This is a genomic window from Actinomycetota bacterium (genome assembly GCA_018333515.1).
Taxonomy (GTDB): domain Bacteria; phylum Actinomycetota; class Aquicultoria; order Aquicultorales; family Aquicultoraceae; genus Aquicultor.
Map to the genome: position 1 here is coordinate 2501 of JAGXSZ010000030.1, position 115343 is coordinate 117843.

Genomic DNA, 115343 nt, shown 5'->3' on the forward strand with positions numbered 1-115343 from the left:
GACCGGTGGACTGCAGACAAGAGAGAATGCTGGAATGAGTAGCGAGAGTCAGGCGAGAAACCTGACCGCCGTAAACCCAAGGTTTCCAGGGTAAAGCTAATCTGCCCTGGGTTAGTCGGGACCTAAGGCGAGGCCGAAAGGCGTAGTCGATGGAGAACAGGTAGATATTCCTGTACCACCAAAGTTGCGTTATCAGCGATGGGGTGACGGAGAAAGGTAGCTCAGCACGGCGATGGTCGTCCGTGTTTAAGCCCGTAGGGTGTCTTCTAGGAAAATCCGGAAGGCGTATAGCCTGAGAGGTGATGACGAGTCGATTGAGACGAAGTGAGTGATCCTATGCTTCCAAGAAAAACCTCTAGTGAGCGGCTTAGGTGCCCGTACCCCAAACCGACACAGGTGGGTGAGTAGAGAATACTAAGGCGATCGAGAGAACTCTGGTTAAGGAACTCGGCAAAATTGCCCCGTAACTTCGGGAGAAGGGGCGCCACATTAGCGTGTAAGGTTTTCCCCCAAGCGTGAAGTGGCTGCAATAAAATGGCCCAGGCGACTGTTTACTAAAAACACAGGTCTCTGCTAAGTCGTAAGACGATGTATAGGGGCTGACGCCTGCCCGGTGCCGGAAGGTTACGAGGAGGGGTTAGCAAAGTTTTCGGACGATGCGAAGCTCTGAATCTAAGCCCCGGTAAACGGCGGCCGTAACTATAACGGTCCTAAGGTAGATTTGCTGCCCCCCGCATTGGCAACAATGCGGTGTGCATCTGGCTATATGCTGGGAAAGCTGTCCCCTAAAAGGGGTGTAGAATCCCACACTACCTTTCCAATAACGAACACATGTTCTATAATATAGGGCAAGTGCTATGCGGAGGGGTGACAATGTGATGGGTGCAGAGAATCAGCAGGAAAGGCTTATTGGGCTTGGATGGGTTATTGGTTTTGTAGACGGAGAAGGGTGCTTCTCAATAGGATTCATAAGGCAGCAAGACCGGATGAATCGAAAAGGCTACAAAACCGGCTATCAGGTGAGTCATGAGTTTGCGGTAACGCAAGGTGCGAAGAGCATAGAAGTGTTACATGAACTCAAGAAATTCTTTAAGGTTGGCCAGGTCGTCATAAATAGACGGCATGATAATCACAAAGAACACCTGCATCGCTACGTTGTGCGTAGTAGAAAAGATTTGCTGGAGGTAATAATTCCGTTTTTTGAAAGAAACAGAATGAGAACCTCGAAGCAGCAAGACTTTGAAAAATTTGCGCAGTGCGTAGGAATGGTTAATAAGGGATATCATCTGTCCTATGAAGGATTGATAAGTATCGCTAAAATTACCGAAACGATGAATCGCCAAAAGCCTAGACATGAACTAATAAGAATCCTCAGAGACCATACGCCGGATATCCCAGACATGGGATAATGATATGGTCCCGTCTGCATGGCGACATGCAGGGATAACCTTGGAAAAGTTATCCACTCAGTATAAAACTGAGCAAGATTCAAGCGAAATTCCTTGTCGGGTAAGTTCCGACCCGCACGAAAGGCGTAACGATCTGGGCGCTGTCTCAACCAGAGACTCGGCGAAATTGTATTACCGGTAAAGATGCCGGTTTCCTGCAGCAAGACGGAAAGACCCCGTGAACCTTTACTGCAGCTTGACATTGGATTCTGGTCCACCATGTACAGGATAGGTGGGAGGCTTTGAAGCTGGGGCGCAAGCCCTGGTGGAGCCAATCTTGGGATACCACCCTTGATGTACTGGGGTTCTAACGACAGACCGTGATCCGGCTGTCGGACAGTGTCAGGTGGGCAGTTTGACTGGGGCGGTCGCCTCCTAAAATGTAACGGAGGCGCTCGAAGGTTCCCTCAGATTGGTTGGCAATCAATCGCAGAGTGTAAGGGCACAAGGGAGCTTGACTGCGAGACGTACATGTCGAGCAGGTACGAAAGTAGGACCTAGTGATCCGGCGGTTCCGAGTGGAAGGGCCGTCGCTCAACGGATAAAAGGTACTCCGGGGATAACAGGCTGATCCCGCCCAAGAGTCCATATCGACGGCGGGGTTTGGCACCTCGATGTCGGCTCATCGCATCCTGGGGCTGAAGCAGGTCCCAAGGGTTCGTCTGTTCGCCGATTAAAGCGGTACGCGAGCTGGGTTTAGAACGTCGTGAGACAGTTCGGTCCCTATCTGCTGTAGGCGTAGGAAATTTGAGGGGAGTCGTCCCTAGTACGAGAGGACCGGGATGAACAGACCTCTAGTGTACCAGTTGTTCTGCCAAGAGCATCGCTGGGTAGCTATGTCTGGACTGGATAACCGCTGAAAGCATCTAAGCGGGAAGCCAACCCCGAGATGAGATTTCCCACTCTTATGAGTTAAGACCCCAGGTAGACTACCTGGTTGATAGGCCGCAGGTGGAAGGGCAGCAATGTTCGGAGCCGAGCGGTACTAATTGGTCGAGGACTTGGTCGTCACTTAACGGAAGCTGTGTAGTTCTTAAAGATTGAAGGCGAGCATGCCCGGTGCATCGGGCATGCCGTGCTGGAGACTTCTGGGTTCATGGATCCCTGGCTTATACTGGTTCGGTGAAGAAGTAGCCGAATCATAAGCCACGAACCATGAGTCTCGATAATCTGCTATACTGACGTTACCGATTTATCGGTCCGGTATGGCTCAGGGCGTAAGCCCTGGTTTGAAAAGTTTACATTTTCGGTGGCTATAGCGAGGGAGTAACACCCGTTCCCATTCCGAACACGGAAGTAAAGCCCCTCAGCGCCAATGGTACTGCTCTGGTAACGGGGTGGGAGAGTAGGACGCCGCCGATTCTATAAGGCCTCTGTGAGAAATCGCAGAGGCCTTTCCTGTTTTTAGATGGCCTTTGAGCTAATGCTTGGGATCCTTTTTTTTACGGGTAATGCGTGAGCACGGGCGCAAAACAAACGATGCCTCAAGGTTGTAGTTCAGGTATAATCAGGGCTATGAGAGCGGAAAACGAACATGGAATAAAAAAGGAAAAACCGATAGAGAACCTTAAAAGGGTTTTGGGGCCGATATTGGCTGGATATCCGGTTGTCAGCGCCTATCTTTTTGGGTCGTATGCCGGAGGAGTTGTGCGCCCGGAGAGCGATATAGACATCGCGGTAAATCTCAGGCCCGGTTCAAGGCTCCCCGTTAACGAGGAATTAAGCTTGGGTCGGACGATAGAAAACCTGAGCGGCCTTAAACCGGTCGACCTGAGAGTAATAAACGACATGGCGCTCACGGTGCAAGGAGAAATTCTGACGAAGGGAATTCTGCTTTACAGCGCGGATGATAAAGCGCGGGTAGCTTTTGAAACAAGAACGCTGGCGCTCTATCTCGATTACCTTCCGCATCTCGAGCGTTTTCGCGAAGATTTTCTGGAATCCGTGAAGAAGCAGGGGATACTGTAATGGTGGATAAGGCCGCAATTGACAGGATGCTCGAAAACCTGAAAACATACGTCGCTCAGCTGGATAGATTGTCGGGGTTTGGACAAGATGAGTTTCTGTCGGACCCGGACAAACTTGGCAGCGCCAAGTATTATCTTATAATCGCAATCGAGAGCTGCCTCGATATTTCGAACCACATCATCAGTTCAGAAAATCTGCGCAGGCCAACGGACTTCGCCGATACGTTTGCCGTGCTTCACGAAAATGGCCTAATAGGCAAAGCATTGGAAGAGCGCCTGCAGAACATGGCCCGTTTTCGCAATTTGCTGGTTCACCCCTATGGAAAAGTCGACGATAAGCGGGTTCACGAGTTTCTCAAAACCAACCTCAGTGACTTCGATGAGTTTGCGAAGCGGATCGCTAATGCTATTGATAAATCTGAGCACTAAGCATGTTTTCGGTGGCCATAGCGAGGGAGTAACACCCGTTCCCATTCCGAACACGGAAGTAAAGCCCCTCAGCGCCGACGGCACCGTTATGGCGGCGGGCGGGAGAGCAGGATGTCACTTTTGATGTTCGAATCCTACCCGGGGAGCCCGCCCACAACAAACGAAATCTACCCCATCTGCGAGAGTTCTGCGACCCGCAGCGACCCGTCCTTTATCTCGTAGCACTGAGGCGCTCTTCGTGCGAGTTCCGATTTGTGGGTCACCAGCAGCAGGGTCAGACCTTCTTTGTTCAGGTCGAACAGGATGTCGCCGATTTGTTCGGCGCGCGGCGGGTCGAGGTCGTTGGTCGGCTCGTCGGCGAGGAGGATGGCGGGCTCGTTTATTAGCGCCCGCGCGATGGCGACGCGCCGTCTTTGGCCCAGGCTTAACTCGTGCGGCAGGTGTTTCAAGCGCTCGACAAGACCGAATCGCTCGGCGAACTCATGCGCCCGCGCCCGCTTATCGCGGCCGCCGCGTCGCTTGTTCAACCACGCCGGCAGCAATATGTTTTCCAGGACGGTCAGCGTTGGGATAAGGTGCGAGCCCTGGAAGATGAAGCCGATTCTCTCGTTGCGAAGGAGCGCGAGTTCTTTCTCGCCCATCGAAGGGATGAACGCGCCGTCGATAAAGACGTCGCCTCCGGTCGGCCTTAGCAGGCACCCGATGATGTTGAGCAAGGTCGTCTTGCCGCCCCCGGAGGAGCCGATAATAGATACCGCATCGCCTCCACCGATGCTAAGGTTTACGCCGGCCAATACCGGAAGGTCCCCGCCGCCGGGGCGCCGGTATGAGTGTCTGACATCGCGTAATTCGATCATCGCGTCTCCTGTGAAAGAAATCTACACCAATTTACATTTTTATGTCGATCTCACGGCGAAATTCGGGAAGTCCTCAAAGACCCACCCGTTCTCCTTTGTCTTGCTTGATCACTCCAACTCTCCCTGGGCGATGGCGCGTGCCGGGTCGAGGGATGCCGAGCGGTATGCCGGAATGAGCGCCGAGAGCGTCACCGTTGCGACTGCGGCCGCCAGGCATAATGCGTAGAGTCCCGCCGACTCCGTAAAAGATAGCGACAGGAACGGGAAGAGCGTGCCCTCCGTCGCCCACTCGCCCGCGCGCTGCGACACGAACCAGCCAAGGCCGATGCCGAACAACCCGCCGGCGACCGCCAAAAAGCCGCCCTCCCACAGGATGAGCCGGGCTACGCGCCCACGCATCGCCCCGAGCGCGCGCATGATACCTATCTCGGTCTTTCGTTCGTTGACCAGGCTCGCAAACCGCCCCAGCAGCGCGACGAGCGCGACGAGCCACAGTACCGCCGTCAAAGCGTAGAGTAAGGTCGTTATTTTGCCCATCTGCTGCCGCGTGTCTCTCATGACATCGGCCGATACGATGGCGCGCACGCCGGGCAGTTCGTTTACGGCTTTTGCTACCAAGAAAGAACGCTTCGGGTCTTCAACGCGAATCAACACCGCCGAGAGCAGTTGCTCGGGGTTTCTGCCGACCCAGAGCGCCTTCAGGTCGGGGCTCTCAGCCGCCAGACTGCGCGCGGTGGCGAGCGGTATGAACGAAGAGTCATCCAGGCCGGTGCCGGTCGGCGCGAGTTGGCCGACCACACGGAACATGCGCGCTCGAATTAAAAGCGTATCCCCGGTTTTGGCGCTGATTTTCGAGCCGACGATTATCTCTTGCTTGGCGAGCGGCCGCCCCAAGGAATTACGCAGCCACGGGGTGACGGTAAAATCGGTTTCAGAATCTATGCCGATGACCCGCCCGGCCATCTTGAGACCGCATCACGGCGCGTCGGCGGTTCTGGTAAAGAATTGCGGGGTGGCTTGTTTTACGCCCCGTATCTTTCGTATGTCGGAGTAGGTCTTCTCACCCATGTACACATTTAAAGGCATTCCGGTAAAGAGCATCTGCTCCGCCTTTAGCTCGATTTCTTCAGAGACCACAACGATGTCGGCGCCGAGCCGCTCTATTCCGACCCGCAGGCCGCGCTCCAGTCCCCGGCTCAACCAGAGGGAGGTAAGTAGGGCCGCTACCGCTATCGCCACCGTAAAAATAGTGAGCACTGTATGAAAAGGACGGCGCTGAATGTTGCGTAAGACGACTAAGAACATATTTCTCACCTTCTTCTTTGCCTATTTGATAAGCGGTTATTGACAAGGATTAAGAGAGCTTGATACAATTGTTACAATAAACCCTAGTATACCTGTATGATAAGAGGAATACAAGTATGCCAGACCCTAGTATAACCATAGGCACACTGGGAATACCGACAGATTAGCTTTTTGAAAAGGAGTACAGCCGGATATTTGCGGTTGGCCTAACCCAAGAACCATCGCAACGGTAAACATAGCTGAAGAGCGGTCTGGAAGTTTTAGACACGTGTTACGGATAAGACCGTCAACCTCAAATAACTTAGAGAGGAGGGTTGTGTCGATGCAAAGCTTACTACTTATTCTCAAGTCTTCTATGGAACAGGAGCAACACGCGCAATTTGTGTGGAATCTTGCTCAAGCGGCCGGAGCGAAGGGCCATCCCGTGGTCGTGCACATATTCGGCGACGGCATCTATAATTTGGTGCCCAACCTGAACGGCGTCGGGCCGGTCGGCGCGGTGGAGTCGGTCGGGGACGGAAACGTCCGCTTTATGTATTGCAACTTCAATGTTATTCAGCGAGGGCTCGAGGGTCAACTCGCGGCCGGGGCGAAGGCCTCCAACACGTCAGACGCGTCAATGGAAGTTCTAAGAAACGACCGGGTCCTTATGTTTTCGTAACCCGGCAGAGATTTTTCAAGGTGGGTGAATGTCTTGTCAGAACCGATGAAATTTTGCGCGGTAGTGCGCCAACCCCCAGTCGGCTCCAGGGAATCGCTAGAGATGCTCCGCTTTTCTTTTGGTATGGTCCTCCTCGGAGACGTTGCGCAGATTCACGTTGTCTTAGAGGGCGACGGTGTCTTTAATGCGCTAAGCGGTGCGCCGCTTAAGGCTATGGAGCGAGAGACGGCCCGATATTATGTGGATGATTGTATAGACTTCGATGTTCTCATGTATGCCGTTAAGGAAGACCTCGACGCGCGTGGCCTGAAACAGGAAGACCTCGTCGACGGCGTCCAGACGATAGATATAAGCCGGGTAGCGGAGTTGGTCGGAGGCGCCGACGTAGTGCATTTTCTGTAATTCGAGCAACGAGAGGAGGAATGACCAAATGGCAACATTATGCATCAGCGCCCTGTCGCCGGGCGCCGTCCAGCGCCACGACCGTCTGCTTGAGATAACGCGCGGGCTTGCCGAAAACGGCGAGAAAGTCGATTTTGTCTTTTACGGCAGCGGCCTCTACAGCCTCGTGGAAGGCAGCAAATCGGCGGAGGCTTTGGCTTCGTCGGGTGCATCGATTTATGCGGTCGCCGATGACGTCGAAAATCGGGGGCTTGCGGGTCGGTTGATAGCGCAGGCGGACTTGGTCGGCTACGACAAGATCGTCGACATGATAATGGAGGCTGACCGGACGATTACCGGCATTTAATCGGCAAAATAGCCGGGGGCCGCCGGCGCCAAACGGACAATCGGCACCAGCGCCAGGCGCGCGTCCGGTGGGTTTTAATAGAGTTAACAGCATGCACAATGTCGGGGAGGAGGGTCGTTAACCTAGTTGGACAAGGTGTGGAAGGCAAGGATTCGGGGACAGTATTAACTCAACGCCGGCCGAAAACAATAAATCAATCAAGCAAGGCTTGGCGTGTGATGACATCTAAAGGAGTGGATGATGTGCTAAAACGAAGAGAACTCAGTGTGGTGCTACTGGTATTGCTGGTTGCGCTCGCGCTGGTCGCGGCGGGATGCGGGGGTTCGCAAACGGCTGTCGACAAGAAAGACGCGGCCGCCCCGGCGGCAGAGCCGGAAAGCAAAGCCGTCGCGGCGGGCACCGCGTACGTCGCCGGCATGGGCGGCCATCTCGCCAAGGTCGATTTCGAAATAGACCCGACCGACACCGACGAGCCGATTAAAGTTTTGGAGCTGGACAAGCTCCGCCTCGGAAAAGCCGAAAGCTACGGGACCCATGATGCCAGAATCGACCACGAACGGGGCGTTCTTTATTCGGCCGCTTTTGTTCGCAATCCCGACGGCAAGGTCAACGTAGTAAGCGTTGATTTAGGCACCGGCAAGGTAAAGAAAGACGTCGCGCTCGATATCAGTGCCAGATATATCGACGGTCCGCTCTACTGCGCCTCGGGCCAGAGCAAAGACGCGTTTATTCCGGTACTCATGGGATACGAGGGCTACATCGATGTAATCGATAAGGATTCGCTCGAGTTGAAACACAGGGTATACCTCGACCACCCGGAGCTTCCCAAGGAGTATATGTGGGGACACGGAGTCAACACTCCCGATATGAAAAGCTTTCTCTTGACCATCAACAGCACGACACCGGAGCGTGCAGGCAAGGGTCTGCCGAGAGGCAACGAGGATGTCCTTTTCTACTTGCTCGACATGGAACAACTGCTCCAGGGCAAGCTGCAAATCACCAAGAAAAGCGCTATCAAGGGCGACCCGGGCAAGACCGCGTCGCTCAGGCAGCACTATACGCATGACGGCAAATACCTCATCCAAACCGTACGCGACAGAATGTGGATAATCGATGCCGAGACGTTGCAACTTGTCCATGAAGAAAAATTCCCGGTCGACGAGGCGATAGAAATCACCGACAAAGACGCGGCCACCGGAGCGCCGATAGTCAAGAAGGCGCAGCTCGAGGTACATGACGCAATCGCTACCAAGGATGACAAGTACGCGATATTGACGATGCGCGTCCCGTTTAAGGGTGGCGAGAAAGAGGCGGCCATGGATGGAAGCTTGTTACTCTTCGACCTCGAAAACAAGAAGGTCATAGGCAAGCCGGTCTCGGTGTGTCGAAGCTGCCACGCCGATGAGCCCGATTTGAAAGACGCAACATCCAAACTTTGCGGTCTCGACGTAGTGTGGAAGAAGTAGGCTTGCGAATATAACGGGCAAGCATGGATTCGGCCTCCTTCAAGGCGCCCTCCCTGGGTCACAACGACCCAGGGAGGGCTTATATAAAAAATGTGCGAACGAGGTTTTGAGCGAATGCAAAACGTAGGCGTTTCATGGACCACTCCAAGCAGGCATATAGGTTTTGTCACGGTCACACTGCTGGCGGTAGGAGTTTTTCTATTGCTCGCGGCACACAGGGGGCTGGATAATAACTCGCTGGTATCATGGCGCTGGGTCTTTGCGCTGGTAAGCCCGGGCAGTCTGCTGCTACCTATTTGTTTGCTAATCGCCGGTGCTTATTGGTATGTGAAGCGCTTTGATTATGAGCGGTATGAGGCATCCCTGCTCTTCGTTGTCTCGTTTGCGGCGGGCGCGCTCTTTTGGCGGACACCCGAGGTCATAGTCGACGCTTCGAGGTATTTCACTCAGGCGAAGCATCTCGAACTCTACGGTGTCGGGTATTTCCTCAGGGAGTGGGGCTTAAATATTTTCGCATGGACCGATTTACCGCTCATCCCGTTTGTCTACGGCGTGATCTTTAAGGTCTTCGGCGAGTCGAGGCTGTACATCCAGGCCTTTACGACCATACTTTATGCTTTGACGGTCGTTCTGACATACCGGGTCGGGAAGATGCTCTGGGATAAGAGCACCGGTTTTTTGGGTGGGCTGCTATTGCTCGGTATGCCGTATTTGTTTACGCAGGTGCCGTTGATGCTCGTCGATATTCCGGCGATGTTCTTTCTGATGCTCGCCGTCTTCTTGTTTATCAAGGCATTGACGCAGGGCGGCACGGCCCTTATCGTTCTCTCGGCTGCGGCTATCTGGGCGGCGGTTCTGACGAAGTATTCAAACGTTTTGATGTTGTCGGTTCTACCCGTTGCGCTCGCCGTCTTTCTCGCCGTCAAGCGAAGCGGAGGCGAGGTGTTGCCGGGTTGGTCGAGGAGCACGGCGCCCGGTTGGCGCGAGATGCTCTTTCGGGGTATGGCCGTGGCGTTGGTCGCGTCCGCGCTTATAGGGGTCGCCGTTGCTTGGAAATACGATATCTTCGCGGCTCAGGTCGGTTTGCTCATGGACTACCAGCGCCCTGGGCTTAAGCGGTGGGGCGAAAGCCATCTGTCGACGTTTCTCTTTCAAGTACATCCGTTTATCACCGGCGCGGCGCTTTTATCGGTGTACGCCGCCGTTAGAAAGAGGGATTTAAAGTTTGTGGTCGTCGGCTGGCTGGTTTTGTTGGTGTTGCTCCTGCAAATCGAGAGAATTCGCTACATGATAAGCGTTTTTCCGATGCTCGCGCTTATGGCCGCGTACGGGCTGCGGGAGATTAAGAGCGCGGAGTTAAGGCGCTATGTCGCGTTTTGCGCGGTGGCGTCGTCGCTGGCAATCGGGCTGTTTGCGTATTTGCCGTTCATGGAGCGGATAAGCGCCGTAAACCTCAAAGACGCCGGAGAATATCTAAATTCTTCCGGCGCGAGGAATATCAGGGTCGTGACGACGTCGGCGGGCGATGCGCCCGAGGTCAATCCGGCGGTGGCGGTGCCCCTTCTCGACCTCTTTGCGGACGGGGCCATCGTATACGATTCGAGCCCCGCGCGGTCATTGCCGGAATCGATTTCGACATCATCGTTGCGGTTTACCTGGGAGCACAAGAGCCCGGAGTATTACTCGGGGGGGCAAAGCGGCGGTGATCAAGTGGTCGTGGTCATCTCCGAAGAAAAAGGTCGGTCCCTAACTGATGCCGCGGGCCGCGGGCTCGAAGGGTATCGTCGCACTAAGACATTTGATGATGGAGTAGGGTTTTTCCGCTACCAAACCGTCGTTACGGTTTATGAACCGTTAAGCATGGCGAGCGACGCGAGACCGGCGGCGTTTGCGAAATAAAGAAGTGCGGTTGTAGGTTACTAGTTTTGAAGGAGGGATATTAGGGCGTGGAAACGACGAGCAAAAGTAATTTGTATTGGGCATATTTTATCTTGGGGCTGCTGGCGCTAGTGAGCATAGTCTTCACTCAGGCGCATGTGTACTATGTCTACCTGGTAGCATATATTTGGTTTGGGGTTGCCTACGGAATGCTCCTCCAGTACGGCAGGTTCTGCATCGCATCGGCCTCGCGGGATTTGTTTGCTACGGGTGTGCCGAGGATGGCCGTGGTCGTCTTAGTCACACTCGTTTTTCTCAGCGTAGTGCAGGCGGCGTTAGCGGCCGCCGGTATGACCAGCCCGTTTTTCCAGGCGACACCGGTCGGGTTTCACCTGGTAGTCGCGGGCCTCATCTTCGGTTTCGGTATGGTTATCGCCGGCGGTTGCGCTACCGGCTCTGTGTATAAGATAGGAGAAGGTCACGGCACGTCTATTCTGGCGGTAGTGGCGCTCGTCTTCGGGCAAGCGGTCTTTGTCACCACCGGCGGGTTTTTCAATCGATTTCTGCCTCAATCTTGGGTCGACTCGGCGGCTACGAAAACATGGGTGCCTAGCGACAAACTGACATCATGGTACGACACCTATCTCGTCGGCTATGTCTTCGATAAACCGAGCATCCAGCTCTCTCAGACAAGCTTTGTTTCAGAGAATTTTCCTGGAGTTGCGCGCTTTTTTGTCGGCGATGCGCTTATTAACACCATGATTCCCGCCGCGCTGCTTCTCGTTGTCATCTATGTCTTCTTTGGCAGAAAAGGCTTTATTAAGAAGCGCAAAAAAGCTCAAGGAACGGTCGGGTTCAAAGACGAACTCGCCGGCATGTGGAACATGCTTACGGCGTCGAAGCGGACCATGAAAGTCGGCATGTTGATAGCGCTGACGATAGGTCTGCAGGTCATAGTCGCAAAGGGTCTGCATGTCAAATTCGGTGTCAACAACTTCGGCGAACTCCTTGCCAAGATGGGACATACGGCCGACTTGACCCCCGCCGGCAAGATCTTCGACCCCGGTTACTGGTTTATGACCACCCAGCAGTCGCAACTCGGTGCTTGGGTGCTCGGCAAAGTCGGCTTAAATATGCAGGATAACGTCTTTTTGGGTGTCCTAAGCGGTCTGCCGGCACCTTGGCGCAACCCGGCGCTTTGGATGACCGGGGGGATTATCTTAGGGGCGATGGTTACGGCGCTGATAAACAGGGAGTTCAAATTCAACCTGCCAAAAGGTGAACTCATTGTATGGGGACTTGTCGGCGGCTTGCTTCTTGGAATCGGCGCGAGGCTCGGCCTCGGCTGCGCGGGCGCGTTCTTCGTCCGTATCGCGGGCGGAGATTTTGGCGCCTGGATGTTTTTCCTGAGTATGGTCGGAGGCGCCTACATCGGGGTTCTGTTCTTCAATTGGTGGACCGACCGGAAAATGGCAAAAGAGATGGGCTAGCCCGGGTTTTAGCGGATATCGCGGTTGGCCGCGGTGGCTTGGGGGGGGTGAAGCCCTCGACGCATACGGCTCAACCGATATGCGGCGTACCGATAGATGGGAAATTTTTAGACTACGAAGGAGGAAGAAGAAATGGCGATGAAGTTTGACAAAACAGGTGATGGTGTATACACGCTCGATGTTTGCGGCTATGTCTGCCCGCATCCGCAGATATACACGAAAAAGTCGCTGGAGAAGATAGCCGAAGGAGAGGTTTTGGAGGTAGTCTTCGACAACGCGTCCTCGGCCGAGACGATAGTGCAAATGTGCGACCAGGACGGGCACGAGGTAATCGAGAACGCGCAAGGCGACGGCAAGTTTGTAATCAAAATCGAAAAAGGTTAAGCGAAGGGGTGGTGTGCTGTGTCTGCTGAGTCGAAACGTAACGCGCCGCTTATGTTTGCAACCACCTTTGTGGCCTTGATTCTCGTTTCCCTGCTGGGCTACAGTTTTTCCGGGATGCATGCGGCAGATGTCGCCGCGTCCGGTATGTCGCCGGCCGGTGCTAAAAAGCCCGCCGCCGACGGAAAAGCGGTCTCTTCTCAAGCCGACCCGGACGAGGCGTCAAATATCTGCAGTATGTGTGGCATGGAGGACTGCAAGATGGGCTGTGAAGCGAAAGCTGCAGCAGCCGCTGACGGGGACAAAGACGAGCCTCGCGAAGAGTGCCTGTGCGAAGATGCCGACGCCAAGTCGGGCTCGACATCGAGTGATGATGCACCAAAACCGGCACCAAAGCCCGAAGAACCGGCGAAAGCTTCCGGGTCGGGCGCCGCTGCGCCGGGGTACGGAAATTAATGGGTTTCTGATTAAAGCGACGGTGAAAGAGGCGGCGGTTTGGCGATGAGTGATGAGCGATGAGAATCGATAAAACGGGTGGTCCCCTATGAAATGCGCCCTTCTGATCCCGCCGTGGACGCCGACCGATATATTTCCCGCTAAGACGGCCGGGTCGCAGGTAAATTATTGGCAGCCGTTGGGCACGCTCTATGTCGCCGCCGGCCTGCGGCTGGCCGGCCATGAGGTCAAGCTCTTTGACGGCGCGTTCCTGGCCCGCGACGAGATGCTGGCCGAGGTGGAGTCGTTCGCGCCGCGTTTCGCGGGCATCTATTCGACGGCCTTTAGCTGGGTCGGAGCGAAGAGGCTCGCCGCCGCGATCAAGGGGCTGGATGAGCGGATATTTACTTGTATCGGCGGCCCGTATCCGATTGCGGCGCGGGAAAAGTGCCTTGCCGATGATGTGGAGCATGTTGTCGACGCCGTCGTAACCGGGGAGGGTGAGATAACCGTCCCCGAGATGGTCCGCGCGCTCGAACTGGGAGCGGGCCTTACGGGCGTCGCCGGAGTCGTCTTCCGCGACGGGGACGGTGTTGTAGCCAACGACGCCCGCCCGCTCGTCGACAACCTCGATTCGCTGCCTTTTCCGGCAAGGGAAGTCCTGGGCGACGCGGGTCTCTATCTCCCGCCGCCGGCGACTTACCGGAGACAACCGGTCGCGGTTATGCTGACGTCACGCGGGTGCAACCGCCGCTGTATATACTGCTTTCAGTTGGATAAGGACAGGGACAGCGGTATACGCTATCGCGGCGTCGAAAACGTCCTGGCCGAAATCGAGCTGTGCCTGGAGCAGGGCTATAGGGAGATAAAATTTATCGACGACACCTTCGCCGCCGATTACGGGCGCGCGCTTCGTATTGCGCGGGAGATCAAGGCTAGGCGCCTCGATTTCACCTGGTTTGTGTCGGCCTGCGTCAACCAGGTCGACAAAGAGTTGCTCCAAGCCTTTAAGGACGCGGGGTGTTGGGCGATTTTGCTCGGAGCCGAAAGCGGTGTCCAGAAGAACCTCAATACCATAAAAAAAGGAATAACCCTCGATCAGACGCGGCAAGCGGTCGCGGCGGCGAAAGCGGTCGGGCTAAAGGTCATAACGCCGTTCATCTTCGGTATCCCCGGCGAGAGCTTCGAGGACGGCCTTAAGACGATAGAATTCGCCTGCGAACTCGACGCGGATGTCGCGAATTTTCACGCCATCACGCCGTTTCCGGGGACGGAATTATACGATAACGCCGCGAAATATGGAGCCGTCTCGGATGAGCTTACCGACTACACCTATCAGGGGGCGGCGTTCGTGCCGTACACCATGAGCAGGGATGAGATAGTCGAGCTTCGCGCGACGGCCTTTCGCACCTTCTATTCGAGGCCCAAATTTTTATTGCGGAGGGCGCTCGCGACCAGAAATATCCACGACCTCAAAGCCGCTTGTGCCGGCGCTAAGAGCCTATTTTGGCTCTGGGCCGATTCGCATGCGCTGGATAAGCGCGCATCAGCCGGGAAGCCTGCGACCGGCGGCAAGAGGGCTAGCACAAAGAAAGGTTGGTGTTAAATTGAGATCATTTCGACCGCGAAATCCAAAGACCTATATGATAGTCATCGGCAGTGCCGTGTTATGGCTCGGTATCTTCTCTTATGCCGGCCTCGAGCTGACCTCGTCGACGCGATTCTGTCAGAGTTGCCATATCATGGAGTACGCGTATCTCTCTTGGTCCGAGGCGAAACATAGCGAACATGTCGAGTCGTGCGCCGACTGCCATATCCCGGGCGACTTCGGCGAGAAGGTGATATACAAGGCCAAATCGGGTACGAACGATTTCTACAAAAACCTGGTCGGTTTCTCCGGCATGATAGAGATTAAAGACGAGAGCAAAGCGATAGTCTTCGAGAATTGCCGGGGCTGTCATGCGGAGTACTTAAAGAGCGGCGACCACGAGGGCGGCAAAAATCCCAAGGAGTGCATAAAATGCCACCGGAATACCGCCCATATCAAGGAGACGATAAAGAAGCATTAGCGCGCGGCGCGTGAGATAGCGAGGCGACATGGAGCGATTAATCTCGGTCATAATCCCAAATTATAACGGCGGCGCGACGATTCGAAAATGCCTGGAGGCGATCTTCGCCTCCGACTTCGAGCGCTTCGAGGTCGTCGTCGTCGACGATTGCTCGACGGACGCGTCGGTCGATATCATAGAGGAGTTCCCGTGCGAGCTGGTTCGCCTGGAGAGGCGAAGCGGGGCCGCGGCGGCTCGAAACGCGGGGGCAAGGCGCGCCAAAGGGGAGGCGCTCTTCTTTATCGACGCCGACTGCGTGGCGCATCGCGATACGCTTGCGCTGGTCGATATGACAATCTCAAAGCACCGGGGGGAGCGGGTAATCGCCGGCGGAACGTACGCGAGGATAGCCCATGACGACACCTTTTTCAGCACGTTCCAGTCGGTCTTCGTCAACTACTTCGAGACGAAGAGCGGCGGTGAAGCGGACTATATAGCGACGCACGCGCTCGCGATCGAGCGCCGCCTGTTCGAGGAGAATCACGGCTTCGACGAAGAGTTCCTGCCGATTTTGGAGGATGTGGAGTTTAGCCATCGCCTGCGCGCGAACGGCTGCCGGCTCGCGGTCAATCCGGATATCATCGTCGGGCACATCTTCGGTTTCTCCATGGCTAAATCGCTGAGAAACGCCTACCGTAAAACGATGTATTGGACCATGTATTCTATCGGGAACAAGGACCTGCCGGCCGATTCCGGAACGGCCTCGGTCGCGCTTAAGTTAAACGGCATCGCGTATCTCTTGGGTCTGCCGGCTATCGTTGCGGGCCTGACATTTGAGAACGCCATATTTTTGGCGCTCGGCTCGGTCTTTCTGTCGGCGGGCGTTTTTGTAAGCAGGGGACTGTTAAGGGCCTTTCGGCAAGCTAAGGGTTGGGGCTTCGCAACCGCCGCCGCGCTCTACTACCTGCTGCTCTATCCCGCGCCGATTTGGGGCGGCGCTTTCGTGGGCACGCTTAAGTACCTGTCGCGAAGAAGCTTCAGCCGGCGCCGGGAGCCCGATCTTATCTTGGCTCGAAGGGAGTATGGTTAGCCGTGTATTCCCCGCTTCGCTACGCCGGCCATATTTTCTGGAAGAGACGCCCCGTGCAGCTGACCTTTTTCGTCACCAGGCGATGCAACGCCGGCTGCCCGTTCTGTTTTTACCGGCGCAAGGGCGACGCGCAGCCGCTAAGCGAGCCGGAGTTAGCGCTGGATGAAGTAGAGAGGCTCGCGCCTTTTGTGGGGCGATTGCTGTGGCTGGCGTTCTCCGGCGGCGAGCCGTTTATGCGCGAGGACATCGTCGACATAAGCCGGATTTTTTATAGGCACGCCAAGCCGTCGATAATGTTGATTTCGACCAACGGCCTGATGCCGGAGGCCATAGCGGAGCGGACCGAGGAGATTTTGCGGGATTGCCCGCGAACCACGGTCGTCGTCAAGCTGTCGCTCGATGGAGTGGGTGAGGCGCACGATGTCTTACGCGGGTCGCCCGGCAGCTTCGACAAGGTGATGCGGACCTACGGTTTGCTCGGCGAGCTTACCGGCAAATATTCGAATTTTGAGCTTGGGATGAACACGGTCTTCTGTCCGGAGAACGAAAATGAGATGGAAGAGATATTCGATTTTACCAGGGGGCTTAAGCGGCTGCGAACCCACACGCTCTCACTTGTGCGGGGCGAGGTCCGCGATAGCGGACCGAAGGCGCTCGATTTAAATAAATACCGTGAGGCGGCCGGCAGGCTGGAGGCCGACATTAGGGGGCGCTCGCAAACCGGATATCGTTTCTTTGGGGCCGGGCTCAAATCGGCGCAGGACATACTGCAGAGGCGATATATCTATGAGACGATCAGCGCCGGGAAGCGCCTTATCCCTTGTTACGCCGGTGCGCTCAACCTGGTATTGACCGAGACCGGCGAGGTCTACCCATGTGAGATGCTGAGCCGGCGGATGGGAAGTGTGCGCGATTATGATTATGACATGCGGGCGCTGGTCCGCTCCGATGAGGCGCGCTCGGCGGTCGGCCGGATTCGCGCGACCGAATGCCACTGTTCGCACGAGTGCTATTTTATGACCAATATCTTATTCAACCCGAGGCTTTATCCGGCGCTGTTGCGCGAGTCTTTAAAATTGGAGTCACAATAGTTCGGAATCGAAAGAAAATGCAGGAGGGGCTTTAAGTCCCTCCTGCATTCGGTGTTGCCGCATCGTTGGCCGCGTCTTCCATGCCTGGCCAACGTAGGACTTTTTCTTCATTCGTTAAGCCGCTATTTAGTTGTTAGACCGCTACCGAACCGGACAAGCATTGGATTTTGCCGGGGTCCGGGACATAGCTCCGAAGAAGCCGCCGCTCACTTTGACGCTTGCGCAGCCTTTGAAGGACTTGCCGCCATTGGTCTTTCCGGTCAGGCACGCTTCGGTGTCTCCCGCTTTAAGACCCGTCTTTGGAATCTTGAAGTAAAGGAGAATGTCGGGCAAGCCGTCCCCATTGTAATCGACCACAGTATTTCGCGCATGGTCGAGCGGCGCACCCGCGAAGTCGAGCGAGTTCAGGTCGATATCCAAAGCATCGAACTCCGGTTTCCCGTAGAGGATGACGCGGAGCAACCCGCTGCTTCTCAGGCTGATACTGCCGGGCATCACCTTGATGTCCGCTGTCATCACCGGCGGCACGGTCGGCGGCACGGTCGGCGGCGGTGTTACCCGGGGCCCGAACTTAAGCGCATAGACTCCCTTGTTGAAGGAGTGTTCTATCTGCGCGTTGTCAAATACCGCGACACCGAAGTAGTAGGCGTCATTCAGGTTGTCGAATTGAACGTCGAAACCGCTCCCTGTGACCAGGTTGCGGCTGAACTCGAGCGTCCAGGTCTTGGTGGACGCATTGTAGCCGACCGTAGAGGTCGTCTCGACTTGCGCCGAGATATCACCCCTATCACCGGTGAGCGGGCGTACCAGGATACCGGCTATCTCTTGCCCGACCGCGACTGCGCCCAAGGTCTCGGTAGTGTTTAGCACCCTATCCGCGTACGGAATAAAATAGGGGTCGAAGCCCGCTGTGTCGGTTGCCACCGGTTGTCCGGGGCCGGTGTGAGCCGGTGTCTGCGTGTCGCCTATCGTGGTGGTCGCCTCATTGTTGAGGTAGGCAAGTCCGGGGTCGCTTTTTCTGCCGGCGGAGGGAGTCGCCGTTGTCGGCAAGGTGTTGTCGACATACTGGTCATCGACGAAGCCCACCGTGCCGGTTCGAACCAGCTTCCAGTGCCACATATCGGCGATTTCGCCCGGGGCGTTGGTGTATTTTTTGTCGTTGGCTGTCCCGCCGCCAAACGATACGTGACAAAGAATCGCGCAGCCCTTCGTTTTGAAGTTGGCCACATTAGCGACGGTGGCCGTGGTATCTCTCGCACCCCAGATGACCGCGAACTTGTCCTCATAGGCCGCGTCGGCCGGTGGGGATGTTCGAAGCTGCGTGCCGCCATTAGTGGTGAACCAGCCGTTATCCGTCACGCTCGAGCCGCTTTGGCTCTTCGCGGGAACGCGCATCCAAGAACCAATTCCCGAGTCGGCCGTCTTCTTCCAAGGCCGGCGCCTATCGCTTAGCGAGTTATCGCCCCACTGCGCCAGGAAGTAAACCTTGTCATCTGTATAGAGCGCTTTCATCGAAACGTTGGTACTCCCCGCCCAACCGTAGTTTACCGGAATCGAAACCGCGGTCGCCTTGTTCCAGATGGCTTCGACAACGCCGTCGAGGACGGGCGCGGCCCCTGCGTCGATGGGCTCGGCGGTCATGGTGTCCACCAGGCCGATGGCGCTAGCGCCGCCGGAGTGGCAGTCGCCGCAAGCGAAATCACCGTTTACGCCGGATGGAAACGCGAACAGGTTAGCGGCGAATGTCGCCACGGCCAGGGCCGTAAACAATCCCACAATCGCTATGACTTTTAATCTCATAAAATCACCTCCTTTCGATATCGATGAAAAACTGCGGTCAAGAACTTTCAACCGCATCCGGCATTTTGCCCTTCAAGTATGCCAATATTGCCGATATGGCGTGGACTTAAACATGGAAATGATAGCTTAATCGTCTTCTTGCCTGGTGGGAAAGGAATATAAGTTACCGAGTCAAGCTTGACCTCAAAGTGATAAGACTAAGGTGTAAGGCCTCAAATAACGAGAACTCGAACGACAATGGCTTGTTGGTTAAGGGGGCTAATCGGGAGAGCCGTATGGCAAGCGCTGCAAAACTGCGTATCACAGGAAAAAATCGCGTATCACAGGAATATTAGAAATAAGAAACGCAAATATGTCATTGGGGGCGGAAGCAATACTCGCAAGCCCCAGTACCAATGATGTTGCCCCAATGTGCACACACATAACTGTTGATGCTGGTAATATGGAACACCATTAGAGCGGCCGGCACGTTTGAACACCACTTGTTATCAAAGTGAGAATATGATTTAATATCTAACAACATAAGCAAAAACAATAAATCACATAAGGCTTGGCAGGAACTCCCACAAGTTCCCATAAACTAATACCGCCCCACTGCATTTAAACAGCGATTATGGTGTGCCCCGAAGACACTGCGAAGGAGGTGTGTTATGAGAGTCGATATGAGAGGCATGTCGTGTCCGATGCCCGCAACCAAGACTAGGGAAGTGCTCAAAAACCAAGAAGATGACTTGGTCTTGCTGGTCGATTGCGGTGCCTCGATAGAGAATGTCACGCGGATTTTGAACGGCTCAAACCGCGCGTTCAAGACTATCGAGCATGATGGTTGGTTCGAGATTTCAGTTGGAAAGACTTAGGAGGGGTTATGAAAAAGTTTAGCCTGTTGTTTATGGTGGTGGGTGGATTCATAGTAGGTCTTACCGCTCTTATCCTAACAGCTCTAGGCAACCCGCCGAATATGGGTTTCTGCGTCGCATGTTTTGAGCGCGATATCATGGGAGCGCTCGGTTTTCATCGCGCGGCGCCTGTGCAATATCTTCGTCCTGAAATCATGGGTATCGTAATCGGCGCACTGGCGGCGGCTTTTGCCGCAAAGGAATTTAAAGCGAAGAGCGGTTCATCCCCGGCGCTTCGTTTCTTTCTTGGCATGCTCGTCATGATAGGCGCGCTCGTCTTTTTGGGGTGCCCGCTTCGCATGACGCTCCGTTTGGGTGGCGGTGACTTGAACGCACTAGTAGCCCTCGGTGGTTTTATCGTTGGCATTGGCGCAGCCGTTATGTTCTTAAAGAAAGGATTTAATCTCGGTAAAGCCGCGGACTCACGTCGCTCAGATGCTTGGGTGTTTCCTCTTATAATGGTAATCTTATTGATCTTTGTGTTCGCACAGCCCATCTTTAATCCAGGCACACCCGTGATGAGTCAAGGCAAGCCGGTAATCGTCGACGGCAAGCCCCTTACGGGCGCGCCGGGCCCTATTTTTGCGACCAAGACGCCACCGACCGAACCGAAACCGTTTCCCGGTGCGATGCACGCAACCGTCTTAGCCTCATTGCTCGGCGGACTAGTCGTGGGAGCCATCGCGCAGCGGACGCGTCTCTGCTTCGTCGGCGGTATTCGTGACCTTATGCTCATGCGAGACACGCAATTGCTCAGCGGCTTTTTAGCGATTCTAGTGACCGTACTTGTTGGCAATATCGTTCTCGGGAAGTTCAACTTGGGCTTTGAGGGACAACCGATCGCCCACACCGAGCACCTCTGGAATTTCCTCGGCATGGGCCTTGTCGGTTTCGCATCCGTTCTGCTCGGCGGTTGTCCGCTCAGGCAGCTCGTGCTGGCCGGTAGCGGCAATACCGACTCGGCGATGACGGTCTTTGGTATGATGGTCGGCGCGGCTGTCTCTCACAATTTCGTGTTGGCGGCGGGCAAACTGCCGGCAACCGGTGTGATGGGTGTTCCCGGCTATGGGCAATACGCGGTTATTCTCGGTTTGGTCATTGCGATAGGTTTTGCGCTGTTCAACTCAGACTTAGCTCGCGAACCCGCGGCCGAGCCGATTCCGAAAGCCGCCTAGTATGCTAGCACTAGTATGCTAGCACTAGTATGCTAGTGCGTTTTAGCGGGCGAGGGCTTACTATATGCTGTAAGCCCTCGTCACTATAGTATAAGCGAGTTCTGGTGTTGATGAAGAAATGAAAAAAAATTACTATTATTTCGATAACGCCGCCACGTCGTTTCCTAAACCGGCGTGTGTTGTGAGAGCGATGGTCGATTTCTCAGAGCGGGTGGGCGCGAACCCCGGACGCTCAGGGCATCGCTTGTCGATCGAGGCTGGGCGAGTGCTTTATGATACGCGAGATGCGCTCGCCGCACTTTTCAACATTGAGGACCCGCTCAACATCGTGTTTACAAAAAACGCGACGGAAGCGCTGAACATTGCCATATTTGGGCTGATTATGCCGGGCGACCACGTGATAACCTCGTTTTTTGAACACAATTCCGTGGCGCGACCATTGAGGTATCTCGAGCAACGAGGGGTCGAGTTTACGCGGATAGACCTGCACCACCACGATCCCGAGCCGGCGTTAAGGGCAGTGAGAGGCGCGATTAGGCAAAATACAAGGGCGCTAATAGTAAACCACGCTTCAAACGTGACCGGCGCGGTTGCACCGTTAGGCGTGCTCGGCAAGGCGGCTCATGACGCCGGTGTCGTTTTTATCGTGGATTCCGCGCAGACCGCAGGCGCACACCCCATCGATGTCGAGGCCCTCAAGATCGACCTCCTCGCGTTCACCGGCCACAAGGGGCTTCTCGGGCCGCAAGGAACCGGCGGTCTCTATGTCGACTCGAACATTCGGCTTGCGCCTTTCATTTTAGGAGGGACGGGAAGCGCATCGGAGAGCGACACGCAGCCGCACTTCATGCCCGATTTCTTGGAGAGCGGCACGCCGAATACCGTCGGCCTAGCCGGGTTAAAGGCATCCGTAGAGGATATCATAGAGCGCGGCGTGGTAGAAACCATGCGCCGCGAGGACGCGCTTCGTCTCCGTTTCGTCGATGGCTTGCGCGCTATTGCGGGCGTGCGGTTTTTTGGGCACGGCGATGGGGCCGAGCACATGCCGACGATATCGCTGGTCTTCGATGACCTCAATCCCTCGGAGGCGGGTTATGCGCTCGATAACGAGTTCAACATAATGGTGCGGGTAGGTTTGCACTGCTCGCCCTGGGCCCATGAGTATTTAGGCACGTATCCGGAGGGGACGGTACGGTTTAGCTTTGGCAGGTATACGACAGAGCAAGATATTGAATATGCTCTGACGGCGATAGACAAGCTGTGTGGAAACCCTAGGTGAGAATCGGCAATGGATAGAGTCATAACATTTTACTCATCGCATCTCGCAATTAAGGCCGAGAAGATACTCGATAGGAGTGGTATCACGGTGCGAATGATTCCGGTGCCGCGTCATATCAGCTCGAATTGCGGCATCGCGATTGGCTTTGAGCGGAGCTTAGAAGATGCTGTTGTTGAGTGCCTGATGCGCTCAAACATCGAGATAGAAGGCGTTTTCGACATGTAGCGGCTATCAGTTATCGGCCGTCAGCTTTCAGCTTATATATTAGCTTCAGGGATTTTGCGGTTCAAAATAGCAACCTTGCAACTAGTGATTTTAATTGATCGTAGCTTAAGCTCTTTGGGGCTGATAACGACCAAGCATATGTGATTATCAGGGCTAAAGCCCTGAGTGCTATGGGAGATAAAATATGAGCTGAAAAATTCCTGATTATGATGGTCGACGGCGCGACACAGTCGTCCGTTTTACGGCGCGCGGTTGCCCGGATAGGCGTAGCGGTTTCTTGCCGAGGGAGCGCGGCTTGAAATGCCGCGGGCCGGCCTTTATCTCGTCGATGGACTGTTTGGCCAGCCCGCCCACGGTGATGTTGCGCAGCCCGCCCTTATCGTATATGCGGATGCCGTGCTTGTCTTTTTGAAGAGACTCGAGAATCTCAATAGAGTCGCCGTCCCCGATGACCCCGAGCACCCACGCCGCGTGCCCGCGCGTCGTGTTGCTGGGGTTGCGCAAGAGTCCGATTACTTGGTGTAAACGGTTTTGCAGCAGGCTCGGGTTTTGCTCGCCGATTTTCCGCGCCGACCAGAGCAGCCCCTTCCACAATCTCGCGTCGTGGATAAAGGAGAAGAGCTTCGGTATCTCGTTTTCGAGCTGGTAGGAGCGCGCCGCAATGATCGCGCCTACCGCCTCCATGGAGCCCCAGGCATTGCCGCCGGAGCGGTCTTCGAGATTTAAAGTCAAACGGCTAATAATCGTTCGGAGCTTTTCGGCGCTGAAGATGTGGGGATTTCCGGCGATGGCCCCGAACCCTTCGGCGGCGCGCCAGCGCAACAGCTCATCCTCGCTGTATAGGAACGAGGTCAGCTGCCTGATCGTGCTCTTTTCTCTCGATGCCAACTCGACCAGCTTATCCGGCTCGTTGTTTCTCAAAAAGACTCTTATTTCATCCTTGACGGACAAAGGACACTCTCCTTCCGGTCGTTCGTCTTTTAACCTTAGCCTACCAGAGGTCTTCAATCAACAAGATTGGCGGACTCTAAGCGCGCAAGAGTTCCTTGAGAGACGATTTCGCGAGTTCGCCGACGGTAGTCTCGACCAACTCTCCGGTCTCGTAGACGACCAGAGAGCCGGCGTCACCGGTCATTTTTTCGAGAGCCGGACGAGCTTCTACGGCGCGCATCGCCCCCAGCGCCCACGCCGCATGGCCGCGGAGCGTCGCATCGGCGCTGTCCAGTAATTCCATCACCTTCGGTATGGACTCGGCTATCAGGTCGGGCCGTTTTTCGGCGATTTTCCGCGCCGACCAGAGGACGCCCCGGCTCAAAACCGGGTCTTCGATAAAAGAGAGCGCTATCGGCGCCAGGTCGGGATAGACGCTGATGCGCGAAGAGACGACCGCACCGAGCGCTTCAGGCGCAGGCCATGCCGTTGCCCCGGACTCTTCCATCAGCGACCATATCAAGCGCCGCGGAATGTTGCGTCCCGAGTCGGAGTTATTCGAGCCCTGCCTGCCGGCCACCGCGCCCAAAGCCTCCGCCGCGCGCCAGTGGAGGAGGTCGTCGGTCGAGTATAAAAAAGAAAAGAGATAGCGCACGACGCGCTGCTTGCCTATAGCCATCTCCGCCAGCGTTTCAAATTTCTTATTTTCGAGGAGGATCCTTACCTCATCTTTTAATGACACATTTTCGCCTTTGTCCATATCCGATATTTCCCGGGCATCCTTAATCCGAGCGGCATACAAGTAATTATGCCATGATTGTTCCGTATGTAAAACCGACGCGAGAAGCCTCCGGGGCCGCGATATGATGAGACACGGAGCCGGATTGCCGGATTGGGGTTTTGGAAGAAGCCGTATGCGGGTATATAAGGACGCGAACAGCAGTTGTCGAGAGGTCGGCGAAGCACAAAAAACGGAGGTGGTGTAATAATGGCTGAGAACGCGGTTTTCGAGGATGCCGGGACACTGGTCAGGAGGGCGCATGAAATCGAGGATATGATGCATAGCTATGTAACGGCCTGTACCGGACCTGAAATAGATGCCCTCAGGGAAGAGCTTATCGAAGTGACCTCAAAATTAGATGAGGTCAAAAGTAAGATGGGTGATAAGATAGATATAAAGTATTAACGACCACGATTATCGGCGAAAGCTTAATCGCGCGAAGCAGGCGGGGAGGCGAATGATGTGAACGTGCGGGAACTGCTCGGCGAATATGAAGAGTTGGAGAAGAAAGCAAAAGAACTCGAAGGAGAGCTGCGTTGCCGGCACGATTGTGAGGGGCTTTGCGTGACACCGGAGGTATGGCAGGCTAAAGAAGCGCTAATCCATGTTACGATGCGCATGGATGAAATCAACGAGCTTCTTGGCAGGGATAAGCGGCCGGCTTACCACTATTAGAACACAACATCGCATGATGGCCGCGGCGACAAATTGAGAGTTTTTTCGGATGGGAGGCATAGCTTCCCATCCTTTTATGCTATACGCCACCCGGTTATGTTATTAGAATTCATATTGACAATACAAACCATTAGCAATTAAAATATAAACAATTAGCTTCGCGTTCCATTTGGGCACAAGATGGCGGAATAGGGTGGAGCCTCAACCGGTTTAAAGATCGAGAGCATACTATGGAATTGACGCAAAAATTACCTCAACCCCCAAAAAAAGGTCAATTAAGATATGCGGCGCTCTTTAAGGCCGCAGTGAGCGTTTTTTTGATAGGGGCGTTGCTCGCCAAATCGGACCTCGCCAAATACGCCGAGCTTGTCGGTAATTCGTCACCGCTCTACCTGGGCCTCGCGCTTGTGATTACGGTCGTATCCATTATCCTTAGCGCTTATAAATGGCAGCTTCTCGTTACCGCGCAGGGCTTTTCGGTGCCGCTGCGGCGGCTTATATCATCCTATTTCGTCGGCCTCTTCTTCAACAATTTTATGCCCACGAGCATCGGCGGCGACGTCGTTCGGGTATTGGATTTGCGCAAGATGACTTCGAGCGGGCCGGCGGCGGCGGCGTCGGTAGTCGCCGAGCGGGTACTGGCGGCGTTTACGCTGGGATTGATAGTCTTGTGCGGTGTAGCGTTCGGCACCGAGGTGATGGCGCGATATCGTGTGGTCATCCTTGTTTTTCTCGTCATCTGCGCGTTGGCACTCGTAGCCATATTATACGCGCACAAGTTAGCGCCGGCGCTAGCCCGGTATGAGGCTTCGATCGCCGGCAAGCTCAAAGAGACGGCCGAATCGATCCGCTCCTCGGTCGAGGACAAGAACATCCTGGCAAAGGTCTTGTTCTACTCCTTCATCTTTCAGCTCATGGTCGTCGCGATAAACGTCTTCATCATCAAGGCGCTCGGACTCGACGTGCCCATAGCGTTCGTCTTTCAGTTTATCCCGATAATCTTAGCGATTACGATGCTGCCGATCTCGATGAACGGGCTAGGCTTGCGCGAGGCGACGTATGCGTATTTCTTTGCGCAGGCCGGCCTCTCGACCGAGGAGTCGGTGACCATCTCACTCTTTTTCTTCCTCATCGTCACGCTGGTGAGCTTGATAGGGGGTGTCATCTTTGCTCTTCGGAAGCAGGAATAAGCTTCGCGCAATGCCCGTGAAAGATTCGCGCTCGACTATGGACGGGCGGTTGGCGCCGCAAGGGACTGCCTCCGGCGACACGGAGGATATATCGATGCCCCACACGCCGAGCGCGTTGGTAGGCGAACGCGCTCGAGCGTATTTCGATAGCGGCTATAATTGCGCGCAGGCGGTTTTGCTGGCGTCGGCGGAGGTTTTGGATGTGGATATCTCGCCGGACACAGTCAAGGGGATGGCGTCGTTTACCGGCGGTATCGGTTACGCCGGATGTATCTGCGGCGCGTTGGTTGGGGCCTCGGTCTTTGCCGGGATACTAATGGCGGACGTGAGGCGACCACGAAAAAACAAGAAGGCGACCGACGCTAGCGGTAAGCTCCACGATTCGTTTAAAGAACATTACAAGACGACCTGTTGCCGGGTGTTGCGCAAAGGGCGCGACTTCAAGGATAAAGGGGTTCGCTCCGAGTGCAGGGAGATTACCGCCAATACCGCGGAGCTTCTGTTAAATACGCTCGACTCCACAAAAACGGCATCGAAACCGGGTCGTGCGTTTAGATGACAAACGACTTTGTTGCGCCAAATCGAACCAAGTATTATGTTAAGCCAGTGCTAATCTAGCGGGTAAGCCTATTGATAACAATCATCGTGCCCGTGCTCGACGAAGCGTCGGCACTCCCCGGTTTTTTGGGTCAATTCGAAGTGATGCGTGACGATTTCGAGCTTATACTTTGCGACGGTGGGAGCATCGACGGCACCGCTGAGATCGCCGAGCGCCACGGTCTGCCGAATCTCGGCGTTATCCATGCGCCGCGCGGGCGGGCCCGTCAGATGAACGCCGGCGCGTTGGCCGCTAAAGCTAAAGCCGAAGCCAACGCCACAGAGATATCGATGGCGGCGGGTACGGTTAAGCCGGCGGCTTCAGGCGACGTCTTGCTCTTTTTACATGCCGACACCTATCTGCCGGAAGGGGCGTTGCGCGCGATTGAGACGGCAATGCGTGACGAAGGGTTAGCCGGAGGGCGGTTCAAGCTTAGGCTGGACAATCCCGCGCTGCCGTATCGCATCATCGGGGCGATGATAACGATACGCGACGGCCTATTCGGCGGCTTCACAGGCGACCAGGCGATTTTTGTGCGCATCAGCGCCTTCGAGGCGCTCGGCGGCTTCGCCGATATCGAGCTTTGCGAGGACATCGATTTCGCGTGCCGTCTAAGGAAGGTCGGTAGAACGATACGGCTGCCGTTGTATGTGACCACTGGGACGAGGCGCTGGGAAAAGAGCGGGCTCGTTAAGACGATTTTGCTCATGTGGATGATACGGATACTGTTTTACGCGCGGGTGTCGCCGGCGCGGCTGGCGCGGCTCTACGCGGACGTGCGATAATAAGGAGGGTTTTAGTTGAACATATGTACTCAAGATCTGTCGGTGACTCAACTCGACAGGAAAAGAATCGATATCCTGCAAGTCAATCTCGGGATGCGCTGCAACCAGGCGTGTGCCCATTGCCATCATAACGCCGGGCCGGGCCGCTCGGAGTTGATGTCGGCTGAGTCCTGCAACAAGACGCTCTCGTTTTTCGAGTCGAACGATATCTCGACGATCGAGCTTACCGGCGGGGCGCCCGAACTCAACCCTAATTTTAAAGATATGGTCAGGAGCGTGCGTGCGATGGGCAAGCATGCGGCGGTTCGTTCCAACCTGACCGTTTTATTCGAAGACGGCCTTGAGGGGTTGCCACAGTTTCTCGCCGAGAACCGGGTCGAGCTGGTCTGCTCGCTCCCCTGTTACCTCGAGACAAACGTCGATTCACAGCGGGGCGAGGGTGCATATAAGAAGAGCATCGCCGCGTTGAGGATGTTAAACGGCCTCGGTTACGGGGAGGAGGGCTCGGGCCTCCCGCTCTATCTCGTCTATAATCCCGGCGGCGCGTTTCTCCCCGGCGACCAGGCGGCGCTCGAAGCCGACTACCGCTCGAACCTCGAAGCTATGCACGGCGTCACCTTCAGCCAACTCTACACGATAACCAACATGCCGATAGGCAAATTCGCGAAACAGCTCCAGGCGGACGGCACCCTCGACGAGTACATGAGCCTGCTTAAAGAGAGCGTAAGTCTTCGTCTGCTCGATAACGTCATGTGCCGGCAGCTCATAAGCGTCGGCTGGGATGGGCGGGTCTTCGATTGCGACTTTAACCAGGCGCTGAATCTGCCGGCCGCCGGCGGGGAAAAGAGACTATGGGAGCGCTCGCTCGATGAAATTGTAAACGCGCCGATAACGCTCGGCGAGCATTGCTATGGCTGTATCGCCGGCAGGGGCAGCAGTTGCTGCGGAATTCTAAATTAAGGGCTTGTTGCGATGATTGGGATTATCACCGGCTCGGGACTCTACGATTTACCTGGGCTCGAAAAGGCTGAGACGAAAAGCGTAGAGACGCCTTACGGCCAGGCCGGTGTCGTCGTCGGCGTATTGGATGGGCGCGAGGTCGCCTTTATCGCCCGGCACGGCGCCAATCACGATTATCTGTCGAACCTAATCAACCATCGCGCCAACATCTACGCTCTGCGAGAGTTGGGCGCGCGCGCCATAGTCGCTACCTCGGTGATGGGCGTCGTCGACGGCTCGCTCGAATTGGCGCATGTACTTCTCTTCGACGACCTCTATTTTCCCGACAACCGCCTGCCCGGCGGCGAAAGCTGCACGTTCTTTACCGAAGCGGGGCAGCCGCGGCGCGGACACTACATGTTCGGTTCGCCGTTTTCAGCGGCTATGGCTTCTATTGCTTTGCGGGCGGCGGGCGACATCGGGATAAGCGTGGTTGGAGGCGGCACATACGGACACGTCAACGGCCCGCGTTTCAACTCAAAAGCCGAGATACGCCGGCTCCAGGTAGCGGGCGTGACCGCGATTAGCCAGACCTGCGGCCCCGAGGCGGTACTCGCGGGCGAACTCGAAATTCCCTATCTGCTCGTCGGCTTCGGCATCGACTACGCCAACGGTGTAAGCCGCGAGCCTACACCCATCGAGACCTTGGACCGGAACCTCAATCTTGCCTCAAAGGTCATGCCGGAGCTGATAACAGGCACGGTCGCCCTCCTCGGCCCCGAGAATATCCCCTTCGAGGGGTTTGTCTACCGATTCGAATAGGTCTGCGGTCGAGCGGTCGAATACTCGCCAAGATATCGTTTGTTATCGAAGCCGGTGGTATACTGACAACATAGACCCCTGGAGGTGGATGTTGTGGACAACAGTAACGTCGGTCCTTTGCCGCGAATCATCGCCGCATTAATAGACGGGTTGCTCGTCGCGCTCGTTCTCAACGTCACTTTCCTGAGGCCCAACATATTTCCGGGCGTCATCGACATCCGGGCGCTCATTGTCACCGCCGCGTTTATCGTATATGAAGCGCTGATGGTCTTTAAGCTGGGCACGACTGTCGGCAAGCGCATCATGGGCATTACCATAGTCGACTACTCGACCCAGGGCAGACCGACCATGAGGCAGTGTTTTTTTCGCCCGTGGGTGAAGTTGTTTTTCGGGATAGGCATTATCAGCAACACCTTCGTCGCTTTTATGGGAATCCTCTTTTCGCTGCTTAACCTCTATAAACTCTCGACCGACAAGGAGCACCGCGCGATACACGACGTTATCGCGGGTACGCTGGCACTCAGGGCCAAACGGCAATAGGCGTCGCTTTGGTGATAGAAAGAAAGTTTATGGCTGCCGCTATTTTTCCGAGCCCCCGGTCATATCGAGAAACGGCTTCAACAGCTCTATCGGGAGCGGGAAGATAATAGTCGAGTTCTTATCCGCCGCTATCTCGGTCAAGCTCTGTAAGAACCTCAGCTGTATCGCAGTCGGATGCCTGCCGATGACTTCGGCGGCCTGCGCCAGCTTCTCCGACGCCTGGAACTCGCCCTCGGCGGTGATTATTTTGCCGCGCCGCTCGCGTTCGGCTTCGGCCTGGCGCGCCATGGCGCGCTGCATGCTCTGCGGGATGTCGACGGCTTTTACCGCGACTTCCGATACCTTAATACCCCACGGGTCGGTCGCCTCGTCGATGATCTCACGCAGCTTCTGGTTGATCTCGTCGCGGCGTGAGAGCAGGTCGTCGAGTTCGGCCTGTCCGAGGATGCTTCGCAGGGTCGTCTGGGCGATTTGTGAGGTCGCGAAGATGTAATCGGTTACATCGATGACCGCCTTCACCGGGTCGAGGACGCGAAAGTAGATGACCGCGTCGACGCGGACCGGCACGTTGTCGCGGGTGATGACATCCTGCGGCGGCACATCCATCGTGATTGTTCTGAGGTCGATTTTGACCATCTTGTCGATTATCGGGATGATAAAGAAGAGGCCGGGGCCTTTGGCGCCGATGACGCGCCCGAGGCGGAAGATGACGCCCCGCTCATACTCTTGCACGATTCTGACACTCGCCGAGACTATCAGGATGACGATAACGGCTAATGGGATAAGCGACCCTAGAAGCTCTGCGATTTCCGGCATGTACAAACTCCCCCTTTATGTCTAAGTTACCTCTGTATTATTCGCCTCACTATGGCGTTTTACCTTCAAACGAAAACCTTGCAAGCTGACTATTTCAACCTCCTCGCCGACACCGATTGTTCCCTCGACGCTCTCGGCCGACCAGTGCTCGCCGTGGACAAAAACCTCGCCTCTCGGGGCGAGCGCCGTTCGAACCTCGCCGACAAGCCCAACCATGCCTTCGGCGCCGGTGGTCGGCGGCCGTTTTTGCGCGCGCAACGCCATTCGCATGGCGATGAGGATGAAGCCCGCGGTTGCCGCCACAGTCGGCACGATGATATACGGAGACACTCTTAAGCCGGGGACGGGCGACTCGAAGAGAATGAACGAACCGACGGTCATAGCGATAATACCTCCCACGCCGAGCACCCCGAAGCCGGGGTTGAACGCCTCCCCTATTAAAAGAGCGACCCCGAGGATGATAAGGATCAGCCCCGCGTAATTGACGGGGAGAACCTGCATCGAGTAGAGCCCGAGGACGATAAATATAGCGCCGCCGACACCCGACAGACCGAAGCCCGGGTTGGCGAATTCGTAGATGAGTCCGTAAAAGCCCAACATGAGCAGGAGATAAGCGACGTTCGGGTTGGCCAGCGTGTGCAGCACCCGTTGCCTGAACGACATCGGGTCTTCGACTACATCGGCGTTTTTTGTCTTTAAGGTCATGCGCCCCGCCGCAGTTTTCACGGAGGTGCCGTCGATGGTGTCGAGCAGGGCTTCGACACTCGGCGACACGTGGTCGATTACGTTCAGCTCGAGAGCGTTTTCGGCTGTGACGGAGACGCTTTTGCGCACGGCGTCTTCGGCCCAGTCCTGGTTGCGCCCGGTTTGCTTGGCGATGCCGCGAATATAGGCCACCGCGTCGTTTTCGGCCTTCTCGGCGACATCTTCGGGCATATCGCCGGCGATATTTACCGGGTGCGCGGCGCCGATGTTGGTGCCGGGAGCCATGGCTGCTACATGCGCGGCCATAGTGATAAAAGTACCGGCGGACGCCGCCCGCGACCCCGTCGGAGCGACATAGACGATGACCGGAATTTCGCTGGCAAAGATGTCTTTAATGATCAAGCGCATCGACGTGTCGAGCCCGCCCGGCGTATCCATGCGTATGAGGAGCGCCTCAGCCCGCTCGCGCTTGGCCGTGGCCAACGAGGTGTTTACGTATTCGGCGACGGCCGGGTCGATAATGCCTTCGACATCCGCGAGAATCACCCGGTTGCCGTTTTGCGCCGGCGCGGCGAGCGCGAAGAGGGCGACGATGATGAGCGCCAGGCTTACCGGCTTCAACATCCAGCGCCCCGATGCGGCGACGCGGCACATGGTGAGCGTACTCTTCGCTCCGCGTTTTCGACTCTGAGCTGCCCGCGCTTGGGAATCGCGTATACGCATGCGTGTTATCGACCCTCGTTTCGCATAAATAGAAGCCAAAACCCGATGCCCGGATGTGACTCGGATCCGTATATGCACTTGTTATGGTACCCAACTTCTCCTATATGCTAACAATCATGCTACTGTACGGCAAGTCAATGTAGTAATATCGCCCGCCTTTCTTACGATCTTATCCACGACCGCGACCGTAATCGCGAGCGGGTCGCCGACTTCTTCAGGACTAAAGCCCTTCAGCCGCGTTTGGTAGCGCATAAACTAGTAGCTCAGCCCTTCAGGGCTGACCGTCAAGCTAAAGCCTTAAGCTTCAAGAAGTGGGTTAGCCCAACTTCAGCAGGCTCAAACCCACCGCCGGGTCGAACTCGCGCACCGCGTTGATATCTTTTAGCTCTATCATCACCGCTTCCAGCACCAGGAACGCTTCGGAGTTCTCCCGCAGGCAGCCGACTTTTACCTCGTCGCGCTTTCCGAAGGCGCCGTGAAGATGTATCTTCGGCTCGTCGCCCTCCCAGAAGATGGTTCCGATACCGAGGACTTCGTTGCTCTCGTTTATTTCGCGCCAGATCGGAACCGGCGGCAGCTCATCCTTTTCGGGCCCGACCACCATCCGTCCTTTTTGCATCCCTCCGACGAGGTAGAGGACCGCCGCCTTGATACTCTCTTTCCGGGCAATCTCCCTGAGGTTGTTTAAAACTTCTTCATCTGCCTTGAACCGGGCCACTACGACCCTGCCGATTTCTCCGACCCGGTAATCCATATGCTCTCCTTAACAGACAATAATATTTTCGAATAGGCTAGCATGTTTTACGCAGGCTTGCATGCGTTTTACGGTTGCCGATAGGGATTTTGAGCGCTTTTCGGCCATGCATCCGTCGTCTTAATATCGACAACCCGAGCTTTGCAGGAAAAAGGGTACCGGATGAAGTAAATAAGTAGATATAGAGATAGGGAAAGGAAACAGAAACAGAAAGGCGTACAGCAAGACATGTATCGGTCGTTACGCCAGGTAGCGGGTGAGACGATGAGCAAAGTTATAACTCTGACTTTGGAGGGTGTTTAATGGAAGCGTTTGCAAATATTTTTCGGGTGACATACAGCCCGACAGCGGCATTTGAGCGCATCAAAGAGAAACCGGCCTGGTGGGTTCCGGCAATTGTCTTTATCTTGGCTTCAATGCTTTATGCGTACATCAGCGCGCCGCTCGCTATGGACTTTGCCGAGCAGGAGATGCTGCGCCAATCGAGCCAGATGTCGCCCGAGCAAATCGAACAAGCGCAACAGATGCTGCGCTCCCCCTTGGCCCTGGTCATTACCATGGTCTCGACGCTGATTGCGGCGATCGTCTCGATTCTCATACAGGTCGGATTCCTTCATCTCGTCTCTTCGATGCTGGGCGGTTCCGCGCGTTTTGCGGTCGGGCTGGCGGCAATCGCATATGCGAACATGCCGATAGTCGTGCAGCAACTGGTATTTTCGACAAACACGGTCTTCAGTAAGACGCTCGTGATGCCCGGCTTTACCGCCATGCTCCCGCGCGACGAGGCCACCGGCATTCTCGGCACTTTTCTTGGCAGAATCGATATCTTCGCGATTTGGTCGCTCGTGCTAGTCGCTTTCGCCTTATCGATTATCTACAAGCTATCGAAAGGCAAAGCCGCGGCTATTGTAGTAGGCTACTGGGCTGCGGGGACCATAGTTGCGATTGCTGCGAGTGCTATAGGCAGGGCTGTCGGCGGTGCGTAGCCGCGCTTAACTAAAGATTTCTCAGTCTCAGCGATTTTTAGACCAACAACAAGCGATTTAATAGTTTTCGATTTATTGTCTGCCACGCATGCGTTAGCGCTAAACATCCATTCGATTGCGAAAGGCTGCTATTTCGCTTGAGTAAGTGACAGCCGCGGCCAAGAACTGTTGCTTGATTATTCTTGAGCGTTGTCACAAAGAGGCTGCTCATAGTGTTATCATATATGGGTGAAAGATTAGATTCGTCCAATTTTGAGCGGGGCATGGAAGGTTTTCCAGCCCGGGCGGAAAGGGAATATTGGTGCAATGGCAAGGCTAAGATTGAATCGCAAAATTATATTCGCGGTGCTCGGACTAATCGTTATTGCCGCAATCGCCTGGTGGCAGATATCGCTGTCGCGTGGCGGCGAGACTATTGAGACTTCGACAGTTACCAAGGACGACATAGAGATATTTGTTTCGGCGCCCGCCAAAGTGACGCTCCCGAGCCGCGCCGACTTGAGTTTTAAGACCGGCGGAAAAATCGCCGCTCTGCGCGTAAAGAAGGGCGACACGGTCGCCGCCGGCCAGGTTCTGGCCGAACTCGATTTGACCTCCATAAACCCGCAGATACGACAAGCCGAGGCCGGCCTCAAAATTGCACAAGCCAGCCTCAGCAAGCTGCGCTCCGGTCGCAGTAAAGGCGAGATAGCGGTAGCGGAGGCCTCCGTCGACCAGGCGACCACCGCCATTGCGAGCGCGCGCCGCAGCTTGAAGACCGCCAACAAAATAGTAGAGCAGAGCAAGAAAAGGGCGGCGTTCAATGTCAACAGCGCCGAAGAAGGCGTCTATATCGCGAACAGACAGTTGACGAAAGCCCAGGCGGGCGCGCGCACCGAAGAGAGGAATGTGGCAAGTTTGCAATTGAACCAGGCCCAGCAGTCACTCACTGACGCTCAGGCCAATTACGATAAAGTAAGCACTCTCAACTCAAAGATGATGGACGAAGCAAACCAGGCCGTATCGTCGGCGGAGGCGACGTTTGTGCATGCCAATAGCGTCTTCGCAAGCACGCCCGATACCGACCCCGCATACAACGCGGTAAAGTCGAGCAAACTGCAGGCCGAGGCCGCGCGCGACGGCGCAAGGGCCGCGAAGGAGCGCCTTAGCGCTCAGAACGGCCAATCTCTGCAGGCAGCTCAGACGCAGGTTAATGCCGCTCGGAAAGCTTACGATACCGCGTATTCCCAATATAACCTGGCGACAGCCGGTGCTCGAAGCGAAGACCTCCAAATAATCTCGAGCCAGCTTCGCCAAGCCGAAATAGCGCTCCAGATAGCCCAGATGGGTAAAGACGACGCCGGCCTCGAAGCGCAAATCGACGCCGCGCAAGGGCAGCTCGATACGGCCATAAAGAGCAGCCAGGTTGCGATAGCCCAGCTCCTGCTGCAAAAAGAGGGCGCGCGCGCCGCGGATGTTTCGGCGGCGCGGGGGCAGATAGAGCAGGCTCAGGCCGCGCTGACCGGCGCGGAGGTCATCGCGGAAGACGCTGTGTTACGAGCGCCGTTTGCGGGGCAGGTCGCTTCGGTAAACGGTAAAGTGGGTGAGATAGCGGGGCTTAGTGCGGTTGCGGCCGCCACCGGCGGGTCGGGTGCGCTTATCACTTTAATAAACTTTGATAGGTTAGAACTATCGGCGGACGTTGATGAGACGGAAATCGGCAAGGTCAAGACAGGTCAAGCGGTACGCGTTATGCTCGATGCCTACGAGGATAAGGTCTTCGAAGGCGCGCTCACCAATATATCGATAATATCGTCGAAGAACGCGACCGGTGGGACCATCTTCACCGTCACCATAGTCGCCAACCCCGTGAAGGAGTTGTTTAGGGAGGGCATGGGGGGCGATGTGGATATAATCGCAGAGAGCAAAAAGGATGTCATAACCATTCCGTTTGACGCCGTCAAGCTCGACGGCAAGAAGGCGAGTGTGTTCGTCATAAAGAACGGGATCGCCAAAAAGCGCGATATCAAGCTGGGACTGACTTCGGATATCGCTTATGAGGTGGTCGACGGATTAAAAGAGGGCGAGGTCGTGGCCGTCGGAAAGACCGACCTGAAAGACGGCGACCAGGTTAAAGTAAACGACGGTGGACGGATCGGGCAATGACGATAGAGGTAAAAGACCTTTACAAGATATATTCTCTCGAAGGCGTCGAGATACACGCGGTAAACGGGATAACGTTGACTATAGAAGACGGCGAATTCGTCTCGATTATGGGACAATCGGGCTCGGGCAAATCGACCTTGATGCATATCATAGGATGTCTCGACAAGCCGACCAGCGGCTCGGCCAAGATAGACGGGCAAGAGATAACAGACCTTACCGAGAATGAGCTGGCCGACTTCAGGCTCGACAAAATAGGTTTTGTCTTTCAAACCTTCAACCTCATGCCGCGCGCGTCCGCGCTAAAAAACGTCGAACTGCCGCTTATATACGCCGGCGTGAGCCGCGCGGAACGGCGCGAGCGCGCCGTCAAGATGCTCGAGTCGGTGGGCCTCGGCGACCGCCTCGGCAGTCGTCCCACCCAGCTCTCCGGCGGCCAGCAACAGCGGGTCGCAATCGCGCGCGCTTTGATAAACGACCCGAAAATAATCTTTGCGGACGAGCCGACCGGCAACCTCGACTCCAAATCCGGCACCGAGATAATGGCCATACTCGATTCGCTTCACAGGCAGGGCAAGACGGTCATCCTCGTCACGCACGAGGCCGAGGTGGCCGAGCACGCGAACCGGCTAATCCGTCTACTCGACGGCAAGGTCATCGAAGACGGCCCCATTAAAGCCAACAACACAGGTGGGAAGCGTAAAAATGAACTTGTTTGAGAGTTTCCGGCTGGCGCTCGATGCGATAAGGGCGAATAAAATGCGCTCGGGTCTTACCACCCTCGGCGTCGTAATCGGCGTATCCGCGGTCATCCTGCTCGTCTCCGTCGGCCAGGGTATGCGAAACTATGTCACCGAACAGTTTCAGGGTATCGGGGCAAACCTCATACTTATTATGCCGGGCGATGTCGATTTCGGCTCGGGTCAGGAACCGATTTTCAGCTTTAAACTCCGCGTCGATCACGTGCGAAAACTGGAGCGGGAGGCGGTGTACGCGAAAGAGGTCGGCGCGGCCATAGAAAACCGCGGTACGGTCAAGTTCGGCAGCGAATCGCGCCGCCCCGGGGTCTATGGGGTCATGGGAAACTACAATGTGATGTTCAATTACCCGGTCGAACGGGGCTCTTTTATCACCGATACCGATGTCAATGGAAACCGGAAGGTAGCTGTTATCGGTGAGACTGTCGTCGAAAAACTCTTCGGCGGCGCCGACCCCATCGGACGTCGAATCAACATCGAAGGGCAGAAATTCACAGTAATCGGCGTGCTGGAGCCAAAAGGCCAGTCACTCGGAATAGATCAGGACGACATCGTCTACATCCCGATTACGGTGGCCCAGCGCATTTTCGGCATCGAGTGGGTGAGCTGGCTGGCCATCGAGGCCATCGATGAGAACAGCATCGATCTCGCCGTTGCCGAAAGCGAGCGCATTCTCAGCAAGACCCTCAGTGAAGACGATTTTTCAGTTATGACGCAAGAGAGTCTTGTCGGAACACTTGAGCAGGTTTTCGGGACGCTGACGCTCATGCTCGGCGGCATTGCGGGCATATCGCTTATCGTAGGCGGCATCGGTATTATGAACATCATGCTCGTCTCGGTGACCGAGCGCACCCGCGAGATCGGTATCCGAAAAGCGGTCGGCGCAAAGACCCACAATATTATGATCCAGTTTATTATCGAAGCCGCGACTTTGAGTATCTTAGGGGGAATCATCGGCATTGCGATTGGTGTCGGGGGCTCCCTGCTCTTGCGTATGGTGCTCCCCAGCGAAGTCACTATGTGGTCCATCGCGCTCGCCTTCGCGTTCTCAGCCGCCATCGGCATATTCTTCGGCGCATACCCCGCGTTTAAAGCATCCCGCTTGAGCCCAATCGAAGCACTTAGGCATGAGTAGCCGCGGTGGCTTTTTTATCTAGAGCTTTATAACCGCGCGCTCTTTGTATTCGAGGTACGCCTGCCCGAAGCGCTCCACCAGGCTTTTCTCCTCTTCTTTTGAGACGACCATGAGCGTGAGCGCGACCACCAGGGCGTAGACGAGGCCGAGCATCGACGCGCTCCACATCGAGAGGCCAAAGCCGACCACGACTCCGCCCAAGTACATGGGGTGGGTCGTGATTCGAAAGGGACCTGTTGTGGTGATCTCCCCGGCGGTCGGGGGGACGAAGGTCGCAATCCTAAGCGTAAGTCCGGCCCATATTAAAAAGAGCGCGCCTCCTACCGCTATCAGTAACCCAAACCATGAGAGAAACGGCGTAACCGGCTGGTGGCGGTCGATCAACATAAAGAGAGGGAAGGCCACGACGTTGCTCGCCGCCGCAAAGATATGGGCATAGACCAGAACGGGGCGCCAGACCTTCGCGACTCGCCGGTATACGCGATATTTCCACGCGACGAATCCATATGAGACGACCACATAGAAACAGAGTGATACGAATATTCGAAGAGTGACCCGATAGTCCAAATTGATATCCATATAGACCCCCTTAATGGTTGATTTACCCCAAAATGGTCGCCGGGCAATCATGCAAACGTTCTTCGGCCAATCATCGAGCCTCAGACACTTAAACCGGCGTTGACAGTTGGATTATATACCGGCATACCGCCGCCTACATCTAGCACGGTAGTCGTGCAAGCCTAAGACATCCAAACCGATCGGATTATATACCGCGATGTATCCGCATGGCCGATATAAAAAGCGGTCTTACTCGTATATAATGATTGCTATGCCCAATTCTACCATCGGCTTTATCGCCGGCAAAAGCAGTACAAACGGAACGCTTCCAGGCCGTCGTATCCATTACGGCATTTGGGTGCTGATAGTCGGGATATTGACTGTCTTCGGCAGCATTGGTCTGGGCCGCTTCGCAATCGGCATGATAATCCCGGAGATGGGCGTAGCGCTGGGCCTCACCAACACGCAACTCGGACTCATCGTCTCCGGGACCTTCTTCGGATATTTGGCGAGCACCGCGGTGAGCGGGTATCTCTCGTCCCTGTACGGGCCGAGAAAAGTCATCGCCGGCTCTATGTTTTTGATTGTCTTCGGGATGCTCATGGCGAGCAGCGCGACCGGGTTTTGGATGGCGGTTGCGGGCCAGCTTTTGATAGGGATCGGAACCGGTGGAAGCAATGTTCCGACTATGGGCCTGGTGACAAGGTGGTATGCGCGCAGGTTCCGGGGAACCGCCTCCGGTTTGATGACGGTAGGAAGCGGCCTCGGGTTTGCCGTCGCCGGAACATTGGTACCGTTTCTCATCGCTTTTTACGGGACCGACGGCTGGCGAGCCGGTTGGTTTTATCTCGGCGCTATCGTTTTAGCGATAGCCTTCCTCGGGGTGCTGGTATTTAGAAACAGTCCCGGCGAGGCCGGACACGAACCGGTCGGGGGTACGGATGTCGCGCCCGAAGCCGGCCATGTCGAGTCGCCGACGGCGGGCCGGCTCGATACGAAGGGACTTTATCGTTCGCGCCCGCTCGCGAAGCTCGGCGCGACGTATTTCATGTACGGTTTTTCATACGTGATGTTCACCACCTTTTTCGCGAAATACCTCATAGAAGAGGTTGGTTTCTCGGCGACGCGCGCCGGCGGTCTCTGGTCTACGATTGGGGCGGTCAGCATTTTAAGCGGGTTTCTGTGGGGGATGTTGTCGGATAAAATCGGCCGCAAGCAGGTGCTCTTTATGGTCTACCTTCTGCAGGGACTCGCTCTGGCGGCGCTTTCTGCCACCAAAGACCCCGGCCCGGTAGTCGCTGTTTCGCTTGTCTATGCGCTCACACTGTGGAGCGTTCCCGCGATTATGGCGGCGACATGCGCCGATTATGTCGGCGGCGCGCTCGCGCCCACGGCCTTCGCCATAGTCACGCTGTATTTTGGGGCCGGACAAGTGATAAGCCCCTGGATAAGCGGCTACATCGTCGACGTCACCAGCAGCTTCTCCGTCCCGTTCATGGTCTCGGCGGCGGCCGGTTTCGCGGGCGCCGCGCTATCGCTCATGCTGTCTGAGCGCGCCGACATGACGGCACAGCGCTAGATTTTAAGGAGTATCGTCCTGGGCGATTGTCGACGCGAGGGTATTTCACTAGTTGTTTATGTTAAGATAAGTTGATTAACATCCGCAAATACTCCATGGTGAAGAGCGCGGACCCGACTTGAAACGAGGGCCGGCCGACAATACCAATGGATGATAAGGAAAGACAGCAAGGCTGAAAGACAGAAAGGCTGGTGGTAAGAGGATGTCCGCACTGGATTCCCTAAAAGGCGATATGGATCCGCTCACTAAGCGGATTGTTTTTACGGCTATTTTCACCTCTGAGCTGGAAAAAGAGGGCTGTTCACCGGTCGCCGCCGGTGATTATGCGGTAGAGTTGTATACTTCCGGCGAGTATAAAGCCGCCGGCGTCGACGTAATCGCCCCTTCCGGTGAAGCTCAAAAGGTATTGCGGCAACTGGGCTTCACAAAGAATGGAGACGCATGGGTCAATAGCGACATAGATATGACCGTGCGCATAGTGGATGAAAGCTTAGGAGATGAGCAGTTGAAGCGGGTAAACCAAATCGACGTAAGCGGAGCGAGCGTATACTTGCTCGGCCTGGAGGACACTGTTCTCGCCAAGCTCAGAGACTTCGCGTTCGAGCATGAGGTTGCCGCCAGCACCTGGGCCCAAGAGCTGGTCGAGGCGCACCCCGGCGAGATAGACTGGATGTATCTGAAGGCTAACGCCGAGAAAGAGGTCATGGTCGCGCTCGAGGGTCTCATCGGTGAACTCGGCATCGAGGAAGACGACGACGACATGTTCAAGGCGAAGTATTAGACGACCCGTTGGACTTGCTATTTTATAAAAGGATAGCGGCTCTTGGCCGTGCTTGCGATGGTTGCGCCGGTTCGGTCGAAAAAATAGAGGTTGCCGGGCGCGCCAGGGCAATGCTTGTTTTGCTACGTCTATTTTAAGCATGAGCAAATCTAATCCCTACCACCGTTACCTCCAATATCATCGGGCAATCGATTTATTTGAAAGACTTCTGGCGACTTTTTGCCCTCCCCCAACGATGAAAACCGGTCAATAGAGACCTAGGAGACGGCCGGAGATACGCAGGAGGCTTAATATTTTACGAAGCATAGTGTACAATTAGCATCGGGTTAGTGTGTTTATAGTAGTGCGCTTAGAGTATCGGTCGCAACACATAACAACGCCATAACCGGAGACCTGATTCAATGACTGACCTTGGAAAGCTAGCCGCGGATAACATGACTATTGTGATGCTCGTTTATGGGCTGGCGCTGTTTACGCTAGGGGTGGCCGTTTTGCTTAGCGCCCTTAGGCCGACGAGCTTAAGGTTTGCAAGATATCTCCCATGGCTTGCGGGATTCGGCTTTATCCACGCGATTAACCAATGGCTCGATATGCTCACCCTTATCGACCAGTATAAATTTCTTCCCGAAAGCTGGCTTTTTGTAATCATTAAGACGGCTATATTCGCAAGCATCACATTGTTTCTTCTTAAATTTGGAGCCGGGCTTCTGGTGACGACAGATGAGCGGTATCGCGCATTTAACGCGGTGCCGCTCATTGTTTACTCGATATGGGCAGTAGGCCTTGGAGGCTCTTTTGTGTTAACCGGCTTCGGCATAGAACAATGGTTGAGAAATAGCGAGATTCTAACACGTTATTTGCTTACTTTTCCGGGCGCGGTCATAGCCGGCTCGGCACTGTTTTTGCAGTATAGAGGCTTCTTAAAAAAAGGTTTTGGGGCCGCCTCGCATGGCTTTCTAATCGCAGTCGTCGCCCTTTGGCTAAAGGCGCTAACCTGCGGGCTGGTAGTGCCGTACATCTCATATTTCCCGGCGTCAGTCATCAATTATGACTCCTTCATGTCGTTTGCCGGATTTCCCGTTCAGATTCTTAGGGCGGCCAATGCCATACTGATTGCTTTTGGCATTGTGTACGGCATGCGTGTTTTCAATATCGAAGAGCATAAACTAGAAGAGCGTCGCAGCATGGAGCTGCTTGCGCTTGAAAATATCTCTCGCGAGATAGGAAGAAACCCCGATCTCTCCAAGGCATTAATGTGGGCCATAAGGGAAATCATAAGACTTTTTGACGCCAAGGCGGGCGCCGTTATTATGGTCGGTGAGCAAACAGGAAGGCCGAACATAGAAGTCGAACACGGCTTCGTTCCAGGCTTTGCTCAAGGCTTTGAACGCATGTCCTCGGTGGATGCTGAGAAATGCCCCGTCGGAAGAGTTATAAAAGAACAGAAGCCCTTTGTCACAACGGATATGGCGGAATGTCCTTTGATGGTCGAAGCGGTTGACGGGCCGGAAAAAGTCAACGCCGTTACGCTGCTCCCGCTTACCGCAAAAACGAAGACATTCGGCGCAATCGCGCTACTTTTTGAGGATGTCGAAGCTCTCAAGCCATCGAACGTGGAATTCCTGAGCACTTTTGCGAATCAGATCGGCCTGGCGGTAGAAAATGCTCAATTGGAAGAGCAGCGCCGCATAGCACTTGTTCTCCAGCGCAGTCTTTTGCCTAAAATACCGACGGTGCCTCAACTGGATATCGGCGTTCACTACCAATCGGCGACGGTCGGCACCGAGGTCGGCGGCGATTTTTACGATTTTATCGACCTCGGCAATAGCTCGATGGGTATCGTCCTTGGGGATGTGGCCGGCGCGGGCATCGATGCGGCGGCTACCGTCGCGATGGCCAAATACGCGACAGCGGGCTTTGCCCTTGACAACAACTCACCCGCCGACAGCATGAAGAAATTGAATAATCTGGCTGTCAAACAGCTGACGGCCGGCAGGTTTATTACCGCAGTCTATGGCGTCTACGACATAGAAAAGGGTCTCCTGGTTTTTAGCAACGCGGGCCATTTACCGCCTCTTATTATTAGAGGAAGAACGAGAGAGGCGGTTTTTCTAAGCAAAGAAAGCGGTATCGCTCTGGGTATAGTCTCCGATAGAGAGTATCCGCGAGAAGAGGTTTCCATAGACCATGGCGATTTGCTGATTCTTTATACCGACGGCTTAATCGAGGCACGGCATAGCCGTGAGTTCTGGGGCGAGAACCGGCTCGTAGAATTGGCTAAGGATAGTATCGATATGCCTGCGCAGGTCATAGCGGACAACCTGTGCGGCGGCGCGAGAGAATTTTCCGGCGGCGCCTTAACCGATGATATAGCGGTCGTCGTTATCAAAAGGCTATAAAGATTTTCAATTTACACCCCTGAGCGGTCGCAGGCTGTTAAGTGTCACCCCGACAGTCGTGACGTTGTGTGCGAAGGCCGATGCGGCGGGCGATATTGCCCCCAATAGCCCAAGACCTAATAAGGCGGAGTTAATTCCAACGATATACCCGAAGTTTTGCTTAATCAAAGACAAGGCGGTCCGTGACATTATCCTAGCGTCAATAATGTTTAAGAGGTTTCCGTCCAGGAGTAATATGTCACACGCCTCTTTGGCAATGTCCGCGCCTTGCTTCATAGATATGCCAACATCCGCGTGGGATAGGGCGGGGGAGTCGTTTACGCCGTCTCCGATCATTGCGACCGTGTGGCCTTTGTCTTTAAGCCTCTTTATTATCCCGGTCTTTTCTTCAGGGAGTACCTGCGCGTAATACTCCTTTATGCCCAATCCCTTTGCCACATTGCGCGCGGTCGCCTCGTTATCTCCGGTTACCATAATGATTCTTTTCACCCCTGATTTCTTTAGTTTGCGCAAGAACCTTTGGGCGTTGTCTCGCAGAGGGTCTTCGATTGTTATAACCCCCGCAAGCTCTTTACCGATTGCGACGTAAAGAATCGAGTGACCATTCGCGGCAAAGTTATCTATGGACTGCTCCACGCTTGCTATAGCAATGCCCTCGTCTTCGTGAATAAAATGTTTGCTTCCAACAAGCACCCTCTTCTTGCCCAACCTGGATGCGATGCCGTGTGCGACGACGTATTCCACATCCGCGTGCTCTTCGTCATGGACAACGCCTTCTTTCTTTGCCTTCTTTACCACCGCGGTAGCAACAGGGTGGGGAAAGTGCTCTTCCAGGCAAGCGGCATGTCTGAGAATATAGTCCCTGCTGTATCCATTAAAGGCGATGACATCCACGACCTTTGGCGTAGCCTCTGTAAGGGTGCCGGTCTTATCGAGAACAAATACGTCCGCATCCGCCATCTTTTCTATAAACTTGCCTCCCTTTATCAAGACCCCCTTCTTCGCCGCTTTCATCATGGTCGCCATTATGGTCAACGGGCTTGAAAGCTTTATAGCGCAAGAATAATCAACCAGCAGGGCGGATGCCGCCTTTGCGGGGTTACCGGTAAGGGCATATGTAAGCCCTCCAAGGAGGAAAGAATATGGGACGATCCTGTTTGCGAGTTTTTCCGCGTGGCTCTGCACGTCCGCCTTTAGGTCTTCGGACTCCTCGATCAGTTTGACGATTTTTGATATTCTTGTGGCTCCGCCAACGCTTAATGCCTTTACGGTAAGAAATCCTTCTTCTATCGCGGTGCCCGCATAAACCATTGTGCCTTGACGCTTCATCGCCGGCAGCGGCTCCCCAGTCAAGGATGACTGGTTTACCATTGCCTCACCTTCAAGAATTATTCCATCGACGGCTATGCGCCCGCCCGTTCTCACGATGACGGCGTCGCCCTCTTTTAAATCAACCACCTTAACCCGCTCTTCTTTATCGCCGTTTTTTATCCAGGCATGATCGTCGGTGAACCGGAACATCTCGGTGAGTATCTTTCTAGACCTGTCCTTTGTCCATTCTTCCAGGTAGTCACCGACCTTTAAAAGCAGCGAGATTACCCCTGCCGTGCGGTAATCTCGCATGCCTATTGCTGTGCTCAGGGCCAACGAATCAAGGACATCGATATTTAGGCCTCTTTTTAGAAGAGACCGGACTCCCTTTTCGATGATGGGCAGAGCCCCGTAGAGGGCGATAAACGGCTTAGCGGGGGGAGGCGTTAAGGGCGATATCAGCAGCATAGCCCCCGCTTTAATAACGGACTTCTTTTTTCGCACGAGATTTTCGGCCGCGGGGGCGCCTCTCTTGTGGCGCCCCGTTAACGGCATATTTTCTATAGCCCGTAAAAGGTTGCCCTTAGTATTGGGGTTGCCGTTTAGCGTTATGAGAACGTTTTTTGTTCGGCCATTAAAAGCGGCTTTCTCGACGCCCCCAACATCGCGCAGGGTCTTTTCTACCTGTGTTAAATCTATGCCCGGTTTTTTGGGAATGGAAAGTCGTATCCTCAATCTGCCGGGCAACTCATGGACGATAGTGTAATTCATTACTTATTAATCTTTTTCCTCCGAAAGTTTCTCTAGTATTTGCTCCATCCTCTCGATTCTTGTCTCCGCATCCTGCTTCTCTTTGATCCTGGAGAATATGTAGGAACCTCCGACTACCGCGCCCGCGCCCAGGGCAAAGTTTAACGCGGAACGGAGATACTTTATGGTTTTCATCGTAGTATGCATCTATTTTTCCTCCTTGCCGGGTTTTCTTTTAGCCAATTTCTGTTCCACGGTTTTTTCTATTTTGTCCAGGATCTCTTTTTCTTTTTTTATAGCGTCTCCGGTCGTTTCGAGTTCTTTGTGATAGGCATAAATCGCTTCAGCGGTAATATCCTCCGCGTTCTCTCTTGCTTTTTCTACTCTTCCCGCTGCCCATTCCTTGAAAGCGTAGCCTTCTTTTACTACACCTACCAACGCCGGCCTCAATTTCTGCGAGGCTTTTCCGACTCCGATCACGGCAAGAGCGCTCAACGCACCCACCGTTGCGAGGCTCAGGTTTTTTTTGAGGAAGTAGCCGGTAAAATGCTCCCCCAGATGCTTGCCGGCATTCTTTCGCATGTATTCGCTTACTTGCTTTTGTAAGTGCTCTCCCATGTTCTTCTCCATAAATGCTCCTCCTCTATGCCCACCACGGTCGTCAACGATTCTACAACTAACTATTTAAATTTATGTTTTCCCTTGCAGCCAAGCCTCAGCTTTGTGTGCGTACGCAGTCTATACCCAACTTTCAAAAAATAGAAGCTGAGCCGCAACGATTTTCGAGCTACAACAAATGGAAATCGCCGTTTATCCGGTTGTCATTTTGAACCGTAAACCACGGATTTTTGAGCTTTAAGACTTCATGATAGCGTTCGCTACGATTGGGCCTAAAACCCTCAACGGTTTTGGCAAAAGGAAATGTGATGCGATATCGACCGCTGCGCGAATGGCGACCCTCGTTATTTTTTCGTTGCCCTGATTGTTCGCGCAGCGCGAACAAGGGGAACCATGATACGTTTCAATAATGTGTGAGCTATCGATTTCGCCTTTAATTTCATCGAGGATATTGCCAATTTGCTCTATGAGAACTTTGCTTTCAATGTTTGACGTATTGAAAATTATTAGTATCCTCCCTGTTCGGGGATTAATATCCGACCTTATCACTCCCGTGATCGCGTTGATTTTAATTGCTAGGAGTGAGCAGCTGTGTTTTTTTCCGATTAACTCGCGGCCTTCAAGCCTCAGGCGGCCTGGAGTTACGCTTACCGGTGCCATCGTTTTTCCTCCTCAAAAGCATGGGTACTCCGATTCCAACTGAGATAATCGAGCTTTACGGCTCAAGCTTATCTCTAGATATATTATGAACAGCCGCGCGTATGTCCGCGCTGCCTGAGCCCTCTGACAGACCAACATCCGGCTGGTTGCATGTCGGGTTTATTTGCCTTCCCGCGCCACCAGGACTATGCGATGATCTCTCTTGGCACCCGCAGCCCCCCGCGCAGCCGTGGGTCGAGCCGCCACCGCATCCGCAGCCTTGCTCGGCGCGGCACCGGCAGGCGGCGCGATTACTCTTCTTTAACTCAGCGATGCAATCTCTCACCGATGAGACACTGCAGTTATGGCTGCAAATCAAATTGATCTTGTTTTCTCTCGCCAACTTGTAGACGTGGCGAGCCGCTTTATGCGATATGAGATTGGTAAACAGAATAACGCCGTCGGTCTCCGCGATTTTCTTACAAAGCCCGACACTATATCGGGGAAATACTTTTATGTGCAAATTTTCTTCCTCGGCAAGCTTGGGGTAATGTTGGTTCAACCTAGTCAAACCTCCTATAATCGCAACTGTCATATCGTTCCTTTCTAAGCCGTGTCAGCGATTTCTACGGTAACTTCTTTAGCAAAGGAAAGTGGAAGCGTGATCAACGACTTGTTTTCGAGTTCGACCTCCACAAACTTTGGTTTACTATCGGGATACCGGCAGATTACCCGCAAGTTGCTGCCCCGGCTCACCCCGGCTTTTATATACTTTAGGTTATCTTCCGCCCAGGAAACCGCTTTAACGTGACAACGAGTATATGTGGGAATATCCGCAAGCGACATAATAAACCTCCTCGCAACCTTTAGCCCCACATTCCCCACCCCTCCAAGCAACTTTTCATTGAATTTCCGGGATCCAATATGAGTTTAGTGATGCCAAACTGTTGATAATATGAGAATGAGACTCAGTCTCTTCTCAAGAAAAATTATAACCGTCTCTTTTCAAGATGTCAATAACTCTTGGAGTACATTTTTGGATGAGGCAAGACGCAGGTAGTTCAGATTACGGAGAAGCGATAGGCAAGTTGGTTTATCCGAGCAATATTTGCTCGGCCTTATTGAAGCACAGGCTTCGCGCAATAAACGCGACGATAATGCTGCCGATTGCGGTTGAGCCTACGAGCATCAACATAACTACAATCTGGTATTTTATCGACAAGATGGGGTCGACACCTGCCAGTATTTGCCCTGTCATCATTCCGGGCATAAACACAATGCCCACCGCCATCATCGAATTTGTCGATGGAATCATTCCCGCCTTAATCGCCTCCCTTGTAATCCGAGAGGTCGCTTCACGGTGATTTGCGCCGAGGCACAGGTAGAGTTCGACCTCATCGCGACTTTTTCGGATATCCGCGAATATCCGTTCGAGGGTGATGGCGATAGCGGTCATCGAGTTCCCAACGACCATGCCGCCGAGCGGAATGAAATACTGTGGTTTGTACCATGGCTCAACCTGCACGACGAAGGCGGTCACGACAATCGTGACGAACATGTAGCTTGTGAACATGGATAGAAACGTCGGTACAAAATAGGGGATACTTCGTTCTTTTACCCGGCTTCTTATGGTGAAGGCGGCGAAAACTATCATGCCTGTGAAGACAAATAAAATCAGGTAGAGGTTGTTGATCGCGAATATATATTTAAGGATGTAACCGATCATGAATAGCTGGGCGAAGGTGCGAATCGTACCCCAGAAGATATCCCGCTCTAAGTCGAGTTGGAGGCGTATGGACGCAAGTCCCGCAATAATTACAAAAATCAGGCTTATCAGCAGCTGCCCGTAGGTTATGTCTACAACACTCATCCCGCATGCTCCTCCAGGCCGTCTTGTTTAAGCGTATATCGCCGTGCTTGCATGTGCTTGGGCTTAAAATCCAGATGAGTGACCATGAGTATCGCCAAATTCTCTTCACCGGCCAGCCTCTCGACATACTCCTCGACGACTCGGCGCGAACCTTGGTCGAGAGCGGAGGTCGGTTCATCCAGCAGCAATGCCTTTGGTTCAAGTAGTAGCGCCCGTATAAAAGCGAGCCGCTGTCTTTGGCCGACCGAAAGGACCATGGCCTGGTCTGAGAGCGCGATATCGTTTAGTTTGAATTTACGGAGGAGGCCGATAAGGGTCTCATCGGTTGGCGGCTTAAGGCCTCTTAGTGACTCAAAGCCAAAGGGTAAGAGCAAGTTGTCCTTGACAGTGCCCTCGACCATGACCGGGGTCTGTTGTATGTAGCAGATTCGCCGTCGAAGTTCGACAATTTTATAATCGGTTAACGGCCGTCCGTCTAGGTCGATCCGTCCGCTCGTCGGGTCGTTAAGCCGGTTTAAAAGCCGCAGCAGACTGGATTTACCGCTACCCGAAGGCCCGCCTATGATTACCAGGTCGCCCGCGTCTACCTCCAGCGACACATTGCTAAATAACACACTAGCATTGAAGGTGAGCGAGATATCGATTAACTCAAGCAACATGATTTATTCCCGCTTATCGGTTATCGGTTATCGGCGGCGGCTCGCTTCAGGATTGGCGTTCCTGTTCTAGATTGTAATCCATCAGCGGTTGTTTGTCCCGCACTCCTTGTAAGATAAATGAGAAGGGTTTCATACTATAGGGCCCCTTCATCGAAAGCCTGTTCCAACGATTCCGTCAGATTCGAGCTGCGGCGCGCTATTATGTTTCTTACCGAATCATCGCGTTCGATGATTCGAACGAGGGCGTCGACCGCGATTTCATCGAGTTTGAATCCCCTGTCTTTCTTTAGCTCAACAAGGGCTTCCTCTATGCTGAGGGCTTTTCGGTAGGGGCGATCGGAGCACATCGCTTCGAAAGCATCCGCTACCGCGAGTATGCGCGCCTCCAGCGGTATGGCCTCCGCCTGCAGGCCATACGGATATCCCGAGCCATCGAGCCTTTCGTGATGGTACAGTATGGCCTTCAAGACCGGTTCGAGCTTCGTGCGCGTCAAAATTCGCTCGCCGAATATGGGGTGGAGCCTGATTTCCTGGAATTCCTCGTCGGTGAGCGCACCTTCTTTTTTTAGTATGTTATCGGGAATACCGATTTTTCCCACGTCATGGAGGAGGCCCGCGATACGCAAGTGCTCGATACGAGGGTGGGAAAGCGCAAGCTCATGGCCGATCAATGTGGCAAACGAGGCGACATGTTCAGAGTGACTATGTGTATACTGGTCTTTTGCGTCCACAGCGGCGGCAAGCGCGTGAAGCGTGTCGATATAGTACGCTTCTTCGATGAGCCATTTATCTTCTTCAGCTACCGGCCCATACAATTCCTCACCGTCATATATTAACGTCAGGTTTTTACCTTTGCGCTTGGCTTTATACATAGCCGTGTCGGCCGCCCCTATAAGGCTGTCTTTGTCTAGCGCATGGTCTGGGAATGTGGCTATACCTAAACTTATAGTTATTCTCCCGATATCTTCGAGTGTCTTCGAGTTGATGTCCAGGCGGAGTCGCTCGGCAACACTATAAGCGTCATTTGAAGGTGTTTCGGGAAGGATTATAGCGAATTCCTCGCCACCGATGCGACATGCTATATCGGTATCGCGGATAGATGCGCGCATCCGCTCCGCCAGCATCCGCAGCGCGTCATCGCCTTTTTTGTGACCGAAGGTGTCGTTGATCTTCTTGAAGTCGTCGATGTCGGTCACGATTATACTTAGAGGTCGACGGCATCGGTAAACCCGGTCTATCTCGCCGGCCAGGCCATCGTGGAAGTAGCGGTGGTTGAACAAGCCCGTCAGTCCATCGGTATATGCTTTTTCCTCCAATAGTAAGCGGTTGCGCTCTAGAGAATCGCTCATAATATTGAAACTTGTCGCAAGCTCGTCTATCTCTTTGATTCTCGTATAATCGATACGCTGTTTATAGTTGCCTTCGGCGATCATTCGGGCTCGTTTCGACATCAGCCTGAGCGATTTCGAGATGTTCGACGCTACCAGATATGATGCTATCAGCAATATTAGGAGTGTGCCGAAATTGACCGCAAGAACCGTTAGCGTGTTGCGCTTCTTCGCTTCGACATTGTCGCTTGTCGAGATAAGCGCATAGATATAGGCTTTGTTTCCGCCATCTGTTTCTATCTCGACCCTATCGAGGATGTAGTTAGACCCCTGTGCGATCATGCCGTCGGAAAAAGGACGGAAATGGTTCTCGTCGAAACTGTGTTTGAGTGTTGTGTCAACCGCGCGCGGCGATGACCCGGCAAGCAGGTTGCCGTATTCTATGACAATCTCGCCGCCGGTTTTTTCCTTTATTCGCGCCAGAAACGCCTGGTCGATTCGATTGCCGGCCACGATATATCCGATTACGCGCCCGTTTTCAAGCTTGACGGGGGCGACGGCGTTTATCCAGACGGTGTCCCTGTTGCGGACGAAGAGTGAGAACCGTTCGGCTCCGCTATCAATGCTGAACAACGTCCTATGCGCGTCCATCTCCGGTCCCACATGGGCGAGGTCGTTGCCGTTTTCGTCGACCGCTCTTATGCAATCGACGACAAAGATGCTTTTGGATAGCTGAAGCTCCTCTACGAGCAAGTGCTTATTCCGCCGTTCAATGCTTTCGCGTACGACCGAGCTGTTCGCGAGCACCGCGGTTTCAGGGACGAGGTGATGCTCCGCTCCGTGGAATTCCTCTTTGATGATATAGCGCGATCGCTCAATAGTTCGAATCGTGGTTGCGCGAGATTGCTCTTCTATTAGGCTCAGGGTCGAGAGTAAGGTCAACACCGTTCCTATTAGCGAGATGATGATTATGGGCAGGAGTATTTTTTTGCCGATGTCCAGGCTCTGATAATTCATCTTGTTGGATTGTAGTTATTATTGAAAAAACGCACGTAAACCTCGATTCACCGGCTGTATCTATCGAAATATTTCTAAGCGGCGGTCTAATTGACTATCGACCGGAAACGCCCTTCGGATTAGTTAAATGTCCAATGTCGGCGGCGAAATTAAGCCGGGGGCGGGCGGGGTTCAACATGGTATTTACGCGGTGGAAGTATGGCACATGCGGAATCCGGTGATTTTGCGCGCTCGTTGCGCCCGGATGGAGCGGCACTGAAGTGAAGCGCATCTAATCTCTTGTAGCTAGGTGATAGAAGTACGGGCGGCAGGGCATAATATATATGAGTCGTGAAGCCATCGTATGTTGTGGGGGTGAGAGCAGTTGTCCATCGGTGCGCCACTCGAGCTATGGGTGCTTATAATATCGATCGCCTTGCTCTCGTTGCTCTGGGGGCAAGTGTTGATAATGCATTATCGCGGGTCGTTCTACCATCTATTGATGTGGGAACCGGTCGTGTTGATACCGATAGTCGTCGTCGCGGGTTTGGTCGCTTTGGTCTTGCGCGGAATCGCGCTCGACGTCTTCGCTATATTGGCGGCCCTGACCTTTCTTGCCGGCTTGGCGGGGACTGTTCTTCACGTCAGGGGCGTTAGGCGTCGTGTCGGGGGATGGAATCTCGACAACATCATGGTCGGCCCGCCCGTCTTCTTTCCGCTATGTCTCAGTCTTATTAGCCTCGCGGGTATTGTCGCCGGCGTCTTTTGGAGGTATTAATGGAGGGCTATCCGGGCTATAAGGTCATCGACGGAGAAGATTCATGGGATTCCAAAACAAGGTTCGTCGTTGAGCGCAGGGTAGGCATTATCCCAAAGCCCTTGTTTTTTGACCCCGATGAGGTGAGGACGCTCGAGGCCGCCGCCGCGCGTCTGCTGCCCCAGTCGCGGAAGGAACCGATTCCGATAGTGCCGTTTGTCGATGAGAAATTGGCGAGAAACGTGACCGACGGCACACGATATGAGAATATGCCCCCTATGCGTGAATTCTGGAGGCTATTTGTCGCGACTCTCGACGAAGAAGCCCGGATCCGCCATGAAAAGCGCTTTGACGCGCTGGGGGAAGAAACTCAGGATACGGTGCTCGGTGCGATTCTGAAAGGCGAGACGCACTCGCTTTCCTGGCGGAAGATACCCGCTCGCCCGGCCTTTGAGCAAATCGTCTCGACGGTGGCCGCCATCTATTATGCGCACCCGAGCGCATGGAGTGAGATAGGGTGGGGCGGGCCAAAATATCCCGGGATATATGTAAGGGTGCGGTGCGGGCGCAAAGACCCCGAAGAGGCGGGCGAGGTCGGCCATGTCCGCGACTAACGCCGGGCATGTAGATGTTGTCATAGTGGGTGTGGGAGCTGCCGGCGCCGTGCTCGCGGCTAAGCTGGCGCGCGCCGGGCTATCGGTGGTCGCCCTGGAGGCGGGCGCGCACCGGGATTCGGAGGATTTCGCTAGCGACGAACTCTCAATGCTCTATGAACTCTTCTGGCTCGATGAGCGAATCAGTGGCGGCCGCGACCCTATCGAACTCGGATGGCCGAATTCGGGGCGCGGCGTCGGTGGCGGCACCGTTCACTTTGTCGGGTATGCCCTTCGCTTTCATGAAGACGACTTTCGAACGAAGACCGTCGATGGCGTTGGCGAAGACTGGCCTATCAGCTATCGGGACTTGGAGCCGTATTACGCTGAGGTCGAGCGGTTCAACCAGGTCTCCGGTCCAACCTTTTTTCCGTGGGGTCCATATCAGGGGCCCTTCCCTAAAAGAAGCCATGAGCAGTCTTGCATGCACGATACCTTCCGGCGCGGCTGTGCGCGAATCGGAGCGCGTTCAACCGCCGGGCCGATGTTTATCATAACGAGCCCCACAAAAGACCGTAAACCCTGCACATATCGGGGTTTCTGCAAGTTCGGATGCAAGCCGAAAGCTAAATCGAGCACCCTTGTCACCTATGTTCCCGAGGCCCTAAGGCATGGCGCGACAATTCTTCCAAACGCTATGGTCACAAGGGTAAATATCGGCAAAACGGGCAGAGTCGAGAGCGTGACCTATGTCCATAAGGGTAGGGAATTCGAGCAACAAGGCGATACCTTTATTCTCTCGGCGTATTCGGTAGAGACCGTGCGTTTGCTCTTACACTCGACATCGGCGAGCTTTCCCGATGGGCTTGCCAATTCTTCCGGTGTCGTCGGTAAATTCTTGATGGTTCACTCCGCCGACTTCGTTATCGGCAAGTACGATGCGATGATAAGGCAATACCGGGGTCCGCAAGGATTAGCTTTGACCCAGGAGTGGTACTCGCGAAAACCGAACGACGGCTTTGCGCGCGCCTACACGATCGAGACCGAGACTTTGCAGCCAATCGAGTTTTCGAAGGCGTTAATACGGGGGAAAGGCCTGTGGGGCCGGCGCCTTGTCGATGAGATGCGAGATTATAATCATTACGCGAGCTTCGGCATTGTCGGTGAGTGCCTGCCGAGCGAGAACAATACCGTAACCCTCTCGGACGAATTGGACGAATTCGGGATTCCAAGAGCTAAAGTGACCTATTCGTATCTCGACAACGACAAGAAGATAATCGAGCACTCTGTTCGCAAGTGCGAAGAGATACATGCCGCCGCGGGAGCGGTCGAGACCTTTCAATACCCGGGGTCGGCGCACTTACTCGGGACATGCAGGATGGGCGACGACCCCGGGACATCCGTCGTAGATAAATGGTGCCGCGCGCATGATGTAGAGAACCTTTATGTCTGTGACGGCAGCGTTTTCACTACCGGGGCCGGCGTCAATCCGACTCTTACGATAGAAGCGCTCGCCGCACGGACTGCCGATTATATAATTGAGACGAAAAAGTGACGGCGACACTTCTTACCCAAACTACCGCTCTCAGGGCAAAGCAATTAAAGGATTCCGCACGTAAAGCCGATAGCCTATGCAATACTAAGAGAATAACGTTGGGTGCATATGTATATGAAAACCGAGCGGCTCAAGACCATTGTATCGGCACCAAACTATGACATTATCGCAGTGTTTTGCGGCGCTATCGCAGTATTGGCGATTCTGAGTACGCTGTTTCTAAAAGAGAGCCCATACCTCAAAGTCTCTACTTCAGGTCTTCCTCTATTAGCGGTCATTTCCAACGTCGACATAATCGCATTGGGAATGGTCGCCATATCGATATTGTGGGTCTTCCTCTTATTTAAAACTATCTATAGCAAGGCCAAGAAAGAGGCATGCAGGCGAGAGAAAGAGCTAGAGGCGCTCAATGAAGTCGCGCTCGCCGTAGGCCGGTCGCTCGACCTTGACAAGGTACTCGATAATGCATTGAAGTCGGTCGTCAAGATAGGAAACTTCGATGTCGGCTTCGTCTATCTCTTAAATCAAGACAAGAATGTGCTGGAAATAGCGGCAGCTTATGGAGAAATCCCAAAGACGCTCGCCGCCAAGCTCTCGACGCTTCACCTCGGGCAAGAGGTCTGAGGTGTGGTCGTCAAAGAAGACCGGTCGGTCTATCTGGAGAACCTGGAAAATGACCCCGTCGGCTCCCAATCGGAAGTCGTTGTCGCGCTCGGTATTAAGTCTGTCGCCGGGACACCCCTTCGATATGAAGGAAAAGTCGTTGGAGCGCTTACCGTAGGCAAGACCTATGCGTCGAAGATTGCCGCTGAGGATATCGCGCTCATCGGCTACATGGCTAACCAGATCACAACCGCAACCGTAAAAGCTCAGCTCTACAAGCAAGAGCATGAAGCACGAGTACGCTTAGGCGCCCTTGAGAATATTGCGAAAACCGGGCTGAAAATCGTCGGTATCGATGACCTAATAGATCAAATCAAAGAACGGATCATCGAGTCTACCGGAATGAGTTGGGGCGCGATAATCCTTCTCAATAGCTGTGGCGGGTATCCTGTAGTCGAGCACGCGTCAAGCGGTTGCAATATGCTCAAAGGGCGTAACCTAGTAGAGGATTTCGGGCTTATCAACGAGATACTGGAGGTGGGCGAGACGCGCATCGTCAAGAAATCCGAGTTCGGCGGCGAAGAATACGGTTTCGTCGATAAGAAAATCAAGAGCATAGCAATGATACCCATTGCCTTGCAGCGGAATCGCGCTTGCATTATAGCATTGGGTAAAGATGATTGGATAACTTTTGAAGCGCACGAGATAGACTTCATCGAAGCTTTGGCCCACCGGGCTATGCTGGCAATCGAGAATTCACTCCTGTTTAGTAAGCTCGAGCGCTCTTATCTGGAAACCATCGAGTCGCTCGCAAAAGCGGTCGAAGCGAAAGATCAATATACGTGCGGGCACTCCGAAGAGGTCGCAGTAATCTCAAAGGCGATTGCGCTCGCGATGGGCATAGATGAAGCGCGGGCCGAGAAGGTTCATGCGGCAGGCTTACTCCATGACGTAGGCAAAATCGGCATATCGAGCAAGATTCTATATAAGGCAGCCTGTTTGAACTGCGATGAGTATGCCGAGATTAAACTCCACCCGTTGAAGGGATATCAAATATTGAAACCGCTCGCCGATTTCGAAGACCTCGCCAACATCGTCCTCCAGCACCACGAGCGCTATGACGGTTGTGGATACCCCTATGGCATAAGCGGTGAGGGTATTCTTATTCAAGCCAGAATACTAGCCGTGGCCGACGCGTACCAGGCGATGACTTCGGAAAGGCCGTATCGCGAGCCTCTACCCTGCGAACAGGCTATAGCCGAGATAAGAAAGGGGTCGGGCAGCCAGTTCGACCCGCTCGTCGCCGAAGTGTTTATCGCCCTCTTTGAAAGTGGCGAGCTTCCTCAGGCCCCCCAGAGAAGGGATACCTGTAGCGTCGAGATGTGCAAGAAAGCTTCGGATGAAGGACGCGATTGCGCGAGAAACGGTTGCACGGGCTTCGAAGTCGCTTGAGCATCACGGCGCCCCTGTTTGTACACTCCGAACCACACAGGAGCAACATTCCAAATATCGAAATTTTCGATATTTGTCGAGTCTCAGAGCATAAAAAAACCGGGCGCTCGTGCCCGGTTTTGATTGCGCGCGTTGATTCGCGGCTATTGAACCATTCCCGTGGTTGAGTCTTGAACCGTCCATTGTTCCTTGTCGTTCTTGACGAAGGTCCAGTTCGTTTTCCAGATACCGTTTTGCCCTAAATCTAGGTTGACACCCAAGACGGCTATATTTTTATCTATCTGCGGCTCCCCTATTGTATAGCTAACCATTCCGTAACCTTGCAGGCTCTGCTGTAAACTATTGACGTCGCTCTTCTGCTGCTTGCTCAGCGGCTGCATTGTAAATGCCGTCTGCCAGTCCGCCGCCTTCCAGGCCGCGTAGTATTTTTCGCAGTATTGCTTTAGGTCGGTGCCGTTAGGCACCACCGTCGCGGGTTCGCTTGAGCTGACCGCCTCGTTAGGTATGGGTGCCGGTGCCGGCGCCGGTGCGGCTTGCGGTTGCTGCGCTTGTCCTTGGTTTTGTTGGGTCGAGCTAAGTTGGCCTACCGGCCCGGGAAGTGTTGTCTCCGTGCTTGGCTTGAACAATATCGCATACGCGACCAGGCTTAGTAGAGCTAAGGCTATAATGGCTACCGGCAATATTCTTTTCATCTCCACAAAAAACTTCCTTTCACGAGAATCTAACATTTCTCTAACTGTTACTTTACCGCAAAACGCGCTATTTTTTCAAGCGGCAAAATAATAGAAGCGAAATCCGGAAGCTGTGGTATAATTCAAATCAGCATATTTGGCTACCTATACCCGGTAGGGCATATAACTAACCGATTGAACCAGGAGGTCGACGAGTTGTCCAGTTTGAGTAAGTATGTGGTTGTAGCTGCTATTCTCGTTTCGATGGCGTATATTGTCGGGTGTTCATCCGACCAGACCGTCGCGCCCGACCCAGGCGTATCGCGAAACCCAGGCGCGCCGCAAACACAACAGCGGGCCGCTTATCAAAATATCGATGCGGCAAAAGCGAAAGAGCTTATCGATTCGGACACGAATCTTCAAATCATCGATGTGCGCGAAGAGTATGAGTTCGCGGAGGGTTATATCACGGGCGCGAAGCTCATCCCCATCGGCCAATTTACTTCGAGGATGAACGAAATCGACAAGAACAAACCGGTTCTAGTCTATTGCGCGGTCGGTTCCAGGAGCGCGAGTGCCGCCGAAGTGCTGGCGCAGAGCGGCTATACGAACGTCTATAACTTTGGGGCGGGCATGGGCAGCTGGCCTTATGAAACACAGAGGTAGCCGCGAGGCGCAAAAATAACTTGGTGATAATATTTACATTCAATCGGGTTGCTGTATAATCAAGCTATCTGAAGATATCAATGCCGTAAAGGTGAGCTATAGCTCACCTTTACGGCGTCTAGGGTCGATATTTAATTAGATATATTCACGGGTATTCATCGACAATCATGCGATCTTTTTTTACTGCGTTAAATCTTCCCTAAATCCACCAGAGCGCGTCGCAGCACTTCCCGACCCTTGTCGGTCATGGGTACGAGCGGTAAGCGAACCGGGCCGGCCGGTTGGCCCATCCACGTGAGCGCTTGCTTGACCGGAGTCGGATTCGGTTCGACAAAGAGGGCGTTGACCACGTCGAGTGTCTGGTAGTGGATGTCGCGCGCTTTCTCGATCTCTCCGGCACCGACAAACTTTACCATTTGGTCGATCTCCCGGCCTATTACGTGTCCGACCGCGGCGACCGCACCGTGTCCGCCGAGACACAAGAGGGAGAAGGTCAAGGCGTCTTCGCCCGAGTAGACATGAAAGTTCTGTCGCAACGTGGCTTGCAGTATCTTCATGGTCTGCGTGATATCGCCGGAGGCGTCTTTCAGCCCGACGATGGTGTCGATTTCGGAGAGCTTGATGACCGTGTCCGGCTCGATATTTCGCGCGGTCCGCCCCGGTATGTTGTAAACGATTATCGGCAATTCGGTAGCTTTTGCGATTTCTTCAAAATGTCTCAGCATTCCTTCCTGGCTCGGCTTATTGTAGTATGGGCCGACCTGCAATGTCCCATCCGCGCCGAGTTCGGCGGCTGCTTTTGTCATATAGACGGCTTCGGCGGTCGAGTTCGAGCCGGTGCCGGCGATTACCGGAACCCGGCCGGCGACCGCATCGATGGTGATTTTGATTACCTCGAGGTGTTCTTCGTGTGTGAGCGTTGGCGACTCGCCGGTCGTGCCGCAGGGAATAAAAGCCGCGGCGGCTTGCTCTTTTAGCGTATATTCAATAAGGTCCCTGAGCCCTTTTTCGTCTATCTTGAAATCTTCGGTGAGGGGAGTGATTATCGGGAGAAGACATCCTTTTAAATCCCATTTCTTTTGGTTCATATCGATTCCTCCTGGCCTTATTTGTCATTCGATTTAATGGTTGAGCATAGAGCGACATCAATTGCTCTTAAATAAATCATTATACCTGTTTTATCCGGCCCATGCCGTCTTTTTATCGACTCGCACCGGGGATTTGCGGCTCGCTCTTGCGTATGGAATCTAAGGGACAATAGGGGAACGGAGAGGAGCGAGGAGGTTGGGAAACGGTTAAGGCCGTTTCTGTTCCAGATATCGCTCGATATCCTTTAAGCCGCGATCGGCCTGGCATTTTACTATTGCTTCGCTGATAATAGATTGCATTTTTTCGTGCGTGTAGACTATTTCGTGGAGCAGGTTTTTAATCTTATCTAGTTTTTGGTTTTGGGCATCCGCCCAGGCATCGTAGTCACTCATAGCAATATATTACCAGAAAATTCCAAAACGCGCTACCCAAACCGGGTTTTTTAGTCTTCGCTTGCGGGCGATAGCCATGCGTTTAGCTTATCTCGCACCGAGGGCGGGGCATCGGTTATAATGCGTTTAAGGCAAGCGAAAAGAGCCAGCAGGCATTAAGACGACAGGAGCGAAGATGCAGCCCGGCGGGATAAATGTTACCGGGGCAAATGCCCCGATATTCGTAAAAGCGCTCGCGGGAAATGCCGACTTAAGCATGTCTCTCAAGCAGGGGGATATTGTGCGGGCAAAGGTCTTGGCGTTCTCCCAGGGTAGCGCGGTCTTAAATATCGGCGGCATGAAAATTCCCATATCTACGCAGCTTGCGATGCGTGCGGGCGAGGCGCTGACGCTCATGGTCATGGAGCTAAAACCCGACCGGGTCGTGCTCAGAAGGCTCGATACCCCAGGCGAACAGGTCGCGGGTGTCAGATACACCAAGGAAGAACTGGCGACGCATCTTTTAAGGCAGACCGGACTAAAGGGAGGCGAGTTGGCCCGCGCGGTCGAAATTATCGTCGGCGAGAAGGTCGACACCGGGAGAGGCATCGACGACTTGCTGCGAAATATCTCGAGGTTCGAAGGCGAAGGCAAAGCCGGTACCGACTTGGAGCGCTTGCTGCGCTCGCTTCGAGCTGCGACGGCCCGCCCGGGGAGCGGCGAGACTATCGAAGCCGGGATAAAGGCGTTCGTCCGGGCAATCGACAGCGAAGCCGAACTTCTGCGATATCTCGACGGCGATGACGGTAGCTTGGACAACCTTAAAACCCATCTTCTCGAAGCGAGGGCGGCGCTCCAACTTGGCGTCGCCGCCGAGCGGGCTGAATTGTTTTCCGGGCTGCGCTCGTCAATCCAGAAGATGCTCGACCTGATCAATTCGACAAAAGCGTTAAACCTTCCGGTTGAGGCGCAGGCCAAAGAGGTCATCTATATACCGCTGCCGGTTCAGATAGGGGACGGGCTCGGAACGGCCGAAATCCGTATCGACCAGCGGCCCGCGGAGGGCGGGGGCGCTAGCGCCGGCTCCCGGTTTTCAATCGGGTTTTCGCTCGATATGCCGTCGCTCGGCAAGACGCGGGCACTGTTGGAGACAGCCGACAGTTATGTAAACTTCTCGATTTTTATCGAAAACATCGAAGCGCTTGTCGGCATCGACAGCCACCTGCAAGGGCTGAAGACATCGCTGGAGGCTCTTGGTTATGCGGTCGGGAGACTCTCGGCGGCAAGGCTCCCCGCAGAAGAGGCGATTAAGAGTCTGGTTGAGGAAAAGAAGAGCATCAAGCAAGCGGGAATCGACGTGAGGGCATAATGGCCAAGGGCGGGAAGAAGGAAGGGAAGAAAAAGGCGGTTGCGCTAGGCTATGAGGCCGACAAGGACAGCGCGCCTAAGGTTCTGGCTAGGGGCTCGGGACTCGTCGCCGACCGCATTACGGAGCTGGCTAAGGAAAAAGGGGTCACGCTCTATGAAGATGCCGCGCTCGTCGAAGCGTTGAGCGCCGTCGATATAGGTAGAGAAATCCCCGAAGAACTCTACAAAGTCGTCGCCGAAGTCCTGGCCTTTATTTACGCGCTCGATAACCACGCGGCGCGCGCCGCTCGCGGATAGCTTGGCGCCCCGGTTCTAAAGCGCGCTCTCACGCATCCTTCGCATTAGCTCGTCGCGCCCGAGCAGGCCGTCTTGCGCCCCGATGCTCCCGACTACCGAGGCCGCGTTTATTGCGGCCATATGCATGGCGGTTCGGATATCACGGCCCATGATTATCGCGGCCACAAAGGTCGAGCCGAACGAGTCACCCGCTCCGGTGGGGTCGACGACCGTTTCGCTCAACGCTTCCTGAAAATGGATAGCCCCGCCGTCGCTTGCGCAGCTGCCTTCGCCGCCGCAGGTCAAGACGACTATCCGCGGGCCGGTCTTCAAGAGTTCGGTTACGAGTGTGCGGTTGTCATCGTGCGCGAAGCCCGGGTCTCTCGTTCTTAATAGGTGGAACGCCTCGGAGTGATTGATAATCAGGATATCGAGCTTCTCAAGGATGGGCGACATATACTCGAAGCCCTGTTCGAGTTGGCCGAGGCCGGGGTTGTTCGCGACCTTGATAGAATTCTCTTTGGCGAAGGCGACAAGGCCGGAGAGAAGTTCGGGCGCTTGTCTGGAAATCGGGCTGACATACAGCCACGATGTGGCTTTGAGTTTAGTCCGGTCTTCGATTTTCAGGTTGCGATTCGCCCCTGAATAGAAGAGGACGGTGCGGTCGCCGACGCCTTCCGGCAGCAGGATGACGGAGGTTCCCGTTCGGAGCGACTCGTCTATCGTGACCAGGTGGGTGTCGGCTCCCTCGTCGGCCAGTTCGACAATGATTTGCTCGCCCATCTCGTCGCGGCCGACATTGAGATACGGGGCTACTTTGAGCCCGAGGCGCGCCAGAGAGGTCGCCGCGTTGCAGGCGCCGCCGCCGTCCGTAAAATGCGCCTGCTCTATAGATACCTTCGCTCCGACCGGAAAAGCGAGGAGCTGTCCCTCGAAGACGGAATCATCGGGTACGATTTTAGCGCGGCTCGTCAAAAAAAATATATCCCTGCTCGCGCTACCTATCGTAATCACGTCTTGCATCGTATCATCGCCCTTCATATAGTCTTCTTGGCCGCTGCTCAGTCGAGTGCGCTATGTGATGAGGCCTTAGCGCATGCTTTATTGAGAGGCTACCATCTATAGAAAGGCTACCATCTGAGCCGTCGTCTATCAAGGCGGGTGAGTGCTTCGCTCTATTTGCGGCGACCCGGTAGGTCTTCGAGTATGCCCTTGAGTTCATGCGGGGTCTCGACGGCGGGGAGACACATTCTGCCGATGCATGGGTAGATTACCGGGTGCTTCTCCGCCGGATACCCCAGAGCTTCGACGACCTCGTAATCGCTGATAGGGTCGAGGATCTTTATGGCTTTACCCGGCACATAGGTTCGAAACGCTTCGCGCAACAGTTCCTTGGCGCCCGGCTCCGAACCTGTCACGACAGCCGTCAAGACCACCGGTTGGGTTAAGAACTCGTCGACTGCCAGCACAAATAGAGCGAGCGCGGTAATCGGGGTAGACGAGCCAAGCTCAAGACTCGCGAGGGTTCTGCCGACCATCTCTTCGTACCTGGAGTCATCGCCGAGGTAGGACAATCGATAGAGTTGTCGGGCGAGCAACGCGTTTTCCTGCACGGGAGTGGTTTTGACGGCCAGCGCTCCGAGGTGCGGTTCGCCGCTGATATCAGAGCTGTCGGCGAAAGTGCCGTCGCTGTTTAAGAGGGTTTTCTCACAGATACCGGCGAGTGCCATAGCGCTGTCCAGGTACTTATGCGTACCTGTAACACTGTAAGCATCGAGCAGCGCCCCGATAGTGCCGGCTTGGCTCGATATGCGGCCGAAAAGGTGAGCTTCGCCATCGAAGTAATGGGCCATGCCGGCCTCGGCCGAATAGCAGGTCTCCATCAGGAAGTTCACGGAGCGCAGCGCGAAATCGCGATAGGCTTCGTCGCCGAGGACTTGATAAGCCTCCAGGTAAGCCGAGACCATCGCCGCATTCGTATCGACGTAGATGATTCGGTCGATGAATGGGAGTTTATGCTTGAGGCGTTCATCCGCGTCAAGCTTATAGAACGCCTCGCCGGCGTCCTGGCTGCCCGCGAAGCCGCCGTTTTTCTTGTCGGCGAAGTACGAATCGATGAAAGCGAGCGTCTTTTCGGCGACATCGCGGTACTTGATGTTGCCGGATACTTGATATCCGCGCAGGTAGTCGAGGATGAGCGCCGCGTTGTCTCCGAGCATCTTCTCGTAGTGCGGCTCGCTCCAATCACTCTCGGTTGAGTACCTGAAGAAACCGCCCCACTCCTGGTCGAAGAGGCCGCCATCGGCCATCCCGTTGAGTGTCCGCGACGCCATCTCCAGCCAATCGGTGTTGTTTTCAAGGTAGGCGCGTCGAAGGAGCAGCTCTGTTACGGGTGAGTTGGGGAACTTGGGCTTGTCTGAGAAGCCGCCATGCTTCGCATCGAAGGTGCGCTGTAGCATATCCAGAGCGTCGCTTACCAGGCTCTCATCGAGGTTAAAATGCGCGGCCTCCTTCATCGACGCGGCCTGAAGAATCTGCTTGCGCTGTTCTTCGGCCGCCTCTTCCAGGCGGTCGCGGTGTTCAGCGTAGTAGTCGGCGACTTTTTCGAGGAGCGATATGAGTTCATGCGGCGGGACATATGTTCCCCCGCTCATCGTCTCGCCGTTGGTTGTCAAAATCGCGGTAGTCGGCCAGCCCCCCATGATGTAGCGCTCCTGAATATCGGGTCGTTTGTCGGCGTCGACTCTGACCGGGACGTAGCGCTCATTGATTATCGATATAATCTGCTCGTCGGAGTAGGAGGTCTCATCCATCACGTGACACCAGTGGCACCAGACCGCCGACAGCGACAGCAGGATGGGTTTCTTCTCGCTCGCGGCGCGCTCGAAGACCTCCGGCCCCCAGCTCAACCAGTCGATGGTGTGGGCCTTATTCGGATTGGGCGAGAAGCGAAATTCCGGCGTTGTGCTCTCGGGTTGCGGCTTTGGAGAACTCATAAAATTCGACCCTTTCTTTAAATAATAATCTGCCGGTCTTTCTGCGCACCGCAGCCTATCTTTGGCATCCTTTATTTATAACCATTCTAGCCGGCCTTTGAACGCTCGTCCTCGGGATGTGTGTCGACGCAGGTCGGCAGTCCGGCATATATGGTCGGATACTTTGGCTTAAAGCCCAGCTCGTCGCGTGTTTTAGTAGTGTCCGCCGCAAAGTCGGAGAGGCTAAAATTCAAGACATCGCGGTTGATGATCGGAGCCGTTTTGCTTATCGCGGCCCACGCCGTCGCCAGCGATGCGAAGCCCTTGAACAACCAAACCGGGGCGCTGCCCGGTCGCGGCACTCCCAGAAGGTCGGCCAGCTCATAGACGAAATCCTTAAAGCGCACGGGCTTGTCGTCCGCGACGTTATAGACCCGGCCCGAGGCGCGCTCGTTCGAGAGCGCCAGGAGCATCCCTTGAACGACATCATCGACGTGGGCGAAGTGGGCGAGGTTATTGCCCGACCCCGGGATGCGATAAAGCCCGGCTTGCATAAACTTCTTGAGCGTTGTTATCAGCCGAATATCGGGGCCGTACACCGTCCCGAGCCGCAATATGGTGGCCGAAAGCTTACCTTGTTCGTTCAAGACGCGCAGGTGTTGCTCGCAGAGCCTTTTGTAGAGGGCGTGAAAGCTGGTAGTCGCCATTTTAGCCGACTCGATATCCATCGGGGGAGACGGAGTCGTATGCGGGCCTAGAACCAAAGGAAAGCTGGGGAAGATAAAGCGCTTGACGCCCTTGTCGATACACTCGTTGGCGATATTGACGGTCCCCTCGTAGTTGATTATGCGCAGTGTCTTCTCGGCGTTTACGACGAAGAAGGCCGCGGCGAGGTGAAAGGCGGCATCCATGCTGTAAGCGGCCCCGTTGAGTGTTCGCGGGTCGGTGATGTCGCCGACAAATATCTCGACCCCGTTTCTTCGCGCCCGGTCGGCTTCTCTTAGGTCTTTTACGAGCGCCCTAACGGTGTGTCCTTGCTTGAGAAGCGCCGGAACAAGGTGCGAGCCGATGTCTCCGGCCGCGCCGGTCACAAGTATTTTCAAAGTATTCTCCCCGATTGCTGTCGCTATGTTATCTGCTCTTAAGATACCCAAAAAGTGACGCGCCGGAACAGATGAGTGTGAGAATTGCCATGGGTGTCGGTGGATGTGGGCAGTTGATATCTTAGAGGGGGTGATTATATTCCTTCGCCGATAAAGGATTTTGTGTCGACGGCCTGCGCTCTCATGGCGAGACCCTTGTTTTTTGCACTAAAGACCAGCCATGTTGCGCTCGACCAGGAGACAAGCATGACGGTTAAGTGGAAGACAAGCTCGCGTGAGGAGATGCCGATGGTGCTGCCCCGGAGCGTGAGCTGCGCGGAGGTCGCGCCGTGCAGGAAGAAGAGATACATCGCCGCCGGGAATACATTGAGCAACCCCTGGAGGGTAGCCGTAAACGCGGAGAGGCTTCGCGCCAACTCCTTGCCTTTGAGGTTGGTATCCACCGAGAGCAGGGCGAAGATGAAGAGGAGCGAGGCGATGAATGCCTGGTACTTGGACCAGAGCCACAGCTCTTCGAGCTTGATACCGGCGAAGAGGTACAGTGGTGATTCGGGATAATAGAGAAGAGCGATTGCGAGGCCGAGAAATGCGTTGGCCAGTATTATAAATCCCATAAACCGGTAGACCTCCTGAAAAGCGCTGTATGCTTGGTATTTCGACAGAAAAGAGGGCCCGGTTTAGGGCTTTTCGCATCAATATTCGCTTACGGCCGCTGTCAAAGGCACAATCAGGAATGTTCGTGTCCGAGCTGGTATAATATCATATTATGAATAATTCTAAACGAAGGACGGGCCGGCTTCGGGGTGCCGTAGGTCTGGGACCGGCGTTTCTAGCGGGGGCACTTATTGCGGGGGCATCGTGGTTGAAACGCAAAGAGAGCACGAAAGCGCTGGCGAGGTTTCATGGTGCGCGTTTACACGACCTTCTCCACAGCTATTTCTATTTCAGGTGGAACGCAACCTATCTCAAGCCCGTTAAATATATCCTTGAGCATCCCGAGAAATTTCCCAAGCGCATTTATATGGGCGCGGGCAGAAGGCTCATGCAGACACACCATTCAAAGGTCGTAAGCACCGGCACCGCCAGGCGACTGGTCGGCATAGAAGAGCCGGTTCGTATGAGCAACTCCGAGCAGGTGTTGCCTTTCGAGAGAGCGCGCGACATCATCCTCGAGAACCCGGGATGTATCGCGGTCACCGGGTGCGCCTGCCGCAAAATCGCCGATGACCCGTGCGGCCCGCTCGATGTCTGTCTCGTCCTTGGGGAGCCGTTTGTAAGTTTTGTCGTCGAGCACCAAAAGGACGGCGCGAGAAGGATAGATTCGGGTGAGGCGCTCGCCATCCTAGAGCGCGAGCATGAGCGCGGACGTGTCCACACGGCCTGGTTTAAAGACGCCGCCGGGGATCGGCTGTACTCTATCTGCAATTGCTGTTCGTGCTGCTGCCTGGGCATCCACGCGCTCTCGCACGGCTTTGATGTCGTCGCGTCATCCGGCTATGTCGCGCAGGTGGACGACGCTGAATGCGTACTTTGCGAGGAGTGCCTGGACGCCTGCCACTTCGGCGCGCTAAGCGTGACGGACGCGGTCGAAATCGATACGGATAAGTGCATGGGCTGCGGCGTATGCGTCAGCGAATGCCCCGAAGACGCGATAACTCTGTACGAAGACACCGCCAAAGCGCATCCCTTACTTCTCCTATAGTAGCGACTACGTTTGTTAGGCATAAATTCAAAGAATGGGCCAAGGCGAACAAATCGAGATTTGACGACCTTCGCGCCATGGTAGAGCAAGCGCAATACTAGAATCAGCCACCTGCCGGCCGTTTCCCCATGGGTACTTGCCCGAAGGGTAGAGGTCGCTCGCTCTGTTTGTTTAGGAGCGCGCGGTTTAGGGAATAAACAAAAAAGTAAGAACTAGGCCAGATTCTTGCTCGTATATCGACGGTACAGCAAGAATTCTATACCCCGGCCTCAGTCCAGTGTGAGTTGCATGCGAAAAAAAGCAAAGACCAAGAAGACCTACGAGGAATTGCTGGGTGGGCGATGGTCAGCCGCGCTCTACGTCGGCGACCAGCGCTTTGTGCCGGTTAGGCAGGAATGAGATGGAGGATGTATGATTACGATATCTAATTCCCAAGAACCCGATGAACTCAACGGCGATAAGGGTTCCGCTCTGCGTATGCGGATTCAAGCAGCGCCGGCCTTTATCGGCAAGAAGATAAAGGAGAAAAAGCCTAGCTTCAAGTCGACAAGCGGGAAAATCAAAGTAGCGGTTGGCGCCGGTTTTACGGCACATCGAAAGCCCAGGGGTCTGCGATAGGCGTATCGCGAGCATGATGCGGTTACTACTGGATACCTCGGCGCAAATCTGAGATAATTCTCGCAAACACAAAGATAGAGGTTTTGCTTTCATGCCCGCGGTCTATGTTCACATCCCTTTTTGCAAGCAGAAGTGCGTTTACTGCGATTTCAATTCGTACCCCGGGCTCGATGCGGTCCACGGGGCATATATCGATGCGCTTGTTTCGGAGATAAGCGCCGGGGCCGCGCGCTTTAACCGCGCCTCGACCAGCACCATCTATATAGGCGGCGGCACGCCGATGCTACTCGGGCCGGAACAGATAGGACGCGTGCTCAGTGCGATACAAGCGAACTTCACGGTCGTTTCCGACGCCGAAATATCGATCGAAGCCAACCCTGAAACCATAACCCACGAAAAACTCGCGGCTTTGCGTGACGCCGGGATAAACAGGCTGAGCATGGGTTTCCAGTCGCTCGACGACGATTTGCTGGAGCTTTTAGGGCGCAAGCACACGGCCGCGCAGGCGGTCGACGCCTTCAGGGTGGCGCGCGGCGCCGGTTTTGAGAACATCGGCATCGACCTCATCTTCGGGATACCGGGCCAGTCGCTCGCCAATTGGGCGCTCACGCTGGAGCAGGCCATCGCGCTCGACCCCGAGCATCTCTCGTGCTATGGTTTGACCATCGAGTCTGGGACAGCGCTGGAGCGGTCAATCGACGCGTCGGTAGTCGCAAGCCCCGACGAGGACCTCCAGGCGGACATGCTCCTTTACACGATGGACTCGCTCTACGAGTCGGGCTACGAACATTACGAGATATCCAATTACGCGAAACCGGGCTTTGCGTGCAAGCACAACCTTACCTATTGGGACGGTGGCGACTACCTGGGGTTCGGGGCCGGAGCGCACTCGAAGGCCGGGCGCACCAGGTTTAGCAATGTCGCGGAGCCGGTGAAATATATGGAGAGCGCGGGGAGCGACGCGCGTATCGCCGAATCGGTTGAGCAGTCGGTCGCGGACGAGATGAGCGAAGCGATCTTTCTCGGGTTGCGCAAGATGGACGGCGTTAACCCGGAAGAATTTCACGCGCGCTTCGACCAAGCTATCGATAGCGTCTTCGGCGAGGAGATAGAAGACCTGGTGGGACTAGGACTTCTGGCTCGAAACACGAACCTGCGTCTGACCCCGAGAGGCATTCTGCTGGGAAATGAAGTCTTTTCCAGGTTTGTGTAACGCTCTTCAACCCGACCGGTCTTGCGACAGTTGACTTTTCCTGCGGTTTTGATAGTATATTATGGTTGCAATATTAACGATTTTCGATTATAGTTTACTTTTGTATGTAAGGTTGGAGGAGAGATGAAGACATATTCTGCAAGGCCGAAAGATATTGAGCGCGAGTGGTTTGTCGTCGACGCAGCCGGCATTCCCCTGGGTCGTCTTGCGACAAGAGTCGCGCATATATTGAGAGGCAAACACAAAACGATGTATACGCCGAGCATGGACGTTGGTGACCATATAGTCATCATCAATGCCGAGAAAATCGCCATGACCGGTCGCAAAGCTCAAACCAAGATGTACTACCGTCACTCCGGCTACATCGGTGGCCTGAAAGAGATGACATTCGAGAAGTTGCAGGCGAAACATCCCGAGCGCATTCTAGAACTCGCTATAAAGGGTATGCTTCCTCACAACAGCCTCGGCAGGGCAATGTTTAGGAAATTGAAGGTCTATGCCGGGACGGAGCATCCACACAGCGCCCAGCAACCAAAAATTCTTGATATCAGGGCGGAAGGAGAGTAGTGATGGCGGACAAAGTTGTTTATGCGGGAACCGGACGCAGGAAAGATGCTGTCGCTCGAGTTCGCTTGATGCCCGGCACGGGAACCTTTAGTATCGGCGGCAAAACACTCGAGCAATATTTTGGACGCAAGACGCTGCAGGCGCTAGTCCAGCAGCCGTTTAACGTAACCGGCACATTGGCCAGGTTTGATGTTATCGCCAAAATCGAAGGCGGCGGCATTAGCGGTCACGCCGGAGCGTTGCGTCATGGTATCGCTCGCGCGTTGCTCGAAGCCGACGACGGTTTTCGCGCCGAGCTTAAGAGAGCGGGGCTTTTGACCCGCGACCCGAGAATGAAAGAGCGCAGGAAGTACGGCTTGAAGAAAGCGCGTAAGCGTCCGCAATTCTCAAAGAGGTAATTCTATCGCACCGACAGAGGTTAGAGAAGTTCGCTTCTTTAACCTCTTTTTTTGACTCACGCAATGGCTTTGCGTGCCCTTCATCGTTCCGGCCCAAGAGGTGTGATTTGTCGCTGCCGAGAATAGTCATCGATTTAACCAAAATAGAGCATAATACGCGGGTTTTGATGTCGACCCTCGGCGGGTTCGGTATCGAGCTGGCCGGCGTGGTCAAGGCGGTCCTCGGAAGTCCCGAGGTCGCTCGGGCGATGCTAAACGGCGGCGCTACGATTATCGGGGATTCACGGCTCGCCAACCTGAGGCGTCTGGCTAGCGTGGGCGCGCCGTTGATGATGCTGCGGCAGCCGATGCGTGACGAGGTCGAAGAGGTCGTGTCGATAACCGACGTCTCTCTCGTCTCCGAGCTGCGCGCTATCGAGTGGGTCGCCCGCGCGGCGCGCGCGCAGGGCAAGCGATATAAAGTCATAATCATGGTCGAGACCGGGGACCTTCGCGAGGGGGTGCTCCCCGCGGAGCTAGAACGTTTTGTCGGGGAAGCCCAGCGCCACGATTCTATTGAAATCGCAGGCATTGGCACCAACGTAGCATGCCTGCGGGGCGCGCCTCCCACATCCGCCATGCTAGATCGCCTTGTGAAAGGTGCCGAGGCTTTGCGCGCAGGCCGGCATTTGGCCCTGCCCGTAATCTCCGGCGGAAATTCCAGCGCCTGGAAGTTACTAGAGGCGGGGCTCGTCCCGTCGCAGGTGAACCAGGTACGCCTCGGTGAAGCTATTTTACTAGGGCAGGAGACGGTCGATTACGATCCTATCCCCGGGCTTTTTCAAGATGCCGTCACGTTAGAGGCCGAGTTTATCGAGGTGCGGGACAAACCGATCGAAATCCACTTAGGACGCATGGGAAACAACGTCCCCTCTTGTATTTTAGCGCTGGGCTCACAGGACATCTGTCGGGGCCGGCTCAGGGCGCTCGATGCGGGCATTCGTGTCTCGCGAAGGAGCAGCGACCATCTGGTCGTCGATATTTCGGCATCCGACAGAACGTATGAAACCGGCGACACCGCCAAATTTATCCCGAGCTACGAGGCACTGCTCGCGGCGATGACCTCACCCTTTGTTGAGAAGTCGTTTCTGTGGCCGTCTTGATGGCGGGTTTTGTAGAGTAGTTTAAGCGTGTAGTATTTTTGTAGGCTTATCAATAACATGTTATACTAAACCGATTGTGACGTAGTAGCAGCCGCACCGAGAAGCATCTTTGCGGCGCCTGGGAGTCGGGCGTCTATTCATAAACCTGGAGGTGGAGTTTGACGAGGATATTTGGTACTGATGGGGTTCGCGGCATCGCCAATGCCGACCTCACGGCTGAGATGGCCTTTAAGCTAGGGCAGGCTGGAGCGGGTGTTCTCAGTAAGGGACGCGGGGGCATCTTCGTCATCGGAAAAGATACGCGCGTATCGGGAGACATGCTCGAAGCGGCGCTCGCCGCCGGCATTTGCTCGGTCGGCTCTAACGTCATAAAAGCGGGTGTCTTGCCGACACCCGCAATCGCTTATTTAACGAAGGCACTCAGGGTAGACGGCGGTATCGTGATATCCGCTTCGCACAACCCCGCCGAATATAACGGGATAAAGTTCTTCGGGGCGGACGGATTCAAGTTGGCCGACGGCGCAGAAGATGAGATAGAGAATGCTATGGGAAACCAGAAGGACCTTCCCACCGGCTCGAGCATCGGCACGATCAAGTCGCACCCCGGGGCGGATGATTTATATATCGACCACGCGGTCGCTAGCATAACCGGAGGGCTGGACGGTTTGCGGGTGGCGATAGATTGCGGCAACGGCGCGGCCTACAAAGTCTCACCGGCAGTCTTCAAGCAGCTCGGAGCGGACGTGTTAGCGGTAAACACCAACCCCAACGGCGCCAACATCAACCTGGGCTGCGGTTCGACCTATATTGAATATCTTCAGGAGATAATCGGCTCGCACAACGTCGATGTCGGGTTCGCGCACGACGGCGACGCCGACCGCGTCATCGCCATCGATGAGAACGGCGACGTCGTCGATGGCGATTTCATGCTTGCGATATGCGCTGCCTATATGAAGGAACAGGGGAAGTTGCCCGAAAACGCCCTGGTCACAACGGTCATGGCGAATCTAGGCTTTGATTTGGCGATGAAGGACCACGGCATCGAGCTGGTCAAGACTAAGGTCGGCGATCGCTATGTTCTAGAAGAGATGCTTAAGAGAAACATAAGAATCGGCGGTGAGCAGTCGGGGCACATCATATTTCTCGACCACGCGACGACCGGCGACGGTGTTATAACAGCTCTGCAGCTTGCCTCGGTTATCAAGCAGACCGGCAAACCCTTGTCGGAGCTGAGAAAAATCATGGCGAAGCTACCGCAAGTCTTGATAAATGTCAAAGTGAAGCAGACAAACGGCTGGCAAGAGATATCCTCCATAAGGGAGCGAATCAAGAAGGCCGAGGACGAGTTGGGCAACCGTGGACGGATTTTAGTGCGGCCGTCCGGGACGGAACCTTTGATCCGGGTGATGGTCGAGAGCGATAGCGGCGAGAACGCGAGCTTTATCGCGTCGAGCGTGGCGGATATGATACGAAATGAATTAGGGTAAACGAAGAAACGCAAGCTTTAGAGATTCTTCGTTTCACTCAGAATGACAACTCATAAAACGTGTGACGGAATCCTAGCGAGCGCTGTAAAAAATAGGTATAATAGTATTGTTTTTAAGCACATTGTGTTCAACCGGGGGGGTGGCCCAAGAAAATAAAAATGACCTGCGGCTAGAGCTTCGGGGCTAAATAGGGGATAGAAAGCGCCAGAACCGGCCTAACGCAAAGCAACACCAAGTACGCACTACTCTTGCGATAGGGCCAGTTGACGAGGGAGAGGTTAATCGAGAAGTCTTCGGGAGAGTCCCGAAGCATTCGGCGGGTGCCTCTCGGCAGGCCACAGTCGTTATGGAATCCACAAAACCGGCGGGCGACCACCGGGACAAATGGATGCCAGCGTGGCGGTAGAACCGGTATGTCCATATATCGACACCACACCGGGGCTGCTAATCAGGACCATTCAGTAATTCAGTAATCCCCTAAGCGACTTCAATTGATTTATTGCCAATATCGTTGTGATGCGATAACGAAGGGAGAACTTATGTGCGGAATCGTCGGGTACATCGGCCAACAGGACACGGTGCCCATACTCGTAAACGGTCTAAAACGTTTGGAATACCGGGGTTATGATTCAGCGGGAATCGCGACCTTAAACGGGGATATAAGTGTAGTGCGGCGTCTCGGGAAGCTGGCCGAGCTTGAGATAGCGCTCGGCTGCGACGCTCTGACCGCCACCATCGGCATCGGCCACACGCGCTGGGCTACGCACGGCAGGCCCTCCGAGGAGAACGCCCATCCGCACGCGGATTGTTCGGGCGATATCGCGGTCGTCCATAACGGGATAATCGAGAACTACCTCTCCCTCAAAGAAGAGCTGCAAGCAAGAGGGCATGTCTTTAAGTCGGAGACCGACACCGAGGTCATCGCCCATCTTGTCGAAGAGAAATACGACGGAAATCTTTTCGAGGCCGTGCGGGCCGCGATTGACGAGGTAAGGGGTTCGTTCGCGATAGCCGTTCTCTGTAAGCATGAGCAGGATAAAATCATCGCCGCCCGCAAAGACAGCCCGCTCATCCTGGGTTTGGGCGAGGGCGAGAATTTCATCGCCTCGGACATCCCCGCGATTCTCGGCCGCACACGGGATATCCTCCTTCTCGAAAACGATGAGATGGCCGAGGTCACGACCGAGTACGTCAAGATATTCGACCGCCACGGCGCGCTCGTCGAACGCGAGATATTCGAGGTCCATTGGGATGACGAGGCCGCGGAGAAGTGCGGCTACGAGGATTTCATGCTCAAAGAGATTTACGAGCAGCCGGTGGCTGTCCGCGAGACCATTCGCAGCAGTTTCCAAGGGAGCAAAGTCGTCGTCGAGAATTCGGCCCATCTGACCGACGATACCGTCAAATCGATAAACAAGATATTTGTCGTCGCGTGCGGCACATCCTACCACGCGGGCCTCGTCGGCAAGACCGTTATCGAGAATTGGGCGAGAATCCCCGTCGAGGTCGACATCGCCTCGGAGTTTAGATATCGCAACCCGATAATCGATGAAAAAACACTGGTCGTCCCGATCTCACAATCGGGCGAGACCGCCGACACATTGGCGAGCATGCGCGAGGCGAAACAGCGCGGCGCCAAGATAATGGCGATAAGCAACGTGGTCGGGAGCAGTATCGCGCGCGAGGCGGACGGCACGATTTACACGCACGCCGGCCCCGAGATAGGTGTCGCGGCCACCAAGACGCTGGTCTCGCAGATGTCGGCCATATACGTGCTCGCGCTCTATTTGGCGCAGTTGCGCGGTACGCTCACCCAGGCCGAAATCGAGACTTACGCCGCCGAGCTTAAAGAGTTGCCCGACAAAATAGAGACGCTCCTTGCCGACGTCGATGATATAAAGATATGCGCGCGGGAGTTCGTCGATTGCGGGAGTTTTCTTTTCATGGGGCGCGGAATCGGCGTGCCGGTCGCCATGGAGGGCGCGCTCAAGCTAAAAGAGATATCCTACATCCACGCCGAGGGCTATGCCGCCGGCGAGATGAAGCACGGCCCCATCGCGCTGCTGGAGCGCGGCGTTCCCGTCGTAGTAGTCGCCACAAAAGGCCGCACCTACGAGAAGGTGATAAGCAATATCCAGGAGGCGCGCGCGCGCGATTCTTACGTCATCGCGGTCGCCACCGCCGGCGACGAGGAGATAAAACACCACGCCGACTACGTATTCTTTGTGCCCGAGACGAGCGAGTTCCTCTCGGCCATCCCGGCGGTCGTGCCGCTGCAGCTTCTCGCCTACAACATAGCAAAACTAAGAGGCTGCAACGTCGACCAGCCCCGGAATTTGGCTAAGAGCGTGACGGTGGAGTAACCTTACTTAAATAGCGAGCCTGGAATGGGCAGCGCCTTTACATTTACCATCCCCGTGGTATCGGATACCAAAGAGCACCTCAGGCCCGAGGGGGAAGTTAATTATGGGTAAAGAAAAGATCCTGGTCGTTGATGATGAGCCAAAAATATTAAAAGTTATCGAGCACTCTTTGCGCAACGAAGGTTTTCACATCCTGAAGGCCTCTGATGGCGCCGAAGCGCTAAGTCGCTCTCTCAAGTCAAACTTTTTCAGGCAATATTGTTATAGATTTGTAAGATTTGTTTAACAACTTGTTAACTTTTTGTCGTATCTTCTATTTAAGACTATTTTTGCAAACGATTTTTCAACCAGGGTCGTCACTGAAAGCTCGGGGGAAGGGGGTGGATCGATTTGAAGCTTAAAGGTCTAACTTCGCTTAAGGGACTGTCTTTAGTCGCCGTCCTTCTTCTTTTTTTCGGCGGGATATCCTACGCCGGTTTTGAAGCGACTTCTACCAACGAGTTCTGCGGAAGTTGCCATGTGATGGAGCGGGCATATGAATCCTGGTATCACTCAGCCCACAGAGAGCCCATCAGCTCATGCGAAGACTGTCATCTGCCAAAAAACCTCGGCAATAAAATAGTGTACAAGATTGGCTCGGGTGCTAATGACATCTACAAGAATTTAACCGGGCCTCCCGATGTCATCCATGCTAAAGATAATACCAGGGAAATCGTTAATGAGAACTGCGTGAGTTGCCACGCGGAGTTAATAACCAAGATTGACTTGAGCGGGGGCGGCAAATGTGTAGACTGCCACCGCGGCACACCTCATGGGCGCTAATTTAAAGGAAAGGTCGTGAAGACATGAGAAAATGGGTTGCTCTGTTGTTATCAACGTTAATATTATTGACCTTAGTCGCTGTTATTGGTTGCGGAAACCGCGAGGCGGATGTCGCATCCACCACCCCTGTAAGCTTCTCAATTCCGAAGGATGAGCTTGACCCCGCCGTATGGGGCAAGGCCTTCCCCGACCATTATGCCAGTTATTTAAAGAACAACGAGGGCGGTATGACCGAGTACGGGGGGTCCGATCCGGTATCCAAATTTGAGAGCCAACCACTTTTGACCGAGCTTTTCAAGGGTCATGGTTTTAGCATCGAATTCAAAGAAGACCGCGGCCATACTTTATCCCTGAAGGACGTAAAGGAAACTAAGCGAATTACCGCTAAGAGCACGGCATCGTGTATGATGTGCAAGACTCCGACCGCGCCAAAACTCGTCGCGGAAATGGGAATCGACTTCTACAAACAGCCCTTTTCTGAAATGATAAAAAAAGCCGAGCATCCCATCGTCTGTGCGGATTGTCATGATCCAAAAACCATGCAACTGAGGGCGGTGCGTCAGCCTTTTATTAAGGCAATGGAGCGGAGGGGTGTTGATATCAGTAAGGCCGGCAGGCAAGAGATGCGTTCTTATGTTTGCGCGCAGTGCCACGTCGAGTATTACTTCGAGCGTGACACCAAGGAAGTAACCTTCCCCTGGGATAAAGGTTTTACGCCCGATGAGATGGAGTCGTATTACGAGGAGGTTGAACCCGGCTTCTCAGACTGGGAACACCCGGATTCCAAGGCCCCGATGATAAAGGCGCAGCATCCCGAATTCGAGGCTTTCCAGAACAGCACGCATGCAAGTGCGGGATTGGCGTGTGCGGATTGTCATATGCCCTACATGAAGGTCGGCAAGAACAAAATCTCCTCTCACCAGTGGACCAGTCCCCTCAAGACCATCTCCCAGAGTTGCGGTACCTGCCACCGCCAAGGGGAAGATTGGCTCAAGGAAAGGGTCAACTACATCCAGTCAAAGACCTTCAATCTATTACTAGAAGCGCAAGCCGCCTCAAATGACGCCCACAAGGCGGTACAAAAAGCCCTCTCCGTGCGGGGCGCGGATGAAAAATTAATTAAAGACGCCCAGGTGCTTGTGGTAAGGGGTCAGTGGAGATGGGATTATGTGGCCGCGGAAAACAGCACCGGCTTCCATAACCCAGTATTACTTATTGAAACACTCGGCAAATCGATCGATCAATCCAGGCAAGCCCAGATATTGGCCGAGGGGGCTATTGCGGGGGCGAAACAGTAGAAAAAAGAAGGCTGTTTTCTTTGCTTTGTGCCGGAGACGGGCGTGACGGTGGAGTAGAACATCGCCGCGGCTGATTTAGTGTCAACAAAAATTTAGGCAAAGCTCACGGCTTTGATATTATTGTTCGCGTCAGTGGACTTGGGCGGTGTCTCCGAGGATGTTGACGACCGTTCCGTAGGGCTCGGACATGTCGCGCAGTTTCTTGAGGATGGATGTCGCGGCGCAGCCGGCGGCGATGCTCGGCTTGCCGTTGTAGTCGATGACGACGGGAACGACTTCGGCGCCGACTATCATGCCTTTTGCGAGCGATAGTTTCAGAATAAAGGTCTCGTTATAGTCGATGGACCCGGGGGCGAAGATGAAGTCGCCCATGTTGTACGCGATTAACTTGCCGTTGTAGAGTTCGATGCCGTGCATCGCGCGTGGATGGTGTCCCATGACTATATCGGCGCCCGAGTCTATGGCCTTACGGGCGAATCTGCGCCGGCTTTCGCCGACGGCGTCTCCGAACTCCTCGCCCCAGTGACAAGATATGATAAGGTAGTCGCTTTCCATAGCGGCCTCGCGGATGATGGTGCTTATCTCACTTCGCTCCGGGAAGCCCGCCGTTCCGGCTTTATCGCTCGTAGCGAGTTCGCCATCGGCGGTTACGTCGGAAAAAGCCAGGAGCGCGACTTTCTTACCCTTAACCTTCATTATCGTACCGGTATATGCTTCCTGGGAATTGTTGCCGGCTCCGGCACTCGCTATTCCCGCCAGGTTGAGTGCGTTTACAGTGCTTCGCAGGCCGTTATCGCCGAAGTACATTATGCGGTCGTTAGCGAGCGAAACCAGATTTATGCCCGCCGCTTTCATGCCCTTGGCCGCTTCCGGCGTGCCTCGCATGTAGTAACTCTTATCGTCCGACGGGCTGGTTCCCGGCGCGAGCGCGGACTCCAGATTTCCGAAGACTACATCGCCGTTCTTTAGGGCCGTCGAGATATCGGAGAAGGGCTCCTCGACGCCTTTGTCTTTTATCATCTCGCCGACCTGTCCGCCGAAGGACGTGTTGCCAAGGCCGAGGAAGAATATCGTCTCGGTGGTCTCTTCTTCGACGACCGGCTGACCTATCGTTGTAGACGTTATGGCGGCGAGGGTGGTCGTGGTAGTAATGGCGACCTTTTTAACCGGCGCTTCGGTCGTCACAGCCGAGGCGCTCCTGGGTTTATCGGCCACGGTCTGTGCGGGCTCTGATTTAAGATAGGCCGCCGCAAGGATTACCGGGGGAACAAGGAGCCACGCCAGCTTTAGCGTCTTAGCGCCATAGCGTTTAACGAGTTCCTTTTGTATTTGTTTTTGCCGTGTTCTACTTAGGTTGGAAGATTTAGGCTGGGATTGTTCTTCTTCGAAGTCATCTATTCGCATAATCACCTAGCGCTTATTGTAAAACGAAATGGGAAATATTGCAAGTTTATTCGTATGCCTCCGGCCTATTGCAGCGATGAGCTAATATCTTTGTCTTATTGATAGTGCTGAAGGCCCTCGGGATTCTTGGCCGCGGGGGCCGTTTTTTACTTTTCAAACGCCCGGCGCCGGAGTAAACTTACAACTATTGTCGTGAGTAGGCCTTGCGGTGGATCCGCGTGAAAAAGGGGAGTTGGCCGGGTTGCAGCAGCAAAACGACGCATTGCAAACGAGAATAGACGAAAGTGCGGGGACGAAGTTGGTCGCCGTGCTCAGCGTCGCGCTCTTCTTTTCGGTGATGAACGGCTCGATGTTTGTAGTCGCGCTCCCGGACATCGCGCGCCAATTCACTCTCTTGCCTTCGCAGGCCGGTTGGGTCATCATCGGATACGCCGTCATCTTCGCGCTCGGCTCGATGACCTACGGAAAGTTGGCCGATATATACTCGTTGCGAAGACTTATAACAGTCGGGGTCTTGCTCTTCGCTATCGGGTCGCTCATTGGTTTATTCTCGAACGGGTTTGCGATGCTGATAGCGGGCAGGCTGGTGCAGGCGCTCGGCGCGTCAGCCATACCCGCGCTCGCGATGCTCATCCCGATACGTTATTTTCCATTCAGTGAGCGGGGGCGGGTCTTGGGGATAGCCGCTTCGAGTATCGCATTCGGCGCCGGCATCGGCCCCCTGACGGGCGGACTGGTCACCGGCTTGTTACATTGGCGCTATCTCTTTCTGGTTTCGCTCGGTATGTCGATCACGCTCCCGTTCTTTCGCTTATGGCTGGCGGACGAGCCGAAGAAGGAGGGTTCGTTCGACTTTATCGGTGCGGTTACGCTGGCGGTAGCGGTAGCCGCCCTTTTGCTCCTAATAACCAAATATTCACCGCTGCTGATGGCCGTGTCTATAGTATCGTTCGGGCTCTTCCTGATACGGGTCAACCGGGCTCGCAATCCTTTCATACAGCCGACGTTGCTCGCTAACCGCTACTATCGCAACGCGCTTGTCAATGGATTTCTGGCGATGGGATCGGCCTTCGGAATCATGTTTCTGGTGCCTCTCATGCTCAGCCATACGAATCAACTCAACACGGCCATCATCGGGATGGTCATGTTTCCCGGCGCTATGAGCGCCGCCATTATGGGCCGCAAAGGCGGTAAGCTCGCCGACAGAAAAGGCAGCGTTTCGGTTGTATATATGGCGTTGGCGCTGATGTCGCTGGGGTTTATAGCATTATCCACCTTTGCGGGTTCGAGTATTTATGCGATAGTGCTCTCTTTAGTAGTCGGCAACACAGGGTTCGCGTTCATACAAGCCGCTCTGGCCAAGGTCGTCTCGACTACGCTCCCGCATAAGCAGGCGGGCGTCGGCATGGGTATCTATAACCTCGTTAATTTTATGGCCGGCGCCTTGAGCGTCGCGGTTCTCGGTAAGTTTCTGGATATATCCTCAAGCTCTATGGCAATCAATCCGCTCGCGATAAAGCCTGCGGCGTTTATTTACAGCAATCTCTTTTTCGGGCTGGCGATTGTCACTCTAGTTAACATCGGCTTGTTCCACCACACCTTCAAGGGCTTTAAGAGCACCGGCGAATAGCCGCTTGCCGCGGCGCGCTTAGTCGGGCCTTTGAAAGCATCCGGCATAAAAAGAACGCCTTGCGTTATACAAGGCGTTCTTTATCCTTTCGTTCTATCCGGTTCTTAGAGGAACGGGATTATGAGGAGCGCGACGATGTTGATGACCTTGATCATCGGGTTGATCGCCGGGCCCGCAGTGTCTTTATACGGGTCGCCGACGGTGTCGCCGGTTACCGCTGCCTGGTGGGCAAATGAACCCTTGCCGCCGAGGTTGCCGTCTTCGATATATTTCTTGGCGTTATCCCATGCGCCACCGCCGGTGGTCATCGAGATAGCGACAAAAATACCGGTGATGATGCTGCCGACGAGCACGCCGCCGAGCATCGTGGCGCCGACCGCGGGTCCTGCCGTTCCCACGAGCGCCTTGCCGATGAATAGAATAATAATCGGTGTCAGCACCGGGATGAGCGCCGGCGTAATCATTTCTTTGAGTGAAGCTGTCGTAACGATATCGACGCATTTCGCGTAGTCGGGTTTTCCGGTTCCTTCCATGATCCCCGGAATCTCGCGGAATTGGCGCCTTACCTCATCGACAACCGCTCCCGCCGCACGGCCGACTGCGCCCATGCTGTAAGAAGCGAAGAGATACGGCAACAAACCACCGATAAAGAGACCGACGATGACGTAAGGATCGGAGAGGCTAAAGGTAAGCTCTCCCGCCGCGATAGCCGCTTTCAAGGCTTCGCTGCCGAGGTTCTGCAGGTCTGCCGTATACGCCGCAAAGAGGGCGATAGCGGCCAGACCGGCTGAGCCGATAGCATAACCTTTGGTAACCGCTTTGGTCGTGTTGCCGACAGCGTCGAGCGCGTCGGTGACCGTTCTAATCTCCTCGGGAAGCTCCGCCATCTCAGCGATACCGCCTGCGTTATCTGTGATTGGGCCGAAGGCGTCGATGGCGACTACGATACCGGTCATCGATAGCATAGCCATCGCCGCGATCGCGATGCCGTAAACACCGGCGAGAGAGAAGGCGGCCAGGATGCCGGCACCGATGACGATAACGGGCAACGCGGTCGATTGCATACCGATAGCAAGACCCTGGATGACATTAGTGCCGTGGCCGGTCGTGCTGGCGTTGGCGATAGCTCTTACCGGAGCGTACCTCGACGCAGTGTAGTAGTCGGTGATTATTACTAGTGCCGCTGTGACAAGAATACCTACGAGGGAAGCGCCGAATAGAGCGCCGACCGAGATATTGAGTGGGTTGCCCTCCATAAACATCTGGGTAATCGGGTAAAAAGCGATAGTGGCGAGAATCGCCGATGCGGCGAGGCCTTTGTAGAGTGCGCCCATGATGTTGTTGCTCTTGCCGAGCTTGACAAAGAACGTGCCGAGGATAGAAGCGATAATCGATACTCCTGCCAGGGCTAGGGGATAAAGCACCGCGTTCTCGTAACCCGGGAAGTACAGGGTTCCTAGGAGGATCGCGGCTACGGCGGTTACTACATAGGTCTCAAACAGGTCGGCCGCCATACCGGCATCGTCACCAACGTTGTCGCCAACGTTGTCGGCGATGACCGCTGGGTTTCTCGGGTCGTCTTCCGGAATACCCGCCTCGACTTTTCCGACTAGGTCGGCGCCGACGTCCGCGGCTTTAGTAAAGATACCGCCTCCTAGTCGGGCGAAAACAGATATAAGGCTTCCACCAAAACCAAGTCCTATCAGAGCGTGCGTGTTCTCTGTCGCAAACCAAAAACCGGATGTGACCAGTATTCCCAGACCTACGACGAGGATTCCAGTTACGGTTCCTCCCTTGAACGCCAGGTCGAGGGCCTTGGCCAGACCGTCTTTGGCGGCTTCCGCTGTTCTGACATTAGCGCGTACGGCTACGCTCATGCCGATATAACCCGCTGCTGCGGAGGCGAGAGCCCCTACGACGAACCCTATAGCGGTTAACGCTCCGAGGCCCGCAAAGAGAAGTATAAATAGCAGAATTAACACAATCGAAACTGTCATATACTGCCGTTTAAGATAGGCGGCAGCGCCTTCTTGGATCGCTTTCGCGATTTCCTGCATCTTTGCATTTCCTGCGGGCTTACGAAGGGTAGCGGCGATTAGATAGAGACCAAAAATAATGGCCAATACACCCGAGCCGAAGGAAATAAGCATTGCTTGTTGCTCCATAATCCACTCCTTTTCTAAGATTTTTGTTGTTTACCGAGGAAGCCATCTCTGTTTGAGACTAATTTAATATAGCAAAACAGCGCTTGTATATGCAAGCGCTAAACAACGCATACAGCGATAATAAAAAGAGCCAAAAGTCAAGGTGAACTGCTTTGTACCGGGCGTCCACGATAGCAAGAGTACCGCCGTATTGTAACATTCATTACAATGAAACGCTATTAAATTATCAAAATTTCCTTAAAAAACTATCGCTAAATAAGTAGTTTAGCAGGCGGTTAGCACGGGTGTTCGCGATGGTTGGTGCCATACACATACCTGGCAGGGTATAACATAAGAAATATTTTGTCTATTCGAATGTTTGGTTGTATATTTAATAATCACCGGAGGCGGTTTGCGCGGGCGGACGGAAATCTAGGGCGCGTAGACGGTCGAAGCACCCTATCTAAATTATTGTTGCCGCGAGGAGAGGATTTATTTTGCCACAAAAGGTCGTCATAGTCGGTGGTGTCGCCGGAGGTGCGGGCGCCGCGGCGCGACTTCGCAGGCTCGATGAGGAAGCCGAGATAATACTCTTCGAGCGCGACGAGTATATATCATTCGCCAACTGCGGCCTTCCTTATTACATCGGAGAGGTCATAAAGAAGCGCGACAATCTGCTTGTGCGGACGCCTAAGAGCATGCGCGAGCGCTTCCGAGTCGAGGTGCGCGTCAAAAGCGAAGTCACCAGGATACTCCGCGAAGAAAAGAGCGTTGAGGTATTCGACCGTGAAACCGGTAAGACCTATGCCGAGAGCTACGATAAGCTGGTTCTCGCTCCCGGCGCGGCGCCTTTCCGTCCGCCGATACCCGGTCTTGACGACGCGCGGGTTTTTTCGCTTAGAAACATCCCCGACACCGATACCATAAAGGGCTTTGTCGATGAGCGCAAGCCCGGTAAAGCGGTTGTCGTCGGCGCCGGATATATCGGCCTCGAGATGGCGGAAAACCTGCGCTTTCGCGGCGTCGAAGTCACCGTCGTCGAAATAGCCGACAGGGTCTTGCCCGGGCTGGATTTCGAGATGTCGGCCTTGGTCTATCAGCACCTCCTCAAGAAGGAGGTCGGGGTCATAACCGGTAACGGGGTGAAGGCGATATTGCCGGGTGAAGACGCCGTCACGGTCGAGCTGGCGGACGGGCGGCAAATCGGAGCCGACCTGGTAATTCTCGGACTCGGTGTCAAGCCGGAGACGAAATTGGCGGCCGAGGCCGGTCTTAAGCTCGGGGTCACCGGAGGAATCGCCGTCGATGAGCACCTTAGGACGTCCGACCCCGACATCTACGCGCTGGGCGACGCTATCGAGGTAAAAAACTTTGTCAGCGGCGAGCCCGCTTTGATCCCCCTTGCCGGACCGGCGAACAAACAGGGGCGGATGGCGGCCGATATCATCTGCGGGCGCGACCAAAGCTACAGCGCGACACAAGGAACCGCCGTGCTCAAGGTCTTTGATATGTCGGTCGCCGTGACCGGGCTTAACGAAGAAGCGCTCCGCCGCGCCGGGCTCGATTACCGGAAATCGATCATACACACCGCGTCTCACGCGACCTACTATCCCGGGGCGAGCACCCTATCCATTAAACTGCTCTTTGCGCCCGCTGACGGCAAGCTTCTCGGCGCCCAGGTGGTCGGCGCGGACGGGGTCGATAAAACCATGGATGTGCTGTCGGTTGCGATGCGAGCCGGTATGAGCGTCCACGACCTCGAAGAGCTGGAGTTATCGTATGCGCCACCTTTTTCAAGCGCCAAAAGCCCGGTGAATGTCGCCGGCTACGTCGCCTCCAACATCCTCAAGGGCGATTGCGATGTCTTCTACTGGGACGATATAGTCGCGATGGATAAAGAAAAGAGTATCTTGTTGGATGTTCGCTCGTCGTCCGAGTTTAAGAAGCCGGGGACTATCGAGGGCGCCCTGAATATACCGATAGACAAACTCAGGGACAGAATCGATGAGCTTCCGAAAGACAAGGATATATACCTCTTCTGCCAGGTCGGCCTGCGGGCGTACCTCGCTTGCCGGATTCTCAATCAGAAAGGCTACCGCACGAAGAATTTGAGCGGCGGCTATAAGACGTTTAAAGCGGCAAACGAAGTAAACGCCGGCAATTAAAACGTGGTGCTCGAATAAATTACTTCTCTCGCACTGACACCATCCCTTTCATCGTATAAAATAGAAGAAACAGGTCAATATCACCGGCAAAAGAGGCATCATGATAAAGGGAATCGGCGTAGACATCGTCGAAATAAGCCGCATAGAGCAGGCGATTAATCGCCGTTCAAAATTTACCGAGCGTCTATTTACCGATTTAGAACGTGATTATTGCCTGAGCAAACAGAAACCGCACCTCCATTTCGCCGCCCGTTTTGCGGCCAAAGAAGCCGCGGTAAAAGCGCTCGGCTCCGGAATGCGCGGCATGAAGTGGACCGACTTTGAAGTGCGCAGGGATAAATGGGGCCGTCCCTACCTGCGTCTCAGCGGAAACGCGGCGAACGCGGCGCAAGAGCGCGGTGTTTGCGATATCTTTTTGAGCCTTTCTTTCAGCCGCGAAGCGGCGATTGCCTCGGCGATAGCTGTGGGGATGGAGTGATTTTGCGCGTAGTCACCAGCGTTGAGTTGACGACGATAGAAGAGAAGGCCGAAGCCTCCTATGGTTTAGATGCAGGCTTATTGATGGAGCGGGCGGGGGCCGCCGTCGCCGAAGAGGCGGCGCGCATGGCCTCCGAACGAGCCCGCGTGCTGATTGTTTGCGGCAAAGGCAACAACGGCGGGGATGGTTTTGTGGCCGCCAGGCTGCTCAGCGAGGCCGGATTCAAAATCACGGTCGCCGCGCTCGCCCCGCGAGAGACACTAGCGCCCCTCGCCAAAGCGGCCTATGAAAAAATGCCGCCCGAGGTCAGCGTGTTAACGAGCGGGGATAGCCAAGCTCTCGACAGCGCGATTGACGAAGCCGACCTCATAATCGACGCTATCTTCGGGTTTAACCTCAAGGGCGCGGTGCGAGGCGTCGCGGTCGAAGCCATAGATAAAATCAACGGGTCGCACAAGCCCGTCCTGGCGGTGGATATGCCCTCGGGTCTCGAGGCCGACACCGGCAAAGCCCACGGCCGCGCGGTCAAAGCCGATGCGACGGTGACCTTTACGGCGCCGAAGGTCGGCGCGATGTTATATCCGGGTCTTGAGCTTACGGGCGCGACCGTCGTCGCCGATATCGGTATTCCCGAGGAACTCATCGAAGAGAACAGCGGTTATCGTTATCTCGATGCGCAAGAAGCCGGCGACTTATTGCCGGTGAGAGACCCTATGTCACATAAGAAATCGGTCGGCCAAGTACTGGTTATCGCCGGGTCGTGCGGGATGAGCGGCGCCGCTGTCTTGACTGGTCACGCCGCCTATAGGATGGGCGCCGGCCTTGTGGCCTTCGCTCCGCCCCAGGGAATCGTGCCGGTCTTAAGCGGCGCGCTAATCGAGGCGATTGTATGGCCGCAGCCCGAGACGGAGGCCGGTTCGCTCTTTTGGGACGCGCGCGGCTCGTTGTTCGAGCTTGCCGGCCAATACGATGTGGTCGCGCTCGGGCCGGGGCTCTCCACCAATCCGCGGACAGTCGAGTTCGTTAAAAAACTCGTTGCAACCATAGAGAAACCGCTCGTCATCGATGCCGACGCTCTGAACGCGCTCGCCGATGACCCGGATATTTTGAAGAATAGGGACGCCGTGACGGTAATCACGCCCCACCCCGGTGAATTGGCGCGTCTATACGGTGTGTCCGGCAAAGACGTGTTGGGGGATTGGCTCGGGTTCGCCAGGCGCGCCCGAGAGCGGTTCGGAGCGGTCGTTGTCTTAAAAGGCGCGACTACTGTTATCTGTGGCGCCGCTGAGACGACTATCAATGTGACCGGCAACCCCGGTTTGGCGACCGCCGGGACCGGCGACGTGCTGACCGGCTTTATCGCGGCTTTGATGGCGCAGGGAGTCGACCCTTACAACGCCGCGTGCTTGGGGGTCTACCTCCACGGTTTTTCGGCGGATATCGCGGCGGAAGATATCGGTGAACTCTCGTTGATGGCGTCGGATGTCATAGAGTATTTACCCGAGGCGCTGGCCTGGGTGATGGGCTGGGAAAGCCGCGCTTGAGGCGGAGTCCTGAAATAAGTAGTTTATAGTCCAAAGTGAGAGGGGTAGTGGAGATGGTACAACTAAAGACCGAGGTCAAAGACATCATGACCACCGAGATTATCACGTTCAAGCCGGATATGCCGGTAAAAGAGGCCGCTAAGGAACTATCGGAGGCGAATATCGACGGCGCGCCGGTCTTAGACGACGAAGGACGCATCATCGGCATAGTAGTCGAGAGCGATTTGATAATGCGGGAGGTCCGGCTGCATTTCCCGACCTACGTCCAGCTTCTCGACGGCTACATATACCTTCCCGGCAGCATGAGCCGTTTCGAAAAGGAGTTCAAGAAAGCGGTAGGCGCCAAGGTTGCCGATGTGATGAGTACCGATGTGGTCACTATCGACGTCGGCGCGACCGTCGAAGACGCGGCGACGATGCTGGTCGACAAAGACATCAACATGCTCCCCGTAATGGCCGAAGGAGAGCTGGTCGGCGTGGTTTCCAAGCGTGACCTCGTCAAAGCGATAGGCAGGAGTTAGGCCGTTTTTAAAAGCGCGGCTTTCTGAGAGCGGCGTTTTGGCTAAAACTAACGATAACGACACAACTAAAGAAGCGAGGAGAACGATGATTACGCGGCCCCTGAGGGCTGAGATAGACCTATCCGCTATCAAACATAACTTCCGCGAGGCGCAGAGGGTCGTCGGCGAGAACGTCAAGGTGATGGCTGTCGTAAAAGCCAACGCCTACGGGCACGGGCTTGTCCGCGCGGCCAAGGCGGCGAGCGAAGTCGGGGCAGCCTCGTTTGGCGTGGCCATCCCCGAAGAAGGCGCAATCCTTCGGGAAGCCGGCATCGTCGAGCAGATTCATGTCCTCACCGAGGCGGCGAGCGAAGCCGGCCCGCTTATCCTCGACAACGATTTGACGGCAACCGTCTTTTCGCGCGGCTCGGCGCGCGCGCTTTCGGACGAAGCTCTAAGGCGCGGGCGGGTCGCGCTCGTCCATATCAAAGTCGATACGGGGATGAACCGCGTCGGTTTAACCCCCGAGCGCGTCCCCGAACTGATTCGAGAGATGCGTTCATTGCGGGGCCTGGAGATTCAGGGGATTTTTACCCATTTCTCCGAGGCGGACGACCCGGCCGGCGATTACACGGCGTATCAGATGCAACGCTTCAAGGTTTTGGTTGATGCGCTCGAAGCCGAAGGGATTTGTCCGCGGGTCAAACACGCGGCGAACAGCGCGGGACTATATTTGTATCCCGATTCTCATTTCGACATGGTGAGGGTGGGCATCTCGCTCTACGGCCTGCACCCGAGCGAGGCCACCAGGGGCGTCGCTGATTTGCGGCCGGCGCTCTCCCTCAAGGCGCGGCTTTCGTATATAAAGAACCTCGCCCGAGGTGAGGGCGTAAGCTACGGCCGGACATATAAAGCGCCGTGCGATACGGTGATAGCGACGGTTCCGGCCGGCTACGGCGACGGATACTCGAGATTGCTTTCGAACAAGGCGGAGGTGCTTATCGGGGGACGCCGGTATCCGGCGGTCGGAAATATCTGCATGGACCAGTTTATGGTCGATGTCGGCCCGGACTCTACTGTCAAGGCCGACGATGACGTCACCCTGATCGGTCGCCAGGACAACGAAGAGATTACTGTGGACGAGATTGCCTCTTTGCTCGGGACCATTAATTATGAGGTTGTTTGCATGATAAATGGGCGCGTCCCACGGGTATACAAGGAGTAGAAGATGTCTGCCGCCAAAATCGTAGCTATCGTCGTAGGTGTCGTGTTCTTATGCGTCGTGCTTTTAGTGTTATACGTTTCATTCGGTCTTGTGGCCGTAAGGACAACGGGGGTGAACATTAGTCAAGAGCGAACAGGCAACGAGGAGGGTCGAACCATAGAAATATCCAAAGGAATCGATGACATGATTGTCTCCCTATCCTTGAAACCAAACCCGGTGGCGGTCGGCGAAGACCTTGCGATGACCGTATCGGTAACGAATACAGCCAAAGAACCCCGCGAACTCTCGTTTCGTTCGAGCCAACGATATGACTTCCGGGTCGTCGACGCGAACGGCGACGAAGTCTGGCGGTGGTCGGAGGGGAGGATGTTCGCCCAAGTCCTCGAAGACGTCGTTCTACAGAGTGCCCGGAAAACCGAATACTCGGAGAGTTGGAGCCTTGTCGATTCGAGGGGAGCGCCGGTCAAAGCCGGCGAATACAGAGTATTCGGCGCTATCGTTGCCGATGAGTTGAAAGGTGAAGAACTCGAAATCGATGTCGGGGTCGAAGCCGCTGAACGATAGCCGCTAAACCAACTGTCGGTCTGCCGGCGCCCTTTAGATAAATCAGTATTTGCCACTTACTTAAGTGTGGCAAGAAATTAAGATATGAGGAGGTGGTGGAAGGGTAAACAGATGATGAGCGAAATCAACAGCAGCGACAGCGTAACAGAACATACCGCAATATTTGGGCTGACCTGTTTTTTAAGGAGGGATAGTGCATGAGTGAAAAGATCTGCACGAAATGCATGGCCGTGTTCGATGGGCAGAAGTGGTTTTACGACGAAGGTAAACACTCTCGGCTCACGCGGATGCGGCGTGCGGAAGAGACTCTATGCCCGGGACATGAACGTATCGAGAAAAGAAGAATAGACGGTGTCGTGAGCTTAAAAGGGGTGTTTCTCAAAGACCATCTCGATGAGGCGATGAATCTCATTGATAATATCGCCGGCAAGCAAGTCCATAGAAATGTGGCGGCGCGCATATACAATGTCCACCGTAACGGCGAAGGCATTACCGTGGAGACGACAGAGACATCGCTCGCTGAGCGAATCGGGAAAGAATTCGAGAAAGCGTTTAGCGGCGATTTGACTATTCAATGGCTGAGGGATTCCGAGTTTGTAAGGGTAAGCTGGCAGAGGGATTAGTGGTATGGATATCTATGATGCTATAAACAGTCGGCGTAGTGTCAGGAAGTTCGACGGCGAGAGAGGCGTGGACAGGGTTCTGGTCGAGAAGTTGCTGCGCGCCGCGGTGAGGGCTCCGAACGCGGGCAACGCTCAACCCTGGAGGTTCGTAGTCGTCTATGACACGGCGCTGAGAGAACGGCTAAGTGAGGTGGCTCAAGGCCAGAAGTTCGTAGCGAATGCCCCGGTTGCGGTGGTCGTATGTGTCGACCTTGCCGCCGCCGATAAGGCTTACGGCCAAAGAGGCACGGAACTATACTGTCTTCAAGATACGGGGGCGGCCATAGAGAACCTGATGCTTGCCGCCTGCGCCGAAGGACTCGGCACATGCTGGGTCGGCGCTTTCGATGAGCGAGCGGCGGCGCTTGCGCTCGGTCTTTCCGCCGATGTAAGGCCGGTCGCGATGGTGGCAATCGGTGTCCCGGCAGCGCAACCGAGGGAGAAAGGACGGTTGGAACTCGACGAAATAACCGAATGGCGCTAAGCTTCGCACCACTTGAGAACAGAAGGCCTTCAGTAAACCGGAGGCCTTTTCAATTAATAAAGATCCCTCTTTGGCAAAAAAACGCAAAGCTGGTAGAATTTAAAGGGTCACAAAACCGGATATCAACAGTAGTTATAGTAGGTGAGCCTTATTCCCATATACGAATTTAAGTGCGGAGAATGCGGGTGCGTCTTTGAGAGGCTGGTGCCTGTCGCCTATGCCGAGACGCCGGCCTGCGCCGAGTGCGGGGGCACGCAAGTCAAGAAGCTCTTCTCGTCATTCGGGTTCGCCTCGGGCGGCAAGAGCGGTTTCGGTGCCGGGTGCGGCCCGTGCACGAGCACTAACTGCGGTACTTGCGGACATTAGGCGGTTTAATGGAAGAACTTTCGAAACTAGCGGAATCATCGATTGGCTGCATGCTGTGTCCGCTTGCGGAGCAAGGTCGGACGCAGGTTGTCTTTGGCCACGGCAACCCTCGCGCCGATATCATGTTTATCGGGGAAGGTCCCGGGTCTAACGAAGACAAACAGGGCATACCGTTTGTGGGCGCGGCCGGCAAGCTTCTCACACAGCTTCTGGAGACAATCGGTCTGGAGCGCGAAGACGTATATATAACAAATATCGTTAAGTGCAGGCCGCCCGGCAACCGCGACCCGAAACCCGAAGAGATAGAGACATGCACGAACCGGTATCTCTTCTCGCAGATGGATTTGATTGGGCCAAAGGTCATCGCCACGCTCGGGCGTTTCGCCTCGTCCGTGATTCTAGAGATGAAAAACGTAGCGATGGGCGGCATTCACGGGCGGAAATTCACCAAGGGAACGCATCTCGTGGTGCCGATTTACCACCCGGCCGCCGCGCTCCATTCACGGGCCAACATGAAGCCGCTAACCGAGGATTTCGAAAATCTCCGGCGCTACGTAGAAGAGAAGGCCGGAGAAGAACAGCGCGTTCTTGCCGAAGCAGTTCAAATCGAAACCCACCATGTCTTCGACGAAAAAGCCGAGCAGATGGGACTGTTCTAGCGGTTGCGGCAGCGCGCGCGGCGCATCATATAATGAAGAGTAAATGAGGTTTTAAGTCTGTATGTTGACGGTCATAACACATTCATCAGAGGAGACCTGGGAGTTGGCTCGCAAGCTGGCTCCCATATTAACGAAAGGCGATCTCATAAGCTTAAGCGGCGACCTGGGGGCGGGCAAGACGGTCTTTGCGAAAGGGCTTGCCGCCGGCCTCGGCATCGATGCGCCCGTTACCAGCCCGACCTTTACGATTATCAAGGAGTATGAAGGCAAGCTGCCGCTCTTTCATTTCGATGTCTACCGGCTGGCCTCCGCGGAAGAACTCGAAGAGTTAGGCGCTGACGAATACTTCTACGGCGAGGGTGTCTCGGTCGTCGAATGGGGCGATCGGGTCGAAGAGATCTTGCCCGAGGAGCGCCTGTCGATAAGGATACTGCGCCTGGTCGACGAAGACCTGCGACGGATAGAGGTCACGTCCCACGGCGAACGATGGAAGAAGCAGGTCGATAAATGGTTGGATGGAGAAGAGTGTGTTGATTCTTAGTCTCGATACATCGAGCCCGGTGCTGACGGTCGCGCTTCATAACGGGGATAGTATAGTCGGCGAAGAGACGACCTGGATGCCCCGGGGCCATATGGCCAAACTCATCCCTTTCATCGACGAGCTGTTAACCGCGAAAGGCTTTAAAGTAGACGATGTTACGCATATGGTCGTCGGAAGCGGGCCGGGCTCGTATACGGGTTTGCGAATAGGTATGGTCATCGCGCGCACCTTCGCCCAGCTCTTGGAGGTTCCCATCATCGGTGTTCCGAGCGCCGACGCCATCGCGTACGGGAACATACCGGAGGCAGGCGTTGCCTGTCCGATAATCGACGCGAAGCGAGGAGAGGTCTACACCGCGCTCTATCGCCCGCACGACGGCTCGGTCGAGCGGATTACGGAGTTCATGGCCATACACCCGGATGAACTCGCGAAAAAGCTGCGGGATGAGAGGTATGAGCGGGTTGTTTTTGCCGGAGACGCGGTCAAACTCTACGAAGGGGTTCTGGCCGAGGCGCTAGGTGGGCGCGCCGTCTTTGCGGCGGAAGAGGCCTGGTGGCCGCGGGCTTCCGATTTGGCCTCGCTGGCGCTGCCTCTGATTATCGCGGGCGAATTCGATGAGCTGTATAAATTGGCGCCGATTTACGTGAGATTGTCTCAAGCCGAGGAGATGTGGGAAAAACGACATCGGGGGTGAGCGTGTCATGATAACGATAAAACCGGAAGTCCGCGAGATGGCGGCGGTCGATGTCGATCAGGTATACGCCATTGAAGCAAGCGCTCACGTTACACCCTGGAGCCGTCTCACGTTTCAGAGAGAGATAGCGAACAAGCGGCATAATATATGCCTGGTCGCGGAAGTCGGCGAGAGTGTCGTAGGGTTTGTGTGCCTGTACCATGTGCTCGATGAGGGGCACGTGACCAATATTGCGGTGGCGGCTCCGTACCAAAACAAAGGCATCGCGACTCGCTTGATGCTCGAAGCCGTCGAGCGGGTTGTCAAGCGGGGCATTAAGCGCTTGACGCTAGAGGTGCGAAAGTCCAACACCAAAGCGCAATATCTCTACATCAAGTTTGGCTTCAAGATGAGTGGTTTGCGCAAGGCTTACTATACCGACAACCGGGAAGACGCGCTCGTCTTCTGGACCGGGGATATTTCGGATGGGAATTATCAGCGGCTTTTTAAGGAGATTCGCGAAGGCCTCGACGATAGGGAGTAGCGTTCCGGTTGAGCGGCGATACCGGCGGAGGGCATAGTGTTATGGCAAAAGATATCTACATATTGGGAATCGAGACCTCATGCGATGAGACCGGTGCCGCTATCGTTAAAAACGGTAGCGAGATAGTCGCGAATGTCGTCGCGTCGCAAATAGAGTTTCATAAGAAGTTCGGCGGGGTCGTCCCGGAATTGGCCTCGCGGAAGCACCTCGAGATAATAAACCCCGTCCTCGATGAAGTGCTGGAGCAGGCGGGTATGGGATACGGCGACCTCGATGCCGTCGCGGTCACAATCGGGCCGGGTCTTGTCGGCGCGCTCTTGATGGGACTCGGTGCCGCCAAGGTCATCTCATACGTTAAGAAGCTGCCGCTCGTCGGCGTCGACCATATCGAAGCTCACATCTACGCGAACTTTGTCGACCATCCCGACTTAAAGCCGCCGTTTGTCGCGCTGGTGGTCTCGGGTGGACACACGATGCTCGTGTATATCGAGGAGTACGGCAGTTACGAGCTTATGGGCCGGACCCTCGACGACTCGGTGGGCGAAGCCTATGATAAGGTCGCCGCGTTTCTGGGGCTCGGCTATCCCGGCGGGCCGATCATAGACAGCTTAGCTAAAGAGGGGGACACCGAAGCCATTCGGTTCCCGCGCGCCATGATGAGTAAAGGCGAGTTAAATTTCAGCCTGAGCGGTTTGAAGACGGCGGTTCTAAATTATGTCTCAAAGTTGAAGACTCAATCGGTTGAGTTGCCACTGCCCGACCTCACGGCGAGCTTTCAGGCGGCCGTCGTCGACGTGCTTGTCTCCAAGACGCTTCGCGCCGCTAGTCAGAAAGGCGTTGATAAAATAGTTATGGCCGGCGGTGTCGCCGCGAACAGCTATCTCCGCCGGCGCATGACCGATGCCGCCCGGGACGAGGGTATGGTTCTCTACTACCCGAGCATGTCGTTATGTACCGACAACGCCGTCATGATAGCGGCGTCCGGCTACTATCGCTTTATCGCCGGCGAGCGGCTCTCCCTCGCGGCGAACCCCATACCTAATCTTCGCTTAGGCCAGAGCGTTCAAAGCCTATAGCCGTTCTGGATTCTCGCGTTCGACTCCGGTATGCTTAAAGGTGATAAGTTTGTCGCAAATTTTTATTTAAAGATGTAATCATGGTGTTTTCCGTAAACCTTTTGCTCGCGTCGCTAACCGGGGTTTTGCTCGCGTCGGCCTTTCCTTATCCCTCGATATCCTTGCTCGCCTGGGTCGGCTTAGTGCCTCTGTTTTCCGCTTTGAAACGAAGCGACTTCAGGCACGCTCCGTTGTTGGGGCTTCTCGCGGGCGCAACCTTCTTCGCGACGGTACTTTATTGGATAAACATCTTCGGCTATATAGCTTGGATTTCGCTGAGCCTGGCGCTATCCGGCGCGTTCGTTCTCTTTGCGACCGCATCCTGGTTGGTGATGAAACGGTATGCGGGCACCGGTAAATTTATCGTCATACCTTCGCTCTGGGCGGTATTCGAGTTTGCGCGCTCACTCGGACCTTGGGGGTTTGCCTGGGCGTATCTCGGCTCTACGGTTGAGCACCCGTTTTTCTTGGGGGTCGCGTCATACGTCGGCGAGGTGGGGCTCGGAGCGCTCATAATCCTCGGGAACCTGGTTCTCTTTAGCCTAATCGACGGCGAAGGTCTTCGCGGGCGTCTGCGGCAGGCTGCCCCGGGCATAGCAGTCGGCGCGGTCTTATTGGTACTTATGTCGCTCTATGGTCAGACAGCCTCGGCTTTGTTAACGCCGAACGTGCTCGACGGGAAGTCGCCTGTTGTGAGAGCCGCCATTATCCAGCCGAATCTCGCCCAAGACCTCAAAGCCGACCTTACCAACAACGACGCGATTAAAGCACTCTATATCGCTATGACCGAAGAGGCGCTCAAAGCCGAACCTGAGTTGATAATCTGGCCGGAGAGCACGCTCATCACGCGAATCGACGATGAACCCGAGTTCTTGGAACGGGTCGCGAAACTGCTGCGTCCCACTGAGACGGCGTTGGTCTTCGGCGGGGTCGAAGGGGTCGAAGACCGCATCCACAACACCGCGTTCTATCTCGACGCCGACAGCCGTCTTCACCGATATCGCAAGATACACCTGGTGCCGTTTGGTGAGTATATGCCGATGCGCCCGCTTGTCGAGCGCATCAACAGCATGGCGGCGCTGGTCAATGATTATACCCCGGGACGCGAATACAAAGTCTTTGAGATGGGCGGTTCCCGTCGGTTTTCGACGGTGATTTGCTTCGAGTCGTCCCAATCCGGCCTGGTCGGGCGGATGGTCCGGGAGGGGGCGAAATTTCTGGTCATCGTTACCAACGATGCCTGGTTCGGCAAAACGGCCGCCGCCGAGCAGCACTTTCGCATCACCCGGATGCGCGCCGCCGAATACGGCATCCCGATTGTGCAAGCGGCGAATACCGGGATATCCGGCTTTATAAACGCGGATGGTATAGTCGACAAGCGAAGCGGTCTCGACAAGCGTATTGTTCTCAGCGACGCCGCGGTCCTTTCCGGAGGAGCGACGCTTTACACAAAAATCGGCTTTATCTTTCCTTATATTTATCTTCTGGTAGCGGGCGTCGGCTTGGCGCTTACGACGAGGCGTGGGGAAAATGCTTGAGCGTGTGTGCGCTATGGGTGGGTGGAGGTTCGACGTTTTGAGCATCGAAAAGAGCTGCAAGGTACTTGATAGCAGCTCTTAATGACTAAGCGGGCTCCGAACTACGGTTGCTTATGGGCTCAATAGAAAAGCTGAATTTGCCGCAATCCGGGCAAGACTCGACGCTGACACTGAGTAAAGGGGGAACACATACCCGCCAAGTCTTACCGCATTTTTCACAGACAAGTACCTCTACCAAGAGCGCGACCCCCAATACTTAAAAGTTAGAAAATTTGGTGTCGGATGATGCTGAACGAATTAGCCTATTCTTCTTGCCAGGAAACCATAGTCCGGGAGCGCTTGCATAACCGCTTCGAAGTGCTCCTCGGAGCCGGGCTCCAGTGGCTCTGCTAAGGAGACCGATAAGGCGTTTGCCCCGGAACCAATATACCGAGGCATGCTGTACTCCTTATTTAAAAGGAATTCGATTTCTCGCGCGGACTTAGCGTCGTACCCGGTTAGGGTTGCCTTGTCGCCGGCGAATTCGGCCGTGACGACTCCGAGCGCGACCCTTCCCTTAAACCTGTCGATCACAAATCTAGACATAAAACCTCCGGTGTTTTTCGGCACTACTAATCCTTATTATCGGTAGTGGGTTTACAAATATTAATACCCTTAGAGTCAATGCTTTGCCGGGCATTTGCGACAAAGGTTGGGAGTGGGCGGATAAACGGTATTAAAAGTGCCGGGAATTACTATAATCACTAAAGAACTACGCAAAAGCAGCCGATAACTACGGTACAAAAGGAAATGCGGTATCCCTAGAAATAAAAGGTGGGGGAGATAGGACCACCCGGGGGCTGCATTTCTTTTATTTATTTATAGAAGAGGTTTAACCCGCACTGTTTTGGCAAAAATTTAATTCAGGATGTTGATTTAGCAGTCAAGCTATTGTAATATACGTTTAGCACTCGCAGGAGCAGAGTGCTAAAAATACTGTTGGGAGGGTCGATTTATGAATCTAAAACCTTTGCGTGATCGTGTGATTGTAAAGCCGATAGAGCCTGAGGAGGTAACCAAGAGCGGTATTGTCATACCTGACACCGCCCGGAAGGAGAGGCCTCAGGAAGGCGAGATCGTCGCCGCCGGCGACGGCAAGCTCGACGATAGCGGCAAGCCGATTCCTATGGTCGTAAAAGTAGGGGACAAAGTCATTTACTCGAAGTATGGCGGCAGCGAGATCAAACTCGATGACGAAGAGTTCTTGATTATGCGCGAGGAAGATATTCTCGCAATCGTTGAGTAGGGCGGATGTTGCCGTTTAGCATTTGTTAAAGTTTATTTTACCAAAGGGAGGGAACGCTTAAATGCCTAAAATGATTGAGTTTAATGAAGAAGCTCGGCGTAGGCTTGAAGCAGGCGTAAACAAACTCGCCGATACGGTCAAAGTGACGCTCGGACCGAAAGGGCGTAACGTTGTCATTGACAGGAAGTTCGGCGCGCCGACCATCACGCATGACGGCGTGACGGTGGCGAAAGAGATAGAACTCGAAGACGCTTTTGAGAACATGGGTGCGCAGCTCGCCAAAGAGATAGCGACCCAGACCAATGATGTCGCCGGTGACGGAACGACCACCGCGACGATTCTTGGGCAAGCCATCGTTCGCGAGGGCATGAAAAACGTGGCCGCGGGCTCGAACCCGATGTTCATCAAGAGAGGTATCGACAAAGCGGTCGCGGCTGCTGTCACGGAGATTAAGTCGCTCTCGAAGAGCATCGACACCAAAGAAGAGATTGCCTCGGTAGCTTCTATTTCCGCTGCGGATACCGAAATCGGCAACTTGATCGCCGACGCGATGGACAAGGTGGGTAAAGACGGAGTTATTACCGTTGAGGAGTCACAGACCATCGGCACCGAGCTTGAGATAGTCGAGGGCCTACAGTTCGACAAAGGATATATATCCCCTTACATGGTCACCGACACCGAGAGGATGGAAGCGGTCCTCGATGACCCGCTAATCCTCATCGCAAACATGAAGATCGGCGCGATCGCCGACCTCTTGCCGGTTCTTGAGAAAGTAATGCAGGCGGGTAAACCGCTCTTTCTCATTACCGAGGATGTCGAGGGCGAAGCTCTCGCGACGCTTGTCGTCAACAAGATTCGCGGCACCTTCACCGGTATCGCCGTAAAAGCGCCGGGCTTCGGCGAGCGCCGCAAGGCGATGCTCCAGGATATCGCAATCGTCACCGGCGGGCAGCTTATAACCGAGGAACTCGGCATCAAGCTCGACACCGTGACTATCGATATGCTCGGCCGCGCGCAGCGCGTTCGCATTACCAAAGAGGACACGGTCATCGTTGGCGGCGCCGGCAAGCCGGAGGATATCCAGGCGCGTATCGGCCAGATCAAGAACGAGATCGACAGGAGCGATTCGGAGTTCGACCGCGAGAAGCTCCAAGAGCGCTTGGCTAAGCTCTCCGGCGGCGTAGCGGTCATCCGCGTAGGCGCTGCTACCGAGACCGAGATGAAAGAGAAGAAACACCGCATCGAGGACGCGCTATCAGCGACGAAAGCCGCCGTTGAGGAAGGCATAGTCGCGGGCGGCGAAGTCACACTCATCAATATACTCCCGGCAATCCGTACCGCCGGCGAGGGTCTTGAGGGCGACGAGAAGGTCGGAGCGCAAATTATCGAGCGCGCGATGGAGGCTCCGCTCCGTCAGCTGGCGCAAAACGCCGGCTTCGAGGGCTCCGTAGTCGTCGAGAAGATCAAGACGATGAATAAGGGTGAAGGTCTCAACGTGGTCACGGGTGTGTATGGCGACATGATGAAGGACGGGGTTATCGACCCGGCCAAGGTGACCCGTTCCGCGCTGCAGAACGCGGCATCCATCGCGAGCCTCATTCTTACAACCGAAGCTGCCATAGCCGACAAGCCCGAAGAGGGCGGCGGCGGAATGCCCGGCATGGGCGGAATGGGCGGAATGGGCGGAATGATGTAAGCCGATCGGATAATTTCGAGTGCCGGATTCATAGCGCTCGATGCTTACATAAAGAACAGGATTTCAGGCGGAGGCGGGGTCGAGAGGCTCCGCCTTTTTCTGTCCCTCGGTTACTTCGAGATTCCCCCGCGGTCGTCATCCTCGGTGTTGACCGCCCAGATATTATCTTTGGAGACGACGCCGTCTATCAAATTTTCGACCGCGACCATGGCGGTGAGCATCGAGTGGTCCGCGTTGTTGTACCGGTGCATGCCGTTTCTGCCAATCAGGAACAGATTGGTCACGCTATCGGTAAAGTCTTGTATGATGCCGAACCGGTCGTAACTTCCAAAGTAGGCCGGGTAGGTTTTGGGTATCCTGATTACCGTGCGGTCCAAAACGTCGTGTTCTTCTATTATGTCGATTTTCCCTAACTCGGCGATGGCAAATTCGGCAAACTCATCGTCCGTTTGGCTCCATAAATCATCGCCTTCGTTGCAGAAGTATTCCAATCCTATCCAGACGGTGTTGGGGTCGGCCACCATGTAGGGGCTCCAGTTGTTGAATATCTGCAACCTTCCGAGCTTTACATCACGCTCCTGGATATATATCCAGTTATCCGGAACGATGTTATTAATCGTTTTGAACTCCGTCTCGTTGCCGATTTTGAGTTTGTTCAAAAGCAGCCCGACTGTTATGAAATCCCTGTATAAGAGGCCGCCCGCCACTTCTTGTACCGCTTGCGGGACGGTGTCGCCGAGCGCCTCTATTAAATCCTTAACCGGCATCGTCGAAAAGTAGAAATCCCCTTTGAAGTAGACGGAGTTGCCCGCTTCGTCTTCTGCGAGGACCTCGGTAATCAGGTTTCCCGAGCGTCTTACGGCGATAACTTTGTGGCGCATATATAGCTCTCCGCCGGCCTCGACGACCTGGCGGGCTACCTCTTCCCACATCTGGCCGGGCCCGAACTTCGGGTAGGTGAACTGTTCGATAAGGCTGGTCTCCGTATTGCTCTGCCGTATCGAGTCGTCCTTTGCGACCGTGCTTCTGACGGCGTGGAGAATCGCTCTTGTGACCGAGAGCCCTTTAATTCGTTGCGCGCCCCATTCGGGCTTTATCCGGCCGCAAGGGACGCCCCAGACTTTCTCGGTGTAGTCCTTGAAGAAGGTGAGGTAGAGTTCTTTGCCAAACCGGTTAATAAAGAAATCCTCGAGGGATTTCTCTTCTTTTATAGGGCTGAGGCGGGCCTTTGCGTAGCTCGCGCCTATTTTGGCGATTCTGACCAGGCCGAGGTTTTTGATTGTGTTGCCGTTCAAGGATATCGGGTAGTCAAAGAATTTGCGCAGGAAGAATATTCTTGAGAGCCGGCTTCTGACCAGCATGACCTTGTCGGTTTGCTCCGGGTCGGGCGCGTCTTTTTCCTTGGACAACGCGACGTCTCTTCCGAGAAGAAGGTCGTCGCTTGCCGGTCTGCCTTGTAGCGGGAGAATCGTCTGCCACCAGTCCGTAACCCTGCTCGACTTGGAGAAGAACCTGTGGCCGCCGATGTCGATTCGGTTTCCTTTGTAGTTTACGGTTTTGGAGATGCCGCCTATATCACCGGTCATCTCCAGCACGATTGGTTTGATGCCGGTCTTTTTGAGCAATTCATACGCGGCTGTCAGCCCGGCGGGACCCGCTCCGATTATGATTGCGGTCTTTTGATTCATATGCGCCCCTTAATTGAACAAGATGTATTTCCCGGCAAGGAAGTTCCAAAGATAGATGAAGACGGTTGCGACTATTTTCGCCGTCAAGTAGCGATAATGCGAGTAACCCGTTGTAGCCTCACAGTTTTTTGACTGAGCCAAGGCTGCCGTCGCCGATGAGCATGGATGCTCTAACCTCCAGTGAATTGGTGTCGGTAGTCCGTCGTCGCCTGTCGCTTAGCTTAAACCCAGTATAGGTATTTATTTGGAAGGCTGCAAACAACGGTACGATTAGGGGATATTGGTTGACGATTCGAGTTAAGGACAAGCGCATGCACGAAAGGTCGGGCGACCGCATCGTTTTCTTGACATAACAGGTCATCGGGTGTAAGATAATCGAAATTTTACCCCTGAAATTGAGCACTTATTCGATTGGCTCCAGTCATATGTAGGTCTATAAGCCCGGGAAGCTCAACCCCGACGGGGACGAGCAGAGCCGGGTCTTTGTTTAACGCTAAGAATGCGGGCGCCGTGCGGCTATATGTCTGCTGAGGCATAGAAAACATGGCCGCGTTGGCGCGGATTTCACGGCCTGAGCTTGGCCGCGCTGTAGGTTATGTCGTGTCCGGGGTACTGTTTCAATAACAGCGCGTGTTAGTGTAGACTAAGAACATTAACCATATTTATAATTACTTATCGGGAGGGAGTATGGAGATAGAGATTGGGAGAGGAAAAAAGGGGAGACGGGCGTACGGTTTTGACGACATCGCGATTGTCCCGAGCAGGCGGACGCGTGATCCTGAAGATATCGACATAATCTGGGAACTTGCGGGAAACAAGTTCGAGCTGCCGTTGTTGGCTTCGGCGATGGATGGGGTAGTCGACCCTAAGCTCGCGATCGCGTTGGGCAAAATGGGGGGGCTGGCGGTACTCAATCTCGAGGGTATCCAGACGAGATTCGAAGACCCCGACCCGGTGCTCGACCAGATAGCGGCCTTGTCCAACAAGGAAGCGACACGCGGTTTGCAGGAGCTATACCGGGAGTCGGTAAAAGAAGAATTAATAGCTAAGCGAATAAAAGAGATAAAAGCGGGTGGTGTGTTGGCTGCCGCCTCGCTCACGCCGCAAAAGGTCGAGAAGTATTATAAGACGGCGATAGAGGCCGGCCTCGATATCCTTATCATCCAGGGTACGGTCGTCAGCGCCGAGCATGTCAGTACCCAGGTCGTGCCGCTCAACTTGAAAGAGTTTATCGGCCGTCTCGATATACCGGTAATCGTCGGCGGTTGCGCTTCGTATTCGACCGCGCTTCACTTAATGAGAACCGGCGCGGTCGGCGTCCTGGTCGGTGTGGGGCCGGGCCACGCGTGCACGACGCGCCGCGTGCTCGGTATCGGTGTGCCGCAAGCGACCGCTATCGCGGACGCCGCGGCGGCCAGGATAACCCACCTCGAAGAGAGCGGTCGTTACTGCCATGTAATCGCCGATGGCGGCATGCGCACCGGCGGCGATATCGCCAAGGCTATCGCCTGCGGCGCGGACTCGGTCATGATAGGCTCGCCTATCGCGAAAGCGGAAGAAGCGCCTGGCCGCGGGTATCACTGGGGCATGGCGACATTTCACCCGACGCTTCCGCGAGGCACGCGGGTTCACGCGGGACAGCGTTGCACGCTCCGGGAGTTGCTTCTCGGGCCGGCGCGCGAGAATGACGGCACGCTCAATCTCTTCGGCGCTCTCAGGACATCTATGGCGACTACCGGTTACCAGAACATCAAGGAGTTCCAAAAAGCCGAGGTCTTGGTGGCACCGTCGCTTCAGACCGAGGGCAAGGTCTTGCAGCAATCACAGGGTGTCGGGATGTGCTAGTACGCGGCCGCAAGCCGTTCGTTAGAGATTTTAGACGCGGCGCATTATGGGGCCGATTAAGTGGAGCCGCCGATTGACGGCAATGCAATAAAGGAGTCGGGAGCCGGTTCTCCGGCTACCGGCTTTTTGCGCTTTTGTCGTGTAAATCGAGCGTGAAAGCTGTATTCTATTTACAAATATGACTATATGCAGGCATAATAGATGTTTTAAGCGGCCAATTCGTTGGCTTACCATGAAGGAGACGAACCCGATTGACAACGCCTGATTTAACAAGCGAATTTCAAACAGTTTTAGTCGTCGATTACGGCGCACAATATGCGCAGTTGATTGCGCGGCGCGTTCGAGAGTGTAAGGTATACTCCGAAATAGTGCCGCACAACATCTCGATTGAAGAGATAAAAGCGAAGAACCCGAGCGGGATAATTCTCTCGGGAGGGCCGGCGAGTGTCTACGCCGAAAACGCGCCCGCCGCAAACCCGGAACTCTTTAGACTTGGTGTCCCCGTACTCGGAATCTGCTACGGGATGCAGCTTATGGCGCATTCGCTCGGCGGTGAAGTCGCCCGCACGGGCAACCGCGAGTATGGCAAGACCGACCTGGTCGTCGACAGTGACGAGGAGCTTTTTCACAATATCCCGCTAAGCCAAGTCGTTTGGATGAGCCATTCGGACGCGGTAAAGAGCGCGCCCGACGGCTTTAAAATCACCGCGCATACCGATAGTTCGCCGGTGGCGGCGATGGAGAACCACGACCAAAAACTTTATGGAGTCCAGTTCCACCCCGAAGTCGCGCATACGGTCTATGGGATGGAGATGCTCAAGAGTTTTCTATATGGGCCGTGCGATTGCGTCCCGAACTGGACGATGGTCTCGATAATCGAGGACGCCGTCACCAAAATTCGCGAGCAGGTCGGCGACGACAAGGTCGTCTGCGGCTTGAGCGGCGGGGTCGACTCGTCCGTTGCGGCGATTCTCGTCCACAAAGCTATCGGAGACAACCTCGTTTGCATCTTCGTCGACCACGGGCTGCTCCGCAAGGGCGAAGCGGTCAAAGTCGAGGAGACCTTCCGCAAGCACTTCCACATAAACCTTATACACGTGTCGGCGCAAGACCGCTTTCTCGATAAACTAAAAGAGGTCACCGACCCCGAGCGCAAGCGCAAGATAATCGGCGAGGAGTTTATCAGGGTCTTCGAAGAAGAGGCCGCCAAGTTCCACGACGCGAAGTTTCTGGTCCAAGGGACGCTCTATCCCGACGTAATAGAGAGCGGGACCAAAGACGCCGCGCGGATAAAGACGCACCACAACGTGGGCGGGCTCCCCGATGACATGGTGCTCGAGCTGGTCGAGCCGCTCCGTCTCCTGTTTAAGGATGAGGTGCGCGCGGTCGGCGAAGAGCTGGGCTTGCCCGATGAGATAGTCTGGCGCCACCCCTTCCCGGGACCGGGCCTGGCGGTGCGCATTATCGGCGACATAACCGCGGAGCGCCTCGATATCTTGCGCAACGCGGACGCGATATTCGAAGAGGAGATAAAGCGCGCGGGTCTCTACCGCGAGATATGGCAGTCGTTCGCCGTACTTCCCTGCATCAAGAGTGTCGGTGTTATGGGTGATGAGAGAACTTACGCCTATCCTATTATCATACGCGCCGTCACCAGTGAGGATGCGATGACCGCCGATTGGGCGAGGATACCCTATGATATCCTTGAGCGGATATCGAGGCGGATTATAAACGAGGTCGACCACGTCAATCGCGTGGCGTATGATATCAGCTCGAAACCGCCGGCGACGATCGAGTGGGAGTAAACTCGCGTTCATATGATTGGTGCGAGATTGTAAGTTTCAATTTGTAAGGTTAAATTTAGGAGGAATGATATGAGCGAGGACTCGATGCGCGAGATAGAGGAGTTGCGCGCTAAAATCGATGTTATCGACAATGAGCTGGTCGAAAAACTCAACACGCGCGCGGAACTCGCGCTGAAAATCAGGGCGCTTAAAGCCAAAAGCAGCTTGCCCCTTTACGACCCCGGGAGAGAAGAAGAGATATTCCAGAAGATAACCGCGGTAAACAACGGCCCCCTTTATGATGACGATTTAAGAAGAATCTACGACACCCTGCTGCAGACGATGAAGAGCTTGGATTAGGTGGCCGGAATGATAAAGAATGGTGAATTGACGATAATCTCGGGGCCGTGCGCGGTCGAGAGCCGCGAGCAGGTGATGGAGGTCGCTAAGGCCGTCGCCGAGCTTGGCCTCACGTATCTGCGCGGCGGTGCGTTCAAGCCGCGCACCTCACCCTATAGCTTCCAGGGCCTCGAGGAAGAAGGGTTGAAATATCTTACCGAAGCGACCAAGACCTATGGGTTAAAAGCGGTGACCGAGGTAATGGATACCGAACATGTCGAGCTGGTGCTGAGCTATGTCGACATGATACAGGTCGGCACCCGCAACATGGCTAATTTCGCGTTGCTCAAGAAGGTGGGCGCGCTCAGCGCCGAGCGCCGTATCCCCGTTATCTTAAAGCGAGGGATGTCGGCGACGATCGACGAGTGGCTGCTCGCCTCCGAGTACATCACCCGGGCGGGCAACCCCAACGTTATATTGTGCGAGCGCGGTATTCGCACCTTCGAGACGGCGACACGCTTTACGCTCGACATCGCCGCCGTGCCGGTGGTGAAGAAACTCAGCTCGCACCCGATAATCGTAGACATCAGCCACGCCATGGGCCACAGCGACTATATTATCCCGATGAGCCGCGCCGCAGTCGCAGCCGGCGCCGACGGCCTTATGATAGAGGCGCACCCCAACCCGAAAAAAGCCCTCTGCGACGGCGCGCAATCCTTGACGCCCGAGCAGCTCAGGCAGTTGGTCGGTGAGGTACGCCCGATTGCTGAAGTGTTGGGGAAGCGGGTTGTGTAGGATTAGCTTTAGGTTTTCCTGGAAATGTATTTAACAAATGTTGACAAGTGCTTGTCTTAAGGATGGGCACTTGTTTAATTTAACGGGCTTGTCAGTTTAATTCAGTAAAGCACTGACCGAAATATCTTCATCTAACTCATCCCAGTGTATGCCAACGCCTTTACCGATCAGTCGCCAGTTCTCTCTTTGCTCTTTTGTTGCATCTCTTAATTTGGGAAACCACCCAAGAGGCACACCAATTTCCCGCCCATCTACGAGGCGTATATGCATCATATCATCGTCAAACCATACTGTAGAAGCCATTGCCTCGGGTTGTTTAGCTACCGAAGTGCTCATGCCATTTCTCCTTAAAAAATTTTACGTTTCCAATAGCCAGCTTTCTTAGTTCGTTCAACTCCCGTGCGTTATACCCTACTGATCTTGCAAGCTGCACAGGGTCAAGCCAAAACTTAGCATAACAGTCACCGGATTCAACATGTATATGCGCCGGCTCATGCCCCTCATTGCTAAAAAAGAAGAAACGAAACCGTCCAAGCCTTAAAACTGTTGGCATGTTTAATTATACCTCGTTTCTTAAGATTTTTAAAAAGTCGAAGTAAATATGTTCTAGCTTTTTCTATTCATTCAAGCGTCTGGAGTCTGGTTAACCCTTCAGTCGGCTTCATTAGACAGACCCACCGTGATTCTCATATATGCTTTAACACATAGGACTATATATACAAGCGATAGTATAATTATAAGAACCACAGGTTTCAAGTCATTTTAAGAAATATTGTTTCAATAATGGCAAGCAAGAATATTAACAATGCTAACATCGTGATATTTTTATGATATCATTTCGTTTGGCGTGTTAATGATACCGCGCAAGCCGTTTTTGATGTCGATGACTATAAGAAATACGTCGCGATGCAGAGCGAGTCGGCGCTGCGCCATGTAGCTACCGCCTACGCCTATGACCACGGTGACGATACCGATATCTCGCAAGAGGAAATCACGCTGCGCAGCAACATCCGGGAGGTTTCAGAAGCGTTGCTTATCGAACTTGGGGAGCGACTCGGGGTGGCGGGTATCGAGGTTGACGACGCGCGCCTGACGCACCTCGCTTATGCCCCTGAAATCGCCCAAGTAATGCTCCGTCGCCAGCAGGCTGAAGCCGTCATCGCCGCCCGCCGTAAAATTGTCCATGGCGCGGTCAGTATGGTCGAGATGGCCCTCTCAGAACTCGCCGCAAAAGGCGTTTTAGACCTTGATGACGAACGCAGGGCAGCGATGGTCAGCAATCTAATGGTCGTCTTGTGCGGTGAGAGTGAAGTGCATCCGGTTGTTAATGCGGGCACGCTCTATTCGTAAAACGCAATATTGCTATGGATATAGACGCATTTTCTGGGTAGCCGAACAAAGGACATTTCCAATATTTGAAGGTGTATGACATGGCTTCACGCAAACAATTCTTATTGCGCATCGACGCCGACCTCTGGGCGGAACTTGAGAAATGGGCTGCGGATGAGCTTCGGAGTGTCAACGCCCAAATAGAATATGTTCTTCGCGATGCCGCGCGCAAACGGCGCCGCAAACATAAAAGCGAAAGACAAGGATAGACAAGGGGACACTGGTTTTCTGTAAGTTCTAATTATATGGCGCAGATTTTTGCTAGGGTCTGAGGATTGTAGCGAAGCGCGAGCAGTAATTCTCGATAGTCTTACCCCTGTATTTGCACAGCCAGCATCACCTTATGCCAAGCGGCTGATGGCTTAGGTCGGGCCGATAGCGGATGTGTTGGGGGCTAGGTTGATGGAGGAGGTTTGGTGTAAGAGGCCTGCTGCGAGCAAGCGAGCTGATGCAGGCTGATGGTCGCTTTGAATCATCAAAAAGGTACTCGAAACGATCGATTGGCGGCCTCGCGCCGTGGTCATGGCGAAAATCCGTTGAGGGCTTAGAAATGAGCGGGCCGATGCGCTATAATAAGCAGTGCGGCAGGAGATATCGAAGGCCTGGACTTTTAAGGCCTTTATTTTTTGCGCCGCGTTCACAAACAGACACAGTATAGAATTGCGCGACAAAACGAATTTTAAGGGGTCGAATTTTGCGAGGTAGCAGATGTTAGATAAATTAAATCCGGTCCAGTGCGAAGCGGTAACGCACGGCGAAGGACCCCTGCTGGTTCTGGCCGGCGCGGGGAGCGGCAAGACCAGAATACTCACCCACAAAATCGCCTACCTCATCAAGGAGCGGGGGATAAGCCCTTTCGAAATACTGGCCATCACTTTTACGAACAAAGCCGCGAAAGAGATGAAGGAGCGCGTGGCGAACCTGGTCGGCAGCGTAAGCCGCGCGATGTGGGTGAGCACGTTTCACTCGACCTGTGTGCGCATCTTGCGGCAAGAGGCCGAGCGCCTCGGTTATAATCGCAACTTTGTCATTTACGACGCCGCCGACTCGCTGCGCCTCGTCACATACTGTATGCGCGACCTTAACATCGACACCAAGCGCTACCCCGCAAAGAAGGTCGCGGGGGCGATATCCAACGTTAAAAACGAGATGATAGACGCCGAGGCGTTCGCGATGCGCGCCGCGACCTACGCCGAGACGGTCATCGCCGACGTCTATGCGCTCTACCAGGAGCGCATCTATAAGAGCAACGCGTTCGACTTCGACGACCTCATAATGGTGACGGTCAACCTTTTCGAGCTTTTCCCGTCGGTCCTCGAGGCCTACCAGGATAAATTTAAATATGTTCTTGTCGACGAGTACCAGGATACCAACCTCGCCCAGTACGAGCTGGTGAAGATTTTAGCGGGCAAACACCGTAATCTCTGCGTTGTTGGTGACGATTGTCAGTCGATTTACGGGTTCCGTGGGGCCGATATTCGCAACATCCTCGAGTTCGAGCGGGATTATCCGGATTCGCGGGTCGTCAAGCTTGAGCAGAATTACCGCTCGACCAAGACCATCCTAAGCGCGGCCAACCACGTGATGCAAAACAACCGGGCGCGCAAGCCTAAAGCGCTCTGGACCAAGAACGAGGCTGGTGAGCTTATAACCCGCTACCAGGGAGAAAACGAGCACGAAGAGGCGACCTTCGTCGCGAGCGAGATAGAGCGGCTGGTAAAAGCGGGCAGAAGCTATAAAGAGTGCGCGGTCTTCTACCGCACCAACGCCCAGTCGCGTGTGCTCGAGGAGATATTTTTGCGCTACGGCGCGCCCTATAAAATCGTCGGCGGTTTGAAGTTTTACGACCGCGCCGAGATAAAGGATGTTCTCGCGTACCTGCGCGTGCTGTCAAACCCGCAGGATACGGTGAGCTTGAAGCGCGTCATCAATGTGCCGAAGCGCGGCATCGGTGACACCTCTGTCGCTAAAATCGACGCCCACGCGCTTAAGAAGAACATCGTCTTCAGCGAGACTTTGAAGAATGTCGATGAGATAGGCGCGCTCTCCGCCGGGGCGAAGAAGAACATAAAGAAGTTTCTCGCGCTAATCGATGAGCTGCTCGCGCTAAAGGAGAAGGAGACGCTCGAGAACCTGGTGCGGGCGATGCTCGATATGACCGGCTACCTCACGGCCTACGAGGACGAAGGGACGATGGAGGCCCAGAACCGGGCGGAGAACGTCAAGGAGTTTATCGGCGTCGTCAAGGAGTTCGAGGACACCCGCGCCGAGAGCGGGCTCGACGCCTTTCTAGAAGAGGTCGCGCTCATCGCCGATATCGACAACCTCGACGACGAGAACAACGCGGTGACCCTGATGACCGTCCACAACGCCAAAGGACTCGAGTTTAACGTTGTCTTTATCGTCGGCATGGAGGACGGCGTCTTCCCGCATATCCGCTCGATGACCGATACGACCGAGCTTGAGGAGGAGCGCCGGCTCTTTTACGTCGGCATCACCCGCGCGATGCAAAAACTCTACCTCTGTAATGCCTGGTCGCGCAATCTCTGGGGCGGCCTAAACTATAATTCGGTCTCGCGATTCCTGCAAGAGATACCGCCGGAGCTGACCGATGACGCCGTAAAAGTCGACACCCAGGCTAAACCCCCGTCCCAAATAGGTTCGTTCAAAGTCGGCGATAACGTCTTCCACCAGAAGTTCGGCGTGGGCCGCGTCGTCTCGGTCAAGAGCGAGGAGCAGCTGACCGTCTTCTTCGAAGCCGAAGGTGAAAAGACGCTGCTATTGAGTTATGCGCCGTTGGAGAAGCGGTAGGGGTGTGGCGTTGCGGGGGTTGCGGTGCCGCTGTATGAGTAAATAGTGCCGGTGTGATGACTGGTTCAAGCACGGAATTACAGGTGATACCAATAAAACTGTACATAATCTCCGCCGGGGCGGCGCCCCGGGTGCTTAATAAGGAAGAAAGCGAATACGCGCTCGCTTTTAACGAGAATTTCGCACAACGCTTCATCAAGCACTTGAGCAACGATGAGAGCCTCTGCACCGCGTGCCACGACGATTGCGTCGAGTGCCGGCTGAGCCTGGTAGACGACCTATCCGGCAATATCGCGGGCCAACACAAGCTGCCGCTCTTAACCGACCAGTTCATCGACGACCCGCAAGAATACCTTCCCGCATCCGTGCCCGGTCACGATATCACGCTCGCGTTCAACATCCATTTCGATATCCTGCTTGACGTGCCGAAATTGGCCGCGAAGGCGGGGAGCAGGGCGCTCATCGCGCCGGTGGAGGACCCGGATTGGCTCGGCGGCTGGACCAAAGCCCGGCTCGAAGAGGAGTGCGCGGAACTCGGACTGGAGTTCGCCGCGCCTAAACCGTTCTGCCGCTTGACCGGAGACGGCTATGAGTACATCAAAGCGTTCATCGAAGAGTTTAAGGTGGGCCGTCCCGAGGTCGAACTCGATATCGACGGCGGCATCGTAACCCATGCCCATGTAATAACGAGCGCGCCCTGCGGCGCGACCTACTATCTCGCCCGCCTCTTCAAGGGCGCGACGGCCGATGACAAACTACTCGAAGTCGCCTGCAAGGGGCTTTCAAGCTACCCGTGCACGGCAAGCACGAAAATCGACCCCGAGTTCAAAGACAGTATCACGCACGAGGCCAACTACATAATGATGGATGTGCTCAAAGAGAAGCTAAACTCGCCTTAACGACGGCGTAAGCCGGTTTACGCGAAAACAAAAAAGCGGGGTGTTGAAACCCCGCTTTTATCGGCTCTTTGTTTGTCGTAAACCCTAGGCTTTAGCTTCGAACTGCCAGGAACCGACCTTCAGCTTCATGTCCTCGTTTATCTTGCCTAAAATCAGGTTGTAATCGTGCGAAACCTCTGACGGAACCGTGTGGAGCATGATTTTCGTAAGGTCTTCCGGATGCCTGAGCTTAACAGCCTTCGCCTGATACATAAACTCATACTCGCTGATACCGAGTTCATCGAGCATCTTCTCGACTTTGATAACACTCCAGGCGTCTTTCTTTACGCTTTTAACACCAGCCCAATCGAGTAGTCTACCAAATGTTGTCGTCCTTGTCGTCATCGATCTCACCTCCTGATAAGATGTCCGTCTTCTAAATCCTATGCCGCGAATGCGGCGTTTTCGCTTAATCACACTATACTAGGGTATTCCCAAAGTGATAATTAAAACCTGGCAAACGCATAGGGATTAGCTTGAGCGGGCTTTTTAGGGAGTGAGTGGTATCGAAAAATGATGTTCCGCACGCGGCGCCGCCCGCCCGCCGGTCACGATGCTCGTGGCGGGCCGGTAATCGGCAACCCCCAAATCCATTTTGTTATCGCGCGGAAGAGCGGCGCGGCAAAGCCGCGGCGCAACTACATAAACCCCTGTTGGCCTGTTTCGACCGCCCTCTTGATGGCGTTTTCGAGATGCGGGGGCAAGCCCATTATCCTTACATCGAGGAATCCCCGGATGATGGTCGACTTCGCCTCTTCCTCGCTTAAGCCGCGCGCCATCAGGTATTCGATCTCCTCCTTGGCGATCTTGCCGACGGCGGCCTCGTGCGACATCTCGACGTCGGCGACGCGCCCCTCAAGCTCCGGGACCGCCGCGACTATGCCGTGCTCGCTCAGGATAAGGCCGTTGCACTCCATGTGCGCTTTGACGCCGGGCACCTCGCCTATCATGTGGCCGCGTGAGATAACGGTGCCGCCGGTGCTTATGGTGCGCGAGATTATCTCGGCTTTCGCGCCGGGCGCTCGCAGGTAGGTGCGCGCTCCGCCATCGACGTGCGAGCCCTCGGGCACGGCTATGATGGAGTTAAACCGCGCGGTCGCGTTTGCGCCGTTGAGGTAGGCGTTGGGGTACATCTGCAGCGAGTGCGCCCGCCTGAGCAGGATATAGTTCGAGAGAAAGACCCCGTCCTCATCGATGATGATACCGGTTCGCGGGCGCACGGCGACATTTTCGTTCCAGCCGTGTATCATCGTAAACGAGACCTTGGCGCCTTTCTTGATGAAGAACTCCGAGACCCCGAGATGGATGCCCTCTTTGACGTGCGGACCGGTCGTGCAGCCGGTGATAATATGAAGCTCCGAGCCTTCCTCGGCGATGATTATGTTGTGGACGTTCTGCGTGATTTGCTCTTCTTTGAGGTAGAGGCAGGCCTGGAGCGGGAAGGTGGTCTTCACCCCCGGCAGCGTGCGTATGAAATAGCCGTCGTTTTGGTGGAGCTGGACGTGCGCGGTGTATTTATCCTGGTCGACGGCGACCGCCTTCCACCAGTACTCCTCCATCCAGTCATATTTCGCGAGCGCTTCGGCGGTGCCCATCACCTCGACGCCCTCTTGCGTCGAGTCGCGGTGCCTAACCGTCGTGTCGTGCTGGATGAAGCTTCCCGAGCGCTGCTCGGCCTTAGTGTCGATGCCGACGGCCATCAGGCGCTCTTTTTCTTCCGCGCTAAGGGTCTCGAGGTTTTCGACATACTCATAGCGTTCGGACGGCTTGATATATTTCTTCAAATCGATATCCTCGCCGAAGGGCGCCTTTTTGTCGACGGCCGCCTCGGCCCGTTTCGTCAAATCATCTAGCAGCTTGGACATATCGCACACTCCTCATAACCGCTTTTTTTGATGTGCCCGAGCATCTCCCTCGGGTTTCCCGAGCAGGAGATTCGCCCGCCGAGCAGGATGTGCCCGACATCGGCCTCGACGTAATCGAGGATATAGCCGGTATGGGTGATAATAAGGCACGAGTTGACGCGTTGGCGCTTCATGTCTTTTTGCAGGAGCTTGTTGATGGCGCTTCCCAAGAGCGAGATGTTCTCGAGGTCGACGCCGCTCTCCGGCTCGTCGAGCAAGACGAAGTTTGGCTGTTGCGCTATGAGCTGCGCTATCTCGGAGCGCTTTATCTCACCCCCCGAGAAACCGTCGTTGACATCGCGGTCGAGGAGGTACCCGAGATTTACCTCCCCCGCTATCTCGTCGATATTCGCCCCGCCGCGCCCCGAAAGCTCGATTATCTGGCGGGTCTTTAATCCTTTAATCGTCGGCGGTCGTTGGAAGCTCATCCCCATCCCGAGCCGCGCCCGCTCGTGTAGCGGCAGGCGCGTAACGTCTTCTTCGTTAAAGAGTATTTGGCCGCCGGTAACCTTATATTCCGGAAAACCCATTATCGACATTAGAAGCGTCGTCTTCCCGGCGCCGTTCGGCCCGAACAGGATGTGCGTCTGTGCCGTGTCGATTGTAAGGTTGACCCCGTGCAGGATTTCTTTTCCAGAAACCTCTACCTTTAAATCGGTCAGTTCCAACATGAGGTCTCCTTTCTTTACCTCGGTATAAATCAAGCAAAATATACCCAAATTAACGGTATTTTAAGCGCCTGCTTGCATAGGGAAGGTCTTTAAGCGAGATTGCGGGTTTACCGGCAGACATATAGGGAGATAAGGAGATAATACCGACAACGGCTACTCTTGTTATCTGACGGACACATCGAAACCTTTATCGATATTTAAATAGGGTTTCAAGAAAGGGATGAGCGACATATGAAAGCGAACGTTAAATGGGTGGACGGGCTGCAATTTGTCGGGATAAACGAGCGCAATTCCGCGGTGGTCATGGACGGTCCGCCCGCGGCCGGCGGGGAGGGTGTCGGGATGAAACCGACCGAGCTGCTACTAATCGCGCTGGCCGGGTGTACCGCGATGGACGTTATCTCCATCATGAGGAAGAAGCGCCAAGAAGTGCGCGAATTCTCCGTTGCTGTAGAAGGGAGCCGGCGCGAGGAGTATCCCCAATCGTTCAACGAGATAAAGTTGGTCTATCGCGTCAAGGGCGACAATATAGACGAGGAGGCGCTAAAGCGCTCAATAGAGCTTTCAGAAGAGAAGTATTGCTCGGTGCGCATGACCATGCTTGCCATACCGCAAGCCGCCAATATCACATATTCTTACGAGATAGAAACTCTATGATAAGTTTGAGAAAATCCTATTAAAAAGATATGAATTTAACTATGTTGACAACCCGCTCAAAGGCGTGCTAGCGTAAGACAAAACATATAGCTATTAGCGACAAAGAGAATGAGTAGACCGACAATTAACGCGAGAAGCGACCTGGGGTTGGTGAAAGCCGGGGCGGTGATGCGGTCGAACATGGTCTCGGAGCTTCCGGAAGAAAGGGCGAGCGCCCAAGTAGAGCCGGACGGGTTTCCGCCCGTTATGCGGATAAGAGTGCGGCAGGCATCGCCGGCGAAACGCCGGCATCTTAAGCACCAGCGCTAATAAGTGTCGGTGCTAAGCGCGTGGAGTATTGCGGCGCGGCGCAGCGCAGTTGAGTAGACGCGCTATCGCAATTAATATGCCTGCTGAATTTGGGTGGTACCACGGGAGTTTCCTCTCGTCCCATACGGGATGAGGGGTATTTTTATTTGCGGGCGGTTTATGCCGGCCGCAACCGACAGGGAGACAGAGTCAAAGGTGAAAAGGAGGTTGATATGGCCGTCACAAAGACTTACGAAGAGATTAATGACAAAATCAGACGGGGCGAAGCGGTAGTCGTAACCGCGGAAGAAATCATCGACATCGTCAAGGAGGACGGTGTGGCGAAAGCCGCACAAAAGGTAGATGTTATAACAACGGGGACTTTTGGGCCCATGTGCTCGTCGGGCGCGTTCATCAATTTCGGCCACTCCGACCCGCCGATAAAGATGGCCAAAGTGTGGCTAAACGATGTGCCGGCTTATGCGGGCCTCGCCGCTGTCGACGCCTACGTCGGCGCGACCGAACTCTCCGAGACACTCGGTATGGCGTATAGCGGCGCGCACGTCATCGAGGATTTGATTGCCGGCAAGAAAGTAAAATTAGTCGCCACCGCATACGGCACCGATTGCTATCCGCGAAAAGAGATAACCACCTATATCAACAAGGATGTGGTAAACGAAGCCTATCTCTTTAACCCGCGAAACGCCTACCAGAACTACGCGGTCGCCGTGAATTCGTCGGCGCGAATTATGTACACGTATATGAGCACCCTTATGCCTCGCCTGGGCAACGCGACCTACTGCAGCGCGAGCCGGCTGAGCCCGCTCATTAACGACCCGTTCTACCGTACCATCGGTATCGGGACGAGGATATTTATAGGCGGCGCGCAGGGCTATGTGGCCTGGCAGGGGACGCAGTTCAACCCGACGCAGGCGCGGACCGAGAACGGTGTGCCGGTAGCGCCGGCGGGGACGCTCGCGCTCATCGGTGATTTGAAGCAGATGGAGACCGAATTTATGCGCGCGGCGGTCTTCCACGGCTACGGCGCCTCGTTGTTTGTGGGCGTGGGCGTGCCGATCCCGGTTCTCGATGAGGATGTAGTCGAAAAAGCGAGCATTGAGGATAAAGATATCTATGCTACGATATTCGACTATAGCGTGCGGCAGCGCTCGCGGCCGAATCTGGGCAAGGTTAGTTACGCCCAGCTTCGAAGCGGGAAAATAGAGATAAACGGCAAGCAGGTTCGGACCGCCCCGATATCCAGCTACAGCAAGGCGAGAAAGATAGCGGCTACGCTCAAGGAGTGGGTCGAAGCGGGTAAGTTCTTCCTTCAGGAGCCGATTCAGAATTTCCCGATGGACAGCACCTTCAAGCCGCTTGAGATCGTGTCAGAGGAGGAGATTTAAATGGCGAAGAAAAAAATCGTCCTTCACTTCCCGGAAGAGAGCATAGGGAAGCCAATCACATATCACCTGGTGAAAGATTACGGTCTCATCCCGAATATCCTGCGCGCGAAGATAGATGAGAACGAAGGAACCCTTGTCATGGACTTGGAGGGCCCGAAGGAGAAGATAGGCGAAGCTATCGAGTTTCTCAAAGAGCAGCACGTCACCGTCGAGGAGGCCATCAAAGACATCGTCGTCGACCGGGTCATCTGCGTCGACTGCGGCTCGTGTGTCGGTGTCTGTCGCCCCGGGGCGCTCTCGATCAACGTCGATGACTGGACGCTCCTCTTCGACCAGGAAGAGTGCAATTTCTGTCAGCTTTGCATCGACACCTGCCCGGTAAGGGCCATCAAGTTGATGTTCTAACATAAAATGCTATCATGTATACAGGCTTCATCGACTATGATGGAGCCTGTATCGTGTAAGCATTAAAGGAGACGACCGTGTCAATTGAAGCCGGATGTATGGCGACGGCGATAGGAAGCGTACCCCACACCGACCCGGAGGCCGCGTGCCGGCTGGTCCTCGACAACCTGCGCGAGATACCGATGTGGCCGCAACTGCCGAACATCAGTTACCGGGAGAGCATTTACGCGCAGTACGGAGAGGGGATGCCGGGTCTTGTAGTAGACGAGGCCGAGCGGAGGTGCTATTTCGACCAGACGCGCGACATAGCCGGCGAGTTCGAAACGCTCTATGAGAGTTACCTCAACGACGACGCCGACGCGCTCGCGATAAGCGGCGAGTACGCCCGAGGGCTCCACCGGTTTCTCGATATTCTGAAGGATGAGGAGTATCCCGGGATAAGGATGCTCAAGGGACACATCGTCGGGCCGCTCACGCTCGGTTTTACCGTGGCCGACCTCGACAAGAAACCCGGGTTCTACGATGATATTCTTCGCGAGGGTATTCTTAAAACGCTCGCGCTGAAAGGCAAATACCAGGTCGAGAAATTTAGGGAAGTCCGCCCCGAACTTCCGGCGCTCATCTTCATCGATGACCCGTATCTTATGCAGATAGGCTCCGCGTACGTCAGCCTCAACAGAG

117 protein-coding genes, 3 rRNA genes, 1 pseudogene and 1 other annotated feature (2 of these 122 running past the window's edge) are annotated in these 115343 nt (G+C 54.7%); of the genes and pseudogenes, 85 read left to right on the top strand and 36 right to left on the bottom strand.

Annotated features, from left to right (window positions below; all coding sequences use genetic code 11):
* The 5 genes from KGZ93_07095 to rrf (KGZ93_07115) all read left to right on the top strand — a co-directional run.
* Positions 1-2457, top strand: a 23S ribosomal RNA gene (locus tag KGZ93_07095) (it extends 1476 nt beyond the left edge of the window).
* A 236-nt stretch (positions 2458-2693) separates the two neighbouring features.
* A 5S ribosomal RNA gene (gene rrf / locus KGZ93_07100) occupies positions 2694-2810 on the top strand.
* A 153-nt stretch (positions 2811-2963) separates the two neighbouring features.
* Positions 2964-3416: a nucleotidyltransferase domain-containing protein gene (locus KGZ93_07105; protein ID MBS3909378.1), complete on the top strand. Its 453-nt coding sequence runs from the start codon at positions 2964-2966 to the stop codon at positions 3414-3416.
* Entirely contained in the window at positions 3416-3844 is a 429-nt protein-coding gene (locus tag KGZ93_07110; GenBank protein ID MBS3909379.1) for a DUF86 domain-containing protein, read from the top strand. The genes KGZ93_07105 and KGZ93_07110 overlap by 1 nt, the downstream gene beginning before the upstream one ends.
* Positions 3845-3851: 7 nt before the next feature.
* Positions 3852-3967: ribosomal RNA gene (rrf, locus tag KGZ93_07115) — 5S ribosomal RNA — on the top strand.
* 44 nt (positions 3968-4011) lie between these two features.
* Here rrf (KGZ93_07115) and KGZ93_07120 read toward each other — a convergent pair.
* From KGZ93_07120 to KGZ93_07130, 3 genes are all read right to left on the bottom strand, one after another.
* The gene (locus KGZ93_07120; protein ID MBS3909380.1) at positions 4012-4701 is read right to left on the bottom strand and encodes an ABC transporter ATP-binding protein; all 690 of its coding nucleotides are present in this window, start codon (positions 4699-4701) and stop codon (positions 4012-4014) included.
* Between the two features lie 108 nt (positions 4702-4809).
* Positions 4810-5664 carry an FtsX-like permease family protein gene (locus KGZ93_07125; protein MBS3909381.1) on the bottom strand — a complete coding sequence of 285 codons (855 nt, stop codon included), beginning with the start codon at positions 5662-5664 and terminating at the stop codon, positions 4810-4812.
* Positions 5665-5676: 12 nt separating this feature from the next.
* A complete protein-coding gene (locus tag KGZ93_07130) occupies positions 5677-6006 on the bottom strand; it encodes a hypothetical protein (protein MBS3909382.1) in 330 nt (109 codons plus the stop codon).
* Positions 6007-6328: 322 nt separating this feature from the next.
* Between KGZ93_07130 and KGZ93_07135 the strand changes: the two genes are divergently transcribed.
* The 12 genes from KGZ93_07135 (at position 6329) to KGZ93_07190 (ending at position 17294) form a co-directional block, all read left to right on the top strand.
* The gene (locus KGZ93_07135; protein ID MBS3909383.1) at positions 6329-6667 is read left to right on the top strand and encodes a DsrE family protein; all 339 of its coding nucleotides are present in this window, start codon (positions 6329-6331) and stop codon (positions 6665-6667) included.
* 33 nt (positions 6668-6700) lie between these two features.
* Positions 6701-7069, top strand: a complete 369-nt coding sequence (locus tag KGZ93_07140) for a DsrE family protein (protein ID MBS3909384.1) — start codon at positions 6701-6703, stop codon at positions 7067-7069.
* A 28-nt stretch (positions 7070-7097) separates the two neighbouring features.
* Entirely contained in the window at positions 7098-7415 is a 318-nt protein-coding gene (locus tag KGZ93_07145) for a DsrE family protein (GenBank protein ID MBS3909385.1), read from the top strand.
* Between the two features lie 242 nt (positions 7416-7657).
* On the top strand, positions 7658-8881 hold the full coding sequence (locus KGZ93_07150) for a hypothetical protein (protein ID MBS3909386.1): 1224 nt from the start codon (positions 7658-7660) through the stop codon (positions 8879-8881).
* A 114-nt stretch (positions 8882-8995) separates the two neighbouring features.
* Entirely contained in the window at positions 8996-10780 is a 1785-nt protein-coding gene (locus KGZ93_07155) for a glycosyltransferase family 39 protein (protein ID MBS3909387.1), read from the top strand.
* Between the two features lie 47 nt (positions 10781-10827).
* Positions 10828-12249, top strand: coding sequence for a YeeE/YedE family protein (locus KGZ93_07160; protein MBS3909388.1), 1422 nt, complete (start codon positions 10828-10830; stop codon positions 12247-12249).
* A gap of 132 nt (positions 12250-12381) precedes the next feature.
* Complete coding sequence (locus KGZ93_07165; GenBank protein ID MBS3909389.1) at positions 12382-12633, top strand: sulfurtransferase TusA family protein; 252 nt, start codon at positions 12382-12384, stop codon at positions 12631-12633.
* An 18-nt stretch (positions 12634-12651) separates the two neighbouring features.
* Positions 12652-13086, top strand: a complete 435-nt coding sequence (locus tag KGZ93_07170) for a hypothetical protein (GenBank protein ID MBS3909390.1) — start codon at positions 12652-12654, stop codon at positions 13084-13086.
* 88 nt (positions 13087-13174) lie between these two features.
* Positions 13175-14671: a radical SAM protein gene (locus KGZ93_07175; protein MBS3909391.1), complete on the top strand. Its 1497-nt coding sequence runs from the start codon at positions 13175-13177 to the stop codon at positions 14669-14671.
* 1 nt (position 14672) lies between these two features.
* Positions 14673-15134 carry a NapC/NirT family cytochrome c gene (locus tag KGZ93_07180; protein ID MBS3909392.1) on the top strand — a complete coding sequence of 154 codons (462 nt, stop codon included), beginning with the start codon at positions 14673-14675 and terminating at the stop codon, positions 15132-15134.
* A 28-nt stretch (positions 15135-15162) separates the two neighbouring features.
* Entirely contained in the window at positions 15163-16203 is a 1041-nt protein-coding gene (locus KGZ93_07185) for a glycosyltransferase family 2 protein (protein MBS3909393.1), read from the top strand.
* Positions 16204-16205: 2 nt separating this feature from the next.
* A complete protein-coding gene (locus KGZ93_07190) occupies positions 16206-17294 on the top strand; it encodes a radical SAM protein (protein ID MBS3909394.1) in 1089 nt (362 codons plus the stop codon).
* A gap of 141 nt (positions 17295-17435) precedes the next feature.
* Here the strand turns inward: KGZ93_07190 and KGZ93_07195 are convergent, their stop codons facing one another.
* A complete protein-coding gene (locus tag KGZ93_07195) occupies positions 17436-19094 on the bottom strand; it encodes a hypothetical protein (protein ID MBS3909395.1) in 1659 nt (552 codons plus the stop codon).
* A 650-nt stretch (positions 19095-19744) separates the two neighbouring features.
* Between KGZ93_07195 and KGZ93_07200 the strand changes: the two genes are divergently transcribed.
* The 4 genes from KGZ93_07200 to KGZ93_07215 all read left to right on the top strand — a co-directional run bounded on the left by KGZ93_07200 (position 19745) and on the right by KGZ93_07215 (position 22669).
* Positions 19745-19951, top strand: coding sequence for a sulfurtransferase TusA family protein (locus KGZ93_07200; protein MBS3909396.1), 207 nt, complete (start codon positions 19745-19747; stop codon positions 19949-19951).
* Positions 19952-19983: 32 nt separating this feature from the next.
* Complete coding sequence (locus tag KGZ93_07205; GenBank protein ID MBS3909397.1) at positions 19984-21165, top strand: YedE-related selenium metabolism membrane protein; 1182 nt, start codon at positions 19984-19986, stop codon at positions 21163-21165.
* A 118-nt stretch (positions 21166-21283) separates the two neighbouring features.
* Positions 21284-22444, top strand: coding sequence for an aminotransferase class V-fold PLP-dependent enzyme (locus tag KGZ93_07210; GenBank protein MBS3909398.1), 1161 nt, complete (start codon positions 21284-21286; stop codon positions 22442-22444).
* Positions 22445-22453: 9 nt separating this feature from the next.
* Entirely contained in the window at positions 22454-22669 is a 216-nt protein-coding gene (locus tag KGZ93_07215) for a DUF3343 domain-containing protein (GenBank protein ID MBS3909399.1), read from the top strand.
* Between the two features lie 204 nt (positions 22670-22873).
* Here KGZ93_07215 and KGZ93_07220 read toward each other — a convergent pair whose 3' ends face one another.
* Entirely contained in the window at positions 22874-23620 is a 747-nt protein-coding gene (locus KGZ93_07220) for a hypothetical protein (GenBank protein MBS3909400.1), read from the bottom strand.
* A 76-nt stretch (positions 23621-23696) separates the two neighbouring features.
* On the bottom strand, positions 23697-24341 hold the full coding sequence (locus tag KGZ93_07225; GenBank protein MBS3909401.1) for a HEAT repeat domain-containing protein: 645 nt from the start codon (positions 24339-24341) through the stop codon (positions 23697-23699).
* 246 nt (positions 24342-24587) lie between these two features.
* Here KGZ93_07225 and KGZ93_07230 point away from each other — a divergent pair, with 246 nt between their 5' ends.
* The 8 genes from KGZ93_07230 (at position 24588) to KGZ93_07265 (ending at position 29929) form a co-directional block, all read left to right on the top strand.
* On the top strand, positions 24588-24785 hold the full coding sequence (locus KGZ93_07230; protein MBS3909402.1) for a hypothetical protein: 198 nt from the start codon (positions 24588-24590) through the stop codon (positions 24783-24785).
* Positions 24786-24842: 57 nt separating this feature from the next.
* Positions 24843-25055: a hypothetical protein gene (locus KGZ93_07235; protein ID MBS3909403.1), complete on the top strand. Its 213-nt coding sequence runs from the start codon at positions 24843-24845 to the stop codon at positions 25053-25055.
* A 230-nt stretch (positions 25056-25285) separates the two neighbouring features.
* Positions 25286-26245, top strand: a complete 960-nt coding sequence (locus KGZ93_07240) for a flippase-like domain-containing protein (GenBank protein ID MBS3909404.1) — start codon at positions 25286-25288, stop codon at positions 26243-26245.
* Positions 26246-26255: 10 nt separating this feature from the next.
* Positions 26256-26804, top strand: a complete 549-nt coding sequence (locus KGZ93_07245) for a C_GCAxxG_C_C family protein (protein ID MBS3909405.1) — start codon at positions 26256-26258, stop codon at positions 26802-26804.
* Positions 26805-26875: 71 nt separating this feature from the next.
* Positions 26876-27628, top strand: coding sequence for a glycosyltransferase family 2 protein (locus KGZ93_07250; protein MBS3909406.1), 753 nt, complete (start codon positions 26876-26878; stop codon positions 27626-27628).
* A gap of 93 nt (positions 27629-27721) precedes the next feature.
* Positions 27722-28588 (top strand): arsenosugar biosynthesis radical SAM protein ArsS, encoded by an 867-nt coding sequence (arsS, locus tag KGZ93_07255; GenBank protein MBS3909407.1) that lies wholly within the window; start codon positions 27722-27724, stop codon positions 28586-28588.
* Positions 28589-28600: 12 nt separating this feature from the next.
* On the top strand, positions 28601-29389 hold the full coding sequence (locus KGZ93_07260) for an MTAP family purine nucleoside phosphorylase (protein ID MBS3909408.1): 789 nt from the start codon (positions 28601-28603) through the stop codon (positions 29387-29389).
* A 93-nt stretch (positions 29390-29482) separates the two neighbouring features.
* Positions 29483-29929: an RDD family protein gene (locus tag KGZ93_07265; GenBank protein ID MBS3909409.1), complete on the top strand. Its 447-nt coding sequence runs from the start codon at positions 29483-29485 to the stop codon at positions 29927-29929.
* A 39-nt stretch (positions 29930-29968) separates the two neighbouring features.
* Here the strand turns inward: KGZ93_07265 and KGZ93_07270 are convergent, their stop codons facing one another.
* The 4 genes from KGZ93_07270 to KGZ93_07285 form a co-directional block, all read right to left on the bottom strand.
* Positions 29969-30745, bottom strand: a complete 777-nt coding sequence (locus tag KGZ93_07270; GenBank protein ID MBS3909410.1) for a slipin family protein — start codon at positions 30743-30745, stop codon at positions 29969-29971.
* Positions 30746-30766: 21 nt separating this feature from the next.
* On the bottom strand, positions 30767-32074 hold the full coding sequence (locus KGZ93_07275) for a nodulation protein NfeD (protein MBS3909411.1): 1308 nt from the start codon (positions 32072-32074) through the stop codon (positions 30767-30769).
* Between the two features lie 213 nt (positions 32075-32287).
* The gene (locus KGZ93_07280; protein MBS3909412.1) at positions 32288-32425 is read right to left on the bottom strand and encodes a hypothetical protein; all 138 of its coding nucleotides are present in this window, start codon (positions 32423-32425) and stop codon (positions 32288-32290) included.
* Between the two features lie 64 nt (positions 32426-32489).
* The gene (locus tag KGZ93_07285) at positions 32490-32927 is read right to left on the bottom strand and encodes a DNA-binding protein (GenBank protein MBS3909413.1); all 438 of its coding nucleotides are present in this window, start codon (positions 32925-32927) and stop codon (positions 32490-32492) included.
* Positions 32928-33229: 302 nt separating this feature from the next.
* On the opposite strand from KGZ93_07285, the gene KGZ93_07290 reads away from it, so the two are divergent.
* The 4 genes from KGZ93_07290 (at position 33230) to KGZ93_07305 (ending at position 37948) form a co-directional block, all read left to right on the top strand.
* Entirely contained in the window at positions 33230-33913 is a 684-nt protein-coding gene (locus KGZ93_07290) for a YIP1 family protein (GenBank protein ID MBS3909414.1), read from the top strand.
* Between the two features lie 321 nt (positions 33914-34234).
* The gene (locus tag KGZ93_07295) at positions 34235-36058 is read left to right on the top strand and encodes an efflux RND transporter periplasmic adaptor subunit (GenBank protein ID MBS3909415.1); all 1824 of its coding nucleotides are present in this window, start codon (positions 34235-34237) and stop codon (positions 36056-36058) included.
* Entirely contained in the window at positions 36055-36774 is a 720-nt protein-coding gene (locus tag KGZ93_07300) for an ABC transporter ATP-binding protein (GenBank protein MBS3909416.1), read from the top strand. The genes KGZ93_07295 and KGZ93_07300 overlap by 4 nt, the downstream gene beginning before the upstream one ends.
* Complete coding sequence (locus tag KGZ93_07305) at positions 36761-37948, top strand: ABC transporter permease (GenBank protein ID MBS3909417.1); 1188 nt, start codon at positions 36761-36763, stop codon at positions 37946-37948. Before KGZ93_07300 ends, KGZ93_07305 begins: the two co-directional genes overlap by 14 nt.
* Before the next feature lie 18 nt (positions 37949-37966).
* Here KGZ93_07305 and KGZ93_07310 read toward each other — a convergent pair whose 3' ends face one another.
* Positions 37967-38527, bottom strand: coding sequence for an isoprenylcysteine carboxylmethyltransferase family protein (locus tag KGZ93_07310; GenBank protein ID MBS3909418.1), 561 nt, complete (start codon positions 38525-38527; stop codon positions 37967-37969).
* Between the two features lie 250 nt (positions 38528-38777).
* On the opposite strand from KGZ93_07310, the gene KGZ93_07315 reads away from it, so the two are divergent.
* From KGZ93_07315 to KGZ93_07325, 3 genes are all read left to right on the top strand, one after another.
* Positions 38778-40085 carry an MFS transporter gene (locus KGZ93_07315; protein MBS3909419.1) on the top strand — a complete coding sequence of 436 codons (1308 nt, stop codon included), beginning with the start codon at positions 38778-38780 and terminating at the stop codon, positions 40083-40085.
* 202 nt (positions 40086-40287) lie between these two features.
* Positions 40288-40866: a hypothetical protein gene (locus KGZ93_07320; GenBank protein ID MBS3909420.1), complete on the top strand. Its 579-nt coding sequence runs from the start codon at positions 40288-40290 to the stop codon at positions 40864-40866.
* Between the two features lie 401 nt (positions 40867-41267).
* Positions 41268-43265: a SpoIIE family protein phosphatase gene (locus KGZ93_07325; protein ID MBS3909421.1), complete on the top strand. Its 1998-nt coding sequence runs from the start codon at positions 41268-41270 to the stop codon at positions 43263-43265.
* 6 nt (positions 43266-43271) lie between these two features.
* Here the strand turns inward: KGZ93_07325 and KGZ93_07330 are convergent, their stop codons facing one another.
* The 9 genes from KGZ93_07330 to KGZ93_07370 all read right to left on the bottom strand — a co-directional run bounded on the left by KGZ93_07330 (position 43272) and on the right by KGZ93_07370 (position 51457).
* On the bottom strand, positions 43272-45347 hold the full coding sequence (locus KGZ93_07330; protein MBS3909422.1) for a heavy metal translocating P-type ATPase: 2076 nt from the start codon (positions 45345-45347) through the stop codon (positions 43272-43274).
* Positions 45348-45353: 6 nt separating this feature from the next.
* Positions 45354-45533, bottom strand: coding sequence for a hypothetical protein (locus KGZ93_07335; GenBank protein MBS3909423.1), 180 nt, complete (start codon positions 45531-45533; stop codon positions 45354-45356).
* Positions 45534-45908 (bottom strand): hypothetical protein, encoded by a 375-nt coding sequence (locus tag KGZ93_07340; protein MBS3909424.1) that lies wholly within the window; start codon positions 45906-45908, stop codon positions 45534-45536.
* A 273-nt stretch (positions 45909-46181) separates the two neighbouring features.
* Positions 46182-46604, bottom strand: a complete 423-nt coding sequence (locus KGZ93_07345; protein ID MBS3909425.1) for a hypothetical protein — start codon at positions 46602-46604, stop codon at positions 46182-46184.
* Between the two features lie 55 nt (positions 46605-46659).
* A complete protein-coding gene (locus tag KGZ93_07350) occupies positions 46660-47145 on the bottom strand; it encodes a DUF2325 domain-containing protein (GenBank protein MBS3909426.1) in 486 nt (161 codons plus the stop codon).
* A 44-nt stretch (positions 47146-47189) separates the two neighbouring features.
* A complete protein-coding gene (locus KGZ93_07355) occupies positions 47190-47429 on the bottom strand; it encodes a hypothetical protein (protein MBS3909427.1) in 240 nt (79 codons plus the stop codon).
* Positions 47430-47676: 247 nt separating this feature from the next.
* The gene (gene fetB, locus KGZ93_07360) at positions 47677-48453 is read right to left on the bottom strand and encodes an iron export ABC transporter permease subunit FetB (GenBank protein ID MBS3909428.1); all 777 of its coding nucleotides are present in this window, start codon (positions 48451-48453) and stop codon (positions 47677-47679) included.
* On the bottom strand, positions 48450-49112 hold the full coding sequence (locus tag KGZ93_07365) for an ATP-binding cassette domain-containing protein (GenBank protein ID MBS3909429.1): 663 nt from the start codon (positions 49110-49112) through the stop codon (positions 48450-48452). Before KGZ93_07365 ends, fetB begins: the two co-directional genes overlap by 4 nt.
* A 134-nt stretch (positions 49113-49246) precedes the next feature.
* Positions 49247-51457, bottom strand: a complete 2211-nt coding sequence (locus tag KGZ93_07370; GenBank protein MBS3909430.1) for a diguanylate cyclase — start codon at positions 51455-51457, stop codon at positions 49247-49249.
* Positions 51458-51851: 394 nt separating this feature from the next.
* Between KGZ93_07370 and KGZ93_07375 the strand changes: the two genes are divergently transcribed.
* The 5 genes from KGZ93_07375 (at position 51852) to KGZ93_07395 (ending at position 56396) form a co-directional block, all read left to right on the top strand.
* Entirely contained in the window at positions 51852-52214 is a 363-nt protein-coding gene (locus KGZ93_07375) for a hypothetical protein (GenBank protein MBS3909431.1), read from the top strand.
* A complete protein-coding gene (locus tag KGZ93_07380) occupies positions 52214-52807 on the top strand; it encodes a gluconate 2-dehydrogenase subunit 3 family protein (protein MBS3909432.1) in 594 nt (197 codons plus the stop codon). The genes KGZ93_07375 and KGZ93_07380 overlap by 1 nt, the downstream gene beginning before the upstream one ends.
* Positions 52794-54341 carry a GMC family oxidoreductase gene (locus KGZ93_07385; protein MBS3909433.1) on the top strand — a complete coding sequence of 516 codons (1548 nt, stop codon included), beginning with the start codon at positions 52794-52796 and terminating at the stop codon, positions 54339-54341. Before KGZ93_07380 ends, KGZ93_07385 begins: the two co-directional genes overlap by 14 nt.
* Positions 54342-54455: 114 nt before the next feature.
* Complete coding sequence (locus tag KGZ93_07390; GenBank protein ID MBS3909434.1) at positions 54456-54965, top strand: hypothetical protein; 510 nt, start codon at positions 54456-54458, stop codon at positions 54963-54965.
* Positions 54966-54968: 3 nt separating this feature from the next.
* Positions 54969-56396 (top strand): HD domain-containing protein, encoded by a 1428-nt coding sequence (locus tag KGZ93_07395; protein MBS3909435.1) that lies wholly within the window; start codon positions 54969-54971, stop codon positions 56394-56396.
* A 143-nt stretch (positions 56397-56539) separates the two neighbouring features.
* Here the strand turns inward: KGZ93_07395 and KGZ93_07400 are convergent, their stop codons facing one another.
* A complete protein-coding gene (locus KGZ93_07400; protein ID MBS3909436.1) occupies positions 56540-57094 on the bottom strand; it encodes a hypothetical protein in 555 nt (184 codons plus the stop codon).
* A 189-nt stretch (positions 57095-57283) separates the two neighbouring features.
* On the opposite strand from KGZ93_07400, the gene KGZ93_07405 reads away from it, so the two are divergent.
* Positions 57284-57733, top strand: coding sequence for a rhodanese-like domain-containing protein (locus tag KGZ93_07405; GenBank protein MBS3909437.1), 450 nt, complete (start codon positions 57284-57286; stop codon positions 57731-57733).
* A gap of 188 nt (positions 57734-57921) precedes the next feature.
* Here KGZ93_07405 and KGZ93_07410 read toward each other — a convergent pair whose 3' ends face one another.
* On the bottom strand, positions 57922-58821 hold the full coding sequence (locus tag KGZ93_07410; protein ID MBS3909438.1) for a 4-hydroxy-tetrahydrodipicolinate synthase: 900 nt from the start codon (positions 58819-58821) through the stop codon (positions 57922-57924).
* A gap of 207 nt (positions 58822-59028) precedes the next feature.
* Positions 59029-59214: a hypothetical protein gene (locus KGZ93_07415; protein ID MBS3909439.1), complete on the bottom strand. Its 186-nt coding sequence runs from the start codon at positions 59212-59214 to the stop codon at positions 59029-59031.
* A gap of 175 nt (positions 59215-59389) precedes the next feature.
* Between KGZ93_07415 and KGZ93_07420 the strand changes: the two genes are divergently transcribed.
* Both KGZ93_07420 and KGZ93_07425 read left to right on the top strand, forming a co-directional pair.
* Complete coding sequence (locus tag KGZ93_07420; protein ID MBS3909440.1) at positions 59390-60562, top strand: flagellar hook-length control protein FliK; 1173 nt, start codon at positions 59390-59392, stop codon at positions 60560-60562.
* Entirely contained in the window at positions 60562-60858 is a 297-nt protein-coding gene (locus KGZ93_07425) for an EscU/YscU/HrcU family type III secretion system export apparatus switch protein (protein MBS3909441.1), read from the top strand. The genes KGZ93_07420 and KGZ93_07425 overlap by 1 nt, the downstream gene beginning before the upstream one ends.
* 15 nt (positions 60859-60873) lie before the next feature.
* On the opposite strand, the gene KGZ93_07430 is transcribed toward KGZ93_07425, so the two are convergent.
* The 4 genes from KGZ93_07430 to KGZ93_07445 all read right to left on the bottom strand — a co-directional run bounded on the left by KGZ93_07430 (position 60874) and on the right by KGZ93_07445 (position 65529).
* Positions 60874-61878, bottom strand: a complete 1005-nt coding sequence (locus tag KGZ93_07430) for a carbohydrate kinase family protein (protein ID MBS3909442.1) — start codon at positions 61876-61878, stop codon at positions 60874-60876.
* 134 nt (positions 61879-62012) lie between these two features.
* Positions 62013-63833 (bottom strand): thioredoxin domain-containing protein, encoded by a 1821-nt coding sequence (locus KGZ93_07435; protein ID MBS3909443.1) that lies wholly within the window; start codon positions 63831-63833, stop codon positions 62013-62015.
* Positions 63834-63919: 86 nt separating this feature from the next.
* Positions 63920-64915, bottom strand: coding sequence for an NAD-dependent epimerase/dehydratase family protein (locus KGZ93_07440; GenBank protein ID MBS3909444.1), 996 nt, complete (start codon positions 64913-64915; stop codon positions 63920-63922).
* A 134-nt stretch (positions 64916-65049) separates the two neighbouring features.
* On the bottom strand, positions 65050-65529 hold the full coding sequence (locus KGZ93_07445) for a hypothetical protein (GenBank protein ID MBS3909445.1): 480 nt from the start codon (positions 65527-65529) through the stop codon (positions 65050-65052).
* A gap of 152 nt (positions 65530-65681) precedes the next feature.
* On the opposite strand from KGZ93_07445, the gene KGZ93_07450 reads away from it, so the two are divergent.
* The 11 genes from KGZ93_07450 (at position 65682) to KGZ93_07500 (ending at position 76525) form a co-directional block, all read left to right on the top strand.
* Positions 65682-66617 (top strand): 4Fe-4S binding protein, encoded by a 936-nt coding sequence (locus KGZ93_07450; GenBank protein ID MBS3909446.1) that lies wholly within the window; start codon positions 65682-65684, stop codon positions 66615-66617.
* Positions 66618-67028: 411 nt separating this feature from the next.
* Positions 67029-67235: a hypothetical protein gene (locus tag KGZ93_07455; GenBank protein MBS3909447.1), complete on the top strand. Its 207-nt coding sequence runs from the start codon at positions 67029-67031 to the stop codon at positions 67233-67235.
* Between the two features lie 91 nt (positions 67236-67326).
* Complete coding sequence (gene hemW / locus KGZ93_07460) at positions 67327-68448, top strand: radical SAM family heme chaperone HemW (GenBank protein MBS3909448.1); 1122 nt, start codon at positions 67327-67329, stop codon at positions 68446-68448.
* Between the two features lie 123 nt (positions 68449-68571).
* Positions 68572-69015: a 50S ribosomal protein L13 gene (rplM, locus tag KGZ93_07465; GenBank protein MBS3909449.1), complete on the top strand. Its 444-nt coding sequence runs from the start codon at positions 68572-68574 to the stop codon at positions 69013-69015.
* A 2-nt stretch (positions 69016-69017) separates the two neighbouring features.
* Entirely contained in the window at positions 69018-69413 is a 396-nt protein-coding gene (gene rpsI / locus KGZ93_07470; protein MBS3909450.1) for a 30S ribosomal protein S9, read from the top strand.
* A gap of 107 nt (positions 69414-69520) precedes the next feature.
* Positions 69521-70555, top strand: coding sequence for an alanine racemase (locus tag KGZ93_07475; protein MBS3909451.1), 1035 nt, complete (start codon positions 69521-69523; stop codon positions 70553-70555).
* A gap of 158 nt (positions 70556-70713) precedes the next feature.
* Positions 70714-72042, top strand: a complete 1329-nt coding sequence (locus tag KGZ93_07480) for a phosphoglucosamine mutase (GenBank protein MBS3909452.1) — start codon at positions 70714-70716, stop codon at positions 72040-72042.
* 539 nt (positions 72043-72581) lie between these two features.
* On the top strand, positions 72582-74405 hold the full coding sequence (gene glmS / locus KGZ93_07485; GenBank protein ID MBS3909453.1) for a glutamine--fructose-6-phosphate transaminase (isomerizing): 1824 nt from the start codon (positions 72582-72584) through the stop codon (positions 74403-74405).
* A gap of 103 nt (positions 74406-74508) precedes the next feature.
* Complete coding sequence (locus KGZ93_07490; GenBank protein ID MBS3909454.1) at positions 74509-74691, top strand: hypothetical protein; 183 nt, start codon at positions 74509-74511, stop codon at positions 74689-74691.
* A 104-nt stretch (positions 74692-74795) separates the two neighbouring features.
* A complete protein-coding gene (locus tag KGZ93_07495; GenBank protein ID MBS3909455.1) occupies positions 74796-75227 on the top strand; it encodes a NapC/NirT family cytochrome c in 432 nt (143 codons plus the stop codon).
* A 23-nt stretch (positions 75228-75250) separates the two neighbouring features.
* The gene (locus KGZ93_07500) at positions 75251-76525 is read left to right on the top strand and encodes an ammonia-forming cytochrome c nitrite reductase subunit c552 (protein ID MBS3909456.1); all 1275 of its coding nucleotides are present in this window, start codon (positions 75251-75253) and stop codon (positions 76523-76525) included.
* Between the two features lie 129 nt (positions 76526-76654).
* Here KGZ93_07500 and KGZ93_07505 read toward each other — a convergent pair whose 3' ends face one another.
* Positions 76655-77929 carry a CapA family protein gene (locus tag KGZ93_07505; GenBank protein MBS3909457.1) on the bottom strand — a complete coding sequence of 425 codons (1275 nt, stop codon included), beginning with the start codon at positions 77927-77929 and terminating at the stop codon, positions 76655-76657.
* A gap of 208 nt (positions 77930-78137) precedes the next feature.
* Here KGZ93_07505 and KGZ93_07510 point away from each other — a divergent pair, with 208 nt between their 5' ends.
* Positions 78138-79559: an MFS transporter gene (locus KGZ93_07510; protein ID MBS3909458.1), complete on the top strand. Its 1422-nt coding sequence runs from the start codon at positions 78138-78140 to the stop codon at positions 79557-79559.
* 104 nt (positions 79560-79663) lie between these two features.
* Here the strand turns inward: KGZ93_07510 and KGZ93_07515 are convergent, their stop codons facing one another.
* Positions 79664-81724 carry a sodium-translocating pyrophosphatase gene (locus tag KGZ93_07515; protein MBS3909459.1) on the bottom strand — a complete coding sequence of 687 codons (2061 nt, stop codon included), beginning with the start codon at positions 81722-81724 and terminating at the stop codon, positions 79664-79666.
* Positions 81725-82200: 476 nt separating this feature from the next.
* On the opposite strand from KGZ93_07515, the gene KGZ93_07520 reads away from it, so the two are divergent.
* From KGZ93_07520 to lnt, 15 genes are all read left to right on the top strand, one after another.
* Positions 82201-83868, top strand: a complete 1668-nt coding sequence (locus tag KGZ93_07520; GenBank protein MBS3909460.1) for an FAD-dependent oxidoreductase — start codon at positions 82201-82203, stop codon at positions 83866-83868.
* A 100-nt stretch (positions 83869-83968) separates the two neighbouring features.
* Positions 83969-84346, top strand: coding sequence for a holo-ACP synthase (locus tag KGZ93_07525; protein ID MBS3909461.1), 378 nt, complete (start codon positions 83969-83971; stop codon positions 84344-84346).
* Positions 84343-85890 (top strand): NAD(P)H-hydrate dehydratase, encoded by a 1548-nt coding sequence (locus KGZ93_07530; GenBank protein ID MBS3909462.1) that lies wholly within the window; start codon positions 84343-84345, stop codon positions 85888-85890. Before KGZ93_07525 ends, KGZ93_07530 begins: the two co-directional genes overlap by 4 nt.
* 47 nt (positions 85891-85937) lie before the next feature.
* The gene (locus KGZ93_07535; protein MBS3909463.1) at positions 85938-86411 is read left to right on the top strand and encodes a CBS domain-containing protein; all 474 of its coding nucleotides are present in this window, start codon (positions 85938-85940) and stop codon (positions 86409-86411) included.
* A gap of 85 nt (positions 86412-86496) precedes the next feature.
* Complete coding sequence (gene alr, locus KGZ93_07540; protein ID MBS3909464.1) at positions 86497-87615, top strand: alanine racemase; 1119 nt, start codon at positions 86497-86499, stop codon at positions 87613-87615.
* A 183-nt stretch (positions 87616-87798) separates the two neighbouring features.
* Positions 87799-88179 carry a hypothetical protein gene (locus KGZ93_07545; protein MBS3909465.1) on the top strand — a complete coding sequence of 127 codons (381 nt, stop codon included), beginning with the start codon at positions 87799-87801 and terminating at the stop codon, positions 88177-88179.
* A 197-nt stretch (positions 88180-88376) separates the two neighbouring features.
* Complete coding sequence (locus KGZ93_07550; GenBank protein MBS3909466.1) at positions 88377-88802, top strand: hypothetical protein; 426 nt, start codon at positions 88377-88379, stop codon at positions 88800-88802.
* Between the two features lie 4 nt (positions 88803-88806).
* Positions 88807-89325 (top strand): nitroreductase family protein, encoded by a 519-nt coding sequence (locus KGZ93_07555; protein ID MBS3909467.1) that lies wholly within the window; start codon positions 88807-88809, stop codon positions 89323-89325.
* A gap of 141 nt (positions 89326-89466) precedes the next feature.
* The gene (locus KGZ93_07560; protein MBS3909468.1) at positions 89467-89691 is read left to right on the top strand and encodes a zinc ribbon domain-containing protein; all 225 of its coding nucleotides are present in this window, start codon (positions 89467-89469) and stop codon (positions 89689-89691) included.
* Positions 89692-89741: 50 nt separating this feature from the next.
* On the top strand, positions 89742-90350 hold the full coding sequence (locus tag KGZ93_07565; GenBank protein MBS3909469.1) for a uracil-DNA glycosylase: 609 nt from the start codon (positions 89742-89744) through the stop codon (positions 90348-90350).
* A gap of 61 nt (positions 90351-90411) precedes the next feature.
* Complete coding sequence (tsaE, locus tag KGZ93_07570) at positions 90412-90891, top strand: tRNA (adenosine(37)-N6)-threonylcarbamoyltransferase complex ATPase subunit type 1 TsaE (GenBank protein MBS3909470.1); 480 nt, start codon at positions 90412-90414, stop codon at positions 90889-90891.
* Positions 90878-91585, top strand: coding sequence for a tRNA (adenosine(37)-N6)-threonylcarbamoyltransferase complex dimerization subunit type 1 TsaB (tsaB, locus tag KGZ93_07575; protein ID MBS3909471.1), 708 nt, complete (start codon positions 90878-90880; stop codon positions 91583-91585). The genes tsaE and tsaB overlap by 14 nt, the downstream gene beginning before the upstream one ends.
* A gap of 7 nt (positions 91586-91592) precedes the next feature.
* On the top strand, positions 91593-92108 hold the full coding sequence (rimI, locus tag KGZ93_07580) for a ribosomal protein S18-alanine N-acetyltransferase (GenBank protein ID MBS3909472.1): 516 nt from the start codon (positions 91593-91595) through the stop codon (positions 92106-92108).
* Between the two features lie 41 nt (positions 92109-92149).
* Entirely contained in the window at positions 92150-93184 is a 1035-nt protein-coding gene (tsaD, locus tag KGZ93_07585; GenBank protein ID MBS3909473.1) for a tRNA (adenosine(37)-N6)-threonylcarbamoyltransferase complex transferase subunit TsaD, read from the top strand.
* 80 nt (positions 93185-93264) lie between these two features.
* Entirely contained in the window at positions 93265-94761 is a 1497-nt protein-coding gene (gene lnt, locus KGZ93_07590; GenBank protein MBS3909474.1) for an apolipoprotein N-acyltransferase, read from the top strand.
* 297 nt (positions 94762-95058) lie between these two features.
* Here lnt and KGZ93_07595 read toward each other — a convergent pair whose 3' ends face one another.
* Positions 95059-95346, bottom strand: coding sequence for a hypothetical protein (locus KGZ93_07595; protein MBS3909475.1), 288 nt, complete (start codon positions 95344-95346; stop codon positions 95059-95061).
* Between the two features lie 409 nt (positions 95347-95755).
* On the opposite strand from KGZ93_07595, the gene groES reads away from it, so the two are divergent.
* Together groES and groL are read left to right on the top strand one after the other, a co-directional pair.
* Entirely contained in the window at positions 95756-96046 is a 291-nt protein-coding gene (groES, locus tag KGZ93_07600) for a co-chaperone GroES (protein ID MBS3909476.1), read from the top strand.
* A gap of 61 nt (positions 96047-96107) precedes the next feature.
* Entirely contained in the window at positions 96108-97742 is a 1635-nt protein-coding gene (gene groL / locus KGZ93_07605) for a chaperonin GroEL (protein MBS3909477.1), read from the top strand.
* A gap of 110 nt (positions 97743-97852) precedes the next feature.
* Here groL and KGZ93_07610 read toward each other — a convergent pair whose 3' ends face one another.
* Positions 97853-99430 (bottom strand): NAD(P)/FAD-dependent oxidoreductase, encoded by a 1578-nt coding sequence (locus tag KGZ93_07610; protein ID MBS3909478.1) that lies wholly within the window; start codon positions 99428-99430, stop codon positions 97853-97855.
* A 687-nt stretch (positions 99431-100117) separates the two neighbouring features.
* Between KGZ93_07610 and KGZ93_07615 the strand changes: the two genes are divergently transcribed.
* From KGZ93_07615 to aroF, 4 genes are all read left to right on the top strand, one after another.
* A complete protein-coding gene (locus KGZ93_07615) occupies positions 100118-101275 on the top strand; it encodes a GuaB3 family IMP dehydrogenase-related protein (GenBank protein MBS3909479.1) in 1158 nt (385 codons plus the stop codon).
* 251 nt (positions 101276-101526) lie between these two features.
* A complete protein-coding gene (guaA, locus tag KGZ93_07620; GenBank protein ID MBS3909480.1) occupies positions 101527-103080 on the top strand; it encodes a glutamine-hydrolyzing GMP synthase in 1554 nt (517 codons plus the stop codon).
* A 69-nt stretch (positions 103081-103149) separates the two neighbouring features.
* Positions 103150-103419, top strand: a complete 270-nt coding sequence (locus tag KGZ93_07625; GenBank protein MBS3909481.1) for a chorismate mutase — start codon at positions 103150-103152, stop codon at positions 103417-103419.
* Between the two features lie 9 nt (positions 103420-103428).
* The gene (gene aroF / locus KGZ93_07630) at positions 103429-104193 is read left to right on the top strand and encodes a 3-deoxy-7-phosphoheptulonate synthase (protein ID MBS3909482.1); all 765 of its coding nucleotides are present in this window, start codon (positions 103429-103431) and stop codon (positions 104191-104193) included.
* A 96-nt stretch (positions 104194-104289) separates the two neighbouring features.
* Here aroF and KGZ93_07635 read toward each other — a convergent pair whose 3' ends face one another.
* Together KGZ93_07635 and KGZ93_07640 are read right to left on the bottom strand one after the other, a co-directional pair.
* Entirely contained in the window at positions 104290-104529 is a 240-nt protein-coding gene (locus tag KGZ93_07635) for a DUF2442 domain-containing protein (GenBank protein MBS3909483.1), read from the bottom strand.
* Positions 104510-104746, bottom strand: coding sequence for a DUF4160 domain-containing protein (locus KGZ93_07640; GenBank protein MBS3909484.1), 237 nt, complete (start codon positions 104744-104746; stop codon positions 104510-104512). The genes KGZ93_07635 and KGZ93_07640 overlap by 20 nt, the downstream gene beginning before the upstream one ends.
* A gap of 287 nt (positions 104747-105033) precedes the next feature.
* Between KGZ93_07640 and KGZ93_07645 the strand changes: the two are divergent.
* The 4 genes and pseudogenes from KGZ93_07645 (at position 105034) to KGZ93_07660 (ending at position 109292) form a co-directional block, all read left to right on the top strand.
* A pseudogene (locus KGZ93_07645) lies at positions 105034-105543 on the top strand (SPFH domain-containing protein).
* Positions 105544-105623: 80 nt separating this feature from the next.
* A complete protein-coding gene (locus KGZ93_07650; protein ID MBS3909485.1) occupies positions 105624-105791 on the top strand; it encodes a hypothetical protein in 168 nt (55 codons plus the stop codon).
* A 499-nt stretch (positions 105792-106290) separates the two neighbouring features.
* Entirely contained in the window at positions 106291-108393 is a 2103-nt protein-coding gene (pcrA, locus tag KGZ93_07655; GenBank protein MBS3909486.1) for a DNA helicase PcrA, read from the top strand.
* A gap of 131 nt (positions 108394-108524) precedes the next feature.
* Positions 108525-109292 (top strand): hypothetical protein, encoded by a 768-nt coding sequence (locus KGZ93_07660; GenBank protein MBS3909487.1) that lies wholly within the window; start codon positions 108525-108527, stop codon positions 109290-109292.
* An 84-nt stretch (positions 109293-109376) separates the two neighbouring features.
* Here the strand turns inward: KGZ93_07660 and KGZ93_07665 are convergent, their stop codons facing one another.
* The 3 genes from KGZ93_07665 to KGZ93_07675 all read right to left on the bottom strand — a co-directional run bounded on the left by KGZ93_07665 (position 109377) and on the right by KGZ93_07675 (position 111906).
* A complete protein-coding gene (locus KGZ93_07665; GenBank protein MBS3909488.1) occupies positions 109377-109676 on the bottom strand; it encodes a hypothetical protein in 300 nt (99 codons plus the stop codon).
* A gap of 293 nt (positions 109677-109969) precedes the next feature.
* Complete coding sequence (locus KGZ93_07670) at positions 109970-111196, bottom strand: SufD family Fe-S cluster assembly protein (protein MBS3909489.1); 1227 nt, start codon at positions 111194-111196, stop codon at positions 109970-109972.
* Entirely contained in the window at positions 111181-111906 is a 726-nt protein-coding gene (locus KGZ93_07675) for an ABC transporter ATP-binding protein (protein ID MBS3909490.1), read from the bottom strand. The genes KGZ93_07670 and KGZ93_07675 overlap by 16 nt, the downstream gene beginning before the upstream one ends.
* Positions 111907-112137: 231 nt before the next feature.
* Here KGZ93_07675 and KGZ93_07680 point away from each other — a divergent pair, with 231 nt between their 5' ends.
* The 4 genes from KGZ93_07680 to KGZ93_07695 form a co-directional block, all read left to right on the top strand.
* Positions 112138-112563: an OsmC family protein gene (locus KGZ93_07680; protein MBS3909491.1), complete on the top strand. Its 426-nt coding sequence runs from the start codon at positions 112138-112140 to the stop codon at positions 112561-112563.
* A 90-nt stretch (positions 112564-112653) separates the two neighbouring features.
* Positions 112654-112998 (top strand) — a binding site (T-box leader).
* Positions 112999-113084: 86 nt separating this feature from the next.
* On the top strand, positions 113085-114257 hold the full coding sequence (locus KGZ93_07685; protein MBS3909492.1) for a homocysteine biosynthesis protein: 1173 nt from the start codon (positions 113085-113087) through the stop codon (positions 114255-114257).
* The gene (locus KGZ93_07690; protein ID MBS3909493.1) at positions 114258-114662 is read left to right on the top strand and encodes a 4Fe-4S binding protein; all 405 of its coding nucleotides are present in this window, start codon (positions 114258-114260) and stop codon (positions 114660-114662) included.
* 77 nt (positions 114663-114739) lie between these two features.
* A protein-coding gene (locus KGZ93_07695) for a hypothetical protein (protein ID MBS3909494.1) crosses the window boundary here: on the top strand, positions 114740-115343 show its 5' portion. Its footprint extends 455 nt past the window's final position; only the first 604 of its 1059 coding nucleotides appear in the window; its start codon is at positions 114740-114742; its stop codon lies off the right edge, out of view.

Bases quoted from the DNA above. Each gene is read 5' to 3' on its own strand.
- pcrA (MBS3909486.1), top strand. From the start codon at position 106,291: ATGTTAGATAAATTAAATCCGGTCCAGTGCGAAGCGGTAACGCACGGC.
- rimI (MBS3909472.1), top strand. From the start codon at position 91,593: ATGATAACGATAAAACCGGAAGTCCGCGAGATGGCGGCGGTCGATGTC.
- KGZ93_07385 (MBS3909433.1), top strand. From the start codon at position 52,794: ATGTCCGCGACTAACGCCGGGCATGTAGATGTTGTCATAGTGGGTGTG.
- KGZ93_07435 (MBS3909443.1), bottom strand. From the start codon at position 63,833: ATGAGTTCTCCAAAGCCGCAACCCGAGAGCACAACGCCGGAATTTCGC.
- KGZ93_07425 (MBS3909441.1), top strand. From the start codon at position 60,562: ATGGCCAAGGGCGGGAAGAAGGAAGGGAAGAAAAAGGCGGTTGCGCTA.
- KGZ93_07185 (MBS3909393.1), top strand. From the start codon at position 15,163: ATGGAGCGATTAATCTCGGTCATAATCCCAAATTATAACGGCGGCGCG.
- KGZ93_07245 (MBS3909405.1), top strand. From the start codon at position 26,256: ATGCCCGTGAAAGATTCGCGCTCGACTATGGACGGGCGGTTGGCGCCG.
- KGZ93_07505 (MBS3909457.1), bottom strand. From the start codon at position 77,929: ATGCGAATAGATGACTTCGAAGAAGAACAATCCCAGCCTAAATCTTCC.
- KGZ93_07665 (MBS3909488.1), bottom strand. From the start codon at position 109,676: ATGACGACAAGGACGACAACATTTGGTAGACTACTCGATTGGGCTGGT.
- KGZ93_07410 (MBS3909438.1), bottom strand. From the start codon at position 58,821: ATGAACCAAAAGAAATGGGATTTAAAAGGATGTCTTCTCCCGATAATC.
- KGZ93_07145 (MBS3909385.1), top strand. From the start codon at position 7,098: ATGGCAACATTATGCATCAGCGCCCTGTCGCCGGGCGCCGTCCAGCGC.
- KGZ93_07490 (MBS3909454.1), top strand. From the start codon at position 74,509: ATGGGTAAAGAAAAGATCCTGGTCGTTGATGATGAGCCAAAAATATTA.
- KGZ93_07680 (MBS3909491.1), top strand. From the start codon at position 112,138: ATGAAAGCGAACGTTAAATGGGTGGACGGGCTGCAATTTGTCGGGATA.
- KGZ93_07345 (MBS3909425.1), bottom strand. From the start codon at position 46,604: ATGGCACCGGTAAGCGTAACTCCAGGCCGCCTGAGGCTTGAAGGCCGC.
- rplM (MBS3909449.1), top strand. From the start codon at position 68,572: ATGAAGACATATTCTGCAAGGCCGAAAGATATTGAGCGCGAGTGGTTT.
- KGZ93_07315 (MBS3909419.1), top strand. From the start codon at position 38,778: ATGCCCAATTCTACCATCGGCTTTATCGCCGGCAAAAGCAGTACAAAC.
- KGZ93_07420 (MBS3909440.1), top strand. From the start codon at position 59,390: ATGCAGCCCGGCGGGATAAATGTTACCGGGGCAAATGCCCCGATATTC.
- KGZ93_07430 (MBS3909442.1), bottom strand. From the start codon at position 61,878: ATGAAGGGCGATGATACGATGCAAGACGTGATTACGATAGGTAGCGCG.
- aroF (MBS3909482.1), top strand. From the start codon at position 103,429: ATGATAAAGAATGGTGAATTGACGATAATCTCGGGGCCGTGCGCGGTC.
- KGZ93_07330 (MBS3909422.1), bottom strand. From the start codon at position 45,347: ATGAATTACACTATCGTCCATGAGTTGCCCGGCAGATTGAGGATACGA.
- alr (MBS3909464.1), top strand. From the start codon at position 86,497: ATGATTACGCGGCCCCTGAGGGCTGAGATAGACCTATCCGCTATCAAA.
- KGZ93_07545 (MBS3909465.1), top strand. From the start codon at position 87,799: ATGATTGTCTCCCTATCCTTGAAACCAAACCCGGTGGCGGTCGGCGAA.
- KGZ93_07215 (MBS3909399.1), top strand. From the start codon at position 22,454: ATGGATAGAGTCATAACATTTTACTCATCGCATCTCGCAATTAAGGCC.
- KGZ93_07155 (MBS3909387.1), top strand. From the start codon at position 8,996: ATGCAAAACGTAGGCGTTTCATGGACCACTCCAAGCAGGCATATAGGT.
- KGZ93_07455 (MBS3909447.1), top strand. From the start codon at position 67,029: ATGATTACGATATCTAATTCCCAAGAACCCGATGAACTCAACGGCGAT.
- tsaD (MBS3909473.1), top strand. From the start codon at position 92,150: ATGGCAAAAGATATCTACATATTGGGAATCGAGACCTCATGCGATGAG.
- KGZ93_07165 (MBS3909389.1), top strand. From the start codon at position 12,382: ATGGCGATGAAGTTTGACAAAACAGGTGATGGTGTATACACGCTCGAT.
- tsaE (MBS3909470.1), top strand. From the start codon at position 90,412: ATGTTGACGGTCATAACACATTCATCAGAGGAGACCTGGGAGTTGGCT.
- KGZ93_07130 (MBS3909382.1), bottom strand. From the start codon at position 6,006: ATGTTCTTAGTCGTCTTACGCAACATTCAGCGCCGTCCTTTTCATACA.
- glmS (MBS3909453.1), top strand. From the start codon at position 72,582: ATGTGCGGAATCGTCGGGTACATCGGCCAACAGGACACGGTGCCCATA.
- KGZ93_07280 (MBS3909412.1), bottom strand. From the start codon at position 32,425: ATGCGCTACCAAACGCGGCTGAAGGGCTTTAGTCCTGAAGAAGTCGGC.
- KGZ93_07565 (MBS3909469.1), top strand. From the start codon at position 89,742: ATGCTGTGTCCGCTTGCGGAGCAAGGTCGGACGCAGGTTGTCTTTGGC.
- KGZ93_07625 (MBS3909481.1), top strand. From the start codon at position 103,150: ATGAGCGAGGACTCGATGCGCGAGATAGAGGAGTTGCGCGCTAAAATC.
- KGZ93_07260 (MBS3909408.1), top strand. From the start codon at position 28,601: ATGATTGGGATTATCACCGGCTCGGGACTCTACGATTTACCTGGGCTC.
- KGZ93_07390 (MBS3909434.1), top strand. From the start codon at position 54,456: ATGAAAACCGAGCGGCTCAAGACCATTGTATCGGCACCAAACTATGAC.
- KGZ93_07595 (MBS3909475.1), bottom strand. From the start codon at position 95,346: ATGTCTAGATTTGTGATCGACAGGTTTAAGGGAAGGGTCGCGCTCGGA.
- KGZ93_07275 (MBS3909411.1), bottom strand. From the start codon at position 32,074: ATGTTGAAGCCGGTAAGCCTGGCGCTCATCATCGTCGCCCTCTTCGCG.
- KGZ93_07135 (MBS3909383.1), top strand. From the start codon at position 6,329: ATGCAAAGCTTACTACTTATTCTCAAGTCTTCTATGGAACAGGAGCAA.
- KGZ93_07195 (MBS3909395.1), bottom strand. From the start codon at position 19,094: ATGAGATTAAAAGTCATAGCGATTGTGGGATTGTTTACGGCCCTGGCC.
- KGZ93_07125 (MBS3909381.1), bottom strand. From the start codon at position 5,664: ATGGCCGGGCGGGTCATCGGCATAGATTCTGAAACCGATTTTACCGTC.
- KGZ93_07120 (MBS3909380.1), bottom strand. From the start codon at position 4,701: ATGATCGAATTACGCGATGTCAGACACTCATACCGGCGCCCCGGCGGC.
- KGZ93_07320 (MBS3909420.1), top strand. From the start codon at position 40,288: ATGTCCGCACTGGATTCCCTAAAAGGCGATATGGATCCGCTCACTAAG.
- KGZ93_07550 (MBS3909466.1), top strand. From the start codon at position 88,377: ATGAGTGAAAAGATCTGCACGAAATGCATGGCCGTGTTCGATGGGCAG.
- KGZ93_07230 (MBS3909402.1), top strand. From the start codon at position 24,588: ATGGCTGAGAACGCGGTTTTCGAGGATGCCGGGACACTGGTCAGGAGG.
- KGZ93_07445 (MBS3909445.1), bottom strand. From the start codon at position 65,529: ATGGGATTTATAATACTGGCCAACGCATTTCTCGGCCTCGCAATCGCT.
- fetB (MBS3909428.1), bottom strand. From the start codon at position 48,453: ATGAGTGTTGTAGACATAACCTACGGGCAGCTGCTGATAAGCCTGATT.
- KGZ93_07285 (MBS3909413.1), bottom strand. From the start codon at position 32,927: ATGGATTACCGGGTCGGAGAAATCGGCAGGGTCGTAGTGGCCCGGTTC.
- KGZ93_07310 (MBS3909418.1), bottom strand. From the start codon at position 38,527: ATGGATATCAATTTGGACTATCGGGTCACTCTTCGAATATTCGTATCA.
- KGZ93_07110 (MBS3909379.1), top strand. From the start codon at position 3,416: ATGGTGGATAAGGCCGCAATTGACAGGATGCTCGAAAACCTGAAAACA.
- groES (MBS3909476.1), top strand. From the start codon at position 95,756: ATGAATCTAAAACCTTTGCGTGATCGTGTGATTGTAAAGCCGATAGAG.
- KGZ93_07340 (MBS3909424.1), bottom strand. From the start codon at position 45,908: ATGCGAAAGAATGCCGGCAAGCATCTGGGGGAGCATTTTACCGGCTAC.
- KGZ93_07240 (MBS3909404.1), top strand. From the start codon at position 25,286: ATGGAATTGACGCAAAAATTACCTCAACCCCCAAAAAAAGGTCAATTA.
- KGZ93_07290 (MBS3909414.1), top strand. From the start codon at position 33,230: ATGGAAGCGTTTGCAAATATTTTTCGGGTGACATACAGCCCGACAGCG.
- KGZ93_07325 (MBS3909421.1), top strand. From the start codon at position 41,268: ATGACTGACCTTGGAAAGCTAGCCGCGGATAACATGACTATTGTGATG.
- KGZ93_07380 (MBS3909432.1), top strand. From the start codon at position 52,214: ATGGAGGGCTATCCGGGCTATAAGGTCATCGACGGAGAAGATTCATGG.
- KGZ93_07305 (MBS3909417.1), top strand. From the start codon at position 36,761: ATGAACTTGTTTGAGAGTTTCCGGCTGGCGCTCGATGCGATAAGGGCG.
- KGZ93_07300 (MBS3909416.1), top strand. From the start codon at position 36,055: ATGACGATAGAGGTAAAAGACCTTTACAAGATATATTCTCTCGAAGGC.
- KGZ93_07610 (MBS3909478.1), bottom strand. From the start codon at position 99,430: ATGAATCAAAAGACCGCAATCATAATCGGAGCGGGTCCCGCCGGGCTG.
- KGZ93_07355 (MBS3909427.1), bottom strand. From the start codon at position 47,429: ATGTCGCTTGCGGATATTCCCACATATACTCGTTGTCACGTTAAAGCG.
- KGZ93_07515 (MBS3909459.1), bottom strand. From the start codon at position 81,724: ATGGAGCAACAAGCAATGCTTATTTCCTTCGGCTCGGGTGTATTGGCC.
- KGZ93_07615 (MBS3909479.1), top strand. From the start codon at position 100,118: ATGGAGATAGAGATTGGGAGAGGAAAAAAGGGGAGACGGGCGTACGGT.
- KGZ93_07415 (MBS3909439.1), bottom strand. From the start codon at position 59,214: ATGAGTGACTACGATGCCTGGGCGGATGCCCAAAACCAAAAACTAGAT.
- KGZ93_07335 (MBS3909423.1), bottom strand. From the start codon at position 45,533: ATGCATACTACGATGAAAACCATAAAGTATCTCCGTTCCGCGTTAAAC.
- KGZ93_07175 (MBS3909391.1), top strand. From the start codon at position 13,175: ATGAAATGCGCCCTTCTGATCCCGCCGTGGACGCCGACCGATATATTT.
- KGZ93_07675 (MBS3909490.1), bottom strand. From the start codon at position 111,906: ATGTTGGAACTGACCGATTTAAAGGTAGAGGTTTCTGGAAAAGAAATC.
- KGZ93_07105 (MBS3909378.1), top strand. From the start codon at position 2,964: ATGAGAGCGGAAAACGAACATGGAATAAAAAAGGAAAAACCGATAGAG.
- KGZ93_07370 (MBS3909430.1), bottom strand. From the start codon at position 51,457: ATGAATTATCAGAGCCTGGACATCGGCAAAAAAATACTCCTGCCCATA.
- KGZ93_07555 (MBS3909467.1), top strand. From the start codon at position 88,807: ATGGATATCTATGATGCTATAAACAGTCGGCGTAGTGTCAGGAAGTTC.
- KGZ93_07690 (MBS3909493.1), top strand. From the start codon at position 114,258: ATGGCGAAGAAAAAAATCGTCCTTCACTTCCCGGAAGAGAGCATAGGG.
- arsS (MBS3909407.1), top strand. From the start codon at position 27,722: ATGCGCTGCAACCAGGCGTGTGCCCATTGCCATCATAACGCCGGGCCG.
- KGZ93_07640 (MBS3909484.1), bottom strand. From the start codon at position 104,746: ATGCCAACAGTTTTAAGGCTTGGACGGTTTCGTTTCTTCTTTTTTAGC.
- KGZ93_07670 (MBS3909489.1), bottom strand. From the start codon at position 111,196: ATGTCCAAGCTGCTAGATGATTTGACGAAACGGGCCGAGGCGGCCGTC.
- KGZ93_07525 (MBS3909461.1), top strand. From the start codon at position 83,969: ATGATAAAGGGAATCGGCGTAGACATCGTCGAAATAAGCCGCATAGAG.
- KGZ93_07205 (MBS3909397.1), top strand. From the start codon at position 19,984: ATGGTGGTGGGTGGATTCATAGTAGGTCTTACCGCTCTTATCCTAACA.
- KGZ93_07500 (MBS3909456.1), top strand. From the start codon at position 75,251: ATGAGAAAATGGGTTGCTCTGTTGTTATCAACGTTAATATTATTGACC.
- lnt (MBS3909474.1), top strand. From the start codon at position 93,265: ATGGTGTTTTCCGTAAACCTTTTGCTCGCGTCGCTAACCGGGGTTTTG.
- rpsI (MBS3909450.1), top strand. From the start codon at position 69,018: ATGGCGGACAAAGTTGTTTATGCGGGAACCGGACGCAGGAAAGATGCT.
- KGZ93_07365 (MBS3909429.1), bottom strand. From the start codon at position 49,112: ATGTTGCTTGAGTTAATCGATATCTCGCTCACCTTCAATGCTAGTGTG.
- KGZ93_07200 (MBS3909396.1), top strand. From the start codon at position 19,745: ATGAGAGTCGATATGAGAGGCATGTCGTGTCCGATGCCCGCAACCAAG.
- KGZ93_07270 (MBS3909410.1), bottom strand. From the start codon at position 30,745: ATGCCGGAAATCGCAGAGCTTCTAGGGTCGCTTATCCCATTAGCCGTT.
- hemW (MBS3909448.1), top strand. From the start codon at position 67,327: ATGCCCGCGGTCTATGTTCACATCCCTTTTTGCAAGCAGAAGTGCGTT.
- KGZ93_07450 (MBS3909446.1), top strand. From the start codon at position 65,682: ATGAATAATTCTAAACGAAGGACGGGCCGGCTTCGGGGTGCCGTAGGT.
- groL (MBS3909477.1), top strand. From the start codon at position 96,108: ATGCCTAAAATGATTGAGTTTAATGAAGAAGCTCGGCGTAGGCTTGAA.
- KGZ93_07650 (MBS3909485.1), top strand. From the start codon at position 105,624: ATGGCTTCACGCAAACAATTCTTATTGCGCATCGACGCCGACCTCTGG.
- KGZ93_07210 (MBS3909398.1), top strand. From the start codon at position 21,284: ATGAAAAAAAATTACTATTATTTCGATAACGCCGCCACGTCGTTTCCT.
- KGZ93_07685 (MBS3909492.1), top strand. From the start codon at position 113,085: ATGGCCGTCACAAAGACTTACGAAGAGATTAATGACAAAATCAGACGG.
- KGZ93_07635 (MBS3909483.1), bottom strand. From the start codon at position 104,529: ATGAGCACTTCGGTAGCTAAACAACCCGAGGCAATGGCTTCTACAGTA.